General features: G+C 51.1%; 91 protein-coding genes, 1 tRNA gene and 1 pseudogene (1 of these 93 only partly in view). 46 read left to right on the top strand and 47 right to left on the bottom strand.

The genetic code is table 11. The features are described from left to right. A pseudogene (locus tag ACN0YN_RS22000) lies at positions 1 to 112 on the bottom strand (branched-chain amino acid aminotransferase); the annotation flags it as partial. Between the two features lie 588 nt (positions 113 to 700). On the opposite strand from ACN0YN_RS22000, the gene ACN0YN_RS21995 reads away from it, so the two are divergent. The 4 genes from ACN0YN_RS21995 (at position 701) to ACN0YN_RS21980 (ending at position 9,792) form a co-directional block, all read left to right on the top strand. Beyond that, positions 701 to 772: transfer RNA gene (locus tag ACN0YN_RS21995), tRNA-Gly, on the top strand. A gap of 195 nt (positions 773 to 967) precedes the next feature. Beyond that, positions 968 to 2,428 carry a trigger factor gene (gene tig, locus ACN0YN_RS21990; RefSeq protein WP_417387176.1) on the top strand — a complete coding sequence of 487 codons (1,461 nt, stop codon included), beginning with the start codon at positions 968 to 970 and terminating at the stop codon, positions 2,426 to 2,428. A gap of 194 nt (positions 2,429 to 2,622) precedes the next feature. Continuing rightward, complete coding sequence (locus ACN0YN_RS21985; RefSeq protein WP_417387175.1) at positions 2,623 to 3,429, top strand: SGNH/GDSL hydrolase family protein; 807 nt, start codon at positions 2,623 to 2,625, stop codon at positions 3,427 to 3,429. Positions 3,430 to 3,612: 183 nt separating this feature from the next. Next, a complete protein-coding gene (locus ACN0YN_RS21980) occupies positions 3,613 to 9,792 on the top strand; it encodes a hypothetical protein (RefSeq protein WP_417387174.1) in 6,180 nt (2,059 codons plus the stop codon). Positions 9,793 to 9,841: 49 nt separating this feature from the next. Here the strand turns inward: ACN0YN_RS21980 and typA are convergent, their stop codons facing one another. Continuing rightward, complete coding sequence (gene typA, locus ACN0YN_RS21975; RefSeq protein ID WP_417387173.1) at positions 9,842 to 11,665, bottom strand: translational GTPase TypA; 1,824 nt, start codon at positions 11,663 to 11,665, stop codon at positions 9,842 to 9,844. Between the two features lie 289 nt (positions 11,666 to 11,954). Here typA and ACN0YN_RS21970 point away from each other — a divergent pair, with 289 nt between their 5' ends. Together ACN0YN_RS21970 and ACN0YN_RS21965 are read left to right on the top strand one after the other, a co-directional pair. Then, entirely contained in the window at positions 11,955 to 13,556 is a 1,602-nt protein-coding gene (locus ACN0YN_RS21970) for an N-acyl-D-amino-acid deacylase family protein (RefSeq protein WP_417387172.1), read from the top strand. Between the two features lie 8 nt (positions 13,557 to 13,564). Beyond that, positions 13,565 to 14,341 (top strand): (5-formylfuran-3-yl)methyl phosphate synthase, encoded by a 777-nt coding sequence (locus ACN0YN_RS21965; RefSeq protein ID WP_417387171.1) that lies wholly within the window; start codon positions 13,565 to 13,567, stop codon positions 14,339 to 14,341. Here the strand turns inward: ACN0YN_RS21965 and ACN0YN_RS21960 are convergent. Beyond that, positions 14,333 to 15,337, bottom strand: a complete 1,005-nt coding sequence (locus ACN0YN_RS21960; RefSeq protein WP_417387170.1) for a S1C family serine protease — start codon at positions 15,335 to 15,337, stop codon at positions 14,333 to 14,335. The genes ACN0YN_RS21965 and ACN0YN_RS21960 overlap by 9 nt on opposite strands. A 170-nt stretch (positions 15,338 to 15,507) precedes the next feature. Then, positions 15,508 to 16,542 (bottom strand): S1C family serine protease, encoded by a 1,035-nt coding sequence (locus ACN0YN_RS21955; RefSeq protein WP_417387169.1) that lies wholly within the window; start codon positions 16,540 to 16,542, stop codon positions 15,508 to 15,510. A 355-nt stretch (positions 16,543 to 16,897) separates the two neighbouring features. Between ACN0YN_RS21955 and rfbC the strand changes: the two genes are divergently transcribed. Genes rfbC through ACN0YN_RS21940 form a run of 3 tightly spaced genes read left to right on the top strand, consistent with a single transcriptional unit; the run spans position 16,898 to position 19,179 of the window. After that, complete coding sequence (gene rfbC, locus ACN0YN_RS21950) at positions 16,898 to 17,446, top strand: dTDP-4-dehydrorhamnose 3,5-epimerase (protein WP_417387168.1); 549 nt, start codon at positions 16,898 to 16,900, stop codon at positions 17,444 to 17,446. Further along, complete coding sequence (gene pdxA / locus ACN0YN_RS21945) at positions 17,443 to 18,477, top strand: 4-hydroxythreonine-4-phosphate dehydrogenase PdxA (protein ID WP_417387167.1); 1,035 nt, start codon at positions 17,443 to 17,445, stop codon at positions 18,475 to 18,477. The genes rfbC and pdxA overlap by 4 nt, the downstream gene beginning before the upstream one ends. A gap of 33 nt (positions 18,478 to 18,510) precedes the next feature. Continuing rightward, a complete protein-coding gene (locus tag ACN0YN_RS21940) occupies positions 18,511 to 19,179 on the top strand; it encodes a histidine phosphatase family protein (protein ID WP_417387166.1) in 669 nt (222 codons plus the stop codon). 16 nt (positions 19,180 to 19,195) lie between these two features. Here the strand turns inward: ACN0YN_RS21940 and ACN0YN_RS21935 are convergent, their stop codons facing one another. After that, positions 19,196 to 20,599, bottom strand: coding sequence for a pectate lyase (locus ACN0YN_RS21935; protein ID WP_417387165.1), 1,404 nt, complete (start codon positions 20,597 to 20,599; stop codon positions 19,196 to 19,198). 92 nt (positions 20,600 to 20,691) lie between these two features. Further along, positions 20,692 to 22,806: an FAD-dependent oxidoreductase gene (locus ACN0YN_RS21930; RefSeq protein ID WP_417387164.1), complete on the bottom strand. Its 2,115-nt coding sequence runs from the start codon at positions 22,804 to 22,806 to the stop codon at positions 20,692 to 20,694. 283 nt (positions 22,807 to 23,089) lie between these two features. Between ACN0YN_RS21930 and ACN0YN_RS21925 the strand changes: the two genes are divergently transcribed. Next, the gene (locus tag ACN0YN_RS21925) at positions 23,090 to 23,569 is read left to right on the top strand and encodes a hypothetical protein (RefSeq protein ID WP_417387163.1); all 480 of its coding nucleotides are present in this window, start codon (positions 23,090 to 23,092) and stop codon (positions 23,567 to 23,569) included. A gap of 23 nt (positions 23,570 to 23,592) precedes the next feature. Here the strand turns inward: ACN0YN_RS21925 and ACN0YN_RS21920 are convergent, their stop codons facing one another. Further along, positions 23,593 to 24,138, bottom strand: coding sequence for a gamma-glutamylcyclotransferase family protein (locus ACN0YN_RS21920; protein ID WP_417387162.1), 546 nt, complete (start codon positions 24,136 to 24,138; stop codon positions 23,593 to 23,595). 427 nt (positions 24,139 to 24,565) lie between these two features. Here ACN0YN_RS21920 and ACN0YN_RS21915 point away from each other — a divergent pair, with 427 nt between their 5' ends. From ACN0YN_RS21915 to ACN0YN_RS21895, 5 genes are all read left to right on the top strand, one after another. After that, positions 24,566 to 26,602: a PAS domain-containing protein gene (locus ACN0YN_RS21915; protein ID WP_417387161.1), complete on the top strand. Its 2,037-nt coding sequence runs from the start codon at positions 24,566 to 24,568 to the stop codon at positions 26,600 to 26,602. 61 nt (positions 26,603 to 26,663) lie between these two features. Next, positions 26,664 to 27,704 (top strand): TauD/TfdA family dioxygenase, encoded by a 1,041-nt coding sequence (locus tag ACN0YN_RS21910; protein ID WP_417387160.1) that lies wholly within the window; start codon positions 26,664 to 26,666, stop codon positions 27,702 to 27,704. Positions 27,705 to 27,830: 126 nt separating this feature from the next. Then, positions 27,831 to 28,337, top strand: coding sequence for a YbaN family protein (locus ACN0YN_RS21905; RefSeq protein ID WP_417387159.1), 507 nt, complete (start codon positions 27,831 to 27,833; stop codon positions 28,335 to 28,337). A gap of 257 nt (positions 28,338 to 28,594) precedes the next feature. Then, positions 28,595 to 29,518: a TIM barrel protein gene (locus ACN0YN_RS21900; protein WP_417387158.1), complete on the top strand. Its 924-nt coding sequence runs from the start codon at positions 28,595 to 28,597 to the stop codon at positions 29,516 to 29,518. A gap of 1 nt (position 29,519) precedes the next feature. Continuing rightward, positions 29,520 to 29,894: a DUF2237 family protein gene (locus tag ACN0YN_RS21895; RefSeq protein ID WP_417387157.1), complete on the top strand. Its 375-nt coding sequence runs from the start codon at positions 29,520 to 29,522 to the stop codon at positions 29,892 to 29,894. 92 nt (positions 29,895 to 29,986) lie between these two features. Here the strand turns inward: ACN0YN_RS21895 and ACN0YN_RS21890 are convergent, their stop codons facing one another. The 4 genes from ACN0YN_RS21890 to ACN0YN_RS21875 form a co-directional block, all read right to left on the bottom strand. Then, the gene (locus ACN0YN_RS21890) at positions 29,987 to 31,192 is read right to left on the bottom strand and encodes a PQQ-dependent sugar dehydrogenase (RefSeq protein ID WP_417387156.1); all 1,206 of its coding nucleotides are present in this window, start codon (positions 31,190 to 31,192) and stop codon (positions 29,987 to 29,989) included. Between the two features lie 135 nt (positions 31,193 to 31,327). Next, positions 31,328 to 32,530, bottom strand: coding sequence for an NPCBM/NEW2 domain-containing protein (locus tag ACN0YN_RS21885; RefSeq protein WP_417387155.1), 1,203 nt, complete (start codon positions 32,528 to 32,530; stop codon positions 31,328 to 31,330). A 32-nt stretch (positions 32,531 to 32,562) separates the two neighbouring features. Beyond that, the gene (locus ACN0YN_RS21880) at positions 32,563 to 33,552 is read right to left on the bottom strand and encodes a prenyltransferase/squalene oxidase repeat-containing protein (RefSeq protein WP_417387154.1); all 990 of its coding nucleotides are present in this window, start codon (positions 33,550 to 33,552) and stop codon (positions 32,563 to 32,565) included. 217 nt (positions 33,553 to 33,769) lie between these two features. Continuing rightward, positions 33,770 to 34,018, bottom strand: coding sequence for a hypothetical protein (locus tag ACN0YN_RS21875; protein ID WP_417387153.1), 249 nt, complete (start codon positions 34,016 to 34,018; stop codon positions 33,770 to 33,772). A gap of 454 nt (positions 34,019 to 34,472) precedes the next feature. Here ACN0YN_RS21875 and ACN0YN_RS21870 point away from each other — a divergent pair, with 454 nt between their 5' ends. Continuing rightward, positions 34,473 to 35,288: a phosphoribosylformylglycinamidine synthase subunit PurQ gene (locus ACN0YN_RS21870; RefSeq protein ID WP_417387152.1), complete on the top strand. Its 816-nt coding sequence runs from the start codon at positions 34,473 to 34,475 to the stop codon at positions 35,286 to 35,288. Positions 35,289 to 35,303: 15 nt separating this feature from the next. On the opposite strand, the gene ACN0YN_RS21865 is transcribed toward ACN0YN_RS21870, so the two are convergent. After that, positions 35,304 to 36,524 (bottom strand): pyruvate carboxyltransferase, encoded by a 1,221-nt coding sequence (locus tag ACN0YN_RS21865; RefSeq protein WP_417387151.1) that lies wholly within the window; start codon positions 36,522 to 36,524, stop codon positions 35,304 to 35,306. Positions 36,525 to 36,871: 347 nt separating this feature from the next. Here ACN0YN_RS21865 and ACN0YN_RS21860 point away from each other — a divergent pair, with 347 nt between their 5' ends. Beyond that, positions 36,872 to 38,668 carry a cation:proton antiporter gene (locus ACN0YN_RS21860; RefSeq protein WP_417387150.1) on the top strand — a complete coding sequence of 599 codons (1,797 nt, stop codon included), beginning with the start codon at positions 36,872 to 36,874 and terminating at the stop codon, positions 38,666 to 38,668. Between the two features lie 86 nt (positions 38,669 to 38,754). Here ACN0YN_RS21860 and ACN0YN_RS21855 read toward each other — a convergent pair whose 3' ends face one another. Both ACN0YN_RS21855 and bshB1 read right to left on the bottom strand, forming a co-directional pair. After that, positions 38,755 to 40,212 carry a Gfo/Idh/MocA family protein gene (locus ACN0YN_RS21855; RefSeq protein ID WP_417387149.1) on the bottom strand — a complete coding sequence of 486 codons (1,458 nt, stop codon included), beginning with the start codon at positions 40,210 to 40,212 and terminating at the stop codon, positions 38,755 to 38,757. A gap of 305 nt (positions 40,213 to 40,517) precedes the next feature. After that, the gene (gene bshB1, locus ACN0YN_RS21850) at positions 40,518 to 41,225 is read right to left on the bottom strand and encodes a bacillithiol biosynthesis deacetylase BshB1 (protein WP_417387148.1); all 708 of its coding nucleotides are present in this window, start codon (positions 41,223 to 41,225) and stop codon (positions 40,518 to 40,520) included. A gap of 214 nt (positions 41,226 to 41,439) precedes the next feature. Between bshB1 and ACN0YN_RS21845 the strand changes: the two genes are divergently transcribed. The 7 genes from ACN0YN_RS21845 (at position 41,440) to ACN0YN_RS21815 (ending at position 50,836) form a co-directional block, all read left to right on the top strand. Further along, positions 41,440 to 41,733, top strand: a complete 294-nt coding sequence (locus tag ACN0YN_RS21845) for a hypothetical protein (RefSeq protein ID WP_417387147.1) — start codon at positions 41,440 to 41,442, stop codon at positions 41,731 to 41,733. Positions 41,734 to 42,030: 297 nt separating this feature from the next. Further along, entirely contained in the window at positions 42,031 to 45,552 is a 3,522-nt protein-coding gene (locus tag ACN0YN_RS21840) for a DUF1553 domain-containing protein (RefSeq protein WP_417387146.1), read from the top strand. A 3-nt stretch (positions 45,553 to 45,555) separates the two neighbouring features. After that, positions 45,556 to 47,013 carry a DUF1501 domain-containing protein gene (locus ACN0YN_RS21835; protein ID WP_417387145.1) on the top strand — a complete coding sequence of 486 codons (1,458 nt, stop codon included), beginning with the start codon at positions 45,556 to 45,558 and terminating at the stop codon, positions 47,011 to 47,013. A 36-nt stretch (positions 47,014 to 47,049) separates the two neighbouring features. After that, positions 47,050 to 47,763 (top strand): DNA alkylation repair protein, encoded by a 714-nt coding sequence (locus tag ACN0YN_RS21830; protein WP_417387144.1) that lies wholly within the window; start codon positions 47,050 to 47,052, stop codon positions 47,761 to 47,763. A 1,108-nt stretch (positions 47,764 to 48,871) separates the two neighbouring features. After that, on the top strand, positions 48,872 to 49,612 hold the full coding sequence (locus ACN0YN_RS21825; protein ID WP_417387143.1) for a class I SAM-dependent methyltransferase: 741 nt from the start codon (positions 48,872 to 48,874) through the stop codon (positions 49,610 to 49,612). A 118-nt stretch (positions 49,613 to 49,730) separates the two neighbouring features. Next, positions 49,731 to 50,276 carry a helicase gene (locus ACN0YN_RS21820; protein ID WP_417387142.1) on the top strand — a complete coding sequence of 182 codons (546 nt, stop codon included), beginning with the start codon at positions 49,731 to 49,733 and terminating at the stop codon, positions 50,274 to 50,276. Between the two features lie 77 nt (positions 50,277 to 50,353). Then, positions 50,354 to 50,836 carry a hypothetical protein gene (locus ACN0YN_RS21815; RefSeq protein WP_417387141.1) on the top strand — a complete coding sequence of 161 codons (483 nt, stop codon included), beginning with the start codon at positions 50,354 to 50,356 and terminating at the stop codon, positions 50,834 to 50,836. Between the two features lie 41 nt (positions 50,837 to 50,877). On the opposite strand, the gene ACN0YN_RS21810 is transcribed toward ACN0YN_RS21815, so the two are convergent. From ACN0YN_RS21810 to ACN0YN_RS21775, 8 genes are all read right to left on the bottom strand, one after another. Beyond that, positions 50,878 to 51,144 carry a hypothetical protein gene (locus ACN0YN_RS21810; RefSeq protein WP_417387140.1) on the bottom strand — a complete coding sequence of 89 codons (267 nt, stop codon included), beginning with the start codon at positions 51,142 to 51,144 and terminating at the stop codon, positions 50,878 to 50,880. Between the two features lie 97 nt (positions 51,145 to 51,241). Further along, positions 51,242 to 51,670, bottom strand: a complete 429-nt coding sequence (locus tag ACN0YN_RS21805; protein ID WP_417387139.1) for a hypothetical protein — start codon at positions 51,668 to 51,670, stop codon at positions 51,242 to 51,244. Positions 51,671 to 51,709: 39 nt separating this feature from the next. After that, entirely contained in the window at positions 51,710 to 52,171 is a 462-nt protein-coding gene (locus ACN0YN_RS21800; protein WP_417387138.1) for a hypothetical protein, read from the bottom strand. 291 nt (positions 52,172 to 52,462) lie between these two features. After that, positions 52,463 to 52,897 (bottom strand): DUF6210 family protein, encoded by a 435-nt coding sequence (locus tag ACN0YN_RS21795; RefSeq protein ID WP_417387137.1) that lies wholly within the window; start codon positions 52,895 to 52,897, stop codon positions 52,463 to 52,465. A 27-nt stretch (positions 52,898 to 52,924) separates the two neighbouring features. Beyond that, the gene (locus ACN0YN_RS21790; RefSeq protein ID WP_417387136.1) at positions 52,925 to 53,380 is read right to left on the bottom strand and encodes a hypothetical protein; all 456 of its coding nucleotides are present in this window, start codon (positions 53,378 to 53,380) and stop codon (positions 52,925 to 52,927) included. A 152-nt stretch (positions 53,381 to 53,532) separates the two neighbouring features. Continuing rightward, positions 53,533 to 54,198 (bottom strand): hypothetical protein, encoded by a 666-nt coding sequence (locus ACN0YN_RS21785; RefSeq protein ID WP_417387135.1) that lies wholly within the window; start codon positions 54,196 to 54,198, stop codon positions 53,533 to 53,535. Positions 54,199 to 54,506: 308 nt separating this feature from the next. Beyond that, positions 54,507 to 55,301, bottom strand: coding sequence for a hypothetical protein (locus tag ACN0YN_RS21780; protein ID WP_417387134.1), 795 nt, complete (start codon positions 55,299 to 55,301; stop codon positions 54,507 to 54,509). Positions 55,302 to 55,428: 127 nt separating this feature from the next. Next, positions 55,429 to 55,869, bottom strand: a complete 441-nt coding sequence (locus ACN0YN_RS21775; protein WP_417387133.1) for a hypothetical protein — start codon at positions 55,867 to 55,869, stop codon at positions 55,429 to 55,431. A 391-nt stretch (positions 55,870 to 56,260) separates the two neighbouring features. On the opposite strand from ACN0YN_RS21775, the gene ACN0YN_RS21770 reads away from it, so the two are divergent. Further along, a complete protein-coding gene (locus tag ACN0YN_RS21770; protein WP_417387132.1) occupies positions 56,261 to 56,578 on the top strand; it encodes a hypothetical protein in 318 nt (105 codons plus the stop codon). A 177-nt stretch (positions 56,579 to 56,755) separates the two neighbouring features. Here ACN0YN_RS21770 and ACN0YN_RS21765 read toward each other — a convergent pair whose 3' ends face one another. The 3 genes from ACN0YN_RS21765 to ACN0YN_RS21755 form a co-directional block, all read right to left on the bottom strand. Beyond that, a complete protein-coding gene (locus tag ACN0YN_RS21765) occupies positions 56,756 to 57,775 on the bottom strand; it encodes a DUF1559 domain-containing protein (protein ID WP_417387131.1) in 1,020 nt (339 codons plus the stop codon). 281 nt (positions 57,776 to 58,056) lie between these two features. Continuing rightward, positions 58,057 to 58,539 (bottom strand): hypothetical protein, encoded by a 483-nt coding sequence (locus ACN0YN_RS21760; RefSeq protein WP_417387130.1) that lies wholly within the window; start codon positions 58,537 to 58,539, stop codon positions 58,057 to 58,059. Positions 58,540 to 58,665: 126 nt separating this feature from the next. Beyond that, positions 58,666 to 60,921 (bottom strand): protein kinase domain-containing protein, encoded by a 2,256-nt coding sequence (locus ACN0YN_RS21755; RefSeq protein WP_417387129.1) that lies wholly within the window; start codon positions 60,919 to 60,921, stop codon positions 58,666 to 58,668. 260 nt (positions 60,922 to 61,181) lie between these two features. Here ACN0YN_RS21755 and ACN0YN_RS21750 point away from each other — a divergent pair, with 260 nt between their 5' ends. Then, positions 61,182 to 62,159 (top strand): linear amide C-N hydrolase, encoded by a 978-nt coding sequence (locus ACN0YN_RS21750; protein WP_417387128.1) that lies wholly within the window; start codon positions 61,182 to 61,184, stop codon positions 62,157 to 62,159. Between the two features lie 299 nt (positions 62,160 to 62,458). Here ACN0YN_RS21750 and ACN0YN_RS21745 read toward each other — a convergent pair whose 3' ends face one another. Together ACN0YN_RS21745 and ACN0YN_RS21740 are read right to left on the bottom strand one after the other, a co-directional pair. After that, a complete protein-coding gene (locus ACN0YN_RS21745) occupies positions 62,459 to 62,752 on the bottom strand; it encodes a hypothetical protein (protein WP_417387127.1) in 294 nt (97 codons plus the stop codon). A 112-nt stretch (positions 62,753 to 62,864) separates the two neighbouring features. Next, positions 62,865 to 63,374, bottom strand: a complete 510-nt coding sequence (locus ACN0YN_RS21740; protein ID WP_417387126.1) for a hypothetical protein — start codon at positions 63,372 to 63,374, stop codon at positions 62,865 to 62,867. A gap of 333 nt (positions 63,375 to 63,707) precedes the next feature. Here ACN0YN_RS21740 and ACN0YN_RS21735 point away from each other — a divergent pair, with 333 nt between their 5' ends. Further along, positions 63,708 to 64,853 carry an NPCBM/NEW2 domain-containing protein gene (locus tag ACN0YN_RS21735; RefSeq protein ID WP_417387125.1) on the top strand — a complete coding sequence of 382 codons (1,146 nt, stop codon included), beginning with the start codon at positions 63,708 to 63,710 and terminating at the stop codon, positions 64,851 to 64,853. Positions 64,854 to 64,975: 122 nt separating this feature from the next. Further along, positions 64,976 to 65,896, top strand: coding sequence for a hypothetical protein (locus ACN0YN_RS21730; RefSeq protein WP_417387124.1), 921 nt, complete (start codon positions 64,976 to 64,978; stop codon positions 65,894 to 65,896). A gap of 256 nt (positions 65,897 to 66,152) precedes the next feature. Here ACN0YN_RS21730 and ACN0YN_RS21725 read toward each other — a convergent pair whose 3' ends face one another. From ACN0YN_RS21725 to ACN0YN_RS21695, 7 genes are all read right to left on the bottom strand, one after another. Then, positions 66,153 to 66,962 (bottom strand): hypothetical protein, encoded by an 810-nt coding sequence (locus tag ACN0YN_RS21725; protein WP_417387123.1) that lies wholly within the window; start codon positions 66,960 to 66,962, stop codon positions 66,153 to 66,155. A 255-nt stretch (positions 66,963 to 67,217) separates the two neighbouring features. Continuing rightward, positions 67,218 to 67,727, bottom strand: coding sequence for a hypothetical protein (locus ACN0YN_RS21720; RefSeq protein ID WP_417387122.1), 510 nt, complete (start codon positions 67,725 to 67,727; stop codon positions 67,218 to 67,220). An 86-nt stretch (positions 67,728 to 67,813) separates the two neighbouring features. Continuing rightward, the gene (locus ACN0YN_RS21715) at positions 67,814 to 68,341 is read right to left on the bottom strand and encodes a hypothetical protein (protein ID WP_417387121.1); all 528 of its coding nucleotides are present in this window, start codon (positions 68,339 to 68,341) and stop codon (positions 67,814 to 67,816) included. Between the two features lie 224 nt (positions 68,342 to 68,565). Then, a complete protein-coding gene (locus ACN0YN_RS21710; protein ID WP_417387120.1) occupies positions 68,566 to 69,714 on the bottom strand; it encodes a polysaccharide lyase 6 family protein in 1,149 nt (382 codons plus the stop codon). 93 nt (positions 69,715 to 69,807) lie between these two features. After that, positions 69,808 to 70,227: a hypothetical protein gene (locus ACN0YN_RS21705; protein WP_417387119.1), complete on the bottom strand. Its 420-nt coding sequence runs from the start codon at positions 70,225 to 70,227 to the stop codon at positions 69,808 to 69,810. Positions 70,228 to 70,565: 338 nt separating this feature from the next. Further along, positions 70,566 to 70,925 carry a hypothetical protein gene (locus tag ACN0YN_RS21700; RefSeq protein WP_417387118.1) on the bottom strand — a complete coding sequence of 120 codons (360 nt, stop codon included), beginning with the start codon at positions 70,923 to 70,925 and terminating at the stop codon, positions 70,566 to 70,568. Positions 70,926 to 70,966: 41 nt separating this feature from the next. Next, positions 70,967 to 71,446, bottom strand: coding sequence for a TIGR03067 domain-containing protein (locus ACN0YN_RS21695; RefSeq protein WP_417387117.1), 480 nt, complete (start codon positions 71,444 to 71,446; stop codon positions 70,967 to 70,969). Between the two features lie 245 nt (positions 71,447 to 71,691). On the opposite strand from ACN0YN_RS21695, the gene ACN0YN_RS21690 reads away from it, so the two are divergent. The 4 genes from ACN0YN_RS21690 (at position 71,692) to ACN0YN_RS21675 (ending at position 75,470) form a co-directional block, all read left to right on the top strand. After that, positions 71,692 to 73,542, top strand: a complete 1,851-nt coding sequence (locus ACN0YN_RS21690; protein WP_417387116.1) for a glycerophosphodiester phosphodiesterase — start codon at positions 71,692 to 71,694, stop codon at positions 73,540 to 73,542. A 33-nt stretch (positions 73,543 to 73,575) separates the two neighbouring features. Continuing rightward, on the top strand, positions 73,576 to 73,899 hold the full coding sequence (locus tag ACN0YN_RS21685; protein WP_417387115.1) for a hypothetical protein: 324 nt from the start codon (positions 73,576 to 73,578) through the stop codon (positions 73,897 to 73,899). 76 nt (positions 73,900 to 73,975) lie between these two features. Further along, the gene (locus ACN0YN_RS21680) at positions 73,976 to 74,920 is read left to right on the top strand and encodes an endonuclease/exonuclease/phosphatase family protein (RefSeq protein WP_417387114.1); all 945 of its coding nucleotides are present in this window, start codon (positions 73,976 to 73,978) and stop codon (positions 74,918 to 74,920) included. A gap of 223 nt (positions 74,921 to 75,143) precedes the next feature. Continuing rightward, positions 75,144 to 75,470, top strand: coding sequence for a hypothetical protein (locus ACN0YN_RS21675; protein ID WP_417387113.1), 327 nt, complete (start codon positions 75,144 to 75,146; stop codon positions 75,468 to 75,470). Positions 75,471 to 75,516: 46 nt separating this feature from the next. Here the strand turns inward: ACN0YN_RS21675 and map are convergent, their stop codons facing one another. The 6 genes from map to ACN0YN_RS21645 form a co-directional block, all read right to left on the bottom strand. After that, on the bottom strand, positions 75,517 to 76,263 hold the full coding sequence (gene map / locus ACN0YN_RS21670) for a type I methionyl aminopeptidase (RefSeq protein WP_417387112.1): 747 nt from the start codon (positions 76,261 to 76,263) through the stop codon (positions 75,517 to 75,519). 61 nt (positions 76,264 to 76,324) lie between these two features. Beyond that, a complete protein-coding gene (locus ACN0YN_RS21665) occupies positions 76,325 to 76,759 on the bottom strand; it encodes a VOC family protein (RefSeq protein WP_417387111.1) in 435 nt (144 codons plus the stop codon). Positions 76,760 to 76,857: 98 nt separating this feature from the next. Continuing rightward, a complete protein-coding gene (locus tag ACN0YN_RS21660; RefSeq protein WP_417387110.1) occupies positions 76,858 to 77,250 on the bottom strand; it encodes a hypothetical protein in 393 nt (130 codons plus the stop codon). Positions 77,251 to 77,347: 97 nt separating this feature from the next. Further along, positions 77,348 to 77,716 carry a potassium channel family protein gene (locus ACN0YN_RS21655; protein ID WP_417387109.1) on the bottom strand — a complete coding sequence of 123 codons (369 nt, stop codon included), beginning with the start codon at positions 77,714 to 77,716 and terminating at the stop codon, positions 77,348 to 77,350. A 253-nt stretch (positions 77,717 to 77,969) separates the two neighbouring features. Further along, entirely contained in the window at positions 77,970 to 78,674 is a 705-nt protein-coding gene (locus tag ACN0YN_RS21650) for a hypothetical protein (RefSeq protein WP_417387108.1), read from the bottom strand. Between the two features lie 76 nt (positions 78,675 to 78,750). Next, a complete protein-coding gene (locus tag ACN0YN_RS21645) occupies positions 78,751 to 80,100 on the bottom strand; it encodes a DUF1501 domain-containing protein (RefSeq protein WP_417387107.1) in 1,350 nt (449 codons plus the stop codon). Positions 80,101 to 80,336: 236 nt separating this feature from the next. Between ACN0YN_RS21645 and ACN0YN_RS21640 the strand changes: the two genes are divergently transcribed. Together ACN0YN_RS21640 and ACN0YN_RS21635 are read left to right on the top strand one after the other, a co-directional pair. Continuing rightward, positions 80,337 to 80,492 carry a hypothetical protein gene (locus tag ACN0YN_RS21640; protein ID WP_417387106.1) on the top strand — a complete coding sequence of 52 codons (156 nt, stop codon included), beginning with the start codon at positions 80,337 to 80,339 and terminating at the stop codon, positions 80,490 to 80,492. Positions 80,493 to 80,519: 27 nt separating this feature from the next. Then, a complete protein-coding gene (locus ACN0YN_RS21635; protein WP_417387105.1) occupies positions 80,520 to 80,969 on the top strand; it encodes a hypothetical protein in 450 nt (149 codons plus the stop codon). A gap of 25 nt (positions 80,970 to 80,994) precedes the next feature. Here the strand turns inward: ACN0YN_RS21635 and ACN0YN_RS21630 are convergent, their stop codons facing one another. Further along, positions 80,995 to 82,539 (bottom strand): sulfatase family protein, encoded by a 1,545-nt coding sequence (locus ACN0YN_RS21630; RefSeq protein ID WP_417387104.1) that lies wholly within the window; start codon positions 82,537 to 82,539, stop codon positions 80,995 to 80,997. Positions 82,540 to 82,796: 257 nt separating this feature from the next. Here ACN0YN_RS21630 and ACN0YN_RS21625 point away from each other — a divergent pair, with 257 nt between their 5' ends. Next, complete coding sequence (locus ACN0YN_RS21625; RefSeq protein ID WP_417387103.1) at positions 82,797 to 84,002, top strand: hypothetical protein; 1,206 nt, start codon at positions 82,797 to 82,799, stop codon at positions 84,000 to 84,002. Positions 84,003 to 84,023: 21 nt separating this feature from the next. After that, a complete protein-coding gene (locus ACN0YN_RS21620; protein WP_417387102.1) occupies positions 84,024 to 84,482 on the top strand; it encodes an NADAR family protein in 459 nt (152 codons plus the stop codon). Positions 84,483 to 84,553: 71 nt separating this feature from the next. Here ACN0YN_RS21620 and ACN0YN_RS21615 read toward each other — a convergent pair whose 3' ends face one another. Continuing rightward, entirely contained in the window at positions 84,554 to 85,144 is a 591-nt protein-coding gene (locus tag ACN0YN_RS21615; RefSeq protein WP_417387101.1) for a hypothetical protein, read from the bottom strand. A gap of 90 nt (positions 85,145 to 85,234) precedes the next feature. Further along, complete coding sequence (locus ACN0YN_RS21610) at positions 85,235 to 86,992, bottom strand: hypothetical protein (RefSeq protein ID WP_417387100.1); 1,758 nt, start codon at positions 86,990 to 86,992, stop codon at positions 85,235 to 85,237. A 281-nt stretch (positions 86,993 to 87,273) separates the two neighbouring features. On the opposite strand from ACN0YN_RS21610, the gene ACN0YN_RS21605 reads away from it, so the two are divergent. The 5 genes from ACN0YN_RS21605 to ACN0YN_RS21585 all read left to right on the top strand — a co-directional run bounded on the left by ACN0YN_RS21605 (position 87,274) and on the right by ACN0YN_RS21585 (position 95,115). Beyond that, a complete protein-coding gene (locus ACN0YN_RS21605) occupies positions 87,274 to 88,662 on the top strand; it encodes a DUF1501 domain-containing protein (protein ID WP_417387099.1) in 1,389 nt (462 codons plus the stop codon). Between the two features lie 188 nt (positions 88,663 to 88,850). Next, the gene (locus ACN0YN_RS21600) at positions 88,851 to 89,246 is read left to right on the top strand and encodes a GntR family transcriptional regulator (RefSeq protein ID WP_417387098.1); all 396 of its coding nucleotides are present in this window, start codon (positions 88,851 to 88,853) and stop codon (positions 89,244 to 89,246) included. Beyond that, complete coding sequence (locus ACN0YN_RS21595; protein WP_417387097.1) at positions 89,243 to 90,154, top strand: ABC transporter ATP-binding protein; 912 nt, start codon at positions 89,243 to 89,245, stop codon at positions 90,152 to 90,154. Before ACN0YN_RS21600 ends, ACN0YN_RS21595 begins: the two co-directional genes overlap by 4 nt. Then, positions 90,151 to 92,307, top strand: coding sequence for a hypothetical protein (locus tag ACN0YN_RS21590; RefSeq protein ID WP_417387096.1), 2,157 nt, complete (start codon positions 90,151 to 90,153; stop codon positions 92,305 to 92,307). Before ACN0YN_RS21595 ends, ACN0YN_RS21590 begins: the two co-directional genes overlap by 4 nt. Before the next feature lie 195 nt (positions 92,308 to 92,502). Then, entirely contained in the window at positions 92,503 to 95,115 is a 2,613-nt protein-coding gene (locus ACN0YN_RS21585; protein WP_417387095.1) for a PVC-type heme-binding CxxCH protein, read from the top strand. 24 nt (positions 95,116 to 95,139) lie between these two features. Here the strand turns inward: ACN0YN_RS21585 and ACN0YN_RS21580 are convergent, their stop codons facing one another. Then, positions 95,140 to 96,054 carry a peptidyl-alpha-hydroxyglycine alpha-amidating lyase family protein gene (locus ACN0YN_RS21580; RefSeq protein WP_417387094.1) on the bottom strand — a complete coding sequence of 305 codons (915 nt, stop codon included), beginning with the start codon at positions 96,052 to 96,054 and terminating at the stop codon, positions 95,140 to 95,142. Between the two features lie 250 nt (positions 96,055 to 96,304). On the opposite strand from ACN0YN_RS21580, the gene ACN0YN_RS21575 reads away from it, so the two are divergent. Beyond that, positions 96,305 to 96,898, top strand: coding sequence for a hypothetical protein (locus ACN0YN_RS21575; RefSeq protein WP_417387093.1), 594 nt, complete (start codon positions 96,305 to 96,307; stop codon positions 96,896 to 96,898). Between the two features lie 11 nt (positions 96,899 to 96,909). On the opposite strand, the gene ACN0YN_RS21570 is transcribed toward ACN0YN_RS21575, so the two are convergent. The 3 genes from ACN0YN_RS21570 to ACN0YN_RS21560 form a co-directional block, all read right to left on the bottom strand. Beyond that, positions 96,910 to 101,451 (bottom strand): protein kinase domain-containing protein, encoded by a 4,542-nt coding sequence (locus ACN0YN_RS21570; protein ID WP_417387092.1) that lies wholly within the window; start codon positions 101,449 to 101,451, stop codon positions 96,910 to 96,912. A 57-nt stretch (positions 101,452 to 101,508) separates the two neighbouring features. Then, positions 101,509 to 102,105: an RNA polymerase sigma factor gene (locus ACN0YN_RS21565; RefSeq protein ID WP_417387091.1), complete on the bottom strand. Its 597-nt coding sequence runs from the start codon at positions 102,103 to 102,105 to the stop codon at positions 101,509 to 101,511. Positions 102,106 to 102,242: 137 nt separating this feature from the next. Continuing rightward, positions 102,243 to 103,694, bottom strand: a complete 1,452-nt coding sequence (locus ACN0YN_RS21560; protein ID WP_417387090.1) for a sodium:solute symporter family protein — start codon at positions 103,692 to 103,694, stop codon at positions 102,243 to 102,245. Positions 103,695 to 103,967: 273 nt separating this feature from the next. Between ACN0YN_RS21560 and ACN0YN_RS21555 the strand changes: the two genes are divergently transcribed. The 4 genes from ACN0YN_RS21555 to ACN0YN_RS21540 all read left to right on the top strand — a co-directional run. Continuing rightward, positions 103,968 to 104,396 carry a BlaI/MecI/CopY family transcriptional regulator gene (locus tag ACN0YN_RS21555; protein ID WP_417387089.1) on the top strand — a complete coding sequence of 143 codons (429 nt, stop codon included), beginning with the start codon at positions 103,968 to 103,970 and terminating at the stop codon, positions 104,394 to 104,396. Between the two features lie 64 nt (positions 104,397 to 104,460). Then, positions 104,461 to 107,808 (top strand): M56 family metallopeptidase, encoded by a 3,348-nt coding sequence (locus ACN0YN_RS21550; RefSeq protein ID WP_417387088.1) that lies wholly within the window; start codon positions 104,461 to 104,463, stop codon positions 107,806 to 107,808. 57 nt (positions 107,809 to 107,865) lie between these two features. Next, entirely contained in the window at positions 107,866 to 109,206 is a 1,341-nt protein-coding gene (locus ACN0YN_RS21545) for a DUF1800 domain-containing protein (protein WP_417387087.1), read from the top strand. Positions 109,207 to 109,224: 18 nt separating this feature from the next. Further along, positions 109,225 to 110,271, top strand: partial view of a DUF1501 domain-containing protein gene (locus ACN0YN_RS21540; RefSeq protein ID WP_417387086.1) — the 5' portion only. The gene runs 141 nt beyond the window's last position; 1,047 of the gene's 1,188 nt are visible here — the first part of the coding sequence; the start codon lies at positions 109,225 to 109,227; its stop codon lies off the right edge, out of view.

Genomic DNA, 110,271 nt, shown 5'->3' with positions numbered 1-110,271 from the left:
CAGACAGTCCGACAATCATGGCCAGCACAGCAATGCTGGAGATGAGTACGAGTTCTGCAGAAACAATGAAGCCGGCTTCGTCGTTGATCAGTTGGTTGATAATGTTTTTCATCGTGGTAGTCTCCAAAGTTGTATGAAAGGTTTGCATCGAGTTGTTTGTGTTTCAAAGTTGATAATGAGATGTAAAGCAAGCTGAATACCAAAGGGGCCAGACCGTAAATCTTTTTTTACAAACTGTTCAGAATCGGAATCGTAAGTGGTTACTGTAAAGGGAGATAAAAATAGTAACCCGGGAAGAGATTTTCTGAAAAGGACCGGAAACGGGGCACAGCCGTTTGAGGCGAAAAAACAACGTGGAGGGAACACCAGACCGCCGAATAAACGTAACCCGTTAAAGAGCATTCAGTTAGCGCAAAGATGCCTCAAAGCAACACGTGGGGAAATAGCAACACAGTTACCAGCTGTCTGAAGTGATCTCTCCAGGAAGGCCGTATAATTAATTCAATTGGCAGAGTCAGATTGAATGGACCACAGGGAATAAGGTTTCGCTGCAAAAAATCAAAAAAGTGTCTGATATCCACGATTTACTTCCGCTCGTACTCTTGACCTCAGCGGATAACAAGACATAATCTGAGGCACAGGAAGCAAGTACCGCTACCGATGGTGACATATTCACTTAAGGTCAGGTACAGGCCGACTCGCGGGTGTAGCTCAGTGGTAGAGCACCACGTTGCCAACGTGGCTGTCGAGGGTTCAAATCCCTTCACCCGCTCTTTTTTTCGCATGCAGAATCTCAGGGACAGAAACCGAGCCCCCATCATATTGAATGCGGGGCTTTTCATACTTTAAGTAGTATCACCCAATATGCACGTCGCAGCTGGCTGCTGCCACCCTCAGATTGAGTGCCGATTTTAGGTAATGCCCCATTGCTGTTTCCAACACACAAGTAAAAGAAAAGGATTGGACCGTGTCTGACGAACTCGCAACAACAGATGAAACCGTCTCAACGGATGGCGAGTACAAGATGTCCGTGACCGCCAAAATCGATGAGGTAGGTCCCTGTAAAAAACATGTAACCGTTACGGTTCCTCGTGCAGATATTGACCATTTTTACTCAGAGTCAGTCTCGGAGTTAGGTGATCAGGCAACCGTCCCCGGTTTCCGAGTAGGCCATGTACCTGCCAAGTTGATCGAAAAACGCTTTCGTCAGGAACTTTCTGACCAGGTTAAGCAACGCGTCTTAATGGAAAGTCTGGAACTGATTGCAGAAGATAACGATCTTGATCCAATCAACGAGCCGACCATTGATGTCGAAAGCCTGGAAATCCCAGAAGAAGGCGAATTCACTTTTGAATTCGAAGTCGAAGTTCGCCCTGATTTCAAACTTCCTGAATACAAAGGTCTGAAACTGGAACGTCCGTCACGTGAAATCGGAGACAAGGACGTTGATGAGTACCTGAAACGCTTTCTCGGTCAATACGGCGAAATGGAAGAGCGTAAAGGTGCCGCAGAAAAAGAAGACTACATTGAGCTTTCCATCAAATTTGAACACGATGGCAAACACCTCAGCGAAATCGCCGAACTGGTTGTTCCACTGCGTCCTGTATTACGTCTCCGTGATGCCGAGCTCACCAACTTTGGTGAGCTGATGACTGGCGTCAAGACTGGTGATACTCGCGAAACAGAAGTAGAAGTTTCCGGTGAAGCAGATCAGATCGAAATGCGGGGCGAAAAAGTCAAAGCCCTGTTTACAGTAAAGAGTGTCAAGTTCATCAAGACACCGGAAATCAACGAAGAGCTGCTGGAACGGATTGGTGCTGAATCCGAAGAAGAGCTGCGGGAAGAAGTGAAAAATATTCTGGAACGCCAGCTGACTTACGAGCAGCGTCAGTCGACCCGCTCACAGGTTCTGGACAAAATCACAGAATCTGCCGACTGGGATCTGCCGGAAACCCTCGTCTCCAAGCAGGTTGAAAACGCTCTGCGTCGTGAAATTTTGGAAATGCAACAGGCTGGATTCTCCCGTCAGGACATCCAGGCACGCGAAAATGAATTGCGACAGAAAGCGATTTCTTCAACCCGTCAGGCTCTGAAGGAACACTTCGTACTCGACAAAATCGCAACGACAGAAAACCTCGAAGTACAGCCCTCTGAAATTGACATGGAAATTTACTACATGGCAATGCAGCAGGGTGAAAGCCCACGTCGAATTCGGGCCCGCATGGTCAAATCCGGCATGATCGAGAACCTGGAAGCACAGCTGCGTGAACGTAAAGCCGTCGATGTTATTCTGGAAAAAGCAGAATACACCGATGTCGAAATGAAACCACAGGAAGAGAATAAAGTCTCTGCAGTGGCACGTTCAGTCTGCCCGAGCTTTGCTGCTTCTGCTGCAGAAGAAGAAACTGAAGAAGCAGACGAAGAATAATTTCCTCGTCAGACTGCTCAAGATTGATATTTCCAAAGCGACACTGTTTATGCAGTGTCGCTTTTTTATTTCTATCGGAGCCTGGTTACATTCTCAAAATGAGAATCAGTCTATCCGAAGAAACAGAATGTATTAAAATTACAGACTGACTCTGAGTTTTATGAATCAAAATTCACGACAGGTAACATGCAACAATGACTGCTGTTCCGGGAGAGATCTCTCATACCAGCCCCCCGATCATTTTACTTGGGGCCAGTAATCTGACACGCGATTTTCCGCTGATCCTGCGACTCCTGCAATCTTCCCTCAAATCTCCATTGGACATCTACACTGCTATGGGACACGGGCGATCCTATGGTAACTGGAGTCGTGTACTTTATCGCGGTTTGCCCGGAATTACCCGCTGTGAACTCTGGGACGCATTCCCACCTGCACTCTCCGGGAATCCAACTCCTCGCGCATTATTAACCGACATTGGCAACGATCTGATTTACGGTCAATCCGCTGAAACGATTCTGGGTTGGGTCGAACACTGTATTCAGCAACTCAGGGAACATCAGACACAAATCACAATCACACTGCTGCCGGAAGCAAGTCTTGAGAGGCTCTCCTCGCTGCGATTTGAGCTGACGCGACGTCTGTTTTTCCCCAACAATCCGGCATCACTGGCTGACCTCAAAAGTAAAGTCCGCGATTTGAATCAGAGCCTGACGGCATTGGCAGACCAGGACCAGATTTCAGTCGTATCCGCACCGCAGGAATGGTATGGATTCGATCCGATCCACTATCGCTATTCTCAGCGAGTCAGCCTCTGGAAAACCATTCTCTCCCATTGGGATCTGCCTGAACTAAACGGGATGGCTGCCCGCAACCACTGGTTCGACTCATTTTATGCTATTACGAAATTGACGCCTGCTACGAGACGCCGCTGGGGGAAAATAATGAATAAAACGCAACCCGTTCGCATTTTAAATGAGGGAACGAGGATCTCTGTCTTCTAAATTGAATCACCAGATCCCCCGTAATCTCAAAAGTTACGTCAATACAGCACTTTATGCCACAAATTTGAGATTTTTTCAGATAATTCCAAAGATCGAAAGTGATATATTAGAGAACCAGACGCCTGATTGAATATGTAAAACTCCGATGACTCATGACGTTTATCATCTTTAGAAAGCAGCGGCATGTCTGGTATCGCAATCCTGAGCATTTTGATTAGTCTGATGATTCTCCTGCTGATCATCACCGTAGTGGGACATGGTATCTGGATTTTTGTTGCTGCTCTCTTTAAATCTTCTTCCCTGTTAAATTCCATAAGCGATGAAGAACGAATCGCTTCCTCTTTAGAAAACCATCCTGAAAACACATTCAACCAGGATCGACAGATTGCACAACGCTATCTACGCCGCCTGTATTATGGGGGAAAGATTCCGGAACAGGATTTTCAGAAGCTGCTCCGCTATACGACTGAAGAATTCATTTCACCAACGCGTCCTGAGCCAGTTCCAGCACCAAAACAGACTGCCCCTGTGCCTGAAACCAGGCCTAAGCCCCCTTCTCCCGTGTCTGTTCAACCAGATCAGTCAGCTGAAGAGATTTCTGATTTTCTGGATGAGAGTGATTTCCTTGATGAATCAACGGTCCAGACTCGACCAGATCATTTTAAACCTCCTGCAAAAAAACAACCGGCCCCCCCTGTTAAAATACCACAACGAAGAATGGTTTCTGAACCGCCAACAGAAAAAAAGGCCATTGGCTCTCTGTTGAATGCGTTCATGGAAGACAAGAATATACGCTGGGGAGAACTGGTCAGCGGACTGCTGATCGTAGGCAGCGCCATCGGCCTGGTCGTCAGTCTCTGGTCGACTCTCAAAAACCAGATCCCCTATCTGCCGGCTCTGCTCTTCCTGCTGGCAACGGCTGCCATCCATGGAGCGGGCCTGTATACTTTCAAACGCTGGAAACTGGAATCAACGAGTCGCGGCCTGTTATTGATTACCGTGCTGCTCGTTCCACTTAACTTTCTGGCCGGAATTCGACTCTCGGATCATCGGCCGGCAACCGATCCGCTTTTTATATTGGCGATCAGCATCGGCTTTGCTGCCTTTGGAGGGATGGTCAACTCCGCCAGTCGCATCCTTGTCAGTTTTGGCAGGCTCCCCTTACTGGCAATCATACTGGGAACATCGGCAGGACAGCTGATTATTTCGCGCGTCGCTTCAGATCATCCTACATTCCTGCAGGCAAATCTGCTGGCACTTCTGCCTGCGGGATGTTTTATCGTCGGAATGGCTCTGAACCTCAAACAGACTTTGAAGTGGAATACGATTACCGATCAACTGGCCCGAGAACTGGTAACTCTGGGAGGCCTGTCCGTTTTTGCCGTCCTCGCCCCCTGCTGGCTGCTGGTCTGGAATGCGGCAAACCGTCTCGAAACCTTTTCCTGTCTCACCCCGTTGTTCAGCCTGATGGAAATCCTGCTGCTCTGCCTGGGACTGGTTTTGCATCACAGAAAAAATGGAGACGATGCACCGCACTGGGCTTTGACAGGCTCATCGATCGCCATCTTTTCTGCTTTGATGATCCTGATCAATTTTGCAATTTCCTGGCCACGCGTTGATATCCTGACTGTACTGGGAATCGTCAATTGCTTCAGCCTGTCGAGCCTGGCATTTCGGGGACGGTTTCCTCTCTGCCATATACCAGCTTTGATTTCCGCAGCGATCGCCGGGTTGCTGGGCTTTCACCTGCTCACCGGTACGATCACCTGGGAAGGAACTACACAATCTGCACTCATTCATGCAATGCTGCTGGGACGCAGTTCGATCGTGTTTGCTGCCTTTACGATTCTGACAACCGGAGGAGCATTCTACCTGAAACAAGCTAAAAAACAGGAAGACGCTCGCTACTTTCTGTATACGGCAGGGTGTTTTTCCATCCTCTCGACATTGATCGCAGCCTACGCCGGATTTGTAACTCAGACCGACTTAAACTGGACGACGCTCGCATTGCTGCTGAATACGATATTCTGTCTGCTGGGAAACTGGCAAGCACGAAGAATGGCACTCTCAGGCATTGCCTCATTCCTGAGTTTGCTGACACTGCAGCATGCTCTCTGCCTGAATACGACGATTCGAAACGGACTCTCTCACTTCAGACTGTTACCGGATGCTCCTTTTGTCTGGGGCTGCTTCATCCATGCTACGACAGGACTGCTGTTTCTGATTGCTCTCAATTACTGGGCGCGGCGAAGAAACCCCGATCACCCTGCCTGGTCTTTGATTCCAGTGAAGTCAAATCCCTTCACCATGCCGATAGTAATCGGTTCATTGTGCACATCGCTGCTCATGATTCCCTATGTCTTACTGCAGCACATGCCGGCCGGGATGCACGCATTTTATGCTTACTGGCTGATGCTGATCTGGATCAGTGTCGCATTGATTCTGAAGTCCGAATTCTGGTTTCTATGCTCACAGCTTGCAGGAACGGCTGGAAGCCTGTATGTCGCGACAGTCATCGGCGAACACTATCATCTCTGGGAAGCTCCGGCACGCCTTCATCCTCGCTACTGGTTACACCACATCCTGGCAGTAGTGATCTGGATCCTGGTGGGATCAGCGATCCATTCGAAGAAGCTTTCTAAGAATATTCTGGGATCTCTTTCACGCAGCGCGCGTTTTAACCTGCAACCAGTATTGCTGGCGAGCTCTATTCTCGCAACAGGTATTGTCATCTGTGCCGCTCTGCTCCCTGCCATTCTCAATCAGTTGAACAATTCTTATCCCTTTGCCACGACACATGGGTATGCCGTTCCCGTCCTCGCTGGATTTGTTATTTATATTCTGGGATTAATTGGGGGCGTGCTGATTCAATCCAAATCGAATCTGATTCGAACCCTGCCCGGTCTGTTTTTCGGCATACTGTTTCTGGCACTTGCCTTTTCCGTGAAAAACTTCAACCTGGAAGGGTCCCACTCCCTTTTTCACCCTGCTCATGCAGCTGAAGCTTTCAGTATCTGGAGCTGGCTATGCCTGGGACTGCTGGTAGTGGCGTGTCTGCCATATTTCAACAGTCGCTTTCACTCGGGAACCGCGTTGGGAATCCTGTCGATCACTTACCTGATCCCCTTCCTGATCGCAGGCTACTTTATCGAACAAAATCGTACTGCGGATGCTCTACGCTGGGGATTAACCGTGTACGCACTGATCTCGATGACACTGATTATGAAATCAGAATCCCTTCTGGATTATCTAAGTGCGAAAAACATTCGACTGCGTTATTTGCCACGCCTTATCTCTGACAAAACAACATGGAGTAACCTGAGTCTCCTGGGGGTCAGCCTTCCAGTCCTGGTGCTCACTCTCTTTCAGATTTTTGGTTTCTGGATTGCATTTTCAGATCATCCACAACCTGTCGTTTTCTGGGAGAGAATCGCCCCCCTGCTGGGATTCTGCTTACCGATCTTCATCCTGGCTACTGTTTCAGTCTTCTATGCGATTCATTTTCGATTAAGTGGCTGGATGCTGATCGGTTCCCATTTTCTGGCATTAGCTGTCATCACGGGAATCATCATGAGCTTTACTGAATCGATCTCCTCTTTCGGATCGGCTGCCTGGATACGAACTTTTCTCTCAATCGGACTCGCATCCTCATTGTATGGTCTCTGCTGGCTGAAGCTGGAACCGAAAATCAATTCAGAATTCAAAACACAGCAAACATTGACTCCCATTGACTGGCCATTGATTCGCGTGCACGCCCTCAGCCTGCTCTGCCTGACAGTCGGCCCTTATCTCTTGCCGTTTCTTATGAACCTGGCATCCCCACAACAGGCATGGGAGAAGTTCTTTCCCCAGATTCCGCTAGTCGTGATGACGTCGTTTGGTCTGGCAACCGGTTTTCTCTGGTGGTTTTCACGACGTTACACCAGCAGTCTGTTTCTCAATGGAATGACGTTTCTCAGCTTTGCTTTGATTGGATTTGCGTCGATTCTATTCCGCCAGCACTCAGACATGTCGACCTGGAATATCAATTTCCTGATGGAAACAGGATTGATATTCATAGGAAGTATCCACACTCTATGCTTCCTGTTGAAACACCGACTCATCAGTCAATCGGCTGATTTAACAGTAACTACGAACCGTCACTTCTACTGGAGCCAGATCCTGGTCGTCTCACTGTTTCTGTTTGCGTTTCGAGGTGCCTGGGCCGATGCACTGAGACCGCTGCCCGCGGCCATCATTGCCGGTTTTGGAACACTGGTCTATTTTCTAATGGGCATCAGTCTTCGTAAAGAAATTCTGAAATACGCATCACTGACATCTGCGTTACTGGGAACTCTGTTTATTGTGACAGCCAATTGGAATATTCAATCCGAAGCTGTCTCTGCACAACAGGTATTCGATCTGGTCAAATGGATGATCACAACAGCTGCCGTCATTTCCGGTTGCTGGCTGTCGATTGATCTCTATCAGAAAAAACGCGCTAATTCGGTCTTCACGACTGTTGAACCACCTGCTCTCCAGCAGATCCTTTCACAAATTCTGACCGGCGTGATCCTGTTCTATACACTCCTGATCACCGTCGCTCGAACCTTCCTGTTGCAAACAGAGCTCCCCATCATTCGTGACCTGCCTGGCTGGACGGCCTTACTGTCAGTGACAATTCTCCTGACTGGCTTGTTGTGGGATCCCAGAAGCCGCTACAGCCAGCAGGCACTGTTTGTCATCGGTATCTGTTATATCGGTACGTTCCTGAGCAACGAGACAGAACTTCGACTGCTTGTACAACGTTCAGGCCTGGCGGTCTCCTGCTATGCCTGTTTCATTAGCCTCTTATGGAGGTTGAGAAATGTAACTCTCAATTTGACCAACCGGCTGGGTATTCCGATACAGACACTTCAGTCCTGGCACTGGTTACCTTCTGCAGTTACCGTACTTGCCCTCTATGCAATCCTGACTCTACTCCACAGTGTGCTGAGATTTTCAGACCCTGCTCTGCGCTGGTGGTCTGTTGCAGGAACTTTGATTTCTGGCTTTGCTTTTTACGCTTTCAGTGATCTCAGCGAATACTCACAGAAATTCAAAAAGCGGGCCCTGCTGGCAGTGGGCATCGGCACTGTGTATGGTGGCTGGGCTCTCATCCCCTTTGATGCAAATTTTGACTGGCTCATCCATCTGATTCGTCTGCTGGAGGTTGTTTCCGTCCTGAGTCTGATCCTGACTGTGATCCAGGTCAAATGGAAATCACTCTCAACCGACTGGGTGGAAGCAGTGAGAATCAATTTACGCACGTCTCTGGTGACAGCAGGACTTTCTCTGTTCTCCATTCTGGCTACAGAAACAGGACTTCGCATCGCAGGAATTCCGCTGGAACTCTCAGCAACACAGATTGGAGTTGTTTCACTGACGCTGGTTGCATTATCTGCCGCACTGATTCTGATGGCTGCCATTCCAAAATATGATCCATTTCAGTTCCCTCTGAAACGGCGGATGTGGTACGTGTATGCCGCTGAGATCGTACTGGCACTGTTGTTCCTGCACATCTACCTGACGATGCCCGAACTCTTCCGCGGCTACCTGCTTCCTTACTGGCCTTATATTGTGATCGCTATCGCCTTCACAGGCGCAGGAGTCGGAGAATTTTTCAATCGCATCGGCTTGAATGTGCTTTCAGAACCACTCCAGCGAACTGGCACCTTTCTGCCTTTGCTGCCGGCACTCAGTTTCTGGATCCATGCAGCAGCTCACGAGCAGTCTCCAATTGCGGGTGAGTATTCCATGATCCTGCTGTTGATCGGAATAGTGTATGTTACGATGAGCTTATGGCGAAAATCATTCGTCTACACGACGCTGGCAGCACTTGCCGGCAATGGCGCCTTATGGGCTTTCTGGATGGAACAGGGGCAGGTCTTTACTCAACATCCTCAACTCTGGTTGATTCCCCCTGCCCTCTCAGTCCTGATCGCCACACATTTGAATCGCGAGAAACTCAGTGCGACACAACTGACGGCCATCCGCTATTTTGCCACGATGTCGATCTATATCAGTTCCACGGGCGACATGTTCATTGCCGGTGTTGCCAACAGTTTGTGGCCTCCCGTGGTACTTTGCAGTCTCTCCGTACTGGGCATATTTGCGGGAATGATGTTCCGGGTACGCGCTTTCCTCTACGCCGGTTCGTCGTTCCTGGTGCTCTCGATTGTGAGCATGATCTGGCACGCCTCACAGTCGCTGGGACATGTCTGGCCCTGGTGGGCATTCGGCATCGGACTGGGAATCTGCATTCTGACCCTGTTCGGATTGTTCGAGAAACGCAGAAATGAAATGCTGGACCTGGTGGGTCAGCTCAAAACCTGGGACCGCTGATCGACTGCTGTGAATCCGGACGATTCACAGCAGTGCGTATCAAACGAAATTATTCAGCAGTCGCAGTCCGCTGGTTGCGTTTACGTTCATTCTCAGTCAAATGAATCTTACGCAGGCGGATGATTTTAGGAGTAATTTCTACGTACTCATCGTACTCAATATACTCCAGAGCTGCTTCCAGGCTCATGTCACGGGGTGGCTTGAGCACCATGTTCTCATCAGAACCGGAAGCTCGAACGTTGGTCAGTTTCTTGCCACGAATGGGATTCACGACCAGATCATTATTGCGCACGTTTTCGCCGACGATCATCCCTTCATAAACGTCAGCACCGGGTCCGACAAAGAACTCAGCTCGATCGCGAAGTTTCCACAAAGCGTAACCGACGGCCTGACCTTTGTCCTGTGAAATTAAAACACCATTCGCTCGGCGTGGGACTTCCCCTTCGGTCGCCTTATAGGCTTCAAAACGGTGATTGATGATCGCTTCACCCCGGGTGGCATTCAGCAGACGGGTACGCAGACCAATCAGACCACGAGCGGGAATGGAAAACTTAAGATGAGACATACCTGTTTCACTGGATGTCATATCAATCATCTGACCACGACGGGCACAGACCAGTTCCATCACGGAACCCACGACTTCTGAAGGAGCATCCACTTCCAGAGATTCAAACGGTTCATGCCATTTACCATCGATCTTCTTGCGAATGACTTCTGGCTTTCCGACTGACAGTTCATAGCCTTCGCGTCTCATCTGTTCGATTAACACAGAGAGATGCAGGATACCGCGACCGGAAACAGAGAAGGAGTCTTTATCTTCCCGCTCTGTTACCCGCAGAGCCACATTGGATTCCAGTTCCCGCATCAGTCGATCACGCAGGTTACGGCTGGTAACATATTTTCCATCCTGTCCAGCCAGAGGCGAACTGTTGATGGTAAACAGCATGGACAGTGTTGGTTCATCGACATCGATGCGAACCAGTGCCTGCGGTTTCTCTGCACAGGCGACGGTATCACCGATTTCCGGGTTATCCAGACCTACCAGAGCGACAATATCGCCGGCAGATGCTTCATCGACGGGAGCCCGTCCCAGATTATTGAAGAGTTCAACGGAGTCGACGGTACACTTGATATGATCCCCGTTGCGTTTGATCAAGGTCACGCGTTCGCCGGTACGAACTTTTCCACTGCTGATACGACCGGTGGCAACTCGGCCTACATACTCGGACCATTCCAGTGTGGTCACCATCATTGTCAGTGGTGCATCCTGATTCACATCGGGAGCAGGTACATTTTCCAGAACCATATCCAGCAGCGGATGAATGCTGTCGCCGAAGTTGTCCAGGTCATGAGTCGCAAAACCTTCGCGGGCACTGGCGTAGATATAAGGGAAGTCGAGTGTTTCGTCGTCAGCATCGAGTTCTACAAACAGATCGAACATCTCACTTAAGACATGGTCGGGACGGCAGTCGGGACGGTCAATTTTGTTGATGACGACCAGTGGTTTCAGACCACATTCGAGTGCTTTTTTCAGAACGAAGCGGGTCTGCGGACGAGGTCCTTCAAACGCATCGACCAGAATCAAAACGCCGTCTGCCATGCGGAGCACGCGCTCAACTTCACCACCGAAGTCGGCGTGGCCTGGGGTGTCGATGATATTGATTTTGACCCCGTTATACATCAAGGCGATGTTTTTGGCCAGAATCGTGATGCCTCGTTCCCGTTCCAGATCGTTGGAATCCAGGATGCAGTCGCCCTTCAATTGAGAATCACGGAAATGGCCGCTCTGATGCAGCAAGGCATCGACCAGTGTCGTTTTCCCGTGGTCCACGTGCGCGATAATCGCAATGTTCCGCACATCTTCTCGTTTCATGACTCTTCGTTCTTCCCAAAATGGATCTCTCGGGAAACCATCTTAATATTCAAACGTTCCTTACAGGGAACAGAGGGTTTCACCAGAAAACTGCCTCTCAGCGCATCAGGCAACTATAGAAGCCGCAAAATATATCAACAATAGATTACTAACGCAAAGCCCAGAATTGGACATTCTTACTGGTAGTTCTGATCGGATTTAGCGATACTTTTACCAAATACGACGCTCAATCTTCACAATGTGAGTGCTCTCACCATAAATTCCTTATCCGCAAAGGAGTTATATCTATATGGACCATCTTCGTCTGCAGATTTGCCTTTGTCTGTTTTTCTTCACATTCCTTCCGTCAGCCACTCTGCTTGCCCAGGATGAGACTTCGTTTGACATCCTGCTTAAAGGGGGGACCATCATTGACGGCTCAGGTAAACCAGGATTTACTGGCGATGTTGCAATCAAAGACGACCGGATTGTTCAAATCAGCCCGCAGATCAAAGGGACTGCCAGAGAGACGATACCCTGTCACGGACTGACGATAGCTCCGGGATTCATCGACCTGCATAACCACAGTGACCGGCAGATTATTTCGCCTTTAACCCGGGCAAACATGAATTATGTTACCCAGGGATGTTCCACAATTGTGACTGGAAATTGTGGCAGTGGCCCGGTCGATACAGGAGAATATTACCGTATCATTGAGGCTGCGGGAAGCGGAACAAATGTTCTACATTTAATTCCACAGGGTTCGCTGCGTGATGAAGTCATGGGGTCCGGGCAGCGTGAACCCACTGCCGAAGAAATGCAGAAAATGAAAGCACTGGCTGAAAAAGCCATGCAGGATGGCGCCTGGGGAATGTCCACCGGTCTGATCTATGTCCCCAGTTCCTACGCAGAAACGGATGAACTGGTTGAACTGGCCAAAATCGTTGCTCGCTATCAGGGAATCTATGCCAGCCATATCCGCAATGAAAGTACCGAATTACTGGCAGCGGTCAACGAGGCATTGAAGATTGGTCAGCAGGCTAAGCTGCCGGTCCATATTTCCCACTTCAAGTCCAGTGGTCAGGATGCCTGGGGGCTGGTTATTCGCGCAGCAGCCATGATTGACGAAGCTCGAAAACAGGGACAGAACGTCACCGCCGATCAGTATCCCTATATCGCCTCCAGTACCTCTCTGGGAGCCACTTTAATCCCTGCCTGGGCGAGAGCCGGCAGTAATAAAGATCTCGTGGCTCGCCTGGAAGCACCGGAGACCTCAGAAAAAATCCTCAAAGCCATCAAAAGTAATATCGAAAAACGTGAAGAGGGAAAAGCGGTTCGCATCGCCCGCTACTCAGAACGCCCGGACTGGGTGGGGAAAAATCTGTTACAGATTGCTGAGAAAGAAAATAAGAGCGTGCTGGACATTGTGCTGGAGATCACACGCAACGGGGGAGCTTCAGTCGTCAATTTCAGTATGAACGAAGCCGACGTCCGACAGATTATGAAAATTGACTGGGTGGCTACCGCTTCGGACGGCCGGGCTTACCTGCCTGGTTCGGATCGTCCCCATCCCCGCAATTACGGAACCTTTCCCCGTAAGTTGGGCTACTATGCGTTGCAGCAGAAAGTGATTCCCCTGGAACATGCTATCCGCAGTATGACCGGCCTGCCGGCAGATATCCTGGGGCTCAAGGAGAGAGGTTATCTGCGGAAAGGTGACTACGCTGATATCGTCGTATTTGATCCGAGAACCCTGATTGATAAAGCCACATTCGACCATCCTCACCAGTATTCCGATGGGATACGTTATCTGTTTGTGAATGGCAGCCCTGCCATCAATGCCGGATTTCCCACAGGCAGCCTGGCTGGTAAGGCTCTCCGTCATCAGACAGCTGCAAAAGAAGATAAGTAATCCCCGCCGTGAGTTCGACCAGGAAAGACAAAGAATTGAATCTGCAGCACACACAGTTACTGGTCAGTGTCAGGAACGGTGCAGAAATTGCTCCTGCGATCATGGGTGGTTGTGAAATTCTCGACTTCAAAGACCCCGGTCGCGGTGCACTGGGGCAAGTCGATGAGACAACGCTTGCAATGCTGCTGGAATACTGTCGGCAATCTTCTGTGACGACTCCTCTCAGTATGGCGCTGGGAGAGCTCTGCGAATGGAAAACGGAACAGAAAGGTCTGAAGCTTCCTCCAGAGATCAGCTATTTGAAACTCGGATTTTCCCAATGTGGTGAATCGCGACTCTGGGTCAAGGAATGGCGGAATCTGATCCAGCGCATTGAGGAGAGCAGCGGACATCAACACGAGTGGATCGCTGTTGCTTATGCGGACTGGAAACGGGCGGATTCTCTCTCGCCATTTGAAATCCTGGAAGCAGCCAGTGAGAATCGGTGTGCAGGACTGCTGATTGATACATTCTCAAAGCAGAACGGCAGATTGCTGGACCTGCTCTCTCCTGACTTTCTGAGTGAACTCATTGAACTGGCACGGTCCAGGGAGCTGAAAATCGCGTTGGCTGGTTCTCTGCGAATTCAGGATCTGGAAATATTGGCTGACCTGAAGCCGGACATCATAGGTATTCGCGGAGCCGCCTGTTTCGGTCACAATAGAACCAGTGAGATTCAGGAATCAGCCGTCAGAACCTTCCGAAAGCAGATGAATTTCAGCCGAGAATCAATGAGATCAGGATGAGGTAGTCGCTGAAACGGTGTGCTGCTTGGAATCCTTTAAGGGATTATAAGGAGCATATTCTTTCAGTTTCAGCTTCTGGATCATGGGAACGACATGATTAGCCGGGATGGCGAACGATTTCGTTCTGCCGGCACGGGCAATATTCAAACCAATTGCATTCCCCTGCAGGTCAACGATCACGCCACCACAGTCTTCCGGTCGTAACACGGTATCGTGCTGCAAGACTTCGGTGAATCCTGTTTTTCGGCGACTGAGAGCACCACCCATTTTTTTCTGCATCTCACGCAGGCGATCGTAAATCAACATCTGAGGATCTGTCAGCACGACGACCGCATTCACTTCTTCTTTTTCCCGGAGGACCTTCACCAGAACTCGGTCGCCGGGTAAAAACTTACGCACGAAATTGGTAAGTGCACGGGCACTGTCGATCTCTTCCCCTGCAACACTCAGGATGACATCGCCGGCTTTCAAACCCGCTTCTTCAGCACCACTTTCACGCATGACATGTTTAACCAGTGCGCCCCCATCGGCATCGTCAATCTGGACCCCCAACACACCAGGAGCAGGATCGATTTTCCGTCGGGCAACACTGAGCACTCCCACACTGACAGGAGACATACTTAAACCAGGCGTAACCAGCCACTGACCTACACGGGGATCGGTGTCGGATTTCCATTTGACGGTAGGTAAATTTTTGGCGTCGATTTTGATCAATGCCAGATCAAGTTTTCCATCCACACCAATAATCTCAGCTACATAGCGTTCAGCAGTCGATAATTCGCAGGTGACTTCTCCTTCCAACTGGCTGGCCTTAGTCAAAATCCATCCATCTGACTCGACAATGGCGCCAAGCGAAGTCTCTTTTCCGTTAGAACGGACGCGGACGGTCCATGAACGGGGTGTCGAAACAACAGAACGAAACGCACGCCGCATCTGCGAGCCACTGGTCAACTGGCTGGGCTGTAACTGGTCCCCGGCTTCGCTCTGGGAAGACAAGCAGTGTATGCAAACCGAAATAATCAAAAGCGATAAAACGGACCGAATGGCGGGGGTTCTATGCTTTCTTGTATTTTGATCCTGGCTCAAGCCTATCTCCTCACGTATGAAAATTACTTGTGATCTTTTTTTCGGAGCAGAAACCAAGATCGAGTTATCGTTATCTGTTGTCAGTCTCGTGCGGCGAGTTGAACTTCAAACGTCATGTTCTTACCAGCACGAATAAGTGTAATCTGGACAGTCTGGCCGGGCTTGTATTGCTGCACGACCTCAGCCAGTTGTTCAATTCCTGTAATCTTCTCATCATTAAGTTGAATTATAATATCATCCGTTTGTAACCCGGCAATTTCCGCAGGAAAGCCGCGGGTGACTCCTGTCACTTTACAGCCACGGTCAGTATCTTCGCCATTCACCCCGAGAACAGCATTCTGTCCCAGTGGTTTTGCGCCCCACATATCACCGGAAACAAGTTTTTCCCAGTCATCCTGAAACGCAGAAACGGGTATATGAAAATTCCAGCTGGTGGAGGGACCAATCCGGCTATGGATCCCCACAACCTGCCCCTGCATGTTAAACAGAGGACCTCCTGAATCACCGCCAATGAGAGTACAATCGGTCTGCAGCAGATGCTTTTTGCGGGACACAACTCGTCCCAGTCGCACGACCGGAGCACGCCCTGACTGATATCCGTTCGGATGACCAGTCGCCAGCACCCATTCGCCCGCTTCGACTGCAGACACATCTCCCATTTTTACAGCAGTCAGTTTGCTGATATCAACATCATCATCTTCAACCAGTTTCACCAGTCCGGCATCAAGCCCACGGTTTAATCCCATGGTACGCCCTTTTAACGTTCTGCCATCATGGAGAATGATCGTTGCATTTTTTTGTGCCAGGCCAATAACATGAGCTGCCGTCAAAATATAGCCTGCTTTGTTATCGATAATTACGCCGCTGCCCTGAGCTTCTCCCACACGAACAGAGACGGTGCTTTCAATGGCCGTCTTTGTCAGAGATGTCACCTGTCGCTCAATTTCCTGCAGATCTTCAAGAGAGTCAGGAACCGTTTTCAGGAAGACTTCAGACAGCTTAGTCGCGGGAGCAACAGTAACCGGCTTTTGAACTTTGACTTCCTGAGCGGACAGAGGCGAAGCAGAGAAGCCAACAGCAACAAGAAGTGCGCCTGTGAGAAGGGATCTCAGCATAACTGTTACCGCCGTTCTGGTATTGATTTCAGGGGTTTGTCTCATAAGGCATCACTTAACAGCTGGTAAGGCTGTATCCCTCAGGTAAAATGTGTTGACTATAGAATACGCGATACAGGCTAGAGTTTTCAAGAAAAAACAGGAAAAACTCAGAGGTAGTGTATTATTCTAAATTCCTTTAATAATGGGACTTGTGTATGCCTCAGGCACCTGAAAAGATTTTGAGAACTCAAAGATCAGACTCTTAGCATTGCTTTTATCCAACAGAAAATTCGCTATTATTAGCCCACGTCTACTATTTTCAACATGTGTCTCGAAAAAGCCCGTCTCCTCTCAAGAAAGAATTTGTTGTCATATGGACATACAACAGACAGAATTCCCCGGCCTGGTGATCATTACTCCCCGCGTCTTTTCTGACGATCGTGGTTTCTTTAAAGAGACCTTCCAGCAGGAACGTTACGAACAGGCAGGAATACCGGGACCTTTTGTACAGGACAACCACTCGCGGTCCTCCGCTGGTATTCTGCGTGGATTACATTTTCAGATTCAGCGTCCTCAGGGCAAACTGGTTTTTGCGGTGGAGGGTGAAATTCTGGATGTCTGTGTTGACCTCAGAAAGAGTTCTCCCACGTTTGGGAAATCGATCTCTGTTCTGTTGTCAGCAGAAAATCACAAGCAACTCTACGTACCAGCCGGATTTGCCCACGGCTTTTATGTCATCAGCCCGCGTGCTGACTTCATGTATAAATGCACCGACTATTATTTTCCTGAACACGAGCGGACCCTGCTCTGGAATGATCCTGAACTGGGAATTGAATGGCCGCTGACGGGTGAACCCATCCTGTCGGAAAAAGACCGAAAAGGACTCCCTTTGTCCGAGTGTGAAGTATTCGAATCACTATGAAATTGCCCCTCATCGCTTTAACAATGGGTGACGTCTCAGGCATTGGTCCGCAGTTACTGGACGTGCTCTGCAGCGGTTCGGAAATCTTTCAGATCTGTCGCCCTGTCGTATACGGGAATGCTGCTGTTCTCCAGCGAGCCTCACAACAATCCGGTTCGGAACTGCAGGTCCGCGAAATCGAATCCATTTCAGAAAGTCTGAAATTCCAACCGGGAATCGCAAACTGTATTGATCGTGGAAAATCGGAAGTTGCCGATGCCATTCCCTGTGAAATCGATGCGCGTTCAGGCCAGGGGGCCTATGATTATCTGGTAAGTGCCATTGATGATTGCCTGTCCGGACAAATGGATGGCATCACGACGGCTCCTCTGAATAAGGAATCGCTCCGGCTGGCGGGTATTGAATATCCCGGTCACACCGAAATACTGGCTGATCGCTGCGGGGTCGCAGACTTTGGGATGATGCTCTATCTACCCCATGGTACAGCGATCCAGCCTCCTGCCGGCCTGGGAATTGTCCACACTACTTTACACACATCAATTGCCAGCGTTCCCGGATTACTCAACACCGATGCGATCTTTGAAAAAATCAGACTGATCTCGGGCCTGATGCAGAAAATGGGAGCAGCAAAACCTCGAGTCGCTGTCTGTGCTCTGAATCCACACGCCGGTGAACATGGTCTGTTCGGCGATGAAGAAGCGCGTATCATCGCCCCCGCGGTTGAACGGGCCATAAAATCGGGACTGGATGCGACCGGACCGTTGCCTGCTGACACTCTGATTCGCAGAGCCGTCCATGGTGAGTTCGATGCGGTGGTTGCCATGTACCACGATCAGGGACATATCCCCTTCAAACTGCTTGGCTTTGACCAGGCAGTCAACATCACGCTGGGACTGCCGATTGTCAGAACCAGCCCCAGCCATGGTACCGCCTTTGATATCGCCTGGACTAATATTGTTCCAGAGACACGAGGTATCATCGAAGCGGTCAAAGCTGCTGCCAGACTGTCTCAGCATCAGGGAAACCGGTAAGAGATCGTTAATTTATTTTCGACAGGACCAAAAATGAAACCTCCCAAAATGGTGCCTCAACCGGAAGCTGATGCCACCAACCTGCTGTTGATCCGCCATGGCGCCACCCCTCCTAATGAACAAATTCCTTTCATCCTCCAGGGGTGTGGCATTAACCCCAGTTTGAGTGAATCGGGACAAAAGCAGGCTGCTGCGTTGAGCCAGTTTCTTGCTGCCACCAGTCCTATCCACCATGTCTACTGCAGCCCGATGATCCGTGCCCGGGAAACTGCTGAAGCGGTCTGTAAACCTCTCGACCTGACTCCTCAGGAAGTGTTTGAGATTCATGAATGCGATGTCGGTCTCTGGGAGGGAAAATCCTGGGACATCATCATGGCGGAGTTTCCGGACGCATATGAGGCTTTCATGCATGACCCCTATCAGAATCGCTACGAAGGGGGAGAATCTTACGGCGATGTGCTCAAGCGGGTAGAACCGGCAATCCAGAGTCTGCTGGACCGACATCTGGGAGAAACGATTGCCGTGGTCGCGCACAACGTGGTCAACCGGGTTTATCTGGCGCGCGTGCTGGGGCTGGAAATCAGTAAAGCCAAAGAGATTGCGCAGACAAATACCGGAATCAATCTGATCCGCTATCAGCAGGGAGAAACGAAAGTCATCACGATGAACTCCATCTTCCACCTGAATGGAGTTCCTCACTGATTTCGTCGCCAGCCTCTCAATTGGTTTTGAGCAACTCCAGATAAGCACTGAGTGTCTGCAGGTTTTCACTGAAGACTTCACTGGCGATATACTGGCTGTTCACCGGAAATTTTGGCTGTCCTACCAGACGCTCTCCGGTACTGATACTGATCCAGCGAGCTTGAGAGTCCAGCTCTTTCAAGATCGTTTTGACACGGGTTGAAAGCTCACGCTGGCTGGATTGTGAGTTCTGCTCCTTTCCCGACTTCAGCAAATTGTATTCACGCTGCAGTTGAGAAAGTTTCGATTCAATCTTCCAGCCATAGTGACGGGGCAGATCGGAATCATCATATGTCAGGCTGTAATTCTTTCCACTCCGCGTCATATACAGTGGACGATTCGTTTTGAGTTCGTAGTAGCGGGCCAGTTGACCATCCGGTAGCTGCGATTTTTTCAACCAGGCTAACGCAGCTGGAATTGGCTTCAGGTACTTCTCATCACCGCCACTGAACTGATAGATCTTCATCAGCGTCTCGATCACATCCTGGGTCTCTCCTCCTGTAACTGCAGGCGGCTCAAAGCGACGTGCCCAGATGGGTTGCATCTCGTAGTTGTACTGTTGCGCCCAGGCAGTCTGAGGTTGAGGAAGCTGTGAAACAATCAGAAATTCGCCCAGTTTCAAAACAGCCTGTTGATATCGCGGATCCTTATAAATTTCATATGCATCGATCAGTACAGTCGAAACATAACCGGCCAGTCCATCGTTCAAAGTATAATAGTCCCAGTAATTCTTGATTCGACCTTCAGTTCGCCAGTCGTATTCGGGAAAGTTCCCTGCTTTCGGAGCCACTTTTTCGACGGGTTCTGTCCAGACCTGGGGAAAAGCGCCGACCGGAAACTGAGCAGCGAGTAACGCATTCAAAGCAATTTCAGCAGCTTCGTGAATTTTCTGATTCTGAAACTGATGCGCCTGATCAACGTGAATCAGCAGGCGGATCGCAGATTGAGTAATACCATCGTCGAGGGTCGAATTGTTACGCCCCCTGCCTTTTCCATTTCGATATTCCGCAGTCAACTTGCTCTTCGGATTAAACTCGACTGAATTGGTCCATCCGCCAGACTTCAACTGACCGTAAACCAGAGCCAGCGCGGCATCAGTCGCCGCATCCAGATAAAACCTGTCTCCCGTAGCCTTGTAGGCAGCCAGATAGGCCAACCCGACTGTAGGAGTTCCGGGTGGCTGTACCCAGACCTGATCCGGACCGGCTTTGCCTTCGCCCCAGCGCTCACGCAGATCCAGGCTGTAGTAATAGACGTAACCTCCGTGAACGGCGAGCTTGTCACGAAAAAACTCACTCGACTTCCGCATGGCAAGAGTGACGTTTTCTTTTGAATCGAGCTCAGCGGCTGAGACTAGCCGATCACCAGAACTGTTTGACATCGACAGAATCAAAAACAACAGAAGCGGTAGACCTATATTTTTCTTTAGCACTACTGACTCCTCTTAATCGATTTTGAGATGAAAACGATTTATTACTTTTTCACAGGCACCCACTGAACCGCATCTATGATCACATACCCGTCGGCACCTGCATTAGAGACTTCGACAGTAGCCGGCTGATCCGGAGTAAATTCATATTTTCCCAGAGATATAAACAGTCCCTCCAGTGGCGGCATTTTCTTCTGGTTGATGGTACGGGTTTCAGTGCCCTTCGCATGCTGCAGCTTTACCTTCACCTGAGAACTGCGGTTCCCATTCGGAGTGTAGGCATAACGCACTTCATAACGTCCCGCCTGAGGAACCTTCGTTTCAAATCGGGCAACCGCTTTTCCATCACGGGTGTTGGATTCATGACTGTAACTGGAACCGATGAACTTTTTCGCGGAACGACTGGTTGTCCAGTTTCCAGTGAGTTTTGCCTGAGTGTCATCCAGGACGATTCCTTTTAAGGTATCCGGATTCACTCCGTTCTTTCCGTATTTGACCTCAGGAGGCGCTTCCAGAACCTGCCCTTCTTTAATCAGTTGAGCTTTCAACGTGTCATAAGGCACATCCTGCACATCCAGATTCTGGTCGAGGGCGATTCCCGCTGCCGTCGCTGCAGAATGCCCCAGAATCATAAAGACGGGTTCCATGCGGATTGATCCAAAGGCAATATGCGAACTGGATACACAGACCGGCACCAGCAGGTTGGCACACTCCCCTTTTTTCGGCACCAGGCTGCCATAGGCAATTTCATAGGGACCACGCGTCGATACTCCGATGTCCCCCTCGTTCTGCACGTAACCTTCCGGTGTCACATACCGCTGCACGTTATGCGAATCCATCGTATACGATCCCATGCCGACCGAATCGGGTGTGGGACGTTTTTTCACAAGTTCATTTTCCGTCATCACAAACTGGCCGATCATGCGTCGGGCTTCGCGAATATAGAGCTGATGTGGCCAGTTTCCGTTATCGGTAAACTCATCTTTCGCCAGCCCCCACTTGCGCATTTTCTGTTGAACTTCCCTGGGAACACGGGGATCATTGGCAATAAAATAGAGCCAGCCCTGCTGATACGTAGTGTGTTCCTGGATTATTTCTTTTCGTCGCTCGTATGAGGCTTCCGGGTAATCATAATTGTAGCCGATGTTATCTGTACTCATCGGGCCGTGATTGTTCGTATCCGTTTTAAAATTCGGAATCGGGTCGAACTTGGCAAAGGTATCTCTCCAACCGGCATCATAAATACGTAGTAGCAGTTCATACTGAGACGGATCGTATCCCTTTGGTTTTGGGAAGGGAACGCGGTTCTCCTCATGATTGGTCAGGCACATGCGAAAGCAGTAGGCCTGGATTTTATCATCACCCGAACCATACTTCCCGGGATCAGCACCACTGATGCGCGGGAGTAAGCCACTGGCAGGATCGCCTGGAGTTTTATAGGGACTGATTTTTTCTTTGACCGCATTCGGACCGAAATGGTGCCGGTGATGCAACACGCCTGTCTGGACGCCATTCCACTCTTCTCCATAGACGCTGGTGGCTTCTCGCCCGACATGATAACTCACACCTGCGGCGGCCAGCAGATCCCCTTCGTATGTCGCATCGATAAAGATCCGACCTGCGAATGTTTTGCCATTGAGCGTTGTGATAGAACTGATTTTGTCCCCGGTCTTTTTCACGCCCTGTTTACGGTCCAGCCATTCGTCACGGTAAACGGGAATCTGGTACTCTTTCACAAAATCTTCGAAGACCTGTTCGGCAACATGCGGTTCGAAAATCCACATTGTCCGTTGTTCGCCGTCAATCGCAGGCGTTCCCTGACCTTTATCGCCATACTGTTCGCGTTTCTGCCACTGCCAGGCTTCGGGGGACTGATAGTGTTTCCAGACACGATGATAAAATTCCCGTGCGAGTCCACCAATCACGGCTTTATTCCCCGTGTCCGTCCAACCCAGGCCACCGCTTGACAGTCCCCCCAGATGTTGATCGGGACAGACGATAACAACAGATTTCCCCAGGCGTTTTGCCTGAACGGCAGCCGTGACTGCTCCGGAAGTACCGCCATAGATGACGATATCATACTCTTCTGCTGCAGAAACCGTTTGAGTTAAAAAGGTCAGGCACAGGCAGCCCGCGATGAGGTGACGAACGAAATTCATTGGACGTATTTCTCCAGGTTGTAAAGCTCACTAATTCTTTTGCAATGGTTCATCTCAATTTGAGCCTTACATTCTACAGAAGAGTCAAACCAATACAAAGCGAGAAGTCGAATTCACATCTTCGTTAATGTAGGAATCTGATTTGAAAGAAGACTAAGAAACAGATCACCTGTTCCATGATTTTCCTGATTGATCATAACAGGAGTGATTGATTTGATTCCCGAGGAAGATTGAGACATACTATTCGCTTCACGCTTAGGAAGTAGAACTCACTGGATCAGGAATGACAGAAGAACTCACCGCTTACCACGAAGCAGGCCATGTCCTGATCGCCGTTTACGCTGGAGCCCGGGTCCATTCTGTTACTGTAGATCCCGACTGGGATGATGGTCCGGAGCGTTATGGCGATGCACAGATTTCCTGGCCTGAAGGAGCATTCAATCAGAAAACCGGTCTCGAAAAAGCAGTCCTCGTCGCCTTAGCGGGTCCTGTTGCAGAAATGATCCATACCGGCGACCCGTTTCACCCGGCACTTGTATCCGAATGGTCGGGGGACTGGCAGCAGGCCTGGCAGGCAGCGGCGGCGCTGGTTCCCCAGCGCGAAGCACGGATGCAATATCTCGAAAAACAAACTATCAGCCTGTACCACCTGCTCAGGGAAGATTCTTACTGGTCCGCGATTGGAGACCTGGTCGACCAGTTGCTGGCACACGAGACACTGGAAGAAGAAATGATTTACGAAATCATCTCACACTGGCTTTGACGACAAAAAACACGTTCGGGATGTCAATCTGCCTGCTTCCCCGGTAATGACTCCCGAATTTCCCTTAACAAAGCCTGATAGCGTGCTGACCGTTCTTTATCGGGATCTTCAATCATTTTGACAGCCCGGATCAATTCCTGATACTCTGAGGGAAATTGATGAAAGCAGATCCCCTGCAGTACGAATTCATGGTACCAGTCAAACGGCCGTAGTTGAGGGTCAATGAACTCACCCATTGCCTGATAGGTATAAACGGAGAGGCTCTGGTTGTCGCCTGACACAACTTCTGTATTGAGAATCTGATAGCCTTTTCCCAGCGACTCATATTCATCGAGTATTCTTTTTTGTTCTGGTGAAATCTGGTAAACCACACCCCAGACTGATGAGTCTGCTTCCGCAGCTAAGACGATGTCGCATTTTCCCGAGGCATCGAGTCCTGCTTTGTGAAAACAGAGTTGCGCCCCCTTCAGCTGTGCCACAGCCTGTAACTGACATACTCCGATTCTTGACTGCAGGCGCAAAGGATGCAGGTTTGATCCATAAGCAAAATAATTAAGAGTCTGCTTCATCAACTTGCCCCTGATCTGCTTAATAACACATAGCAGTTAACTGATATGATACAAGGAATTGTAACTGATTCGCCTCCTGTCATTTTAGTACACTGATCTCGCTGAGAACCAGACAGGTTAAGGAGGGGAAAACTCGACAAGGCAGACGTTATGTCTCAATTGATCCCCCTAATTATTCCAATTGTTAAATCAGAGCCGTTTCCCGTTTTTTTTAACTGGAAATCAAGTGAAATACCTCATGATTTCTACAACGAAATATTTCTTTCACCACCAGAATCAGCAGGCGGCTGAGGTGATTCCATTAATTAAAGCTCATTTACTTGCAAGCCTGGTTCGGGTAAGAAAAAAGTCAAGATATACACAGAATTAGTAGAGTATTAGGAGAGATAATACTTGAGTAACTCCAAAGCTCTTACAGGATTGATTCATGACTCTCCCCCCCACATCGGAACCCTCTCAGATCTGTAGTAACAAAGGTCTACTGTTCTGGACTACGAATTCAGATCAGCAGTTTGATTTATTTAATCAGGCATGGCTACTGTTCACAAATAGTACGCTGGAACAAAACCTTAACGAGGGCTGGCAGCAGTTCATTCATCCTGATGATTTGAATGGATTTCTTCAGTCCTGGCGAGAAGCGTACGAAACTCAGAAAGCGTTTCAATGTGAATATCGACTGAAACGGTATGACGGACATTATCGCCGGTTCCAATGCCATGCTGACCCGCGTCCCTCTGCTTCTCGAGAATTTTCCGGCTTCATCGCTACCAGTTTTGATCTGTTACAGCGCGATCAGCAGATTGAATCCATCAGAAATAATAGAAAACATCTTGAAGGTCTGTTGAATTGCTCCTCGCAGGCAATCTGGGACTGGTACGATCTGAATTCGACTGAGCAATGGTGGTCTCCCCGCTTTTATGAGCTGATTGGTTACCGGAACCAGGAAATCGAGTCCAGCATGGAAACGTTCAAACTTCTGCTTCACCCCGACGATTTGAAGGCAACTCTTCAAGCCTTTGATGACGCCTTAAGCAAAAATACCGGTTTTGATCTGGAGTACCGCCTGCGTATTAAGGGAGGTACTTATCGCTGGTTTCATGGATTCTCAAAAATACTTTGCAATGAATCAGGTCAGACAGTCAGAATGACCGGATGCATGACTGATATCCACCGACGGGTGCAGGCCGAAGAAGAATTAAAACGTACACAGCAGGAAGCAAAACTGGCAATCGAGGAAAAGAAGAATTTTCTGGCGATGATGAGCCGCGAAATTCGAACACCTCTCACTGCAATACTGGGTTTTTCAGAGATGATCCTTGAATCTGCCCAGGATCCATTTACTCATACATCAGCTGAAACCATTCACATTAATGGAGAATATCTTCTGAAATCAGTGAACGACTTTCTGGATCTGTCAAAAATCGAAGAAGGACGGTTTGACATGGAGTTACTGGAATGTGCTCCGATGACTGTAATCGAAAATGTTCATGCCCTGATGAGTCGAAAAGCAGCACTCAAAGAAATTCCCTTCAACGTCACTCTTGAAAATGAGCTGCCGGAGTCAATCAAGTCCGACCCGATTCGTCTCAAGCAGATTCTGTTAAACGTACTGCGACTGACAATCAAATTTGCCGGTACAGAAAGTATTGATCTGAAAATCAGTTCCGATTTGAATCCTGAAGGGAAACAAATTCTGTCATTCAAGGTGATCTTCAAAAACAAAGAAATTGAACATTCGCATCTGCAGCAGCTCTTTGCCTGCACACAACTGGAAGAGGCGATCATGCCTGGCCTCGACAGTGGAACGGGACTGGGGCTGCTTGTCTGTCGACAACTGGCAACTTTACTGGGAGGTCAGATCTCAACGAAACACCATGTACGAAATAAATCTCTGATTTCCATAGACATCACGATCGCCACGGGTAATTTCCGGGCAGAAAAAAGGCAGCTGTTTTATGCGCCCGGACTTATCCGGGAAACTCAAACCACTATAGTGAGTGATGAACTTCTCAATCCGAACATCAGAATCCTGCTGGTAGAAGATGGTATCTATAATCAACGCCTGATCAAATTTCTGTTGAATAAAGCGGGAGCAGATGTGAAGGTTGTCGAAAATGGTAATCAGGCACTGGCTGAAATCCAGAACGCCACATCGGACGGTGAAATCGGTGCCACTTATGATCTGATTCTGATGGATATTCAGATGCCGATTCTGGATGGATATTCGACAACACGTCAAATACGCTCTCTGGGCTTCACCAAACCCATCATTGCTCTAACCGTGAATGTCATGGCAGGGGATCGTGAAAAATGTATTAAAGCCGGTTGTGATGAATATCTCAGTAAGCCGATTGACCGCAAGCGACTCATTGAAACAATCAATCGTTGTCTGAAAATGGAAAACGAGAAAAAGCGGTTTCTTCAATCAACGGCAGGAAATGAGCAGGCAACTTTTCTCCACTGAATCAATCTGTTAAAATCAATTCAACCCCTTAGTGTTCTGATTTCGAAGGAGATGATTCAGCGTGAGTGACCAGCAGACTGCCGACGATCTACCGGCAGCGTTTTCCATACCGGCAGCCTGGAAAGGCGATGAATTATTCACCCGTGATGACTGGCGAGTCACTTTAACACAACATCATCTGGATGACCTCCAGCAGGCGCTCGATACACTCTCCAACGAAAATCTGAAACCGGAACAAATCACATCAGCCCGTTTTCCCCTTCCGCATCTCGGGCCTGTTTTACAAAAAATTCAGCAACAACTGGAAACCGGTTCGGGAGCCTGCCAGCTGCAACGCCTGCCGGTCGAAAACTATTCTGCTAACGAACTGGAATTGCTGTTCTGGTTGATCTCAGATCATCTGGGCACTCCGGTTTCACAAAGCGCAAGTGGTGAAAAGATCTTCCATGTAAGAGACGAAGGCTATCAGGTCGGGCAGAAAGAAGCACGCGGCCCCAACACACGCAAACGCTTAAGCTTCCATACAGACCGCTGTGACGTGATCGGTTTTCTCTGCCTGCAGCAGGCACTTTCAGGAGGAAACAATCAGCTGGTCAGTTCTGTTTCCCTGTTCAACGAAATGCGTCAGCGTTATCCCGAACTGACGAAAACCCTGATGCAGCCTTATTATTATCTCCGACATAATGTCGATACAGGAAATCAGAAACCGTTCTGCCAGCAACCGGTCTTCTCTGTCCAAAACGGACATTTTGCCGGCAGTTTTTTACGGGTTCTGATTGAACGTGCTTATGCCGCGCCAGAACTTCCCGATATGACATCGCAACAGCGAGAGGCGCTGGACCAGTTGGAAGCGGTAGCCGAATCTCCCGAATTCAGTGTCACCTTCCGGCAGGAACCGGGTGACTTGCTCTTCCTGAACAACTGGGTCACATTTCATCGTCGTGATGACTTTGAAGACGCGGAAGAACCGCATTTGAAACGACATTTACTGCGCGTCTGGTTAGCTGTTCCCAACAGTCGCCCTTTGAACCCGCTGTTTGCAGACAATTATGGTAACACGGAAGCCGGTGCAGTCCGCGGAGGCATGTTGCCTTCCCGTTGAAATGATCTTCGGAATGTTGCGGGATCTGCCTCACTATATCCCCCTTGATTCGGGCTTGTGACAGACCGGGATTCCGTTAAAATTCAGAATCCTTCTGTTTCTGTTCCTGTTCAGATCTTGAATCACATGATTCGTAATTCGCAGCCGCAAGATGACCTCTCTCGTGAATCCGATCAAAGCGGACACACGTTCGAGCGCATTGTCTTAGACGAGATTCATCCTGATTTTCTCGACACTCTGGATCAATCAGCGGTTCCGACTGTAACCGGCGTTAGAAAAATCATCTACCTCATCCTGGCTGCCCTGTTTTTTATCCTGGGTGTACTGGGGGTTGCCTTACCCGTTCTGCCAACCACACCTTTTCTCTTACTGACCAGTTATTTTCTCATCAGAACCTCTCCGCGATTAAATGCTGCACTGCTGCGGTCGCCTGTTCTGGGACAGGTTCTGAAAGAATGGCAACAGGATGGAGGCGTGCGTCTGAGTGTCAAAATCCAGGCGATCTCAATTGTAGTTCTCGTCATTGCAGCCACATTGCTGTTTTCGCCACTTTCTATCCTGCTGAAATCGCTGCTGGTAATTCTGGCCTGCATTGGAATCGTGGTCGTAATTCGGCTTCCCGGTCTCTCCTGATAAAACTCAACAGTACACTGAGTTTCCTGATTCCAGATACCCTGACTAACTTTGATTCGGGACGATTGAATCCTTACAAAATCGGGTGCATCCTCTACCCGTTTTGACTAGAATAAGCCCAGCGATTCAACATTCACTTGAGTCCAGTATGACATTCATGTCTCAAAAACATTGGATTCGAATCTTAATCATTCTATGAATGGCATCATTGATTCAGACGCATACCAGCATTAATTCCACAACAAGGAGTCCAGAAGATGCAACGTCGAGATTTTCTGAAAAACAGTCTGGCAGCAGGGAGTGCTGCCCTCATAGCCGGAACTGCTGCTCAAGCAGCGGGAGAAGACCAGCCCAAACCATTCCAGCTCAAATACGCTCCCCACTTTGGCATGTTTAAAAATGCTGCCGGCGACGATCCCATTGATCAGCTGAAATTCGCCTCCGACCAGGGGTTCACCGCCTGGGAAGACAACGGCATGAAAAAGAAACCCAAAGAACTGCAGCAGAAAATTGCAGATACGATGGAAAAACTTAACATGCAGATGGGGGTCTTCGTCGCCCATGGCTCGATTGGCAAAACAACGTTCACCCGCAAGGACAAAGAAGTCTGGGATTCCGTTCTGAAAGACATCAAGGAATCGGTCGAAGTCGCCAAACGTGTCAATGCAAAATGGATGACCGTGGTTCCGGGAAATCTGGACGAAGGCCCTCGCAGTCGCCTGGCAGAAGGCTATCAGACGGCCAACGTGATCGAATTACTCAGACGCTGTGCCGACATCTTTGAACCACACGGCATGGTGATGGTCCTGGAACCATTAAACTGGTTTGCCAATCATGGCGGTGTATTCCTGCAGGGCTCTCCTCAGGCCTATGCGCTCTGTAAAGCAGTTGACAGCCCTTCCTGTAAAATTCTGTTTGACATTTATCATCAGCAGATCACCGAAGGAAACCTGATTGTCAACATCGACAACAGCTGGGATGAAATTGGCTATTTTCAATCCGGCGATAACCCGGGCCGTAAAGAACCGGGCACAGGCGAAATCAATTATCTGAATGTCTTCAAGCACATTCACTCCAAAGGATTTGACGGAATTATTGGAATGGAACATGGCAATTCCAAACCGGGCAAAGAAGGTGACATGGCCGTCATTGAAGCTTACAGAGAGGTAGACCGGTTCTAATATGACTCAGAAAAAAGCAAAAAATGTTCTCGGCACCGAACTGGAAACCTGTTCGATGGATCCTGTCACCGGATTTTATCGGGACGGCTGCTGTAATACAGGAGCGTCTGATATGGGGCTGCATACAGTGTGCATCGAAGCGACAGCAGAATTCCTGGAATTTTCAAAGGAACGTGGAAATGACCTGAGTACGCCGCATCCCATGTACGACTTTCCGGGCCTGAAACCGGGGGATCGCTGGTGCCTGTGCGTCGAACGCTGGAAAGAAGCACTCGAAGCAGGAATGGCACCACGAGTCAAACTGGAAGCCTGTCACATTTCAACACTCGAATTCGTCGACCTCGAAGATCTGCAGAAATACGCCGTCGAAGTCTGACGGTTCTGAATAACCTTCTCAGATAAAAAAACCACGGAGACCAACATCAGGGCTCCGTGGTTTTTTATTACACTCTGAATTTCGGGATTCCCCTACTTCGCTTTCAGCATGAAGATTTCGCTGAAGGAAGAAGTAAGAAACATTTCCCCGTTCTGATCGGTGCCGAACGTCATCACCGGGATACTGGGGGATTCAATCACGTGATTAGCGGTCACCTTCTTACTTTTGGCATCGTAGCTCAACGCCCAGAATTTCCCGGAGACATAATCACCGTAAATGTAGGATCCCACGATGGCGGGAATCGCTTTCCCACGATAAACCGAACCGCCAGTAATCGACTTGCCGACTTCATGATCGTATTCCCAGATCGGCTCAATCAAATGCTTGCGGGGTTCGACACCATTCAGCCCAAAAGGATGTTTCCCTTCGCGGACGGACCAACCGTAATTTCCGCCTTTGACGATCAGGTCAATTTCTTCCCAGACCCCTTGTCCGACATCGCCTGCCCACAGCACACCGGTTTTGGTATCGAAAGCAATCCGCCAGGGGTTACGTAATCCATACGCCCAGATTTCTTTACGGATGGTCGGGAAAGTTGCTTTCTTCCCGTCTTCGAACGGGTTGTCTTTGGGAATCGCGTAGTTCAATCCTTCCGACTTATGATCCACGTCAATCCGACAGATACTCCCCAGTACGCTGGAAAGGTTCTGTCCGTTATGGAAGGCATCCCCGCCTGCTCCGCCGTCCCCAAAAGCAATATACAGCATGCCATCCGGCCCGAAGACGATTGTTCCGCCATTATGATTCCAGGCAGGCTGTGCAACGCGCATCAGAACTTCTTCTGAATCGGCAGCCGCTTTATCGGGATTATCTTTGGAGACCTTAAAGCGGGAAATCACGGAATAATTATGGGATTTACCAGGCGTACTGTAGTAGACGAAAAATTCACCGTTGGTTTTGTAATTGGGGTGAAAAGCCAGTCCCAGCAAACCTTCTTCGTTCTTCTTATCGTGGTAAGAGACTCGTTCCGAAATATCGAGAAACAACTTCCCTTCTTCCAGATCTTCATCTTCGGGTGTATTGGGAACAACAAAGATCTTCCCTTTTTGAGCGGCGATAAACAGACGATTCGAATCATCGCCTGCATGCGTAATGACAATCGGCCGGTCAATTTTCAGGTAGGGAAATACTTTCACGATCTTTACAGGAGCCGGGGAAGTATCAACCTGTTCTTCAGCAACCAGCGATGGCGTGAGACACAGCGTAAACAATAACAGCAGTGTAGAAATTGATTTCATTAGATGTCTTCTTTGTAATGGTTTGGAATTAACAGGTGGGACAATCATGCGAAGCTGTCCACCAGAATAGAAAAAACAGTTCGATGATGCTACTGATTGACGAGTCAACTTTAGTGTGACATTCAAAAAACAGAATTACTGTTTTTGCAGCAGTACGGGACGCAGCCAGTTGACATGATCATCCATGTCTGCGTTCTTCCCAAACTCGACTTTCAGAATCAGTTCCTGAGCGCCAGTGACATCGATGCGCGGGACCTCTACCAGCCGCCTCTGGTTATCTGAAAGGGACTGCTGAAAAACGACGCGCTGATCCACCAGAATGAAAACATCCACGTCCCCCCGACCGGTCGTCGCTTCATCCAGACCAACCGCCGTCTGAAATCCTGCATACTTTCCATCCAGCTGATACTGTAACTCGCCTGCGCTATGCATCCCCAGACCAGAGAAATATTCTTTCCCCTCAGTGACCAGAGGACCGCGGAGTACATTGCGATTCCGTTCCCAGTTCCATTTCTGGCTGAAATAAGGAGTGAACCGGTATGCGGCAGGATCCAGATCGGTAACCGGAATCGACTTACCACCCCGAGGAGTAATTGTTTCGATCATACTCAGCGGACAGACAAGACTGGCACCGAATAAGGTCTTTGCCGAAACCGTTTCCTGACTCAATGCCAGTTCCGATACCGTCACACGCGTTCCGTTCGTCAGATTCAGAACATACCGCAGTTGTTTCGGCTGGGGAAAATTAACCAGTTCCGGATTAAAACAGAAACACTGAATCCCTCCGCGCGGAACGGAAGTTTCTCCTGCAGCTGAGTCAAAACGGAATGAGTTCTCGTTGAAACCGATGAACTCCCCTTGCAGATGATCTCCATTTTTCAGAAAGAAGAGATCATCATTTTGCTTCGGCCGGTCTGTTTTTTTCAGCAACTCGAGTTGTGTGAATCGCGACGCAGGCCAGTCAAAAAAAGCAGTCGTGACCGTTTCCAGAGGCACACGCCATTCCGGTTGCTCCGGAAGTGCATTCATTCGAATCAGCAGAAAATCGTCTTCAGAACGAACCAGATTCCCCCGAATGCGATCATTGTTTGCCAGAATCAGCATCCCCGTTTTTTTCCAGGGAAGGCGGGCATAGTCCAGATTGACACGGATGACATCAGCGGCTGCGACAGTCTTGCTCTCCGTCTTCAGTTGCAATGTCATCTGATTCTGCTTGATTTCTGTAAGCGTCCCTTTCAGTTTTTCACCACTGACCAGCTCCAGTTCCGCAGCCTGTACCGGATCCAGAAACGTAATTCCGATGAGCATGTATAAAATGAAGGGTACGACAGATCGCATGAGGTCACCAGAGACAATAAAAGCGAAACATTTCAACGCTGGAAGATCGGTATATTATTCCGGGGAATCTGTAAAACGATACACGACATGGCGGTACTGTATTCCACACAGTTGGAACTGTCCGGTCTCCAGCTGCCACTCGACATCTGCCCGGAGAGAAGCTCATCACGAATTGCGGAATACCAGCCTTCCCAGTAATTTCTCCCTGCCTGCCACATCGCCTGGACGGCATAGTATTGTCCGTAATAGTAGTGGCTGCCGCGAAAGTAACGCTGGTTCGGCAGATGCCGCATCAGGTACCCCAGTCCATTTTCGATTTCGGGGCCTTCATAGATGCCTGCACTGTATAAGGCAACAACGCCGGCAGCAGATCGGGGAAACTCACTCTCTGCCTGGCGAACCAGCTGGTAGCGAAATCCGCCATCCGGGTTCTGGCTCTGCTTTACATAATCGATACAGCGATCAATGACATCTTTGGAAATAAAGATCCCGCAATTGCGTGCCGCCCGCAGCGCCATGATCTGACAGACGGTCACAGAAAGGTCCGCGTCTTTACTCTCCGGCGTGTAACGCCAGCCCCCTTTGGAATTCTGCGATTTCACAATCAGCTCAACCGCCTTCTCCAGTTTAGCACGGACATCCTTACTGTGAGTCATTCCATAGACTTCCGCCAGAAATAACGTGGCAAATCCGTGACCGTACATCGGCCCATGAGAAATACTATCGGGGGAAATGATATAACCTGAAGGCTTGCAGGACGCCAGAATGAAATCAACGGCCTTCTGCACCTGGATTCCATACTTGCCCCTTCCGGGGGTATTTCCATCCGCGAGAAAAGCCATGCCACACAGTGCCGTCACCGCGACATTACTTTTGAAGGTGGAACCTGAACCAAAAGAACCATCAGAATGCTGGCGTTCCGCCAGAAACTGCAGACCACGACTGACGGCTGTTCGCGTTGGCAGGGTGTAATACTTCTTCCCCTGGGCATCGATGGAACGGTTAATCTCCGCCTGAGCCATCAAATTTGCCTGTCCCCCTGCGATCATAAGACCTGAAACAAGCAGGAGTCTCGCAATGAGAGTGCGAATGACTGGTCGTTGTTTGTTAAGAAAAAATCGATATCGCAAAATAGCCACTGACCCTGAACAGAGTTGAAAGCTTCGTCTCACTTACAGCATTGTACGATATGTCAGGGTAATGAAAAGCAGTAGTCAGGAAAAAGCGACACACATCCGATTATGGACGGATCACTTCCGGATACTTCGAATTGCCATCTGACAGTTGAGGCACAGGATGCAATGCCTCTCCCGGACGTGGCTGAACGTAAGGTCGTGTACGAATCGACTGTTCGATTGCCAGTCGAGACTCGGTCCGCTGTGTGCTGAAATCACGCGGCCGCACAACTCCTGGTCCCAAAGCACTGGAAGGGAGTGGATCTTCCAGTTCCAGCATTTTCCGTTCTTCCATTTTATCGCTGCGAGTCATTGCCTGGCGCCCCGAAAAAATACGGGAAATCCGCGTATTCGAGGCATTAATGCAGCCCGTACACACAGGCAGCAATAATGTGATCAGCAACAATCGAAAACAGGGATTCATAAAACAGGGTACTCAGAAAAAATCAGGCTGGTCCCCATGATGAGAATCAGGCCGGAACGGGCTCTGGGATAAGGTAAGAACTATAACAGATGCCACATACGCCGAATAGACCGGTTTTTCACACATCTGTAACCGTTTCTTTGTCATAACTTACTCGTATTTCTATATTTATGAATGTACAATCATGATCACGACTCTGGGGATCAGGAAAACCTGCTTTTTCGAATGGTAAGCTGCTGCTGACGCTGGAAGTAAAGCCGAATTCGGAATAGCATCCTCAGTAACGAAGCACTATGACTTCGCAAATCGAAATTGAATTGGAATAAGGATGAATTCTGCTCTTATGTCTACTCCTCCCAAAGTTTGTGTGTTACGTGCCCCGGGCACCAACTGCGATATCGAGACAGCACATGCATTTGATTTGTGCGGAGCCGAATCAACGCGGATTCATCTGTTAAAACTTCTGGAAAACCCCAGCCAACTGAACGACTATCAGATCCTCTGCCTGCCAGGAGGTTTCAGTTATGGTGACGATGTGGGAGCTGGCGTCATCTTCGCCAGTCATCTTCAGGGGCAACTGGCTGATGTGATTGGCAACTTCCTCGCGGCAGATAAACTGGTTCTGGGCATCTGTAACGGATTTCAGGTTCTGCTCAAAGCGGGAATCCTGCCCGGCGGTGCAACGGGCTGGCCTCCCCAGGCTGAAAAGTCCCGCGATGCCACACTCACCTGGAACACAAATGGAAAATACACATCTCTCTGGGTCAACCTGGGAGTCGTAGCGCCACAAAATGTGTTCCTGCAGGGAATCGATCAGATCGAACTGCCGATCGCACACGCCGAAGGTCGCATTGCCGTCAGCGATCCTGCCATCATTGAAGGCTGGAAGGAGAATCAACAGATCGCCATGTGTTACCGGACAGCCGGGGATGCAGAAACGACACTGCAGGAAGAAATTCTTCCCTACCCGGTGAACCCGAACGGCTCTGCTTATAACATTGCCGCTTTGAGTGATCCTGCCGGTCGCGTACTGGGATTGATGCCTCATCCGGAACGATTCCTGTTTGCCACACAGCATCCGCAGTGGACGCGTCTGGGACTCACCGGTGAAGGGGCCGGCATGCAGCTCTTCCGCAATGCCGTCAATTACTTCGCGTAGTTTCAATCGACACTGTCAATTCGTCAACTTCAGCAGCAGATCATCGTCAACGAGCTCTCCTTTGGGGAGTTCTTTGATGGCCTGCAGAACGCGTTGCACAACCTGCTCAGTAGGTTCCTTCCCCAGTTCATGCAGTCGATGCAGGATCGCTTTTCGGCCGCTATGCCTCCCCAGCACCAGTCGGATACCGGTCTCACCAACCGTCTCCGGTCGATAAGGCAAATAGGTATCGGGGTTCTTCAACAGGCCATCCTGGTGAATCCCGGCTTCGGTCGCAAAGATATTACTGCCGGCAACCGGTTTCATCGGTGACAGCGGAATCCCGGTCAGCTCTGCCACCAGCTTACAAAGGGGCGCCAGTTGAGATACATCCAGATGATGTGGACGCTGGTATTCTTCCTGATGCAGCTGCAGTGCCATCGCCACTTCTTCCAGCGCCGCATTGCCGGCCCGTTCACCAATTCCATTGACCGTGCACTGCACTACGTTTGCGCCGGCGTCAATACAGGCCAGAGTATTCGCCACCGCCAGCCCCAGATCATTATGGAAATGAACCGCCAGCAGTACGTTTTCGATTCCCGGCACTTCATCCTGAATCCGACAGATAAAATCCTGCGCTTTCCAGGGGGTCAGGATCCCCACCGTATCCGGAAATCCAATGGTTGTCGCACCGGCGGCGATCGCTTCCCGGTAGACTTCACAGAGAAAATCAACTTCCGTACGACTGGCATCCTCCGGGCTGAACGCCACAATGTCAAACTTGTCGGCGGCATACCGGATGCTGTCCACGATCAGTTTCAGAACTTCGGTTTTGCTTTTTTCCAGTTTGAACTGCCGATGTAAAGGGCTTGTTCCACAAAACAGACTGACACCTCGTTTGTGAGGTGGATTCCCTGCCAGTGCCTCGTCAGCCGCATCCACATCCCCGGGTAAGGTCCGACACAAAGCCGTTAAAACAGGCTTCCTGATCACACCCACCATGCTTTGAATTGCTTCAATATCAGCCTGAGAAGAAGCTGGAAAACCGGCATCCAGCGAATGGACTCCCGCCGCTTCAAGCGCTTTCGCGATCTGAAGTTTCTCGATCGGATCCAGCGTCGCCCCTGGCATCTGTTCACCATCGCGCAGGGTCGTGTCGCTGAAGAGAACGGCCCCCGAACGACGGTGATGTCTGATCACCGCCCGTTTGACCTTGTTCTTGATCTGCTTCTTCGCGCCGGAGAAAAACTGAAACATCAAATGCATCCATCACTAAATGAAAAATCCTGATACCGGAGTCGTCGCCGATTATAACTGCGTGTCACGATTTATACAGCATTAGTTTTGATGTTCCAGTCGGATTTCAAGCCAGCCCTTTCCAGTCACTCAAATTACTCTTCTGTTTCAAAAAGAGTCACTCTGATCTGCTGACAGTCTTCGGCAACGTTCTCTATAATTCGACACTACTTTGCGCCAGGAATCGATCAGACGAAATGCGATTTATGCATTTCACCCGTTGGCCTGCTTCATGGACAGGCCTACAATAACAGGCGCGAATTGCTTTTCAGACACGGAAGTTGACAAAGTCCAAGGATACGCCAGCAATGTTTCATCTCACCAGTGGCAGTTTACTGCTTGAATTCTCTCCCATGCTTGCTGTCACTGATGGGACGATGTGGAAATCCCTGGCAGGCATTCTGATCCTGCTGGGAGCTGCGCTACTACTGGGAACCATCGCCGAGCAACTGCGACAAAGCGCGCTCCTGGGATACATTGCCGCGGGAACCCTGGTCGGCCCCAATATGTTTGGCTGGGTCTCAAATCAGAAAGATATCTTTGATCTCGCAGAACTGGGAGTAGCTCTCCTGCTGTTCGCCATTGGACTCGAATTCTCGCTCCCCCGCCTGCGCCGACTGGGACGAGTTCCTCTGCTGGCTGGGTCGCTGCAGGTGATTTTCACTCTGCTGGCAGGACTGGCGGTTGCGACGTTACTGGGGTTTTCGATAGCAGAATCCCTGGCAGTCGGAGCCATGATCGCACTCAGCAGTACCGCCTGCGTGGTTCGCATGTTGAACGATCGTGCGGAACTCGATTCTCCCCATGGACGAACTGCCTTAGGCATCCTGCTCGTCCAGGACATCGCTGTGATTCCACTGATGCTGATTGTGACCGCACTGCTCAATGGGGGAACTCCGGGTGAGGTCATTGTGCAGTTAGGCCTTTCACTACTGCTGGCTGCGGTCTTTGTCAGCGTATTTTATGGACTATTCAATTTTGTTCTGCCCCGTGTGCTCGAACTCTCTTCTCTGCGGCGCAATCGTGATTTCCCGATTCTGCTCGCCATGCTGATGGCCGCGGGATCTGCCTGGTCGGCGCATCAGTTCGGACTCAGTCCGGCACTTGGTGCATTTGTCGCAGGCGTTCTGCTCGCGATCTCTCCCTTCGCCACTCAAATCAGGGCCGATGTCCAGCCACTGAAAACAGTTCTCGTCACCCTGTTCTTTGCTGCCGTCGGCATGTTCGCTGACCTGGCCTGGATTGCCGGTCACCTGGGACTCGTACTGGCAGTCGTTGCCGCGATTGTTCTCGGTAAACTGGTCATCACATTCGGTCTGACTTATCTGTGTGGTCTACCCTGGCAGTTTGCCCTCGGAACCGGACTCTGTCTGGCCCAGGTAGGGGAATTTTCGTTCGTGCTGGCAACCGTCGCGCGGGGAGAACCCGGCGTCAGCAGCATCCTGTCCGAATCCACGTTTCGCGCAATGATTGCCGCGACCATCGCGACGCTGTTATTAACTCCCTATCTAATCCAGTTGGCTCCAGGAGCAGCAAATCTGATTCGTCGTTTGACGCAACGAAAACCAGATCAGCCAGATACTCAGCCCGCCGCAGCAATGACGAGTGCAGAACCACCCGCAAAACCAGAATCGGAAACCATAATTATTCTGGGTTTCGGACCTGCCGGCCAACGGGTCGCGGGAGAACTGCTGCAAGTTGGATTGAAGCAAATCGTTGTCATTGATTTGAATCACGAAAATCTACAGATCGCAAAACAATACGGACTGGATGCCCAACTCGGAGATGCGACTCAAATCGAAGTGCTGGAACATGCGGGGCTCTACCGTGCCCGGCTGGTGATTATCACCCTCCCCAGCCCGACCGTAGGCCGACAGGTCATTCACCTGGTCAGACAAATGGCGCCAGGCACTTCGCTGTATGTTCGCTGCCGCTATCACCTGCATCACTGGCAACTTCTGGCGGCAGGTGCAGATGTGATTGTCGATGAAGAAGAACACGTCGGTGAATGCCTCGCACAACAGTTCCTGGAATCATCCCTGTATCAGCTGTTGAGCAGATCTTCGCGCGAGAAAGAGGAAAACAGGGACAGCCATTCTTCCTGAGCATTAAGTGACCGCTCTTACGAAAACAGGCCCCTCAACCACAAAAATTGAGGGGCCTGTTGATATCTAATTCAAGTCGTTAAATCTTACAGCTCGGCGGTAGTCGGAACCACGAATGGTTTACGATACTCGCGAGACAGCATTGGATTTGCCTGGGAAGCCATGCCACCGGTGAAGGTTTCTGACTTGCTGTCCAGAGCCAGTTTGGGGCCCATGCTGATTACAGTATCATTTTTGTCGAGCTTGTTATTGCTCAGGTGATCCTGGAAGCGGCCCAGTGTTTCCAGAGCTTCGCTGTCTCCCTTGAACTCACCGGCGACTTCCTTCACAGGCATCTTTTCGCCAAGTTCGTAAGAGATGTTACCCAGATGACACAGGGCACTGGAAATATGACCTTCTTCAATATCTGCATTCAGATCACTGATTTTTCGACTGCGAACCGCATCGACGAAGTTTGCAAAGTGGTCTGCTGATCCAGAGAATTTCTTGATCAGTTTTCCATCCAGGTCGAATGCAGATGCACTGTTGTAGCTGGGGATCACAACATAACCGTCGGTGCCGTAGAAGATCACTCCAACCTTGGCTCCACGGTAATCGTCGGTTTCCAGACCACGAACTTCAAATACCAGTCGCTTGTCACCAAACTGGTGAATGCTGACCTGGGTATTCGCCACATCGCCGGCATCGGTGTAACCCAAACGGCCACCGTAAGCCTGCACGCTGGAACCAACGTTATCAACGCCTAAACCCCAGCGGGCAACGTCCATCTGATGAATCCCCTGGTTACCCAGGTCACCGTTACCGGTTGGTGTCTGCCAGTGCCAGTCGTAATGGAACCGCTGACGAGTCAGTGGAGCCATTGGTGCAGGTCCGAGCCACAGATCATAATCAACGCTGGCAGGAACATCGTAGTTCCCCTTCGGACCGATAGATTTACGACGTTTGTAACAGGTACCTCGAGCCAGTTTGACTTCACCAATGCCACCTGCTTTCACAAATTTCACGGCATCAATCAGACCGGGTTGTGAACGACACTGCGTTCCTGTCTGAACGATTTTATTGTGCTTGCGGGCTGCTTCGACGATACGTCGGCCTTCGCTCACATTGTGGCTGACTGGCTTTTCACAGTAAACATCTTTACCAGCCTGAATCGCCCAGATCGCTCCCAGGGCATGCCAGTGGTTGGGAGTCGCGATGCTGACGATATCGATATCCTGATCGTCAAATGCTTTTCGCAGATCTTTATAATAAGCAGGTTTTTTGTTGGTCTTCTTGTAAACGTTACCTACACCCTTAGTCATTCCGACGCTCTCGTCAGGATCAACGATAGCAACGATCTCTGTATCCTTGCGACCGGCGAAGGCACTCAGGTGAGACTGACCACGGCCATTCACACCCAGCAAGGCAACCCGCAGTTTTTCGTTCGGGCTGCTGGACTGTGACTCGGCTGCTAACAGCTGAGGAATCGAAGTGCTCAAAGCAGCTGCACCGGCAGCAGCAAACATCGATTGTTCAAGAAATTCGCGACGAGATTGTTGAGACATCTTCTTTTTTCTCCTCATGTATTATGTCAGAAGGTAGGGTTGCACTGTGCATTTTGAAGGCGGGGTTGAAACAACAGTTTGACTTCAATCAGGAAAGGCATACAGATCGTACACATCTGACGAATACAACTTCCCCGTTTCTGTGTTTCAAATAAATTCTTAACACTCTTCATCAAAGTGTAACCGATGAAAGTACGAATTTTCAAGGTTGATCCGAAAATCAGCCGCCAAACAGGCTTATTTTCTTCCTGAATCAGAACACCTTCATCGATCGACGTATTCATCAGAACTATCTGTCTCTACGCTCATTCCGCAGACGTTAATGGCAGAAAACTTTGAATTCCGATCTCTTCCCGACTGGCAAAAGGTTCACCATAAGCCCGGTGAATCGTCCAGCCCCAGTAACGCGCCCGGTCTTTGATGTCGTCCAGAACGGTCGGATGTTCAGTCGGACGGCCTGTGAGCATCTGACTTTCATAACTTCGCACCGCCTGCATTTTCTGATCAATATACTCTGAAATATCAAAAACAAAGCTTGGTTTGGGATGAATTCGCAGATGAATGCTCCAGAAATAATACATCTGAGGAGGCCAGTACCGTTCCCCTGGCATGTCCGTTTTACTCAGCTTGGCCCAGAAACGAGCCGCATCCACCAGCTGGCTGGCAGCCACATGATCGGGATGCACATCCTCCCAGTACGGAGCCAGAATGATCCGTGGACGCTGTGTCCGAAAGACAATCGCCAGTTCTCGTCGTGCTTCCAGGTTTGATTCCAGACTCCGATTCGGCAGTCCCAGATTCTCGCGCCAGTCCAGATCCAGCACCTCACTCGATGCCGCCGTCTCCTTTTCCCGAATCTCAGGACTGCCATAAGGCGTTGGTTCACCATTGGTTAATTCCACAACCCCCACTCGCATCCCCAGCGCTTTGCAGGCCAGAATCGTCCCCCCGACACTGATTTCCGCATCATCGGGATGCGGTGCCACTACAAGTACATCTAAAGCTGAATCCACGTAAACTCCTTCACAGCAGTGACGTAAGACACCTGAGTCTCCCCCTCACAAACAGGGGTAGACTCAGTTTTCGAAATGTTTAAAATGCCGTTCTCTCTCTCACGGGGATCTCCCCCCACTCAATAATTATCACATCCAATCAGGTGACCATCAATCTTAACGGTTGAGGACCAGCTTGTCCTCTGCTGACGTAGATTGTATGGAGGAACATCTCATGAAATCGTTGATTTTGACGTGTATCGTCCTCTCTCCAGCCCTCTTTCTGGCAACCAGTTGCAATTCGATCATGCAACCGATTTCTGAACTGAATCATGAAGCCATGCGGGCTTTCAAGCCCAAACCTTTTGATGCAGACTGGAGCGGTGAAGAAGAAATCGACCAGTGGGGCTACGTCGGCGACGAAGCCCGTGGCGATCGCCCCAAAGAAAAAGAGGTTGATGGCTGGTGGCAGAAATGGGTCATGAGCAACAAAGCCCGCAATATCGAGCGGAACCTGGGAATCGAATAATCTCAACATATCCGGGATCATTCGTAAGCTCATCTCCCCACAAAACGGGACAACTTCTTGCATCTGCTCGCTCCGGAAGTTAAAATAACAGGTGGCTTTAGAGCCTCCTGCATTATTTGAACTTACCTGCTGATCGTCTCTCAAACGGTCAGCTACCGTTGATCTTACAGACCGACGGACTGGTGTCACCAAACCTGAAATAGCAATGACGGAATCAGGCGACACTCTGATGCGACTCTGCGAGAGTGTCGATTCACCTGCGTACCGGCTTGCGTTCCTACCCGAAGGTGAATACCCATGTTTGATCTCTCCCTGAGACGGATTTCTCAGGCAGGCCTCGCATTCCTGCTGATCACCGTGACAACCGCGGTCTACGCGGAATCTCCCGCAGCAAAAGCCCAGGAGAAGTCCGCCGCCAGCAGCGACATTGACTTCAATCGCGACATCCGCCCCATTCTGTCCAAGAACTGTTTTCACTGTCACGGCCCTGATGAAGGAACCCGCGAAGCAGAACTCCGCCTCGATCAGCGTCCTGCCGCCATCGCGAAACTTCCCAGCGATGCCCACGCGATTATCCCTCACAAAGCAGATCAGAGCGAACTCGTTCGCCGCATCATTTCCAAAGACGAATACGCCGTCATGCCGCCCCCCGAGGTCGGAGAAAAACTGACCGACGCACAGATTGCCAAAATCAAAGCCTGGATCAATCAGGGCGCGCCCTACTCCCGGCACTGGTCGTTCATTCCTCCCGAACGTCCTCCCCTGCCGACTGTCACACAACAGAACTGGCCCACCAATGCCATCGATCACTTCGTTCTGGCAAAACTCGAAGCAGCCGGCCTCAAACCCAGCCTGGAAGCCAGTCGTCATACACTCATCCGACGTCTCAGCTTCGATCTTCGCGGCTTGCCTCCTACCCAGGCCGAAGTCGATCAGTTCATCAACGACAAAGCTCCCGACGCTTACGAAAAACTCGTCGATCGCTTTCTGAAAGATCCTGCTTACGGCGAACGCTGGGCTCGGAAGTGGCTCGACCTCGCCCGCTATGCCGACTCCAAAGGTTATGGCTCCGATCCCCTGCGCATGACCATCTGGCGTTATCGCGACTGGGTCATCTCCGCGCTGAACAACAACATGCCCTACGATCAGTTCACCCTCGAACAACTGGCCGGCGACCTCCTGCCGGAAGCCACGCTCGAACAACAGGTCGCCACCGCCTTCCATCGTAATTCCATGACCAACACCGAAGGCGGAACCGACGATGAAGAATTCCGCGTCGCCGCAGTCAGCGATCGTGTCGATACGACCATCCAGGTCTGGATGGGGCTGACCATGGGCTGCGCGAAATGCCACACCCATAAATACGATCCGATTTCGCAGAAGGAATACTATCAGCTCTACGCCTTCTTCAATCAGACCGCAGACAACGATCAACCCACCGATGCCCCTACCATCGCTGCCCCGACCAAAGCGATGGTGAAAGAAACCAGCCGCATCGAAACGGAAATCGCGGCACTCAACAAACTCCTGCAGACACCAACCCCGGAACTCGCTGCCGCCCAGCAGAAATGGGAAGCCACTCTGCATGCCAAGCCCGACTGGCAGACATTGACTCCGCTCGCTGCGACTTCCTCTTCCGATAAAACCAAACTGGAAATCCGCGACGATCAATCCATTCTCGCCAGCGGATCTCCCTCGAACGAAACCTACACGATCGAAACCGAAGTCGATCTGCAGTCTCTCAAAGCCCTGCGACTCGAAGTCCTTCCCGACCCCAGTCTGCCCGCTCAAGGGCCCGGCCGCGCCAAGGACGGTAACTTCGTGCTCTCGGAAATCAGCCTCACCGGCAAACCACTCAACGCAAACACTCCGGTACAGGGACAGTTCCTGCGGATCGAACAGCAGGGAACCGAACAGCAGATCCTGTCGCTCGCCGAAGTCCAGGTCTTCCAGCAGGACACGAACATCGCCGCCCAGGGAACCGCCACCCAGTCCAGCGTCGCTTACGACGGCCCTGCCAGTCTCGCGATTGACGGCAATACCGACGGCCATTACTTCAATGCAAAGTCGACGACTCATACGAAAACCGAAGTCGCACCCTGGTGGGAACTCAAACTGAAACAGAACACACCCGTCGATCGCGTGGTCATCTGGAACCGCACCGACGGTAACGGCGAGCGTCTGGCCAACTTCAGAGTCAGCCTGCTCGACGACGCACGCAACGTCGTCTGGCAGACCATTGTTGCCGACTCTCCCAAACCGTCTGTCACTCTGCCTGTTTCGAACGAACGTTCCCTCCCGATTCGTCGTGCCTTCGCTTCTTTCTCGCAGTCCGGTTTCCCGGTCATCGCCAGCATCGACCCTGCCAGCAAAAACCAGAAAGGCTGGGGCATCGCACCGCAGTTCGGCAAACCCAACTCTGCGTATTACATCCTCGAAAACAAACCCGCAGCCGATTCCGGCAAACAGCGGTTGCTCATCAAACTCTCCCACAATTATAAAGATCCACAATACGCCCTCGGACGATTCCGGCTCTCCTTTACCACCGAATCCAAACTCGAACCCCGACTCAAAGTCAGCGATGACATCCTCGCCATCGTCGACACAAAACCGGAAGACCGTACCCCCGCTGACCAGGACAAACTGGCCACTTACTACCGCAGCATCGCCCCCGCATTGAAACCAACGCGGGACCAGATCGCGAAACTGCAGAAAGCCAGACCCGTTTACCCGCAGCTCCCCGTCATGCAGGAACTCCCTGCCGACAAACAGCGCGAAACCCATATCATGGTCCGAGGCAGCTTCCTCACACCCGGTGATCGCGTCGAACCCGCTGTCCTCAAAGCATTCAATCCGCTCCCCAAAAATGTTCCTGAAAACCGGATCGCCGTTGCGAAATGGCTCACCGATCCTCAGAACCCGTTGACGGCCCGCGTCGCCGTCAATCGATTCTGGTCTCAACTGTTTGGCAAAGGGCTCGTGGTTACCGAAGAAGATTTCGGCACCCAGGGAGAACTCCCCAGTCATCCGCAACTTCTCGACTGGCTCGCTACCGAATTCGTCAGCAACGGCTGGGATATGAAAGCCCTCCTCAAAACCATCGTGATGTCCAGCACCTATCGGCAGGATTCCACCACCCTGCCCGTGCATCTCGAAAAAGATCCCGACAACCGTCTGCTCTCGCGGGGTGCCCGATATCGACTGGAAGCCGAAATGATCCGCGATCAGGCACTCGCATTGAGTGGCCTGCTCAACCGAACCATCGGCGGACCTTCTGTCTACCCCGTGCAACCCGAAGGCATCTGGCGGGCCGCGTTCAACGGACAACGGACCTGGGCCACCAGTAAAGATGACAACCGCTTCCGTCGCGGCCTCTATACTTTCTGGCGGCGCACCGTCCCCTACCCGTCCATGGCGACCTTCGATGCCCCCAGCCGGGAAATCTGTACGATACGCCGCATCAGCACCAACACACCGCTGCAGGCGATGATCACCATGAACGATCCCGTCTTCATCGAAATCGCCCAGGCACTGGGACGCCGCATTCATAAAGAAGGAGGCGACACGCCTCGCGACCGCATCGAGTTCGCGTTGCAGCTCTGCCTGGTTCGTCCACCTCAGCCCGAACAGATCGAGCCGCTGCTCAAGCTCTATGAATCCGAACTCGCTTACTATAAATCGCATCCCGAGGAAGCCGCGCAGCTCAACGAGAATGCGCTGAATCCTCTGTCCGATCAATACGACAAAGCCGAGCTCGCTGCCTGGACGATCATCGCCAATGTACTGCTCAATATGGATGGTGTGCTCACCAAAGGATAAATCATGAATCTCAAACAACAACATCTGCAGGCAGTCACCCGACGACATTTCCTCGCCCAGGGTTCCACCGGTATCGGCTCTCTCGCACTCGGCGCCATGCTCGCCGAGAACAAACCGCTCGCCGCCAGCCCCCCCGCGAAACACGATGCCGAACTCCCCGCGTATCGGCTGCCGACCAGAGCCAAAAGCGTCATCTTTCTGCACATGGCCGGTTCCCCTCCGCAGCAGGAACTGTTCGACTATAAACCCGAACTCATCAAACGCAACATGCAGCCCTGCCCCGATTCGTTTCTGAAAGGGCGCGGCTTCCCCTTCATCAAAGGGCACCCCAAGATGCTGGGCACCCCGTACAAATTCAAACAGTACGGCGAAGGGGGAATCTGGATGAGCGAACTGCTCCCGAACTTCCAGAAAGTCGCCGACGAAATCACCGTCATCAAATCGATGCACACCGACCAGTTCAACCACGCGCCCGCCCAACTGTTCCTTTACACCGGCTCCCCCCGCTTCGGCGGCGCCTCGATGGGTTCCTGGATCACCTACGGTCTCGGTTCTGAAAACAAGAACCTGCCCGGCTTCATGGTGCTGCTCAGTGGCGGCAGCGATCCCAGTGGCGGAAAAAGTCTCTGGGGCAGCGGCTTCCTCCCCTCCGTCTACCAGGGCGTGCAATGCCGCACCACAGGCGATCCCATTCTCTACGTCTCCAATCCCAAAGGCATCAACCGCGATGTCCGCCGGCGCAGCCTGGATGCCCTGAAGTCGCTGAATGAATTCGAACTCAAACAGTTCGGCAACCCCGAAACCCTCACCCGCATCAACCAGTACGAACTCGCGTTCCGCATGCAGATGTCGGTCCCCGAAGCCGTCGACCTCGCCAGCGAAACCAAAGAGACCCACGAACTGTATGGCACCACCGGTGGTGCTCCGTCGTTCGCCAACAACTGTCTGCTCGCCCGTCGCATGGTCGAACGCGGCGTTCGCTACATCCAGCTCTTCGATTACGGCTGGGACATGCACGGCACCGGGAAAGGCAACGACCTGATCACCGGCGTCCCCAACAAATGCAAAGACATTGACCGCCCCCTTTACGCGTTGATCTCCGATCTGAAACAGCGGGGACTGCTCGATGATACGCTCGTCGTCTGGAGCGGTGAGTTCGGGAGAACCTCCATGAACGAAGAACGCAACGGTTCCAAGTTCCTCGGCCGCGACCATCACCCCCACTGCTACACCATCTGGATGGCCGGTGGCGGCATCAAAAAAGGCTTCTCTTACGGCCAGACAGACGAACTCGGTTACTTCATTGTCGAAAACAAAACCAGTGTCCGCGATCTGCAGTCGACTATCCTGCACCTCACCGGATTCGAAGCCCGTAAATTCAAATTCCCCTACCAGGGACTCGACCAGCGCCTCATCGGCCCCGCCGACGAAGACCACCTGCTGAAAGATATTCTCGCGTAAAGAGTCAATCCGTTCTCTCGCCTCCGGAGAATCTAGATGACCGTCACCGAAATCGTAGCGCAGCTGGAAAAACTGGGAAGTGACTCCACCAGACGAGTCCTGATGAACCACGGCGCCCGCGACCCGGTGTTCGGCGTTAAAATCGCGGACCTCAAGGTGCTGCAGAAGCAGAACAAAATCAAAAAGGACTACCAGCTCGCCCTTGATCTGTACGACACCGGGAATTACGACGCACAGTACCTCGCCGGCCTGATCGCCGATGAAAGCCGCATGACGAAAACAGATCTGCGTCGCTGGCTCAGCAAAGCCAACTGTATCACCCATTGTGGCACCGTGGTCGCCGCAGTAACGGCCGAGAGTCGTTATGGAATCCAACTGGCTCGCGAATGGATCGCCGCCCGTCAGGAAGCCAAGGCTCAGACAGGCTGGACAACGCTCAGTAATCTCGTCTCGATCAAAGACGACGCCGACCTCGACCTGCCCGAACTCAAACGACTGCTCAAACAGGTCAGCCAGACCATCCACGAGCAGCCCAACCTGGTCCGCTACGCGATGAACGGCTTTGTGATTTCCACCGGCTGTTATGTCAGCAGCCTGACCGACGCTGCGTTGCGTGCCGCAGAAAAGATCGGCACGGTCTCGGTCGACATGGGTCAGACCGCCTGCAAAGTCCCCGCCGCCGTCGACTACATTCACAAAGTTCAGCAGCGCGGCACCATCGGCAAAAAACGCAAGACAGCCCGCTGCTGAAAGACAGGCAATGCTCTGCTGATGATTTAAGACGCGCATCTGGTTACTCCTCCCTGAGTTCACCTGATCCTTCGCTGCTGTATAAAGTGAGTCGTTACTGAATAGATTCCTCTTGACGCCTGCCCGCCGTTCGCCATCATCCCCGCTTATAAGTGTGTCGCGCGCGTGGTACAGTATTTTTGCAGCTGATCACCGCGAACCACTGACAAAACCTGTACTATAAAAGTCCCCTGTTTCTGAACCATTTTGACCAAAGGCTGCTCAAACATTCTCTGTGGATCGCCAGCACATCGCCTTCCTGTCGCCACGGAACGCCCCGGCATCGCCCCCGTGTCGACACCGGTCAGCCTGTATCGCCCTAATTTTTGTAGCATCAGCTCTTGACCTCCCCACGCCCTTCGAGAAAATCCCACCCACCGGCACAACATTTTTTCGTTCCCCAAAGAGACAAAGAAAGATTTCATTTTCATCCAGGCCTTCCATTCAAAACCAGGAGCATTCCATAACAGGAGCGGCAGCGTATCACATTTACCCATAGCGTTTTTTAATTCGAACTGTTGTTATAAATGTGGGACAACCTTGGCTAAAGCCCTGCGGCAAAACAGTCAATCCGGCTGCCGAATCACCCCAGAAAATCAGCCGCACGGCGTTAGCCGCGGTTAACATTGATATTGAAAACGCAGACATTAAGTAATTCACGCTCGGAAAGAAAAAAAAACGCTGTCTGCCCCCACAATCAGCCCATGCGTGGCACTGTTGGCTCGCCAACAGTGATCGAGCAACCAGCCTCCACCAGTAATAAAAAGGTTGAGCCCCGAATAAAATTCGGGCAGAAAGCAGACAGAACAATAACCCGCCCATCATACGGAAAGGCACCTACCAGGCGAGATGAAGATCGGGAAGTAGAAATCAATCAGCATAATTTGGAGCTGAAGTAGTCACAAGTTTTAACTGCCATACAGGGCAGACATGGTTAGACATCCACCTTTCCCATCTGGTCTCAATTGCTAAAAGGCAGGAACGCTGATAAATTTTAGTCAGAATCAAATCCTGTCTATCACTTGTGGTTTTCGAGAGAACTCTCGTATTCACAGAAAAGCAGACCAGAATGAGTTTTGACCGCGCTTTTTCCCTCGCTCGATACAATTGGCCGCTTTATCTCACCTGCTTTCTAGGAGTAGCACTTGGATTCATCATTTGGAAGACCCAACTGGTTCCGCCACCCATCCGTTACTTGGGTCTCCTCGCTGCCGTAGTTGCGACTTGGTACACAATCGCATCTTTCGTCGCGTTTCATGTCATGTTTGACCATTCCGATTTCCTTTCCGGTGAATGGCTAACTCGTTGTGTCGAACAGTCTCCCAACACATGCGTTCAACTGAGTGTCTGCGTCGAAGAAACGACACTCCCAATTTCGAAAGTATTCGCAAGCGCCGATTACATAGAATTGGACCTGTTTGACGAATCCGTTATGACCGAACCGGCAATTGCCAGAGCAAAGCAGAAAGCTGGCGATTCACCGTCCATCGTCGCAAAACCAGAAGCACTTCCGCTGACAGATCACACTTCTGAATTGACAGTGGTGACTCTTGCTGCGCACGAAGTCCGCGACCCGTCACAGCGCGAAGCACTTTTCCAAGAACTATCAAGAATCACCGCACCAGGAGGTCGACTCATTATTGTCGAACACATCCGCAACCTTCCTGCAGCCGCGGTTTTTGGGCCGGGATTGTTCCATTTCTACCCTCGGACCACATGGACGACGCTGGCACAAAAAACAAAACTCAGGATAGAATCAGAATTCGACATCACACCATTTTTTCATGTATTCGTGTTGCGTCATGGGTGATGGTAACCGAACAACCATATAATCTTATACTGACTTCAGACCGGAATTAAAGAAATTAAAGGGGTCAGACCCCGATACCACTCTTCCAAAGCACACTCCTGCAGAAAGATGCCCCACGATGACAAGCTTCCCGGACAGCAGTGTAGACCGTTCGAAGGAATCCCTCGTTTCACGAACGATTGAAATCGGTGGCAGATCGAAATTCGAGTTGCTTGACGACCTGAAGAGGGCGTCGATCTCGTTGAACGATTTCGCAATCCAGCTGCTGGAGAGTGAGTATTTCCCCGCCACTACAGAGTCCCGCACAGTCAACACCATCGAACTGACCGTGCACAGACTTGGTTACGCTTCCGGAGCTACTCCCCGTCAGATCGTCGATACTGCTACAGAAATGGGGCTTGTCTCATGCCCAATCGAACTAGGTCCTTACATGAGACTACAGTATCTCGATCAGCCGGAAGGGGCGCACGGTGTCCCGCCACAGACCGGCCAGGCTCCCTGCGGTTCCATCACACTCATGTCAGAGAGCCTGACTGACGATGATGAGTTTCCAAAAGGATTCTACCTGCGCCGCATCGACGGGGTACTGTGGCTACGCGGCTACCGATCGGGACCAGAGCACATCTGGAATCCGGATGACCATCTGGTCTTCATTTCCCTCTGACCCCAATTGTTGACAGCCTGGTACGCTGATAAAGTTAGACAGAATCATATTTTGTCTATCAATTGGTACGCGTTAATATGAATCGTTCCAAAATAGTCTGCGTTGCAATCATCTTTTTTCTCGGCGTTTTCTGGTTTATCGCCGTTGACTGGTCGTGGTTCGTTCACGACTGCCCGGATTGCTGGCACGGTGAAGATATTACGCAGTATCGCGTCTTCACTGTCCCCATTCATACGACAGTCCATGAGTACCCGTCCGTCATACAGCAAGTGGCCACTGATCTGGGAAAGCCGTGCATGCACCCAAACATGGAAAGCTGGCACAAACACCGACGATGGGGGCTTCTCATCTGCAAATCACCGTGCATCAATGGCGTCTATCGGCTCAGCGGGGAATCATCCTGGTATGATCAAGCAGCGGCAACGAAGATCGTTGCATTGGGAAAACGTGAGCCATCGCTGAAAGAAGAGTTCCACGATCGCGTCTTCACTCAACACGATTACCAGTTTCTGCGTGTGGTCCTTGATCAAGCAGGAGTTGATCACCCAATCCCGGACTAATGTAATAAAAGTTAGTTAAAGGGGTCAGCAACTGTCCAGGCCTATTTGATTTCTTCATCAAGCACTACGTCTGCATATTGAATGTAGTACTGTGCATCGGGAAACCAACGCGTGAAGTATCCGGTCACCGGCAGCGCGGTATCAATAAGTTCGAAACTCACTTCGAGGTCTTCTAGATCTCCATCTCTCTTGATGTATATCTTCTCACCATCAAAAATTGCCATCCCACTACAAATCAAATCACGCTGCATCACATGCCCTCGAAGTAAGGCGACCATTCTACCATCGATCTCGACACCATGAACCATCTCAACCACACTTGTAAAAATCGTTACATTCAACCGAGTAAGCTATCTATGACAATGCTGATGACTGGGAACACACTATTTTCTATCTGATGCCCTATTATTTTCTACGATTAAAGAATTTCTTCCATGCCCTCTTCCAAGCCTTAAGGTTTGGGCCTATTCCATAATATTCTGGCTCAATTTTCCAAAGTGACTCTTTGAAGGCTTTTTCTTCTTCTTTCGGTAATAATTGATCTTCGTAAACTGAAAGCGCCTTTTCAGTCAGAGTAAACATTTCCAAAAGCGCTATCTGGCCATATCCATGTTTTTCCAAATTAAGATAATCTCTATGTTTCATAAAATAGATTGTATCTTCTATATCAGCTGGCAAATATTTCAGGAGAAGAACTGCTTTTAGATTGTGGACACCATAAGCATTTTTGACTTCATTCTCTGCTTCTATATCTCCCGATTTGGATTCAATAATAGAATTATTCCCCTCCATAATCGTAAGAATATCCCAGAGAATTTCTTCACTTTGAGCCATGGCCAGCAATCAAATCTAAAACAACAAGGACAGTTCGTTCTACGAGTGACTGGATAAATATCGACACCAAAATTCATATGCTTCATCAGCTAAATCAATAGCAAATTTTGATTGACCATCTGAAAGTTTCACAGTAAGACCTGAAAACTGAAATGAAGATGGATCAAATGCGTCAGAACTAAATGAATTACCGCTAAATCCACCCCGACTGAATTTTAGATCGTTGACTGAAGTATGATGTGAGCTAGTCGCCTCGAAATGCTTGGCTCCATTGGCAATGTGAGAAACCACTTGCAAAATCTTATTCTGCTGCCTCATATTGGTTCTCTGAGATTTATCACTCGGAAAAACCCAGTCCAACATATGCTCCGTTGTCACAAAGAAATCGAATGCCGCATAAGAATTCGATGGTTCAGATTTCATTCGATTCAAATCATACTTCATTTTTTTGATCAGATCACCAGAGTTTTCCAATGGAGCAAACCCGCTGTAATTAGACATTCATTCTCTTTCTTTCATGTCTTGGAAATACCAGTTACTCGGTCATTCTGAAACGTTAAAAATGGTCAGACCCCGATTACCTCTTAAGTTCATCAATCTTTCTGTCATTCAACCGTGCTGCATTAAAAGTTCGGTTGAGTGGCTGCCCGTGCGCGTCTCGATTCATTGTGACCCCCTGATTTTGGATGTATAGTACAGAGAATTAATGTTCAATTGTGAACATCCAGGCGTGCCGTTTCAAGTACGGTTTTCGAGATTAAAGGAATCCAATCTGATTCTGTTTTCTGGCATTTAGTCTGAATTCGTCCAAGTCAGAATTGCACGGACCGGATAGTTCAGACCGTCTACAATAGTCAGTTTTCGTTTTGGCTCTGCTACTTTCACAAACACCCAAGCTTCGACTGAGTCATCGAGTCGGTCGCGATCAACTGACAAGCCACTCCACTGCGGCAGTTGATGCATTATTGATTCGATCATTTGAGCATCGGCTTCAGTTAGCATTGCACCGCACGAGCACAGTTCTGTGAAGTAATGAAAGAGTTCATTTTCGGGACTGCGAAAATCGTGTGCCGGGGCCAATCCAACGTCGTTGGCGATTGGGACTAAAAAACCTTCCGCTTGCGGTTGTAGACACGCGTGCCCACCTGCCTGATTCGAGTAAACAATACCAGTTGGGTGCGGAATTACCAAAGCGGTTCCAGCGTGATCATAAAGGCGAACGATCATTATTATTAGGCATCCCTTACAGAAGGATTAAAGTAGCCAGGACTCTCTCATATCAAGCACAGCGCCCTTTTCCTTTTTCCGTGTCCTGTTACGTACGCGGCTGATGATCCGGCAAAGGGGCCAGGCGGAAAAAATCCATGCGGGAAAATAGAGGGGTGTAATCATCAGAAAGTACGGTGAACTTCGCCGTATCTGAAAGTACCAGTCTGAGATCCAGTTTACTGGAAACGGAACATACTTTGCCCGCATCGTGAGCAGATTGGGATTCGTGTCTTTGAATCCCATGTCGAATCCGTGAATTCCGCCGGCGTCTCCGATGCGGACGATCCACGAAGCAGAACGATTGTCGATTATCAGGTAATTGTGATCTCCGATTGGTGCGTAGACATAGGCCGAGTACCAAGGCTGAAGTGCTGCCAGAGCAAATAACAAGGCACACGAAAACGCGACCATCGAGAAAAGTAATTGTGTACGACGAAACATTACCCTTACCACAGAAAGAATTAAAGGAACAGACCCCCGATTCCCCTTCGCACCAGGAACCAGTCAGGTTTTCAGTCTATCATCCAGGAAAACCCTGTCGCAAACGCGCACTATGAATAATCAAAGATCGCGTGTGATACGATCAACGCATTTCAGGCGTCTACGAACACGTCCACCCAGAGATCGGGGGAGCCTTCGCGCCAGCGGACGACTGCCTGCGCACGCCGACGCCATAGTTCAAACTGCGGTTGATAGGGGTCGATCGCACGAATCTCAGGGGGACAAAGTGGGGTAAGGCAATAGCCCTGTACTTCAAAACTTGCCGCGAGTGTATATAAAGTTTCGCGAAGAAACTGCATGGCTTTGCTCTCTGGACCGCGCGCATTACAGGCCAGGCTAATATAGAGATCGCCAAGTTCTTCCACGAGGGGCGCTGATGCCAACGATTCCTCAGACGTCATGGCCCGTCTCTGTATGTGGATCGGATAGTCGGGAACCTCGATCCCGCAGCATTGACATCCCCGCTCAATCGCCTCCGCCACCAGCACGCGTAGTTCTTCCTCCGTCGCTTCAACGGCATCGGGAACAAGATAGATACCAGCATGGTTTCGCTCTGTCTCGATGCAGAGTCTGACACGGTCAAGCAACTCATCCCCCAATGGCAGCGGCGTGAAAGCTTTGGCCAGTCGTTCGGGATCCCGTCGAAAATCGGCCAGGACTCCCGCCATCTCTTCCGGATCTTGAAAAGGGGGAATGGCCGGATCGTCCAACAGTTCGTGCCACAGATCAAGCCATGCGCGGATCGTTGATTCAACCATGTTCTAAAGCCACATGCATCAGAATGAATTTCTACTATGAATGTCGAAATAATTAAAACCGATGACCACCATCACGGGAATCAAAACAAACAATCACATTGCCCGCCGACGACACCCTTTTGTCATCACCTGCTCCCTGGCTAAAAATTGATTCAATTGAGAAATAAAAAGACAAGCCACGGTTCCTGGTAACACATTTTCAACCGGGACTAATCTTCTGCGGTTCATCTGGCATGTGCTGCGTTGAACGAACCTGAGGCAACCCCGTCAGGAAAATGCCTATAGGGTTCTGGTCTCTTGATTGTTACTCAATGTTCTTTCCACTTCCCATCTTTCACATAATAAGGTGTTACCATCTCATTGGTTATTTCAAACAATTGCTGATGATCCTTCCGTTTAAAATACTTCTTGTACTTCGTATTTATCAGCATGAGGGCTTTGAGACGACCTGTAGCCAGCATTGGTGCTTTGATAGCCTGCTGCTTTATGACTGGTACATCTGGCAACTTTACGGACAGTGGTGAAATTTGAGTGCTCAAACGCCAGGAGTCAAGAATCGCATCGGTGGTATCAACCAGCGATCCATAATCGGCATTCGGAAAGCCAAATTTTGAGAGCTCTTTATACCAGTCTTCATTGTATTTGATGGGGAAGCGATACTTTTTCCAATCGAAGTCTTCATTAACAAAGAACAAATCCAACCGATTCATTTCTATAAACTCTGTTTTTCCCTCTGGTGGATGGTCGGCAACTGAATTGGGAGACTTCCCCCAGACCTCTAGCTGAAGTGGTACCAGATTGTGCCGAATACTGTAGTAGGCTGTTTTGATTTGCTTTACCAGATTCTGATTCTGGTTTCCTAACGAAAGAGAATAGTACCCAGCATGATTGAGTTGCCAGTTAAGGAGACCATACTTAAACGGAAAGTTGGAATCATCGTCTAGTTTTTTCAACACTTTTTCAGAAACAGCTGTATGGAAATATGCATCACCTGGCAGGAAATAGGGCCCAGATAGAAGATCTCTGTCGGCAGCGTTCGCAACACAGCCATAACAAAGGAGAATTAACATTATGGGCGCAAATATTAATTGTCGAACAAACATAGAATTTTCCTATCTGAAAGAGATAAGGAATCAAACCCCGATTTCATCTTCCTGACTCCCATGATTGCAACCGAAGGGAAACCAGCGTTTGAACTGATTGTGTTGTAACTGCGTCATCGATGACTGGCTACGAATGAGTCCATGTCTCGATCACCCAGCAGTCCGGGTTGTCTTCCAGCAATTTCCAATAGTAACGGCTCCACTTTTTCAGAGCAGCCTCATTCAGCTCGGCAGGATTCATCATGCGATGACCGAAATCATCGATATCGTGCCAGACGCCATCTGGTGTGACCACGGCACCCACTGAAACGTCATTTGAAATATCATTGCGCAAGCGGTCCACGCGGGATACATACCCCCTGTAATCATGCATCTCGGCGGGAAGTTCGGCATCGGTTTCCTCGCAGCATAAAGTCGCGTCGAACAGACACAGATAATCAAAACGCCAGTTCGGCTGGATGGTATCGTCATCTTTCAACCGATGAGGCGCGAGAAGTGCGTTCATCGCATCGACAATGCCAGACAGTGTTGTAGAAGCAGGAACAAGGACGTGCAGGTGTGTCTTCATTTACCGCCAAAGATTCAAGAGGATCGAATCACCATTGATAGACAAAACCAGACTGTGCCCGGCTTTACGGTAACATCTCCAGGTCCATTTGAACCGAGTCTATTAAATTGACAGTCATTATGGTTAAATGTGATGCGTATCAGGTACAGACTTAATCTATCATCTCACTGATTTTTTGTCTATTATCATTCGAAATCCAGAAGAGGTTGTACTCACCGTCTGCCCGGATGGTTCATTCGGTTGAGCCTGAAGAGAGTTTTGATGCAGCCGCTTATGAACTGTTACACCGCAATAACAATTCAACCTGTTCCAACTGTTGCCCGTCTTCATAACCATTGAGCAAGTGAGAGTGCCAGACTCGTATCACTAAATGTGCAGGGAGGCAGTTTGCATGTCTGAAAAAAAACGTACCAGATTCATCAGCATTGCAGGTTGTAGCCTGCTCTTTTTGCTTGTCTTGTATGTAGTGAGCACGGGACCAGTATTTGCCAAAACGATGCACTCGACCAGAGAATCACTGGATTCCGGCGAGATAGACCTGATTTTCTCACTCCAGAATTTTGATGTTTTTTATGCCCCCCTGAAAGGGGTTGTCAGAAACAACCCTTTTCTGGAAGACCTGCTCTACAACTATCTGTTTTTCTGCTCCGAAGCACTTTATCCAGAGGACCATGCAGGATATTTTGAACTACTCCCGGTCCCGGAATAACAGGCGTGCCGCCCAGTAGATTCGTAACATTTTCGTAAGTTGACCACAATACTCTTCTCTCGATTGCAGTGAATGCCCTGGAGGAATCGGAAGAGAGCATACGGGGCAGAACCTCACTCCGCCTTCCTGACTGGCAAAGAACAACATCGCTGTCACTTTTCACTTACCATCGAAGGCTTACCATTCACTTGTCATTCTCTCGCCGTCGTTGCGCACACATAACTGGCGGAAGAGTTTGTTGTTAATGTTTTTGGCCATCGTTTTCACAGAACCGTCGGCAAGTGCAAACACAACGACACCATCGTGCCACGAACCGAGTGTCAGATAGAGAGGACAGCCCGGCATCTGATTATTTACAAGGCCTAAACAGAATCCTTTGGGGCGGCCTTCCAGGTTGTAACCATCATGATAAAACCATTCGCCATCATCTGAGACGATGCTGCCTGCCAGAGCACTGTGGCTGTCTGCCCAGAAACCATAGGTAGACTCACCGATGAGAAGTGTATTCGATTCACCATCAGTGATGTCACGAAACCGGGTCCCACTATTTACATTTAAAATGCCTCCTGAAAAAATAGTGCGCCCCGGTTGCACTTCGACAAAACCTTTATGAACTCCGCCGACGCCACGATAGGTGGAGTAGCCAAGCCCCCCCGGACGATTGGAGGGCAAAGGGGCGCTGGGGCATACATAACTCTCAACATTCATTCGACAGGCCTCTTTACTGTCTGCCGAAAACTTGTCGAGATCGTAATTCACATGGATCATCGACTCCCCCATTTGGGGAAGAATCAATGCCTGCCAGGTCCACCAGGGCGAGATTTCCCATTCGGAAATGTGATATGCTCCCTCGAGACCACCATTTTTCGTGGCTTCCCGAAACGGAATATAGACTTCTTCCGGGAACCTGACATTGGCATTCGCAGGACCAAGCTCTGAACCATCCAATACCCAATCCGAAATCCAGCCAGACGGAAAACTGCGAAAGGAAGTCTCATAACTGTGTGTCGCCAGCGAGATCTGCTTCAGATTGTTGATGCACTCTGAGATGCGCGCAGTTTCACGAGCCCTCTGAATTGCGGGAAGAAGCAGTGACGCCAGTAAAGCAATGATGGCCATCACGACCAGGAGTTCAATTAAAGTAAAACCGCGTGTTCTGCGATGGGTTGGAGTACGGTATTTGAGCGCCGTAGACATGGGGATTCTCCTCAAGTTCAGTAACGATATCAGGGGCGAAACCGATAGCATTCCCACGAATCGATGAGGCTGACTGAAGGGCTGGCAGGAGTCGTGGTAGTAAACAATATTCAGTCTCCACATATGTATATTAGCCGGCACATATTGGAATTCAAGAGCAAATCATTCCATCAATCATCTTTTTGGCAAGCTCATCATTTAATTGCGACAATGTGCTGAGACCAAACGGCTGGAACATAAGGGAAGCCTCGGCTTCCCTCTTCCCGTGCTCCTGTTATTTTTCAAGAGTGTTTTTGACGGAGTTCAATCGCCGCACCACGTTCGGAGAGTGACTGGGCCACTGGCTGCAATGAAGTAAGAGGACCTGTGGCAATGACAGTCGGAACCGTCGCCATCTGCCTGCGGGTTTCCACAGCCGACCATCCCTTTAACTCACGGAGGAATCGATACACGTCTGTGGTTTCGGTGCCGGGATCAATGAGCAACAGTTCGACAATCGGCCATTGATCGGCACGCCAGCCAGCCCAGGAACTGGTCTGTATCTTTCCCGAGAACCGATCGACCGAAATACACCAGGCACCAGTCCGCGGGCAAGGCTGCCCGGTCGATAGGTAAGGCTCCAGCACGGGCTCAAAGATCCAGCCCCAGGGATACTCGTGACTGAATTCGTCAACAATCACGTATGACTCATGTGGATCAAGTTCATCCGCTTCTGAGTCGGCAACACTCTGTGCCAGTTCCTTCGCCGTGGCATATTCAATCATGGGAGAGCCAGCAATAATTTCATTCGTGGAGCAGTAGAGCAGAAAAAGTAACAGTCTCGGGATCCGGTAAGCTTAAAGGTACCACGTTCCCCCCTCCCGACAACAGTTCAAATTTCCCGATTGTTCTTACTCGATCACATTCAGCTGATCATCAACTGTGACCCACCGGGCACCGATGATTCTGCCGTCGCGTCCATTGCCGGAAGAGTCTTTTAATACGTTCGATCCGACTTCATCAAAGTGGTAGAGCCCCATGGTGTGTTCATCGGCTTTCAACCGTTTTTCCGGAGTGAAATTATTAGTGTAACGAACAATGCTCGAGAGACGGACCTCGTCAATAATTCCCCGAAAACTGTGATTGCTCGTCGGATTACTGGTTGTACGACCGATTTGAAAAATCGCGTTAGTATAAACCTGCTCCAGTTCTATAGAGTCTGTCATCGGTGTGTAGTTATTTTGCTTATCACTGACTTCAACCGAATAGTGAGTCTGTTCTCCATTCACATACAAACGGATTTGGGTACCATCGTAGATGGCAGCCACATGGTGTGCAGCAACCGTTCTCTTAACGGGATGAGAGAAGAGGCGAATATGCTTTTCCCCTTTAATTCCCGACGTCACTAAAAATCGGCTAAGTCCATTTTCTTCCAAGACCGAAACTCGAAAATTGACGTTCCCCATCATCAGGGCCACATCGATGCTTTGCTCACTTTCACGTTTCAAAGGACGGATAGTTGCTTCCAGGGTAAAGGGATGTGTGCCGTCGTACTTCAGACCCGGCAGTTCAACAGCACTCGACTCTCCGTCAAACTCCAGTGCATAGTTCTCTGGAAGACTTTGGTTCCCTGCTGCCGGCAGTGCGTTCAACTGCACGCGGACCGTTTCTTCCTGACCTGCTTTCATGGTGAATTGTTTTGTGAAAGTCTCGTAGCCGTTTTTTAACACTTGCACGGTATGAGATTTACCGTCCGCCGGTATCCTGACACGTTCCAAACCTGTGCCTGATTTGACGATCATCGCCCGTTGATCATCGACAGAGACTACGGCTCCTGCCAGATCAGGCTGATCCAGATCCAGAACGACCGTTGCGGCAGGGGGCCCACTATAGAGAACAAAACCTGCCAGCAACACCAGCGAAGCCAGCAGGGTTCCTGCAAGCATCCAGCCTCGTGGTCCTCTCCCCTTCTGACCTTGCACAACCGGATCATTAACGGTGGCTCCCTTCGCGTCTGGCAGAGAGTCTGAAAAAAACTGCGTCCGTTGTTCGCTCCCCGGGAGCACTTTGACTGGTTCAGGCGAAGCAGACCAGCTCTGCTGTGAGGGCCGTAATGCAGAACCCATCGATGGGCTCGAATCCGCATTCTGGGGAAGACATTCCTGAATGGCCTCGATTACTTCCTGCATCGTCTGGAAACGATCAGCAGGTTCCTTGGCGATCATTTTTTGATAAAGCGCATCGACGGCTGGAGGAATTTCCGGACACGCATGACAGAGCGAAGGGATTGCCTGTTCTCGATGGGCAAGAATTTTGCTGATCACACTGGTTCCGCTGTAAACCGGGTCGCCGGTCAATAAAAAATAGAACGAACATCCCAGGCTGTAAATATCGGAACGGCGATCTGCCGAATGTGTATTGAGGGCCTGCTCGGGCGACATAAAGTCGATGGTCCCCATCATGCTGCCCGATTCGGTCAGGGAAGTGACCGTGTGCTCTTCATTGGGATTATCAATCCGGGCCAGCCCCATATCCAGAACTTTAACCGTTCCTGAATTGTCCAGCAGTATGTTGGCAGGTTTGATATCGCGATGAATAATTCCCTGTTCGTGAGCATATTCCAGCCCCCGGGCCGCCTGCAGAATTAAATTCAGCGCCTGATCGACGGGGAACGGCCCGTGGGTTTTCACACAGGCTGAGAGATTCGTACCGGGCACGTACTCCATCACCAGGAAATGAATCTGATTATACTCATCGGCATCATAAGCGGTGACAATATGGGGATGATTCAAGCGGGCGACCGCTTTGACCTCCCGATGGAACCGCTGAATCGACTGTTCATTCGCGCTCATGACGGCTGGCAACATTTTCAATGCCACCAGTCGTTCCATGCGACGGTGTTCCGCCAGGTAAACATCACCCATCCCCCCGCCGCCAATCCGGTCCCGGATCAGGTAGTTCCCCAGCAGCAGTTTCTGTCCCCGGCCTTCACAGATCATTTGAGCCTGGTACGGCGTCAGTTTATTGTGCTCCACCAGCAGGCTGCTCAACTCTTCCACCGAATCGATCTCAGTGGACTGTGATTTCAAAAAAGCAGCGACATCCTCAGCAGAGAGAATGCCACTTTCCCCGATCTGAGAAATAAACTGTTCAAGAATCATCGGCATGGCGGGTAAAGGGCCTGATCGTGTTCTGGATAGAGGGTGTGAACATAACCAATTTACTGTATATTCGGCCAATTACAAGTGATGATTGAGGGATACTTCTACCTGGAGTTCTATTGTCTGTTCATGTACTTTTCCTGTTGATCGTAGTCCTGAAGAATGAAACTGGTCTTTGCCTCTACTCAAAACAATTCAGGTCTGATATGAGTATCTCAGAATCAAATCTCCAGCCCGTTTCACTCCATTTATAGAAAAACAGATCTATGTGCACACGTGCGGTTTATTTTGGTAAGGACAATCAGACAGTCACGGGTCGAACCATGGACTGGAAGGAAGAAATGCACACCAATCTCTGGGTGTTTCCCCGGGGCATGAGCCGCAATGGAGGCTTGGGGGACGCCTCGCTTACCTGGACCAGTCGCTATGGAAGCCTGATTGCTTCGGTTTACGAAGGAGGCACCGCGGACGGCATGAATGAGCAAGGCCTGGTCGCCAATCTGCTTTACCTGGCGGAGTCACAATATCATGTCGAACAGGATACGCGACCGGCGATTGTGATCACCGTCTGGGCTCAATACGTGCTCGATCAGTTCGCCACTGTGGCTGAAGCGGTTGCTGAAATTGAAAAAGAATCGTTCCGCATGGTCCCGGTGGTCGCTCCCAACGGCGCGGAAGGAACCGTGCATCTGGCGATCTCCGATCCGTCCGGCGATTCTGCGATTTTTGAATACATCAACGGCGAATTGAAAATTCACCACGCCCGCGAGTTCCAGGTGATGACGAATTCGCCGGTATTTGACGAACAACTGGCCCTCAACCGCTACTGGCAGCAGATCGGCGGGACAGTCATGTTGCCGGGAACCAACCGCGCGGCAGATCGATTTGCCCGGGCTTCCTTTTATATCAATGCCTGTCATCAGTCAGACCAGGCACGCGAAGCCGTGGCCAGTGTATTCAGTGTCATGCGAAATGTGAGTGTACCGCGCGGGATCAGTACTCCCGATCAGCCCAATATCTCGACGACGATCTGGCGCACGGTCAGCGATCAGAAGAACCGGGTCTATTTCTTCGAAAATACGGCCAGCCCGAGTCTGGTCTGGGTACGACTCAGCCAACTCGATTTCAGCGAAGGGGCAGGAGTCAGGAAACTGACGCTTGACGGAAACCCGGATCTGGCGGGAGACCAGTCAACCAGCTTTGAACCGTCAGAGCCGTTCCAATTTCTTGTACCAGCCGTTTGATGACTGAATTTGAGACACAGAAACCATGCATTTAACAATGCCGGCGGCACTCGGAAATCAGACCGCGAGTTGAAGAGAAATATTGTTACTTCTATGTCAACTTCGATGCCGTTCAGAAAAGGAACCCTGGCTTCCCACATCCAGTGGCCCTGCTGTTGTTTCACGTTTGTTTTGACGGATTTCAAAGTTCGAGTCACATTCGAGGAGCTCCTCAGCTCTTTGTGTCTCATGATTTACTTGAGCGAATGCCCTGCGGCTGATCAGGAGAGGCAATGGGGAGCAGATCACTTGTCTAAGACTCAGAACTGACTGCTCTCTTTTCTGGCTCGATAATTTCTTCCTTTCCAGATTGCGAATACAGCAAAGGGGAAAACCAACAGGTTGGCAAGGAACGCTTCGATCTGACAGCCGATAATCTGTTCGGGTTCATAACCGCCATAAATGTGTATCGCTACGGCCAGCCCCATCAAAAAATAAAACCCGATCAGGAGTTGTGATAAGACCATTCCGAAAACACCCATGCGGTATGACAGCAGGATTGTCATGCAGTAGAGGCCCAGTAACAACGTGATAAATGGTACGATGAATAACACTGCTTTACTCACTGATCTGAGAATAAATAAGACTGAGTTCTAAGGAACAGACCTCAATACAGTTTTCCAAACTCTCTGACACTCTATCCTTACCACTTTGAACCCTTCAGACTTATTCAGGTTTGAGAGGTTCACGTTTGAGAGGCGCAACAAATCCAGGCGCAACGGTATCGTCGGTCTCCTGTTTTTCAGGGGGCGCGCTGCCGATAAAACATTGTCCTGAGGGATCGGGGGCGACATTCGGGCGTCTCGCGAACGATTCGACGTTCCCGATTTCCAGATTCCAGCTGCTATCGCCTCGACTGACGTTTAACGAGTATTCATACAGCCCGCCATCCACTGCAGTGCCGTACCATTTGATCGTTGTAAAGCCCGTCGGTACATCTTCGTAGAGTGTTCCCTTCCAGGTCACGCCAACATCTGTTACCAGGTTCTGGCACATAGGGTTTACACGCCGTTCCGGAATACAATAGGTTTTGATGTCATCCAGCGACCAGCGCGCTTCCAGGGCAGCGGTCACTTCCTCCGGGGATGTCAACTGCTGTGGGGCTTCCGTCTTCTCTTTAGTAGCGTTCCCGGCTGGCATATCGGAAGCCGTCGGCTGGCAGCTCCATACCGCCATCAGCATTACCGTGCCGCACAGAAGATTTCGCAGTATCGGATAGCAGAACATTTTGTTCTCCAGAGACTGTCATGCAGATTGTGATCTGGCAGATGTTTCAGACACTCGCTCTATGATAACAGCCTTGTACAGTAACACAAATAAAAGTGTTCCGGAGATCAGTTTTGAATCGACGTCGATCCTGGCAACGAATCAGGAACTTGATCCAATTGGGATATTCCGGTTGAAACTGTTGAAAGAAAGCTTGGCATGTCACAGTGGTTCACTTAGGATGGAGACTGTATTTCTGTCTATTCCTACAAGCGTTCGAATAAATATCGATCGGGCTCAGTAATGTCATCATATAAAAGTCAGTTTGTTGTTCACATGCTGTTGATTCTCTTGTGTGCTCTGCTCCTTCCAGAAGGAACTCGGGTTCTGCAGGCGTTTCCCCCTGCCGGGAATATTGATTTCAATGAGAAATACAAACAACTGTTACAGGATGCGAAAACGGCCCCTTCCCAGGGGAGGTTGAAAGATGTGGCGTTTGACGCGATCAACGCCAGTCAGTCTGCGATCCAGTCAGGCGATTATTCTTCTGCAGTGAAAATCGCTACTTTCGCCAGCAAAATCGGTAAATCGGCACGCAGCAACCATGCCTTTACTTTGGCGAACAGCTTAAAAAAACGCAGCATCATGCTGTCAAACGAATATCGTGATGTGGAAAAATCTCATCAAAAACTGCAGGAGAATCCGAATGACGCCAGCGCCGCAGCCCAATACGGAAAGTTTGTCGCTTTAAAATTGAACGACTGGAAAGAAGGACTGTTCTGGCTCGCGAAAGGAGATGATGCGGAGTATCAAAACCTGGCAAAGCAGGAAATCGCCAGCTCAAATGATAACGATGCCCAGCTCACGGTGGCCAATGGCTGGTATCAGTTAGCTCAGACAGAGAAAGGCTCAACACAGCAGGAACTGGAAATGCACGCGTATGACCTGTATAGCCAGGCATGGTCGCGCACGCTGGGCCCCGATCGAGCGGTACTGAATGCCAGGTTAAACCAGATGCCCCTGCGGTATCTGAATCACATGCAGGAAGAGGATGTGGCTCATGGTGGATGGCCTTTCGGGAAGAATGGTGATCCGGGAAATGGCAAGGGACGATTTACCGTCAATCAGATTGAGTTTCCCAATGGCCTGGGTATGGTTCCGGCCAGTCGAGGTTCCGCAAGCGTGTCATACCAGTTGGACGGTCAATTCAAAACGTTTGTCACCGGCGTGGCTCTCAAGGATGATAATTATCAATTCACCGGTACCGTTACTTTTATGGTCTTGGGAGACAACAAAGTTCTCTGGAAATGCCCTTTGAAAGATCAACAGGACGTGCAGTTCTGTAAAGTTTCGGTCAAGAACATTAACCGACTGGTAATTCGCACGGAAACAAAAGCGATTAATCGGGGTGCACACGCCGTCTGGCTCGATCCGCACGTTCTGAAATAAAACAGAAAATAACGAAGGAGCTACCACTGACATCGACATCGATTTATTCTCTGGTGTTTGCTGCGCGTACCCCACGCTAGACATGGCTGGTCGCAATCGTATTCGGTCTCCTGCTTTTACCGGTGGGCAACGCAGTTCACTCGGGACAGGAAACCGGACCCGCGCAGGCAGAAACAAATTCTCCCTCAACCGAAGCAGAAGCAGTTCCGCTGGGGCTTCCTGATCCGGAAAATCCGGTGACAGCACCGAAGCTGCTCTATCTCGCCTGGCAGCAGGATGGGGTTCGCTCGACAGGCATGTCGATTCCCAGTACGGTCTGGAAGCCAGACGGCACGATTTTGAGTCAGGAAAAGTCAGACGAAATTCTCAAGCAAGTAAAATCCTTTGATGTCTATTGGCGCCAGGAAGACGATCTGAATCCGTTGAGCATGGTCTTTCAGGTTGACGGGCGACTGGTGGACTCCCCTGTCCTGCCTACAGTGATCACCGCCGATGGCGTCCGTCACACAGGCGGAGCAACGGTGAATAGCCCTCGTAATGGAATGATCGTATCAGCGGCTGCACCTTATCAGAGTACTCTTGCGAACTGGCCCGAGGAAATCGCAGTGGAGATCAGATACCCCATCGAAAACAGGGTGATCGCCAAAACACTGAAGGAGATTCCCGACGAGCCGGTACAGATTGCCAAAGGGGTCAGCTGGTATCTTGACCCGAACCGAGCGAGGGAAACAGATCCGGCAACAGGAAAATTTCAAATCGCCTACGATAAAACAGCAGCTGTATTACAGGTTAACAGGGAAACCGCTGACAAGCTGACGCAGTACGAATGCCGTGTCTATCTGCGTGGTCAAAAAGCACCATTACAGGGACAGTATTCCACAATCATAGAACCTGACGGACAGCTAAATGAGATCCGTGTCTCCAAATCGTTCGCGCAGAAACAGGACATCGAAAAAGTCGAGATTGTGCGGCAGAGATTCAAGACAGGACTTATCAAAAACATCCCGGTGAAGCTGCTATTGCTGCCAGAAGCGAATGACTGACATTCTCAGAACCCAAAAAGAAACAGCGGCGATCCTGAACCGTTCCGGTACAATTCATCATCCATAGAATCGATAGGTCCCTGTCTCAACAGGCAATTATTGTCAAGAGATACTCGGCGCTGCGTTAATCGATCACTAAGGATCGGCGCGAGTAAAGAAATGAAGCACTACAAGCGGCTTGCAGCATATCGTTTATACAAATCATACTCGTCGAAACTCTCATTACTTCGTATTGGAATGCCCTGTGAAATCCGGTTTATTTCAACAGCTTGAACAGGATAACGGTAAGCGCGACAAAGACAAAAACCAGCCAGAGGGGAATTGTGAATACATTCTCATCTTTCACGGGTTTAAACCCGTAATCGATCATCTCGGGCAGTTCCGGTCCTTCTTCCGGCTCGAATGGAACCAGGTATCCCCGTTGTACCAGTTGATTTACAAAGCGATCTGACAGACGCTGCAGATACAGCAGCATTTCGTCCTGGTTATGTATGGTCTGGTAAGATTCTCCCCGTTTGGCAACCACCTGTCGATGATGCTCCAGTAACTCCTCAATTTTGCACTCCGAATGATATGTCACTGAACTTCCCGGTGTCTTATCAAATCTCTGACTTCCCACCGTAGTTGTGATCGTTCTTTCCGAGTCAATAAAGGTGTGCAGCCCATCGTTGCCCCAACAGGCAGAGTTCGCTTCACCGAAAATGACTGGAGCCGATACGACATACCGACCACTTTTGTGCCGTGACAGAACGCGGACACCAATCAGCTTTAAATGATCACGGTTTCGTCCGTGCAGGTAGCTTTCCAGCAGAGGCTCTACGAATCCCTGTTCTGCAAAGTGATCGAGGATAGAGATCACCTCCGACCGCGACGTTTCCGGAACCTGATCCAGTTCAATCAACCGCTCACGAATATCCTCTTTCACCGGACTGATGCCGGGTTTGGTGTGCGCCAGACGAAATTTGCACATTAACCAGACATAAAAACCCAGCACAATGCGCGGGGAGCACAACCGGAGAAATTCACGTAATGAAAGACGCTCCATGTGTTCTTCATAAAATTCCATGCTGCTGCTTAATCTGAAAATCGTTGAAGCAGGGAAAGCAATTCCCGGCCGTAATCTGTATTTCCTCTAACTCCATAACAGGACGAATGTCAGAGAGAATGAACCTGTCTGTATATCATATACAACAATACCTGGAGATATGAAACCATTCTGATCATCTCTCTCTTCAAACAACAACCATGAGTGCAGTCTGTTCCCTGATTCACTATAACTGGCTAAGCTGTACAACAGGAAAATACTCAGGACCAAGCTGTTTTAAGAGTTGCTTTCTGTCATGATTCGCTGATCCGGCCAGTCTGGGAATGCTGGCTTTTGAGGAAATCTGTTGATCAGACTTGCAGCCAGCAGAAAGCCATCATTGGTCAGTCGACATGACGTGAATGTGGGATGGGCGGGCAGCGTGAAATTTCCATTCCCCTCGATTAACCCCGGATGCTTCTGCAGCAGTTGAATCAAGACCTGGTAACGGTTGGCGATTTCTTCCGTCAGTTCCCCCTCCGCAGTATACAGCTTCTGCAGACCAGAACGACGCGCAAAACGCCGGACGCATTCTTCGGCAGTCAACTCTCCAGAATAAAAGAGCGAGAGTGTCAAAATCTGATCCGTATTCGAAGTCCAGGTCTCGTCATCCGGACTACCACCACGGAAATAAGCTGCGAGGATCAGCGCTTTTTCAATTGATGTGAGATGCATATGCTGGCTTACAATCTTGTCATTCGCAGGGTCACGGTCATCTGTGAGCAGATGATGGACTCTCGGAGTCACCTTAGATTTTTGATTCAATGTCGCATTCGACTGAACAGCTGCTTTTTCAATCGGTCATGAAAAACGATCGTAACGAAATACAAACATTAATAAATGAGACCATCTTTACCCTCAATTTCCCAGTCATCACTCGTTTTTTTCAGTCGATAGATATACGTACTGCTGATGCCTTTCTTCTTCAGCATGGAAGCCTGGAAACGGGCAGAGTTATCCTCATAGTCCTTAAATTCAATGATATAGAGTCTGCCTGGCTGATTGTTTTCTGCTAAAACGAATGCGGGTTCCCCTTGTCGTAATCTTTTGGAAGTTTCATCGATCTCCCCTTTACCGACCATTGCTGTTGTGGGGTAGGCATTGATCCCCTGTTTTTTAATTCTTTTCAGAATGGATTCTCGAAACGGAATGAACTTTCCCTTGTCGTCGCCATGGGTAAAGAAACAGGGTTCCCCTGTTGTGAGTTCGTCCTGCTTAAGCATATCCAGTGTGACGGTGACGCAGAGTTCGGTCAGCACTGCTTTTTCAGCCTGCGTATACTCGCGTTGCGGTTGCTGCTCCTGGTTCAGGAGCGCGATCGAAACCAGAACCAGATATCCCGTCGTCTTGACCCAAAACATTTTGAAGCCTCTTACTTCTGGTTTGAAATACCATAAGGGATGAAAGTCACATGCTTTAGATAAAATATCCAGCAGTCGAAGCATCCGGGAACAGTATCGGGGCCGGTTTGTGCTGCTGTTTGTACCCCGAAAGAGACACGATCGTCAACCAGAATTTGTACCGGATCTGCCAGCAAGATGTGGTGATCTACGTCAATTCTGCTGGCCGATTCACGAATCGCAGCCTATTTTGCAAAAGCATCAGGGCCGACGTCAGCGGGTTTCAATCGCTTGAGTTGTGGCTTACCCGTGCGACGGGTGTTTTTGATCGTGATATTCACCGGCAGCAGTGTGCGCGAACGGCTACCCAGACCGTGCCCCTGCACGATTTCTTCTCCTGCGTTATCGATCAGCGTGTTACCTTCGATGAGAACATTCTGGACCTGTGCATGTTGATTTAACTTCGGGTCCACAACACCGGCACTAAGGGCAATCGCGCCGTCGATCCGGACCCCTACCCCTTCAATGTGATTGCCGATGATCTGATGTCCTGTGCCGACAACGCGAATGCCGCCCGAATGGCGTTCGCCGTCACCCAGAATCAGATTTTCGCGGACGATGCAGTTATTGCCGTGCCGCAACGTCAGAGCACCCGCGCAGCCGACAATGGTATTCCGTTCGTAAATGTTATCGCACGACTTGTTGGAAATGAGTTCCACCTCGCCGTCACAGTTTTCGAACAGGTTCTCAGCAACGACACATTGCGCCGATTTCATCGAAGTTTCACTGGTGCCAATCCGCAGTGTTTCAAAGCCGTTACCGTTCCCCCGGGCACGATTCAGAAAATGATTGCGTTCAATGCGGTGCCGTCCCACTTCACCGTCTTCGTCGAGCCAGACAACCAGAGTGGTGCCGGAATGCTTCTGACCTTCGAATCGGCAATGATCCACGCGATGATGATGGCCGTAAAGACTGAGCCACTGGTACCGGGTCTCGATGTTTTCAGGATTATAGTTTTCGATGATACAGCGGGTCACCCGGTTGTGTGCCCCCCGCACACGGATGACATGCCCCGTCTTCAGACTGCCGTTCCGAAAGGTGAAGCCGTCAAGAACCACATATTCACCGAGCAGATTCAGCTCCGATGCGCCGGTGAACGCAACCTGCGACTGCACGGTGATCGGCTTTTCTTTCGTTCCCTGAAGATAGAGTTTGATTTCCACATCGGACCAGTCAGCACCGATAATCTGAATCACATCCCCCGGCTTCGCCGACTTCATGGCGGTTTGCAACGCGGCTGGTGTTTCGACTCGAAATTCTTCCGCAGTCGCAAAGCCAGGCAAGGCTGTCAGAAGGAGGAGAACCGTTAATAACACACTATGTTGTTTTTGCATTGGTACATGTTTCTGATTGAGGAATACGCTTTATCAATTCAGGTGAGACAATCAAAGCCCTCACGCAGCAGTCTGTGGAACAACGTTTAAACGTCACTCATAGATTTGACCACAATAATTGAAATCTTTCATCTGCTCCCAGGTTACGCTGGAAATTTCAAATATTGAATGAGGCATGTCTTCAGCATTGATTGACTGAATAGAACCATCTTCGGATACTACGCCAACCTGACCGGGAACGTAATCGCGATCGGAATCGTCGTCCGGCTCCCATCCACCGAAAGAACCTTCCATCGCACACTCAAGATACTGTATCGGCTCAAAATTAAACCAGGTCGAATCCCGCGGTGACGAGACTCCAAAGGATCGCATCTCATTTTTCAGAGTGCCACATTCATCCATCTCCCGGAGATCAACGATCTGGTGAATCATCGCATTACGCCAGCCAACGTACCCATTTAGATCTTCTGAAAGTTGATCGTATTGATCACGCCACCTGTCATCGAAAGACATTGGTTTTTCAGTAAATCCGGATGAAATCAAATCGAAAAGTTCAGACAACGACAGCACGTCATGTTGGCAGAAGGCAGCCGACCGACTGAGTACAGCAAGCAGATATAATTCAAGTGGAAGATCACACTTCTCGTGTTCTTTTGAAAGGAGATTGACGGCAAGATAGAGATCACGGTTTGTTTGCAGTTGTAGAGTCATCTGTACGATTTCCAGTCAATCCTCTTTCAGAAATTACCCGTTGAACTTCAGAATTAAATACGGGGTATTTTGGACATTTGAGAGTTATTGGATGATCCTCATTCAATACACAGGAGATCATATCAACACGGTAATTATTTTCAGAGACGAAAATCAGAGTACGCAAAATATCGGGCGACCGCATAAATCACCAGGGAAGTACCAATTCCGAGTGAGATCGTAAACTCCGGTTTGGAAAACAACAGCACGAAAGACCAGGGGGGGAGCGTGATACATCCGCCAATAAACGGGGACAGAAATCCAAAATAAACGGCAAGGGGAAGCATATATTCCAGGCGATAGTACAACAAAGACATCGGCACCCAGATCGCCAGAGAGGCACCTGCCACAATCACAACCAGCCAATTATCGAGAGCCTGAAAATCAGAAAGGTACCAGAGACCAAATACACCCGATGCGGACGCGATCAGGACGGTAATCAATGCCAGCTTGATATTCATGGTTCCTCTCCTGTTCTCTCCAGTACCAGATAGAAGTTTTACTACTCCGACTTGACTCTCTCAAATGTCACCAGAATCTGCTGGTTCGCAGCGGTTGAGCTAAATTCAGTCGGACGGGTGTGACCGGCTTGCGCAAAGCAGAGTTTGCGGGTATTCTTCTCCAGTTTGTAGATACCCGGTATCGCTTTATCCTGATTTGGTCCCGTGGTCGATTTAATGTCGATCGCTTTCGGACTTTGTGTCGGGTCAAGAGTCGTCGTCCCCTGTCCGATTTCATTCCCCTCAGAACGCAGGACCCACGATCCATCGACGCCGTTCATGACCGTGATCTTCTTTGCTTCGGTTTCACTTGACTTCACGCCATTGACCTCAAGCGAAACAACTCTCCACGTACCGGCAATCTGCTGGCGGTCTTTTTTGATAGCTGCCTCTTTCGCATCATCGGCAGAAGCAATCGAAAGCATCGACGATAAGAGCATAAATACTACAGCCAACGAAATTCTGAATTGAGCGCGTTTCATGATCTCCCCCTGTTCAATAACGTAAACGGTTGATATTCAAACCTGACTTACTCTCTGATTTTAAACATGCCTTGATCGACCGACAACGTTATTCATGTGAAACTGAAGTTGCTTTCTGTCATTATTTCTTTCCTTTACAGAATGTTTACTGGTAAGCTGTGAGAGTGATCCCCGTTGTGGTCCGCTGATCGGTCAAACCACGACACGCTGGACCCCGTCACTTCAATCACAGACAGGAAGCAGTCATGTCTCCCGCTCAAACCGTTCGACAGATTGCAGAAATCTTGAAGCCAGTCTGGCAGTCCCTGGTCGCCACTGATCTGCTTTACAAACTGCTGGCATTCATCCTGCTGACACCACTCTTCGCGGCACTGTTTCATATCTTGCTGGCGGTAGCCGGTCAGAGTGTTCTCTCAGACGTCGACATCGCCCTGTTTTTTGCCGGCCCCTTTGGCTGGTGCTGCGTGATTCTGCTGGGGGCCGTCTGGCTGTCGATCCTCGCGTTGGAACAATCATCGCTCCTGGTGATCCTGGCGGCGAAATCCAGAGGACAGAAGATCGGGGCGATTGGCTCGCTCCGCTTTGCCGCCAGTCAGGCACCACGCATTCTCCGCGTCACCGCTAAAATGATCGGCTGGTGTCTGCTGATTCTGGCGCCGTTTCTACTGATTGCAGGTGCCGTCTATCTCTGGCTGCTGGGGGAGTATGACATCAACTATTATCTCAGTGAGCGCCCCGCCGAATTCAAAACCGCTGTTGGCCTGGGTGTCGTTCTGGTGCTGACCCTGACGGGTATCCTGCTGCGACTCTTTTCCGGCTGGTTCCTGGCGCTCCCCCTGATCCTGTTTGATCAGGTTCATCCTCAAGCAGGACTACAGGCCAGTCAGAAACTGATTTCCGGTCAGCGCCGTCAGGTTCTGATCTGGCTGATCACCTGGCTGTGCGTTGTGATACTGTTAAATCTGATCCTGGTGGTATTCGTCGGCATCGCCGGTCGTTTTCTGATTCCCGCGTCGGCTGGCTCACTTCTGGTAATGGCCACCCGCGTCGGCCTGATGTTGTTCGTTCTCTTCATTTCAGGACTCATCCTGAACCTGTTTGCCACCATTGCCTTCGCTGGACTACTGTTTCACGGATACTTAAAGTTGAATCCCCAGGCAAACGGCGCAATTGAATCAACGCCAACAGAACCCCTGCAAAATGCCAGCCCGATTTTGACTCGTTCACGCCTGGCAGCCGCCGCTGTCATCGGCGTCCTTGTCGCGGCTCTGATTGGTTATACATCACTGCAGTCACTGGAGATCAAAGAAGACCCGCAGATCATGGCTCACCGTGGTGCCTCCAAAGCAGCGCCCGAGAACTCTATGGTAGCCTTTCAACAGGCCATTGAGGACAAAGCCGACTGGATTGAACTCGACGTGCAGGAAACTTCAGATGGAAAAGTCGTTGTGGTCCACGACAGCGATTTCATGAAACTCGCAGGTAATCCACTCAAAGTCTGGGATGCAGCCTTCGATGATCTGACCGACGTCGACATTGGCAGTTCGTTCGATCCGAGTTTTTCCGACGAACGTGTCCCTACGCTTGCGGAAGTTCTGCAACTCTGTAAAGACAAAGTGGGCGTCATTATCGAACTAAAATATTACGGCCACGACCAACAGCTGGAACAGCGGGTGGCCGACATCGTCGAAGCCGCTGGCATGGCAGACCAGGTCATGGTCATGTCGCTCAAACCGGAAGGAATCGCAAAAATGAAAGCACTGCGACCGGAATGGAAATGCGGCCTGCTGCTTTCGGTGCACGTGGGAAACCTCAAAAAGATTCCAGCCGACTTCCTGGCCGTGAATGCCAAATTTGCCACGCGTAACTTTGTCAACCGCGCCCACCAGGCCGACAAACCCGTTTACGTCTGGACGGTCGACGATCCAGCCATGATGTCACAAATGATGAACCGGGGCGTTGATGGCATTCTGACCAATGTCCCGGCCCTCGCGAAGCAGGTACTCAGCGAACGCGCAGAGATGACCACCTCAGAACGCCTGCTCGCTGAACTGGCCCTGCTGTTCAACCAGCCTCAGACAGAAATGGAACAATGAGACTACTAAAACCCGATAGGAACGACAATCACAGTGAATAAGCCAGATGAGTATCACGAACCATTGACGAGCGAGGCGATCGCAGCATTAAGTGAAGAAGTTTCTGGACTGATTACATCTTGCCGGGGACTCTTTGACAAGGATGAACTCGCGGGAGTCGATCATTACTTAAATCATAATGAGCCTGAAATGGCGTTTGAAGGATTAATCATAGAACTGATCCAGGCCAATCGAGTTCCAGATGATTTCGATATCGCTCAGTGGAAAAGAGTTGCACAAACGGCAGGCTTACCTGCTGGCGGTGTGTTTGATGAAAACATCTGGGATAAATTTTGTGACTGGCTTGAAGCGCAGTGATTTTAGATTCAGACTTAATTTAAATCAGCTGACTCAACTATCTGAACTTTTCAGAAAACACTGAAAGTACTCACCTATGCAGAGAATCCCCCGCCGTCTGAGAATATGCAGTATTATATTAATCGTATCCGCATGGATCTGCCAGGTTTCATCAGGCCAGGAACCAGCACCTTCTAAAGCTCTCGACCGTCCACTACGGGTTCTGACGGCGAATATCTGGAACTATGCGGAACCATACGAGACTCGCATGCAGATGCTGCGCGAGCAGATCGTCGCTTTACAACCTGATCTAATCAGCTTCCAGGAGGCTGGCTGGACGCCCGGCGCAGCACACCAGGTGAAACAGTTGCTGCAGGGCTTGAACTACCATATCGAACATGAATCCGACGGAAGTGATTCCCGGGAACGCCGCCTGCTGGATGTCGCAGTCGCATCCCGCTGGCCTTTGAAACGTAAAGCATTTCAGAAACTGCCCGGCAGCGGGAAAGCCCTGGCGGTGGAAATCGCAGCACCACAGCCCATTGGACCGTTACTGTTTGTCTCCACATTCGGAACAGCCCGCTGGCAGTTTGACCGGGAACTCCACCGCGAACGCGATGCGGTGGCCCTGGACCGGTTCCTGCGTGAAATCAGCGATCCGAAAGGCTTCCCCCCGATTATCGCAGGCGACTTCGACGCCACGCCCGACTCCGCCAGTATTCGGTTTCTCACCGGACGCCAGAGTCTAGAAGGACGCAGCACACATTATTACGACGCCTGGGAAGCGGCGGGCAACCGGGACACGGGCGACACCTGGTCCACACGGAATCACTACGCGAAAAAGACCACCGCACAGTTCTGGCATCTCACCGACCATCACCGCCGCATCGATTACATCTTCATCGGTTCGCCACATCATTATCGCGGTTATGCACGCGTGACTTCCGCACGCGTCGTCCTCAATCAACCCAGTGGCACAGACTGGCCCAGCGACCATTTCGGCGTCCTGGCAGAGATTGCTGTGTCACCAGAGGGGCAGTAAAGGTACAGGCATCGAATAATTGAAATATACGCTTAACGTATTTTTAATGAGCCAGAACCAGCATCATTTTTCCGTGGTCATTACAATTACTGATTAATACGATCCTTTTTTATTTGTGGAACTCCCTCAGTACAAAGAGATCGAATAACCGGAATTCGTTAATCTAAATAAAAATCAACCGATGATTTCATTTCATATGAACAAGTGAGGTTCCAGTTTAACCATGCGTTGGCATCTGATCGCCGGAGTCGTGACTTCCCTGTTCGGCCTGTTTTTAATCGCGGGCGGCCTGATGATGCTCGGCTCGCTGGTGTACTACAACCTCAAATACGGGCCCATTGAATACAGTCACGGTGAATACACGGCCCTCGACAGCGTCGCCCTCACCTGGAAAAACATATTGCGAGGCAGTGCCTCTCTGCTCACAGGCATTGGAATCTGCATCGCTGGAGTCTGCTGGCTGAAACAGAAAAACCGCTATGGGCTCATCCTGTTTGTGATTACAATGGTTGTGTCAGCGATCGCGAGAGCTGCCGTTCGAGAAATGTAAGGTCATCCGCCTGCATGCGAGAGTGTTGAGAGACTTCTCGAGCGTTTCAGACAACCGTCAACAGGATTGGCTTCCCCTTTGTAATAACCATGGTATGCTCAAACTGCGCTGATAAATTTCCCGGTTCCCCGGTAAGAGTCCAGCCATCACTGCCTTCCGAAACGATTCTGCTTTTCGTTGACAAAAAAGGCTCAATGGTAATTACAAGCCCTTCATGTAGAATTCGCCGATCTCCCGGCACGTAATAACCGGGGATCTCACCTGGCTCCTCGTGCAGACTGCGCCCGACTCCGTGGCTGCAGAGATTTTGAATGATCCGGAAACCGGTCTGCCGCGCAACCTTCTGAATGGATTTCCCAATCTCATTCAGCGGACGATCTGCCCTCGCCACGTGACAGGCTTCGGTTAATGCCAGCTGTGTCGAAGCGATCAGTTTGTCTTTGATGAAATTCCCCGGAGGAACAACGAAAGTTCCACCAGTATCAGCAAAATAACCATTCTTTTCAGCAGAGACATCAATGTTGACGACATCGCCTGGTTGAATCACCCGGTCACCCGGAATTCCGTGAGCGGCTTCTTCATTGATGCTGATACAGGTATAGCCTGGAAAATTGTAAGTAATTTTCGGCGCTGATCGGGCACCGTAAGATTCCAGCAACGATTTCCCTACCAGATCAAGCTCACCGGTGGTCATTCCCGGCTCTGTCTTCTCTATCATTCCCTGCAGTGTGACCGCGACTATTCTTCCTATTTTTTTAAGTTCGCTCAGGTCTTCAGCGGTTTCGATTGTCACAGGCTCAACTCCTCATTCATAATTTACCGGTCGTTTGATGAAGTAGGTTATCAGAAAGACTTCAGGTCGCAAACAGCTGCGTTTCGATATCTTTGAACGCTTTGAACTCCAGTGCATTGCCGCTGGGGTCCAGAAAAAACATCGTCGCCTGCTCGCCCGGCTGACCGATAAAGCGGATGTAGGGTTCGATGACAAATTCTACCTTCTGTTCGCGCAACCGATCCGCCAGGGAATTCCAGCGATCCATCGTCAACACCACACCAAAGTGAGGGACGGGCACGCCGTGACCGTCAACAGGATTCGCGTGCGAGGAGATTTTCCCCTCGGGTCCCAGCGCCGGATTCAGATGACACACGACCTGATGCCCAAAGAAATTGAAGTCCACCCAGGTCTCGGCACTGCGGCCTTCAGGACAACCGAGCAGCCCCCCATAAAAGGCTCTGGCTTCAGCAATGTCACGCACCTGAAACGCAAGATGAAACGGATCGACTGGCATAATTGGCTCAACTGTATTTTGAAGGAATAGAAAACCGGCCACTGCAATCTAACAGTCCGCCACAGAGCAGGCAACTGGTAACGCACAAATGTGATTCATCAAGCTTGGTAAATCAGCTTCATTAATCGCAGTGCTTCCGCTTCCTCATTTCGATCATTATCAAAACCATAAGCCTTCATCCATTTTTGCATGAATTCCGTCGCTTCGACTCGCAGAGCACCACACTGCACTTCCAGTTCTCTACTGTAAAGAAGGAAATCCTGGCTCCCTGTTTTTTTACAGTATAATTTCTCAAATGAAACTCTTGGGAGAATCTGTATTGACCGGCACATCACACAGATCACAAATCGGTCTGTTTCATTCTCTGCACAAATCTTAAGCAGCAAAGTTGCATGCGATTGAAAAAATCCCAGAACCGAAATCTCACCCCCAGTCGCAAGCAGTAATTCTTTCTCCAGCTCAGTGGATATCCAACCATTTGCAAATGTCATTTGGCATCTCATTTATAAATGTAGCTGACTACCAATCAAATCATCCACTTCAAATGGATACAATCGACGCTATTATTTGCACCAGACAGGTTCAATCTTAAGAAGACGACTCTTCACTTTCGATTTCGAAATGCCGCACCGCGGTATCATTGAGCGCACGCGTGGCGATGGCCACCGTCAGGCCTGCGACCAGCATACCGACCAGACCAATGCCAATACTCACAATTCTCCCGATCACCGTTTCAGGAGTTATATCACCATAGCCGATCGTCAATCCGGTGATGCAGGTAAAGTAGATCGCATCTCCGAATTCGATATTCTCATATCGCCAGATCAGGATTGCTCCCAGTAAGAGAATCAGCAGCAACGCAAAAAAGATTTCCTGAATGTAAGAGGCATAACGCCTGAAAGCAGAGAGAAATTCGAGAAACAGAGGCAGACGTTTTTCGAGCAGATGTCGTAACATGGGTCACTTTTCACTTTGTAAAATATGAGAAAGAGAATCAGAGAAAGGAAATCACTGTCTCTGATTAGAGCGAATTTGATCTGGATTAAGGCACGTAGAAAAGTAATCTACTCACTCAAAGCTCAGAAAATTATAGTGATAAAAAGACCGAAAACAAACAACGAGAGCATACCACAATTAACCAGAGCATCGTTCAAACTAATATACTCGTCCCCAATGGCCTGGGAGATGCTGCAGTAAAACTGGGCACAATCTAGTCTTTCTCACTTCGCAGGAGCTTATCGTTGAGTTCATCCAGGAATTCATATAGTTTTTTTGCAAGCTGACCCGAGTACTCTTGCCCACCCGCTTTATGAATACACCTGACACAAAAGAATTTGTCTTTCAGTGCATGATGCTGACATCCCTGGAACAGACAGACTTGAGAGGAAAGGCCTACATCCTCTTCTGTCTTCCGAAACTCCTCTTCCATCAACACCAGATGCTCGCGCTTCGCTTCGATAATCGCCTCATTCCGCCTCTCCCGGATGGCATCAGGAACCTGCTCGTTACACCAGCGAATCCATATGTCATCCTCTTCTCGCTTCTCATTTCGATGAGAACATTCATTTAACAGTTCATCGAGAGTTGTTCGACGGAAATCTCTCGACCGATTCTGTCTGACATGTGTAATAAATTCTTCGGGTAACCTGATATCGTGACTGCGAAGATAATGCGACAGACTGGATGGCCAATACCATTCACCATCAGTTAAATCACAGTTTCCCATCACAGCCCCTCCGGCACCACACTGGAATCGGCACCAGCTATAGCCACGATACACGAGGTAAGTGACCCCTCGATCGAGATAGGCGGCGACCATTTCCTTGTCGGCAGGATCCATCCCCCCGACAAAGAGCTGCGGAGGTTGATATTGATCATCCAGATTTTCAATCCAGAAACCAATTTTTTTCAGCATCAGGCTCACCTCATGAACTGTCGGATAATAGTATCTGTATTACCTGATACTCGATTCTGATTACTCACCAACAAGGTCAGGCAAACAGTTCAGAGACCGCTTCGCCATCATCGAGCAAGGGGAGTGGACGATCCAGTCGATCCTGGAGCATCACCTTCTGCGGATCAATGCCCAGATGTCGATAGATGGTAGCAGCGACGTCCTGCGGACTGATGGGACGTTCTACCACGGTTTCCCCATACCGGCTGGAACGGCCGATGACCTGTCCCATCTTCATCCCGCCACACCCCATCAGCACACTGAAGGTTCTCCCCCAGTGATCGCGGCCTGCGTGGATATTCATGCGGGGCGTCCGACCGAATTCGCCCATCGCCACAACCAGCGTTTTTTCATATAAACCACGATCCATCAGGTCGCGGATCAGCCCGGCAATCGCCGCATCGAGAGGCGGAATCAGTTTGCGGGCCCCTTCTTCGGTTTTATAACGTCCCGCAGAACCGTGATGATCCCAGGGAACACAGTTGACCGTCACGAAGGTCACCCCATGCTCAATCAACCGCCGCGCCAGCAAGGCACTCTGACCGAACGTGTGTCTGCCGTAACTGTCGCGCAGGGCATCAGGTTCTGACGAAATATCAAATGCAGAGCGAACCCCTTTTGAGTTCAGCAGTTCAAACGCCTTCTGCTGATGTTCGTCCACATCCAGAATCATTTTCTCATGCGCATGAGGCAGCCTGTCGAGTGAACCCAGCAGTTGTCGACGATTCTGCAGTCGATCAAACGTCAGGCCTTTTGTTAACGTCAGATTCTGCACGCTGAAGCTGCTGGTATTGGGATCGGAATTCACGATGAACGGATTGCTGCCGCCCCCGATGTAGGAGGAATAGTGAAACAGATTATCGGTCCCCCCCTTCAAGTGAGGCACTCCCACATAGGGGGGCATCCCCGCCTGGTTCGCACCGCGTAAAAAGGAAGCCGCCGAGCCCATCGACGGACGGCGCTGTACACGATTATCGGGCGCATTGAAGGCGGGCCCCTCAAAGCCGGTCAGCATCCAGTGATTCCCTTTGGTATGATCTCCCGAACCATGATTCACGGTTCGCAGCACCGCCAGATGTTCTGCCAGCTTCGCCTGTTCGGGCATCAGTTCACCGAACCGGACGTCGGACAGACTCGTGGCAATCGACTGAAACGGCCCGCGATAGTCCGCGGGGGCATCCGGCTTGGGATCCCAGGTCTCCATATGCCCGGGGCCACCACTCAACCAGAACAGAATGACGTTCGTATCCTGCTGCTTCGCGGAAATCGATGCTTCGGCCTTCAGCTTCATCAGATCAGCCAGCCCCAGGCCTCCTGCCCCCAGCAGACCTGCCTGCACGAAATTGCGGCGGGGCACGCCTGAGCAATCTGATATGTTTCGATCCATAAGGTTTCCAGCGGATAAGGTCAGCAGGTGAGGAAATGTCAGACGAGTTCAGACAATCGAATCAACACATCGAAAGACGTTGATATTATCATAAAATAAACAACACAGGTCAAGAACGGGGTGACAACTGCGGCCTGCAGTTGGTGACAGTCAGCCACTCATAATGATGATGCGAAAAGTTCTGGCTGCCGAAATTCACTTGAGATATAATCTGGATTGGTATTACAGGAACGGTCATGCTGAAAGAAAGTTCAAATACTGTCATGCCAAACAATCAAAACTTTTTACAATGGGCCTGGAATAATGAACCCTGGTTATTAGTGTTGATTGCCATGATGTTCTGGGGCATGATCACCAGCTTCTGCTGGATTGCCCACAGGATTCGCCAGTAACACACACTACCAGCAGGATGGGATACGATGATCAATCGAGATGCCCTGCGGCATTTTCTGGCCACGCTCGCGTATCGTGGAACCAACGTCCTGCAGAACCTGTCAGTTGAAATCGCTACATTTCGTCCTGCGAAATCGGTGCGCACGCCCGTGGAAATCCTGAATCACATCAATGGTGTGCTGACCTATGCCGTTTCCTTTTTTACACCGCTCACATCGACACGCCCGGAACCAGCCGACTGGAACATCGAAGTAGAACGCTTTTTCCAGGTTCTCACCAGACTGGATCAGCTGCTGGCAGAGGATGTCCCCTTAAAGGAAGTCAGTGAAGAACAACTGCTCCAGGGACCGCTGGCCGACGCGATGCTGCACCTGGGACAAATCGGAATTTTCCGCCGGATGGGAGGTTCACCGGTCGCCGCCGAGAACTACGTGCAGGCCGATATCCAGATCGGAAAACTGCGCAGACCCGATTGATAGCACACTGTCCTCTGACAGTTCATCATTCACTTTGACTCCGACCTGCCTTCACATACTGTTTCAAAATCGCATGCATCTGTTTGACTTTCTCGGGATGTTTATCAGCAACGTCAGTCGACTCTGCAATATCCTTGTCCAGATCATACAGTTGATATTTCACCGGAACACGCGGATCCAGAACTTCTTCCACCGTTTTCGGTCCTTTCATGATCAGTTTGAACGGTCCCTGGCGAACAGCGAAGTGGCCGTTGTGGTGATTGTGGATGATCGCTTTGTGAAAGGAAACGGGCCGCGATGCACCCGTTAATGCCGGGTAGAAACTGACACCGTCTTCTGCAGTCTTATTGTCTATCTTGACGTTCAACATCTCTGCCAGTGTAGGCAGAACATCGTTGAACACAATCGTTGTCGCACACGCTTCCCCTGGTTTGATTTTCGCAGGCCAGCGGACGATAAACGGTACCCGGTGCCCCCCTTCTTCGAGGCCCCCCTTCCAGCCGCTGCAGTCGCCGGTACTGTCGTGTCCATAAATCTGTGTATCCCCCCGCACCCAGCGCTGCGGATACCCGCGTGTCCGATCAACGGGTCCGTTATCGCTGGTGAAGAAAACCAAAGTGTTGTCTGCAATGCCCAGGTCTTTGAGATTCTGCAGCAGCCGTCCCACATGAAAATCGAGTTCGACGACGAAATCGCCATACGTCCCCGCCTGACTCTTGCCGACAAATTCCTCGTTGGGAACAATCGGATTGTGAGGCGTCGTCATCGCATAATACAGGAAGAAGGGCTGATCGGGTTTTACGCGGACCGCAGTCTCGACGAACTCACACGCCTTGTTCGAAAGGGTTGGCACCAGGCGATCCATCGTATATCCCTCAGCAATGATGTTATCGTCCCGGCCATACCATTCGCTGTACTTCTCCTTTGCCTCGGCGGTCGTCAGCGTGGGGATCACAGCCGCCCGATTATTCACGATGAACGTCGACGGATTCATTTCCGCGGAACCGGCGGTGGCGAAAGAGTAAGCGAAACCATAATCGTTGATCCCCTTCAGGACCGGCGATGCGAAGTCGATGTTTTTGAAGTTCTGGTAATTGGGATCGACGCGAATCTGTTCCCGCTCACTTTCGTCGTGCAGTTTCCAGTCAATCCCCTGATGCCATTTCCCCACCAGCCCGGTCTGATAACCGGCGTCCTGCATCAGATTCGCAATCGTCCTGCGTCCCGGTTCAATCAACGTGCCGGCAAAGTTAGCGAGATTGCCCCCCGATCCCAGTCGCGTCCGCCACATGTAGCGACCGGTAAGCAGGCCATAGCGGGAAGGCACACAATACGATCCCGCGGCATGCGCGTCTGTAAACACCAGCCCCTGCCGCGCGAGCTTGTCCAAGTTCGGAGTCGGTATGCGGCTCTGTCTGTTAAGTGCAGTGACGTCGCCGTACCCCATGTCATCAGCAAGAATGACAATCACATTGGGTCGCGCCGACTGATCGGCCGCGGATACTGCAGGCGATGCAGAGAGTAACAGCAGCATGAAACTGCAAACCAGAGTGATGAAAAGCCTTCGCATGGTGTATTCCTCAGCAGCACACCCGTAACAGGTATGAAACACGTTTATAAACTCTATTTATAAACTACAAGATGCGAAGGCGGATTGGAATCTTTAAAGTCTCCTGCACCTTCATTTCCTGATCACTTCAAATCAAAAGAACTGAGAATTTATCTCATATTTTTAGAAAACCAGTTGCCTTAGTGTCATTACAACACTACTATAGGTGTATATTCAACACTAACGATCAGAACAGTGTTCAACAGGGGAGAAGTGCCATGATCAGTATTAAAACGGTTCGGCAGGGGGAACGGGCTGCAGTCTGGGACTACAGAGGGCGGGTGGAATATATCGATGGGCCGCGGCGTCTGATTCTGTTTCGTAAGACAATTGAACCGCTGCGACAGTATTGTGCGGGCGCGGATGAGTATCTTTCCATTGAATTTGTTGATGGACACTGCGAACACCAGCGCGGGCCGACCTCGGTCTGGTATGATCCGGTCAGACATATATCGATTGATGTCAAAAACGCACTGGAACTGGATTCCCATGAAGCGATCGTGGTCTATCGGAGGATCGGGGATGAAGTTCAGAGGCGTGTGGAACGGGGTCCCATGCTGTTTGTTCCCGACGAAAATGAATGGCTGCATGACTTTCGCTGGCACGGGGCTGATCCCCAGACGCCTGCGCATAAGGTGCCCCGGGGATTGAATTTTAACAAGCTGCGGGTGATTCCCGATCAGACCTATTACCTGGTCGACGACGTGCGGACTGCCGATGATGCGTTGCTGACCGTCAAGCTGATGATCTTTTTTGAACTGGCGGACATTGAAAAAATGCTGGACCAGACCCACGATCCAATTGCCGACTTCATTAATGCCGTCACAGCCGACGTGGTCGATTTCGCCGGGACGCGTTCCTTCGAAGCGTTCAAGCAGGATACCGAGCAGTTGAACGAACTGGAGTCTTACCAGAACCTGACAGCACGGGCCGCCCGGATTGGCTACCAGATCAATAAGGTTGTGTATCGCGGTTACACGGCGGGCGAGACATTGCAGGCAATGCACGACAGTGCGATCGAAGCCCGGACACGGCTCAAACTGGACGCCGAGACCGAAATTCAGGCTCAGGAGCTGGCGGATGTCCAACTGGCGCGGGAAGCGATCCGGGCCGAAAAACGGCAGGAGATGGAATCGAAACAAACCGAACACGACATTCATCTGCAGCGACTGCAGCACGATGAGCAGATCCACCAGCAGGAAGAGTTACAGCTCGCCGACGAAGAGACCCGACGCCGCGTCAATCAGATCGAGCTGGCACATCAGCAGGCAAAGAATGAAGAACAGGGCCGCTATCTGGCAGCGATGCGCGAAATGCAGATCGACCTGACCCGGTATCTGGTCGCCCAGTACCAGAACCCGGACCGTTTAATTCGGATCAGCGGCGATCATGACGCCAGCCTGCATTTGCATGAAGATAATTAGTAAATCTGAAAAGGAACTTTCATGACTATCTATTTTTATTCGACGAAAGAAGCCTACGGTGAGTTTTCGAACTTCAAAGCGTATCCTTTCGAACTGAAGGGGAAGACCTGGCGAACTGTGGAGCACTATTTCCAGGCACAGAAATTCGCAGGAACGGAGCACGAAGAAGAATTACGTGAGACTCCCAGCCCGATGGTCGTCGCGCGAAAAGGACGTTCGCGAAAGCGACCACTGCGAAAAGACTGGGAAGAAGTAAAAGACCAGATTATGCGAGAAGCAGTATATGCAAAGTTTGAACAACATGCGGAACTTGAAGAAATGTTGTTGAACACAGGAGACAATGAGATCGTGGAACAGACAACGCGCGACTACTACTGGGGCTGCGGCTCAGAAGGCACCGGAAAAAACATGCTGGGGATCATTCTCATGGAAGCACGGGAACGTTTGCGAAACCGTCGAACGGCAGAAACGAAAGAATAGAAACCAGCTTATTAATACAGATCCCAAGGAGCTCATAGAGACGAAGGCAGTCTCGCCGAAACAAACCCTCGTTATGTTTTGCAAGACCAGGCTGTTCGCGAATGCTCGATAATCTCAAGCTTCGTCAAGTGTGGTCCGCCACGCAACGTTGTTACCGGTTGACCGCTTTTGAGCCAAATTACAGCGCCATTGCCTGTTGTTTCTTTCGGATTGTAGATTGAGGGAAACCAGCCAGAGATTGTGCTACGTATGGAAGCATCGTTTTCATTGAGCAGGAAGAATGATGGACTGAACTCCTGGAGTCTGGGAATTGCTTCTCTGATAATCAACTCGTTTCGTTTCGAGTACACTGACCTGGGAACAAACAACATCGCAATCACATACTGTGATTCTTCGAGTTCTGACAGACTCGAATAGATACTGAAGCGATCTGACAGATTCCGTTGATCGAGAGAAGATCCACGACAATGGGGACAGCGAAGGAACCAGGTCTGTATCCCCGCAGGTTCTTGTTCGACACACCGATCACATGACTCGCACCCACAATCTTTGCAGGCAAACAGACGATCCTCGCCAGCGCGTTGTAGATCGCCGTAGGGGGCATCGCATTGCTCACACTGTTGTCTGGACATGTCGATCAGATCCTCGGTGTCTTCTGCCATTCAGGTTCTGAACTATACAACAAATAGATTCAATGAGGGCAGGTCTGAAATCATCCAGACCTGCCCCTTTTTCAAGTTCAAGTTAAATAATTAAACCTCATCACCAGGAGAATCCTCCGCTGGCGGCGGCAGCAACTCCTCTTCCGGCGGTTTCTCTTTCCAGAAGGTCATCCAGGCATATTCGGGCAGCCAGCGGGCTTTGTGGGCGCTGATCAGGAAGGCGATTAACAAGGCCCCCACCGACCAGACAAACGCAACCACCGCTTCACGGCTGAGATATTGAACCGCCAGGCGAAACGCATAGGTGGCGCTGGTATAAAGCAGAACACTCAGCGTCGCGGCGAACGAATACGTAAACCAGCGATTGGCACAGAGTCGCGCAATCAGCAGGCAGCCCACCGCCCACATCGCGACATAAGAGAGTCGCCAGGTCAACGGGATTTCCATGGCACGCTCATTCAGAATCACAACAACCGCGACCAGGGGAACCAGCAGCGCACTGACACACTGCAGGACACGACTGAAATCATCGTGAAACGTCAGTCCCAGTATGAGCAACGAAAACCACAACAGATGAAAACAGGTCGTGAACCGGTACTCAAACAGAATCGTGTCCGGAATCACCAGCCAGATTCCCGCGATCGCCGCCAGAATGCCAACGGTACAGAAGCCAGAAGAACGTCTTTTGATCCCCAGCATCAGCAGCAGAATCCCATCCAGAAGCAACGGCCAGGCAGTCGGCTCGATCAGCGTTCGCGAACCCAGCGTCTGCGGCCCGACGATCGAAAGGAGCGCCACGGCTCCCAGCCCGGCGGTGAATGCGCCCGGTACACGTCGCACCGCTGCCAGCAGATAAAAGCCGATTAACAACCAGACGGTCAGCCAGACCGGTCCGCCCAGCACGTCCGTCACCTTGAAAAGAAAACCGGTGTGAACCCGCCCCGTTGACGCCGGCATCGCCAGCAGAAGCAGTAACGGCGAAAAGCGGATCACGCCCGCCTGAAAGACTTTATTCTTCGTGACCAGTCCCCCTTCCAGCAACAGCAGGAGCAGGACAAAGCCGAGCGGAATCAGAAAATAGAAACCCCACAACGTATCAAAGGAAATCAGTCGCGGGCCGCTTCCCGAGGTAATCCACATCGGACCGGCCGGCCCGAAGGTAAGACACAACGCAAAGGAACGCAGACTGATACAGGCGGCAAACATGCCGAACGGAATCCAGGGAAACAACGGCCAGCCCCAGGGAGTCCCGTTTCCTTTAACATACGACACGCCTCCGCGGACGGCAGGCAGCAGGAACAAAAACAGAATCGAGCCGACAACTGGAAACAGAAACAGCGTCCATTCGAGTTCCTCCGCAGAACGCGGATGCATTTCCGGAGAACACCACCAGGGTGCAAAATAAAACAGTGCCAGAAACAGATGGTAGGGAATCCGATAGCGGGCCCCCAGGCGAATGCCGGTTCCCCACAATACGGCTTCGGAGACAACCGCCGAAAACAGAAAGCCGCCAATCATTAACAGCATTCCCTGATCGGGAGTAATCCGGGAGAACAGATCGTCCATACTGACCGAGACCCCCAGGAACAACAGCAGCAACAGCAGCAGAATCGAGCGGGCATCCTCCCAGACCTTGCCCCAGCGCACGATCAGCACACCAATTCCCGCCAGCAGCAGCGTGTACCCGGCGAGCACTCCCATCATCACCCAGCAGTTGATGGAACCAATCTCAATGGTTCCATAAGCAGACCGCACGGCGAACAACATCAATACCGCACTAATGACATAGAACGGATTGTGGTTGTAGAGGTAACTCAAGACCGAGCGGTGAGAAGCAGACGCAGACATGACAGCCTCCTCTCAACAAGAAATGAAAAAAAATAAAAGCCCCAAGAACAGGGGATAAAAAGACAGGTTCACTTCTATTGAAACTGCAGTATACCAGAATTGTTTAAACGGTTATACAAAATTCTGGCTTGCAGTCCGTTTTCGGCTTCGCAGGAACAAAGTGATTGACAGGCTGAATTCCCTCTGAATTTTCTCTTGTATCTCTGGTGAAAATGTTATAATCCACACATCAACTCCAGTTTATGCGAATCAAAGCGAGGTTGAGGATGGACGAATTCCAGATGAACCGTCGGCAGGCCCTCATTGCGAGTGGCCTGGGAACACTGAGTCTCGGCATGCCGGGCATGGTGCTTGGAAGCGACAAGGTCGACTCCTCCGGCAAAGCGGTCGCGGCGGAAAAGTCCTGCATCTTCGTTCTGCTGTGTGGCGGACCCAGCCATCTGGATACCTGGGATATGAAACCGGAGGCGCCGCTGGAATACCGCGGGCCTTACATGCCCATCGATACGAAAGTGCCGGGCATGCGCATCAATGAAATGCACACGGAACTGGCCAAACTGACCGACCAGTTCACGCTGATTAATTCGATGTCGCATCCAGGGGCCATCAGCAATCACTTTGATGCGATGCATAATCTGCTGAGTGGCCAGTCCGAAAAACGCGTGCAGCAGGGGATGTCGAACGAACAACCCTACCTGGGTTCCTACGTTTCCAAATTCAAACCCAGCAAACGCAATTTCGTCTCCAATGCCTGGCTCATCAAATGCGTGGGTCCGCCTGTCTTCTGTGCTCCCAATATCGGCATCGGCGGTTATCTGGGTTCCGCTTATGCCCCTGTGTTTGTCGGCTCGGCGGACAATCATCCGGCAATGAAAGATTTCAAGCCCCCTGAAATTTATGCTCCCTACGACGAACAGCGTTTCGAAAAACGAAAAGCAGTATTGAGCAAACTGGAATCCAGCCGACTCGATCGGGACCAGACCGTCAAAGACTGGTCCGATCTGCGCGAGAAGACCTACGAAGCATTAACGCGTGCCGAAGGTCGCAGAGCATTCAACATGGACGAAGAGCCTGTCATAGTCCGCGAACGGTACGGCATGCATCCGCTTGGACAGAACCTGCTGCTCGCCCGCCGCATGGTGGAATCAGGAGTCCGCTTTGTCACCGTCAACGGCTGGACCGGTCAGGCCGATCATGACAAGCAGGGTCCGCCCAGCAGCAGTTGGGACATGCACGGCGGCAATATGGGGATGGGCAACGCGTTCGGCAATGGATCTTATGGCATGGGCTTCTGTCTGCCTCGTCTGGATCAGGCGCTGGCCGCTCTGCTTTCCGATCTCAAAGAGCGCGGCATGCTCGATAATACACTCGTCGTCGTCACCGGCGAATTCGGTCGCACACCAAATGTACTCAAACAGGATCCGCCGGGACGTCAGCACTGGCCCCGCTGTTTCTCTTCTATTCTAGCGGGCGCCGGTATCGCCGGAGGACAGGTCTACGGCAAGTCGAACAAGTACGGCCAATACCCCACGCATAATCCGGTCCGCCCCGAAGAACTGGCCGCGACGATCTACCACGCGCTGGATATTCCCATCAACAATCCCCAGGACCCGACCGGCCTGTTGCGCACCCTGACCACGGGAAAACCCATCATGGAACTGTTCGGTTGATTTTCTTAGTTCTTCCTGCACACCCCCTCTTCAACTGAGCGTGGCATTTTGACTTACGCATGATCGTTCCCGCATCAGTCTGCCTGATCTGAACGTCAGCCTTGCCTGCCATTTCAAATTCTCTTCATTTTTGATTGACACCATCGCCCTAGTGTATTAGTGTAGTAATACACATGAGGTAATAATCAATGGCAATCAAAGCGACACAATTCGAAGTGCATCCCTCTGCCGGCGTGCCGATCTATCTGCAGATCATCGGACAGATCAATGCAATGATTGCCGGCGGGCATCTGAATGCAGGAGACATGCTCCCCAGCGTGCGTCAAATGGCGACCGAACTCGGCGTCAATGCGATGACGATCTCGAAAGCCTATTCCAAACTGGAAGGGGACGAAGTTGTAGAGCGGGTGCGTGGCAAGGGAATGATGGTCCGAAAGTCGGTTCCTGCGGGAAGCTCCCGTGAGCGAATGCAGGAACTCAAGCCACTGATGGAGCAGGCTATTGTGCATGGACGTCAACTCGGGCTCAACAATGAGCAGATTCTGGCAGTCGCCAACAAGCTGTTACAGGAATATCAACCATGAGCAATGTAATCATACAAACCGAGAATCTGTGCAAGCAGTTTCAGAAAAAGCGGGTCCTGTCTGGTCTCGATTTCCAGGTCCGGGCGGGAGAAGTGGTGGGACTGCTCGGCTCGAATGGATCCGGGAAAACGACCCTGCTGAAATGTATTCTAGGCTTACTCAAAACCACTTCCGGCAGCAGTTCGGTTTTTGATCAGGACTCGTGGGACCTGGATGCGTCAGCCAAAGCACGCATCGGCTATGTATCACAGGATTTCGCCTTACTCCCCTGGATGACAGTACTGGGGCTGACAGAATACACGGGCGCGTTCTACGATCGCTGGGATCAGGAATTTGTGAACCTGCTCTTAAACGAATGGAAGCTGGATCAAAAACAACGTGTGGGAACACTCTCCGCCGGGCAACGTCAGAAACTGGCGGTGATTGTCGCACTGGGACATCGGCCGGAATTACTGGTTCTGGATGAACCCGTTGCCAGCCTCGATCCCGCTGCCCGCCGACAGTTTCTGCAGTCCCTGATCGATTTCACCGAAAACGAAGCACATACGATTCTGTTTTCCACTCACATCACCTCCGATCTGGAGCGAATCGCATCGCATGTTGCTTTCATGGTGGACGGCAAAATCCGCTTCAACAGCGAACTGGACACCCTGAAAAACCAGGTAAAACGGATCCGCATTACCGCAGCCGAGAACTTGCCACCAAGCCTGGGGCTTCCGGGTACGCTCCGCGAACAGATTGACGGCAACCACGGACTGTTGGCGGTCAACGATTTTGAAGCTTTGAATCTGGAATTTCTTTCCCGGGAATTTCAGGCCACCGCAACTGTCGAAGATCTGAACCTGGAAGAAATCTTTCTGGAAGTTGCGGGAGCCCCCACTCAACCGGAAGCGGAGGCTGTCTTATGAAAATTCGCTTTAGCTTATATCGGCAGATTCTGAGAACCTACTGGCAACGCCCGCTCGTGTTGCTGTTGTCGGCTCTTTTTCTCGCGGGCTGGCTGTCACTGGTCTGGGGACCGACGAGCGGCAATGTGATGCGTGTGGGTGCACGACCGCAAAAGCCAGGACCGTCTGCTACGGTTATCACAACCGCAGTGACTCCTCCTGCCGATCGTGCGCACTCGCCGCAAACGTTTGCGGATCTTTTGAAACATACTGATCCTGCCGAGATACGTTCTCTCTATCTCACTCGCTTGAACGCAGATGATCCCCTGCCCGACTTGCGTCCGTTTGAGAATCTGGTTTTCCTGAGCCTCAGCGGATTTGAGCTGACGACTGACGAAGCAGACCGGATCTGCCAGCTTCCCCGCCTGAATGGCCTGGAATTTTTAGGTCCTTCACTCTCTCCGGGAGTTCTGGAACGTGTGGGTCGCAAAGTCAGCCAGTTGGAACTCCTGTCGCCTCCCCTGGAGTCTCATGCAGATGAAATCCCGCAGATGACACAGGTCAAACTGCTGGCGGTTCATCTGCTGAATGCATCACCCGAAATTCTGAAGCAGGTCACCCAACTGCCCGCGCTTCAGCAACTCACACTGTTGCCAGCGGAGAGCGCTATCATCAATGCTCCCCTCCCTGGGAGACCCCAGACGCTGGATCAGATCGACCTGTCTGCCGAACAACTGGCCCTGCTCCGCGATAAACCCACATTAAAAGAGGTCTATGCCAACTGGTTTATCATGCGACATTTCCGCGGGTTCAACGATGCGGAGTTGCTACCGGTGCGTGCATTGCCGATCACTTATTCGAAGTACCGAATGAACGCATTCCGTGGGGCCATCTTTCTGACAGCGATCCTGATTGCTCTGCTCGCGCTGCAGTTGTGGGCGCACTTTATTACACCAGCGGCCCGCCTGACACCAGGTTATCTAGCCCCCCACAGAAGACTGGCTGTAGGCATTCTGACCGCGGGAACGTTGCTGATCTCCCTCCCGTTATTACGCCAGGAGATCGGCGTGCTGCCGGCGTTCAGCCTGACACTGTTGCTCCCTGCGCTGGGTAGCCTGTTCCTGATTGCCCAACTTTCCCGGAAACCGTTCTGGCAATGGGCAGCGGTACCGCTCGTATTCCTTGTCGTTCCATTCCTGACAATCTTCTCAAATCCGCTCCTGAAAGTGAATACAGCAGAACTCATCTGGTACCTGCGCGGTCACCTGCCCTGGCAGGCACTCATGATTATCGCCGGTGAAGTTCTCTGTATAATCTGGCTGCTGATCAGATTCCCCGTGATTACAGAGCAGGTCAATGAAACCAGTGACCGTCTGCCCGCGTTTTCTCCCTGGAGTCAGGCCAACTCACCTCAGCAACAGGGACAACAATCGGGCCAGCCTCTGCTCAAGTTGTTTGACGTCAACCCAGACCAGTTACATCTCTCTCACAAATCGATCTGGCAGATGGCCCGCCTGTGGCAACTGGGGAATGCATACCGTCCCCGAGCCCTGCTGCTGTTGGTCCTGGTATACATCCCGATTTTTGGGTTGCTGCTCCAGGGGCTTAAATATCTGCTGACGGGCGAATCCACAGTTTCACAACCCCTCCCCCTGATCGTCAGCCTGTTTAATTTTTACTTCATTATTGGAATCGTACAGCCTCCTCTGATCTGGTGGAAAAGACGCAGGAGCATGGAGTCCGAAGCATTGTATCCCGTTAACCGTAACACTCTGGTGAAACAGTTGTATCTGGCGCTGGCCCTGGATCATATTGTTCTTGTGACAGGATCGCTGGTCATGCTGGCGCTGTATGGATTCAACCAGACGGCGGGCGTCTCAGAATGGTGCAGTCTGCTGTTACTCGTTGGCCTGGCCGCGCCGCTGTGGATCATCGGTACGAACGCGGCCGTCATTGTTTTTCAGCGTGCCTGGATGATTGTAAGCAGCATGTTTGGACTGTACCTGTTGGCCATCCTGTCGGTTTCGGCAGTGCTGACCTGGTATCTCCGTTATCAAGTCGACACTGTGCACGCAGGACTGTTCCTGATCATTGTGACGTTCACAGCAGTTACAGTAGCTCTGGGGCTGAACGTGCTGATGTACCGTGCCGCACTCAAACGCGAGTGGGGTTAGCCGCGTCGTCTGATTGACTCAGAAATAGAATCACTGCCCCAGCATCACATAAACACACGCCGATTCATTGTTCTTTTCCGAGTGGTTTAATAAACTGATTTAATAAATCATCAGGCACGAACCTGCCACGAAAACTCATTCCGAAATCAACATTGCCTGAGAGCAATGACGCGAATCCACAAAAGAGATACACCGATGAAATATTTTCCAATTTGCTCCCTGATGATCAGTTTGATTTTCGCCATCGGTTCACTCTCCGCTGACGAACGGGAACCGCAGGTCAAAACACTGCAACCCGGCGTGAAACTGACAATGGTCGCCGAACATCCCGAGCTGGCCACTCCGACAGGCGTGGATGTTGACGAACAGGGCCGCATCTGGGTCGTCGCCACACATACGCATTTTCGCCCCGACGATTATGTCGGCCCCGAGCATGATGAAATCCTGATCTTTTCTGATCTCAACAAAGAGGGTCGCGCCCAAAAACGACAGGTCTTCTACAATGCGACCGATGCCACGATGGACCTGGAACTGGGACCGGATGGCTGGGTCTATCTGGCCGAACGAGACCGGATTCTGCGCATCAAAGATACCAACGGCGACGGCAAAGCTGATGTCGAAGAGAATATCGCCGTGCTGAAGAGTGAAGCCGATTATCCCCACAACGGACTGGAAGGACTCGCCTGGGACACCAAAGGCAACCTGGTCTTTGCGCTCGGCGAAAACTACGCGAAGCCTTGGACCCTGACGGGCACCGATGGAGTCAGCTTAACAGGAGCCGGCGAAGGGGGCATCTTCCGTTGCACCGCCGATGGCAAAAAGCTGAGTCGCATTGCCGAAGGTTTCTGGAACCCGTTTGGCGTCTGTGTTCGCTCCGATGGCGAGATCTTCGCTGCAGAAAACGATCCAGGCGAACGTCCTCCCTGCCGGGTACTGCATATCATCGAAGGGGGCGATTACGGATATGAGCGCAGCTATGGATCGGAAGCCCATCATCCCTTCGTCAGCTGGAACGGCGAATTGCGGGGCACACTGCCGATGATTCACCCCTCGGGAGAAGCCCCCTGTGGGATTCTGCCGCTGGGACGCGGATTGCTGGTCCCTTCGTGGAGCGATCATTGCATTGACTTTTACCCACTCACTCCTCAGGGAGCTTCCTACACATCCAAACCCATCACTTTAGTAAAAGGGAGCCGCTACTTCCGTCCCAGTTGTATCGCCGAAGATCCTGCCTCCTCCAAACAAAAACGCATTTATTATCTGTGCGACTGGGTCGACGGTCGCTATCAGGCACACGGATATGGACGCGTGTGGAAACTGGAAATCGACCTGGATCAGGCAAAATGGGTCGGCCCACTGGATCTCGCTTCACCGACGAAAGAGGCAAAACTGGCAGCCAGTTTGCGGAACGGCAATACGAACTTCCCGCTTCAGGAACTGTTCCGACTTGCTCAGGATCAGGACCCGTTCCTCGCGCAGTCTGCTCTGCAGGCGCTGGCGCGGGCAGCAGCCGACTGGAATCCGAAAGAGGTCGCCGGCTGGCCAGCTGCAGACCGCATCCAGGCCGTGATGGCATTGAAACTTGCCAAAGTGAATCCGGAGCAATGGGTCCCAATGTTTCTCGCTGACAAAAACCCGGACGTTCAGTTTGAGACGCTCCGCTGGATATCCGACGCCGGATTGAAAGCATTTCTGCCTCTCGTCGAAGAGAAGCTGTCGCAAAGTGATCTCGACTACCGGCGGTTCGAAGCGGCCCTCGCCACCTGGAACACGCTGCAGGGGAAACCCGAAGCAGGCATTCGCAACCCGGAACTGCTGATCGCCAAAGTTCAGGATACGCAGAGTCCGCCACGCATTCGGGCTTATGCGCTGCGGTTGCTGCCTACACAGTCCCTGTCTGCTCCCAAAGAGGGAACCCAGCCAGTCAAAAATTTCCCCAAAGGTCTGACTTTAGAAATCCTTCAGCAGCTGCTGGACGTGAAGGATGAAACACTGTCTCTGGAAGCCGTCCGTACGCTGGCCGGTAATCCCATCGCAGCCCAAAAGATCCTGGCAGGTATCGCCGCTGATTCTCAGCAAACCGCCAGACTGCGCGCGGAAGCAATCGCCGGACTGGCGACTGTCGCAGAACAAAACTCAGACCTCTTACTGAAACTGGCTGGATCACAGGAACGCATCGTGCGTGAAGAAGCCCTGAGGGCGATCCGATCGGTTCCACTCACAGCGTTACAACAGCAGACCCTGAAGAAGCTGGCTGCTCAGTACCCGGAATCAGCAGACCTGTTTACCGCTGCCTTGAATCCGAAGTCACTCAGCGTCGGTCGCCCTGCCCTGACTGACACCGAAGCCTGGTTACAGGCACTGAAAGCAGTGAAAGAGCCTGCTGACCCGGAAAGCGGCCGCCGAATCTTTCATCATGGTCGTGTGGCCAATTGTGCTCACTGCCATCGTCACGGCGGGCGTGGAAACGTTGTCGGTCCCGATTTGAGCAGCCTGGGTGACAAGCAGGATCGCGTCTGGCTGTTGAAGTCGATCCTCGAACCAAGTCGGGAGATGGCACCCGAGTACCAGCCTCGCACCATCATTCTGATTGACGGTCGTACCTTTACGGGAATTCGACTACGGTCATACGTGAAAGAAACAATTCGCGATGCCAACGGGCAGAATCGTACTTTCGACCGGAGTGATGTTGACTCCATGGTGGAATCCCCGGTCTCTTTCATGCCCTCCGGTCTGGTCAACTCCCTGACGGACCGGGAGATCAAAGACCTGCTCGCGTTTCTGGAAAGCGGTTCGCCTCACAAATAATACAGCTGTTGACTGACGGAGGGATCAGCGTTTCCGCTGCAGTTTCTGCATTCGTTTCCCGCCAATTTCCGTCACAAACAGATTACCCGCCGCATCGACGGCCAGCATGTGAGGCAGCTGATATTCCCCGAGTCCTGCACCTTCTTTACCCCAGGAGTTGACGACCTTACCACTCGGATCCAGTTGCAGCACTTGATTGGCACGACCATCGGCCACGAAGAGTGTTCCACTGGAATCGAATTCCATGCCGTAAGGGGCAAAGCCCGTCCAGATTTCCAGCAGGTTCCCGTCCAGATCGAAGATCTGCACGCGATCATTCTCCCGGTCACCAACCAGCACGCGGTTCTTCGCATCGACTACAATCGAATGCGGCAGATTGAATTCGCCTGGCTGCTTACCCGGCGTACCCCACTGCCCGAGGTATTTTCCGTTCGCAGCGAACTTCATCACCCGGCTGTTACCATAACCATCAGAAATGAAAATGGTCCCCTGCGGTCCGAATGCAATATCCGTTGGCTTGTTGAATTGATCCTGACGGTCCCCCGCTTTGCCCGCCTGTCCCAGTGCCAGCAACAGCTTCCCCTCGGGATTGAACTGAAACACCATGTGATTGCCGATATCCGTTACCCAGATGTTGTCATTCGAATCCACGCGTAATCCATGTGCCTGACCGATTAATTGATCGCCCCAGGAACGCAGGAATTTTCCGCTCGCGTCAAAACAGAGGATCGGCTGCTTCCCTCGATGAAACAGATACATCCGCCCCTGACTGTCAAAATCCACCGCCGAACAGGGGCCCAGCGTCAGCCCCTCCGGGATCTGAATCGAAATCGGCGCTGGTTCAAAATCGATCTTGTCTGCAGCAGAAGAGAATTTCCCTGTCAGAATGAGACCAATCAATGCGAGAACAGAAAAACGAATCAGACGCTGTATTCTCATGGTGAGGCTCCTGAGTAAGCTTAGATCGATGACCGGGACAGCCAGAGTCATCGTGGGGATCAACTAATTAGTGTATGCTCCCCCCGTAAACCTGTCGAGGCAAGGAGACTGCGATCTTTCTCACTGAATTGACAAGGAACCTTAAACCAATTATTGATAAGCTCTCCCGGATAGACTCACCGGTTTTCTATAATGGCTTCACCACCTGATCAGCGTAGCTGAATGAATCAATAAACTTTCTGGTATCCTCATGGACTCCCGTATCAAGCTGCTCTTCAGCGGGCTGGCAATTCTCATCACGTTCACGGCTTTTATCCCGTATATACGCGGTATCCTGGCAGGACGGATCAGGCCGCACCTGTTCTCCTGGCTGATCTGGGGAATGACAACATTGATTGTGTTCTTCGCGCAGCTCGAAGCAAACGGAGGCAGCGGTGCCTGGCCGATCGGCATTTCAGGCACAATCACAGTCTATATCGCTTTTCTGTCTTATGTGAAACGCGGCGATATTTCGATCACGCGGCTCGACAAGCTGTTTTTCAGTACTGCTCTGCTCTCCATCCCCTGCTGGTACTTCACATCCAACCCGATGTGGGCGGTGATCCTGCTGACGATCATCGATCTGCTGGGCTTTGGTCCGACCATCCGCAAAGCCTACGATCATCCGTTTGAAGAAAGCATTCTGTTCATTTTTTTATTCTTCATCAGGAACACTTTCGCGCTGCTGGCACTCGAATCGTATTCGTTGACCACCGTGCTCTTCCCGCTCTCCATCTGCATTGTCTGCCTGTTTCTGGTTCTCCTGATCAGTTACCGCCGCCGGGTTGTGCCGGCAGAACGCTAGTGCGACAGGCATTAATTCTGCGGTTCACTGACGGCCTCTTCCTCTTTTCCTGGTTCCGCCAGCGAAAATAGAATTTCCCCTGTCTTTAATGGGGGCGCATTTTTATCGGCATAGTTTGGTAAGGTAAAGCGGACGCGTACCGACTGCCCCGGTTTCGCCTGAATGACAGTTTCCGCCTGCCCCCGCTCCACATCCCCCAGTCTAATCGGCAGACCACGGAGTTCATGCTTCGCACCAAAGCCGAAGGGTAAGAACCACCAGCCCACCGGACGAGCCGGCTTCCTGTCCTGATCGATGGGAACCGGTTTGCCAGTGTCATCGACGGCAGAGAGTTTCGTGTAGTAACTGTGAGTCATTAAACGAGGCAGCATAATTTCAACAAACTGATCCCCCGTGTTGCGATAGTAAAATCGAGGCAACACCTGCTGTCCTGTCGCATACTGTTCATTCTGGGGCTCGAAACGAACTCCCGCCTGTAAGCCATTGTCGGCGACAGGCCCCCAGGAGATTTTGCCATTATCGATTGCCTGGGAGCGAACATACTGTTTTCTTAGAATGATTGAATAACGGGGATAGGGAACATTGTTCGCGATGCGAGGCAATGTCAGCCGAACAGACCAGATCAGATACTCGTAGCTGTCATCTGGTTGAAACAGTGTCAGAAGTTCAAAGCCGACATCCTCGGGGAGCTGACGCTGTTCTGCAATCTTCTGCAACATTTTGAATTCGGTATTGGTCACGTCCAATTCATTCCGTTTTGTTTTCATCCAGCGGATCGCGGCAAGGACTTCCTGTTCGGTTAACGGCGGTTGATCCATTCCTCCCAGGCTCTGGTGAGTGGAATTGAAACCGTGGATTGCCGCAGCCAGAGGTGTGTTGTCCGGCAGTAAGGGGCCCGGTTCTTTGAGTGGAACAGGTTGACCCGCAGCATCCAGTTGATTCAACAGTCGTGTCCGTATCACGTGGATGAAAGGTACTCCATCGGGTTGATCGAGAACCAGTTGCGCCTGCCAGGCATGAAAACGGTCCTCGTCGACTCCGTCCAGAGCGGTGACGAATTCCAGTCGCCAGCCGGCAGCCAGTCTTCGTTGCTCTGCGATTTCACGAAACTGTTTTAACTGATCTGCGGAAAGCCCTGGATTCTTCTTTCCCAGCAACGCCCAGCGGACCGCTGCCACGACTTCGTCATCTGTCAAAAGCGGCTGCCCCTTGCCCACGGGATCCAGTTGCTGTTGCTGGTTGAATTTCTGGACGGCTTCTGTGAGTTGACTGCTGCCTTCCGGAACGATTTTCAAATCACGACAGAACTCTGCAATACGCTCAACAGGAACCATGTAGGATTTCTTCGACTTCTCTCCCAGAAAACGGGTCCCCAGCAAAGTCAGTCCCGCCAGTTGCCCCTCCTTGAACAGGGGTGTCCCTTCAGGCAAACTGCGATCGAGTTGAATGAGGCCCTCAAATCGATGTTTATTCTTTAGTGGAGGCAACTCCAGTTCCTCTTCGTTGTCAAATCCCACAATGCGTGCTGCCTGCGGGGTCAGAGTCAATTGCGGAGAACTTCCGGGATACATGGCCGCCAGCTCATCGCCCACCGCCAGTAACACATATTCTGACGGCTGATAGTCGGTCAACTGCTGCTGTGTCCGATACACGAACAGTTCCTTCGTGCTCTGCTTCTGATAGATCGCTTCAATTGGCGGACGATTGGGAATCTCAAGAAACGTCCGATCAACGGCATGGGGCGCTCCCTCGGGAATAATCCCTGCTGTCCCGGCTGTGATCACACATGTTTCAGAGCCGGCATCGACCAGAATTCCGGGGATCGCGCGGCGGGACTGATCCCGAAAGTAGACCAGCACCAGCCGGGCAATCGCCTTTTCCGCAGCTGTTTTCGGCGGTAATCCATTCCAGGATGAGATGACCGAATCTTCGTCAACTGGTTTGGATAATGAGGAACTGAATTCGGGATTTTTTTTCAACCGGTCGTATAATTCAACCATTTCTCCCACTGGAATGACAAACGTCCCTTGAGGAGGATCGCTCATATATCGAGGCCGGCTGCGTGTGATCCCCACCAGTTTACCTTCTTTGAAGAGGGGAGTTCCGGAATGCAGCTTACGATCAATTGAGAATTCCACCAGTTGCGGAGCCCCCTTTTTCTTTCCTGTCGCGTCCGTTTTCGTCTTATATCTCAGAGTGGTAATGCGCGTGGCATGGGGAGTCACAAATAATTCGTTGGTCCCTCCCAGTAAAATCCCCGATAACTGGTCACCAATTTCGAGCTGGATGTCATCTAGCGGTCGATAGTCGGTCAGTTTCCTCTGCGTATGGTAGAGGTATAATTCTTTCGTACTTTCTTTCTGGTACTCCAGCCCAATCTTTCCCCGTCCCGGGATATCCAGATAGATTTGCGCAGCGATCGGTGGTTTCGCTTCGGGGCCCAGGCCGGCTGTAATCACGTAGGTTCCCGCGCCGTCATTCACCATGATGCCATGCACTGCCCGATGCGTTCGATTCTGAAACGAGATCAGCGAGAGTTGGGCAATCGCTTTTTCCGCGTCTGTTTTCGGTCGGACCTTGATAGGCTCTTCTGCACTTTCATAAAATTCCGGATAGAGTTGACGGAGAGCTTCGTTCGTACCCGCTGTAATTGTCGAAGGTGTAGGCGATGGCTGTCCCATCACTGGAAGTAGCTTCCCCGGTTTACCACAGATCACAAGCTGCCCCACTTGAACCGGTACTTCTTTTTTTTCTTCAATGATCCGCCCCACCGATCTCCCCTGTTCGACTTTGGTAATGATGATCAGACCACACATCCTCCCCTGGTCCATAACGGCCAGTTTCATCCCCACCTTGATCCCCACCTTGATCCCCACTTGTTTCCCCAGGGAGATCACGGCCTCTCCATCAGAGACAGAGACCACCTGCCCCTTAATAAGCGTAGTCTCTGAAAATTCAATGACCGCATTGGCAGGATGACGTTCAGAAGCACGCACCCAGAGCAGATCCGCCAGTTCCGGTGTCCCCGGATTCACGAGTGACTGACGACTGGTGGTCCAGGCGCCGCGTATTTCATCATCGGCGAGTCGAATCGACAGCTTGCCGAAACGTTCCTCTCCTTCACGCCAGGTACCGTTAAATCGACGTTCGATGCGCGACCATTTTAAGTTGACCGTGCCCACGACGGCATTGTCAGGTTCCTGATATGTGCCCGCATATTGTCCCCCTTCTTCAGCGTTAAGCGTGACAGTCCCCCATTCTTTGCTGCGCCATTTCCCGGCGATATCGGGTGGTTCGGTGGCTTGCCAGAAACACATTCCCAGTACCACTGCGGACAGAGCAGCGATCAATGTCCCCACGCGAAATGCACGCCGCGGTTTCGTCGCTACCGCGAGCGTTTCCGGCAGGGAGACTTCGGTCGGACGCTGCACGTGTGACAGACATTCTTCCAGCAGGGTTGAAACTTCACGGGCGCTCGTAAAACGTGCCGCGGGATCTTTCTCCATCAGTCGACTGATGATCTGACAGAGCCATTCCGGGATCTCGGGATTGATTTCACGAATCGGGCGAGGTTCTTCATCTGTGATCCGCCTCAGTACGCCGTAACTCGTTTCAGAACGGAACGGTGCCCGACCGGTACACATTGTATAGAGTACACTTCCCAGGCTGAACAGGTCGCTCGCCTGGTCGACCGCTTCGCCGCGTGCCTGTTCCGGCGACATGTATTGAGGCGTCCCCGCGATGATACCGGTACGCGTCAGGCTGGCATCGTCAGCCGCGCGAGCAAGACCAAAGTCGGTCAGTTTCACTCGTTCCACCCCATCGGCCAGCAGTATATTGGCCGGTTTCACATCGCGGTGCACCAGTCCCTGCGCATGTGCTGCCGCCAGCCCATTGGCAGCCTGCATACCGATCCGCAGAATCTCCACCACTCCCAACGGTCCAGTATCATCCAGCCGGCGTTGCAAAGAAGGTCCCCGTACATAGGACATGACAAGATAAGGCAACCCCTTCGTTTCCGCCACGCCATGAATTTCGATCACACTGTCATGCACCACCGCTGCCGCCGCCTGTGCCTCGCGCGAGAACCGTTTGCGGGCTGCCCCGCTGCTCCCCAGATGCGGGGCCAGAATCTTAATCGCCACGTATCGATTTAAAGCAGGATCAAGAGCTTTCAACACCACGCCCATTCCCCCGGCACCAATCACCCCCACCACTTCGTAGGTTCCCAGGCGCCCCAGCATCCGCTCATCATCCGAAGGTGCCAGCAGATTCAATACGGAATGATGTGAGAAGGCAGCGACCTGTTCTGTAACCACATCCTGGGCAGAAGCATCCACGCCAGGATAATCCAGCGAAAGCGTCTCGTCCTGAAGTGAATCCCGGACTGATACCCAGATGTCATCACTGGCGGCCGCTGCTTCCAGATGCTGACGGCAGTCGCTGCATTGATCCAGGTGAATTTCAAAATCGGTCTGTTCTCTGTCACTCATTTTCTGTTGCAGAAACAGTTCGATCGCATCCGGATGACAGGTAGTGGTTCTGTTCTTCATTTTATTCGCTCCCGACAACTGATACACTCAGCCCTGCAATTTCTGACAGTCGTCGCATTAAAGTTCCTGTTCATACTCTGCTGCTTTCTCCTGAATCCTGCGCATCACACGACTCCGGGCAGCATAAATGGAGCCTCGATTTTTCCCGAATTCCTCCGCGACCTCATCAATTTCGCGCCCTTCGACCGCCGTCAGCCAGAACAGGTTCCATGTATTCCGCTGAAACTCCGGTCGCACCTGCCGGGCAGCCCAGCGAAAGACTTCCCGCCGATACTCTAACCGTAACAGGCTCGAATCCGGTCCGTCAGGCGTTGTATGTTGCTTCAGTAATTCCCGCATTTCGGATTGCCCCGAACTCCGATCAGGTTTACCACGCATCAAGGCATTCAGAATCGCATTCTGCGCGACACGATGCAGCCAGGTACGGAACTTTGCCCGCCCGTGATCATGGGGCCGCTGTTCCACCGCTTTGGCAACCGCGACTAATACCAGTTGGGCCACATCGTCGGTGTCTGCTTCCTGCATTCCTTTTTGTCTTGCCAGTCGCAGAATCACCGGTCGGTAGATTTCGACAAACTCATGCCACGCCGCCTGATCCGCAGGATCGCGGACGCGAATCAGCAAACTGGCTCGTGTGTCGGGAGTTGCGCTCATAATTGTGTACTTCCTTTACCCTGTTATACACAGTACGATCCCGCATCTGACAGCTAAAATAGAATTCTTCCGGTTTCTTTCGAAAGTCAGCCGCAATAACTCTTAGTCACAAAGCATGGATTGCAGACGGAGTCCCATCAGGAGCGCAGAGCATCTGACGAGGGGGATAATCTCTGCCCGATCAGATAACCGATGATACTGGCCAGCAAGCCGGTCAGCTCTGACGGAATCGACAAGAGTATGAAGAAGAATGAATCCGGTTCAAAGCTGATGAGTGCTGCAGCAATCTGGTGTCCCATCCAGAACAGACCGCCACATCCAATGGAAAGGAGTCCCGGTAATTCGCCCCGTGGTTTCAAGAAAACGCCTGCGACAAACGGAACCAGGAGCGCGACCAGGCCTACTGCCAGAGCACTTTCGAGCAGCTCCAGAATTGCTTCGCTGGTCAACGCCAGAGGCAGACTGGCCAGAGCGACGATCCCGACACTCAAACGGCTGGTCAACAGACGCCGCTCGTCAAACCAGGTGATTCGATGCAGCAGATTATGCGAGAGCAACGCCGCGGGAGAGAGCATGGCACTGGTACAGGTGGAAACAACAATCGCCAGTAATGTCACCACCATCAGGCAGATCCCAACCGGTGAGAGCAGCAGTTCGGCCAGCGCCAGAATCACCTGACCGTCACTTCCCTGGGGCAGTTCGTCCGGCCAGAGCTGTCGCGAAGCCAGCCCCAGTCCAACCGGCAACAGTCCAAACAGGATATAGGCACAACCCGCCAGAATGCAGGCCCGCGAAGCAACCGTGCCACTGCGACTGGCGAAGATCCGTTGCATCAGATCCTGTCCCGGAATGTTACCGAAGATGCCATTGATCCAGGTCGTAGTCCAGCCGAGCAAAGCCAGCAGACCGGCTTCGGGGAGCAGTGTGCGAAGCTCTGGTGGCGTCTGCTGCCAGGTGGTTTCAATTCCCGCTGTGATCGAGCCGTTGCCAACTTCAGTTGTGAAATTGACGCCCAGTATCACCAGGCTGATCAGCACCACGCAGATTTGTACGGTATCAGTCAGAGTGACTGACCACATGCCGCCAATCATCGTCAGGAAAGTCACAAAGACAGCTGCGATAAGAATTGCCGCGAAATGATCGATGCCGAAAAAATACCCGAGGATTGCCGCCAGCGCCAGATATTGTGCGGCGATCCAGGGGAGATACCCCAGTGCCTGCACGATGCTGGAGACCAGTTCCGTTTTGGGACCATACTTCTGAGCAAAAAGGTCGCCTACAGTCAGGAGTTTCATCTCCCACACTCGTCGGGCGAAGAATAATCCAGCCACGATCAGCGCCAGACCAGAAGCGAACGGATCAAGGATCGTCCCCTGCACTCCCTCTGCACGGGCTGCTTCACTGGAACCCAGTACAGTCGCTGCGCCAAACCAGGTTGCCAGCAGCGTCCCCCACGCCAGCCACAAAGGGAGTCGCCGTCCTGCTACCAGATAATCTTCTTCATTGTTGACTCGACTGCCAGCATACATCCCGAGACCAACCATCAGCAGGACATACACACCAAGCAACATACCAAGCCAGAACGTCATCGTCGGTCTCTTTACTACCAGAGTCTGAATCAATCACTTCGGCACGGTTAACGATGGAGAGATCGTATCCGTTACCAGAGCAGAATTCGCATCGTAACGAGATCGTTTACTTTCTGCGCACGTTGACGGACGACAACAGGCAAATTTTTGAAAAACGAAAAAATCTTCCACATCGTGTTGACAGCATAAACCCCCACTGTTACATTTTGTAATGTTACACCGTGTAACACTTATCATTTCTCAATACTAATGTGACACAATGGAATCACTGTCATGGCAAAGTCTAACAGCAAAAGGCCGGCACTCAGCCCTCTGGAACATGCTGTCATGCAGATCGTCTGGAGTGGTCAGCCTCTGACGGGCGAAGACGTTCGTGAACGCATGGAAGGAACCCATGGTCTGAAAACATCGACCGTGCGTACTTTGCTACGACGACTTGAAGCCAAAGGCTATGTCACTCACGATGTCGAAGGACGAACCTACATTTACCGGGCAACAGTGGAACAGACCAATGTTGCCGCTTCCGCCGTCCGGTCGATTGTGGACAAGTTCTGTTCCGGCTCTGTCGAAAACCTGCTGGTCGGCCTGGTTGACGACAAGTTAATCTCTTCAGAACGCCTGCAGGAACTGGCACAGCAGATTGCGGCTGCGGAAGAAGAACAGTCAAAGCAGAATAAAACAAAACGCACGAAGCGCAATTAAATATAGAATAAAACCGATGTATTTCGTTAATCCTGTTTGATAACTCTCTGTTCGGAGAGACCCGATGTTCCAGACTTCAAACCAATGGATGCTGTTTCTCCTGGCTGTTTCTGTCAAAGCGCTGTTACTGGCGGGCATTGCCGGTCTCTCTCTCAAACTGCTCAAAATGCAAGACTCTAACGTCAAGCATCGGGTCTGGTCCGGAGTCCTGGCAGGCATGTTACTGCTGCCATTGCTGATACTGATCCTTCCGACGACCCCCCTGGCGATGCCTGCCCGCTGGACGCAGTTCGAATCAACCGCCGAACACACGCCGGTCGAAACAACATTTGTTGACAGTCAGAATCTGACTCCCCCCGCTCCTGCTTTTGAAAACAGCGTATCAGAGAAACGTGACACACCCGTCAGTCCTACTGAAAGTGTCCCTCAACCAGCAATACTGCCCCCGTCTACTGCAGACGCAACCGTCACCGTTTCCAACTGGTCTTTCCCCTCTTTACTACCGCTGATACCTGGCGTTTTTCTGGTCTTCTGGTTCGCCGTAAGCCTTCTGTTTGCTTTCCGTCTGTTTGCCGGGCTCTGGTCGTCCTCACGCATCCTGCGACACGCAACGCTTGTAGACGACTCACGCCTTCAGAACTTCCTCGCTGAATTGCCACCAGCGATATTACGACGCACACCGAAAATCAGAGAAAGCCGGGAGATGCTGGTACCGGTGACCGTTGGCTGGCTGCGCCCCACGGTTCTGTTGCCTGAAGAATGGCGCACCTGGCCTGATGCGAAACTCCGTGCCATCGTAACACATGAATTCACACACGTGGCCCGACGCGACTTCTTTGTATTGCTGGCGGCTGAACTGAATCGCTGCCTCTACTGGTTCCATCCTGTTTCCTGGTGGTTACGCACCCGATTGTCAGATCTGGCAGAAGAAATATGTGATGACGCTGCCATCAGTCACACAGGGGATCGAACCGGCTATGCGCGACATCTGCTGGAAGTAGCGACATCATTGTCATCAGCCAGCGGTCGGCGCGTACAACCAGGCGTTTCAATGGCACGCACCTCCAATGTGGAATCGCGCATCACTACCATCCTCGACTTCAAAAGACCACTCTCACAGCATCTGACCTGGCGCAGCACAACAGCCATCGCCAGCATCACAATTGCCGTGATCACCGCCGCAGCGGTCATTCGTCCTATCTCGGCAGTTGCAACGCCTGCGGAACCATCTGTGGCAACGGAAAGTGTCCCTGATTCTGAAGACACAGAAACCGTTCGCATTCAAGGCCAGGTCACTGACACCAGTGGCAAGCCGATCCCGGATGCAACCGTGCGACTTTATCACCTGCAGGCCCCAGACTGGTATGCCGCGGGTAATACGGAAACACTCATCACCGAATTCAAAGTGGATGCTGCAGGCCGGTATGATCAACGGGTTCCCAGGGATCAAGTCATCTTGAAACCTGGTCATTTGCGAAGCTGGCCGATCCTCCTGGTCACCGCTCCCGACTATGCTTACTCCACCTTTCAGGCGAAAACGGTGAACCACTTTTTTGCAGGCAAGCAGGCCGCTTTCCCTGGTTTTCTGAATCAACCTCTGGCTGTCCAGCTTCGCCCCGCTGTCACAATTCACGGACGCTTACTTTCCATCGAAGGCCAGCCTGTTGAGGGCGTAAGCGTCTCCGTATTCAAAATGGGGCGTCCGGATCCTGCGGGATTCGACGAGTGGCTTCAGCAGACTTCGAAAGTCCCACCCCCCAAGTTAAATCAACGTGCCATGGTGCTGGGAAGGGCTGCTTCTCGATCGGCCTATTTCCCCTCGCATGAATTTCATCTCCCTCTGCAGTCAGTTCGCCCCGTCGTCACTGACAGCTCAGGCAGGTTCGAACTGTCGGGACTGGCGGCAAAAGATGATCTGGTCATCCTGCGAATCAGAGGTCAGAATATTACTGACAAAATTATTCATGTACTTGCGCGCGAGATGCAGCCGGTTTATGGACTCCAATATTCCCGCATCAGCCATCTGGGAGCCTACTATGGGCGCAAGTTTGATTTTATCACCCAGCCCAGCGTTCCTGTCTTTGGCGTTGTCCGCGATATCGAAACCAGACAACCCCTTGCCGGTATTCCGGTTGCCGTGGGGCAAATCTACGGAGCAACCATGTCTCAGGAAGGATACATTACCACCCAAACAGACAAGCAGGGACGCTATCGAATCGAAGGGCTTCCCATCCCTCCCGCAAAAACAGGTCGATACGATCGAAACAGGCTTGCCGTCCGCCCGGGTAAGCTGCCTTACATTGAAACCGAATCACTTTCCGTCCCCCGTGGAGATGGAGTCAACCCGGTCGAGTTTAATTTTGAAATGCGACGGGCTGTGATCGCCAGAGGCAGAATCACCGACAAGACGACCGGCGAACCAGTTGCCGGGGCAGAATTCTACTACGCTCCCTATCTGGAAAACGAGAACTGCTCTAAATACCTTCGTTACGCAGATGGTTCTCGCAGGATGCTGGGGAATCATGACACCAGGTACTTCAGTAATAAAGACGGCTACTTTGAAATACCGGTCATTCCCGGTCGCGGTGTGATAGCCGCTACACTGAAGGGTGGGGAATTTATCACCGGTTTTGGCGCGGAAAAGATTGAGGCATACCAGGGAAAAGATTCGAGCAATCTGCCAATTATGCTTTCCGATCACCTGGTTTCATCCATGTTTCACTCGCTCAAAGAAATCGATGTACCGGCTGACAGCTCTGAGTTTGAACTCTCTCTGCACGTTGATCCCGGTGAAACAATGACCGTCAATTTTATCGATCCCCAGGGAAATCCCGTTAAAGGAGTCCAGGGCAACGGATTCAGCAGTAATTCTCTTGAGGGAGACAGCACTAAGGATGACCATGCTCAGGTAACAGGTCTGGCAATCGGTAAGATCCGCCCGATGTACTTTGTGGACAACACTAATAAACTCAGTCGATTCCTGCGTCTGGTACCGGAAAAAGGGCAGAAACAGTTCACCGTCAAACTATTCCCTTCCAGTCGGCTCACAGGTCGGCTCATTGATCCGGAAGGCAGGCCTCTGGCAAACAGTTATCTGGAAACCCGACACCAGAATGATCCGAACATTGGTGGATCGCTGTCACAGGTTCAAACCGACAGTGAAGGCCGCTTCGATTATTCTTTGCCCACGGGCACCGATTTCAAAATACTCAGCATAATTAACAACAACTACTTCGTCGTCATGAAGAACCTGGAAAACCCGGATCCCAAACACATTGATCTGGGGGACATGGTCATTGACCCCGACGCAGAAGACTGGTCGCAGGCAAAAGCCAAAAGAGAACCGGTCATTACAGAGCTGATTTCCGGTACCGATGGGGATCAAAATACAGATTCAGATAAAAAAGAGTAAGTGACGCGGAGTCCATCTGACAGGAATTGAGAACCGGTTTTTCAACAGAAGCCCACTATGAATACCTGGCAACGCTATCAACCGACACCTCAACACCCCTGGAACCCAGGTCGAGTCGCCCACCTGCACCGGCGTGCTGTTTTCGGACTGACATGGAATGAACTGCAGCGAGATTTAAGCGGTCAACCGCAGGATGCAGTCTCCCGGGTCCTCTCAGACGAAGCCCGTATCGATGGTCTCCCTGCTGATTTTGAGAACCTCGCTGATCTGATCGGCAAGGCAGCCGATCAGCAGCCCAACGCAGAACGGCTCAAAGCCTGGTGGATCTATCGGATTCTTTATACTCCTGCACCGCTACAGGAACGATTAACGCTGATGTGGCATAATCACTTCGCCACCAGCAACTTGAAAGTGAACAACCTGCCGTTCATGAAGCAGCAAAACGAAACATTCCGTAAGCATGCGACCTCATCCTTCGGCGACCTGCTGCGTGCCATGCTGCACGACCCCGCGTTACTCGTCTGGCTCGATGCACCATCCAACCGTCGAGGACACGCGAATGAAAACCTGGGCCGCGAACTGCTGGAACTGTTCACACTCGGTATCGGCAACTACTCCGAAGCCGATGTGAAAGAGGCGGCGCGCGCCCTGACGGGCCTCGATCTGAAAGAGGGACAGTTTCACATCGACCCGCTTCGGCATGATGCAGGCGAAAAGACCATTCTCGGCAAGACCGCAACCTTTGATGCCGAGCAACTGACAGAGCTTCTGCTGCAGAACCCTGCTACTTCCAGACGACTGGCGGACCGGCTGATCAACGAATTTTTCAGTGAAGGCGTCGTCAGTAAAACGGCACATCAAGAACTGGCACTACAACTCCAGTCGTCAAACCTGAATATTGGCCAAGCCGTTGAAACCATTCTGCGATCACAGCTCTTCTTTTCCGATGCCAATATCAACACGCGTATCAGCGATCCGCTCTCCTTCCTGATCGCACCACTACGCGCACTCGAATTATTCGATCCCCCACCCAGTACGCTTGCGTTGTGCGAATGGTTAAACCGCATGGGCCTGGAACTGTTCTTCCCCCCCAATGTTGCCGGCTGGCCAGGGGGGCGATCCTGGCTGACGACGCGAACCGTGATCGCTCGCGCAAACTATGCTGCTGCGATTCTTTCGGGAGACGTCTATCGTCCAGCCACCCCTCCCGATCTGCATGCGCTGACAAAGAAACACGCTACCAATAATTCTGATCAATTCGAAAAAATGATGAATACACTGCTGCTCGGCGATGTAAATGTAAAACAGACAACGGAATCAACCACTCCTACCGCGGCTTCGCGTGAAGCCGGCAGTGTTCTCGCGCTGCTCACCGGTTTCCATGCCCATCTGCACTGAAATGAAAAGGAGACTGCCATGTTGAACCGACGAAGTTTTCTGAACCAATCGTCTTTATTGTCGTTGTCTCCCTACATCCCCGCATTCCTTTCGCAGACGGCACGAGCTGCTGCAGCGCGTAAAGATGACCGCATTCTGGTTGTCATTCAGCTTGATGGCGGCAACGACGGATTGAACACGGTCATCCCCTATGCCGATGAGAACTACGCTCGATACCGTAACAAACTGCGGATTGACAAACAGGACATCATCCGACTCAACGATTCCCTGGGATTGCATCCCGGCATGAAAGCCGCAGGAGAATTATTCGACGACAATCAACTGGCCATCATCCCCGGCGTGGGTTACCCCAACCCGAACCGATCGCATTTCCGCAGCATGGAGATCTGGCATTCTGCGCGTTTACAATCCGATGCACACACAGGCCAGGGTTGGCTCGGCCGCGCCTGTGATCAGGCAAAACAACCCGGTAACACTGCCCCTGATGCAGTTTTCGTTGGTGACAGTGCCATTCCATCCGCCATCATCGGACGCCGTACCACCGCTATCGCGCTGAACAATGAAGAAGAACTCACGCTCGCTGCAAAACTTTCTTCCTCTGATAAACCCCTGCCAGGAGACGATCTGCAGAATTTTGTACAAAACACCGTCACATCCTCTTATGCCGCGGCAAAAGAATTTGCAGCATCAGCAGAAACCCGGTCGACCAATAACAGCAGCTATCCGAACTATCGACTGGCGCAGAAGCTGAAACTGCTTTCACGTTTAATCCGTCTGGACGGCGGCACGCGAATCTTTTATGTTTCACAGCCCGGCTACGATACACACTCCGCGCAGAAGTTTACTCACGAACGCCTGCTGACCGAATTCAGCCGCTCGCTTAAAGCGTTTCTTACGGATCTCCGAAAAGCGGGGTTCAGTGATCGTATCATGGTGATGGCATTCAGTGAATTCGGGCGTCGCGTCCAGGAAAACGACTCAGCAGGCACCGATCATGGTACCTCCGGTCCGGTTTTCGTCGCCGGTGCATCGGTCAATTCAGGCATACTCGGTAATTACCCTTCT

The organism is Gimesia sp. (assembly GCF_048260065.1).
GTDB lineage: Bacteria > Planctomycetota > Planctomycetia > Planctomycetales > Planctomycetaceae > Gimesia.
This window is presented reverse-complemented; position numbering and strand designations above follow the sequence as displayed.

What these genes read in the sequence shown, in the direction of transcription:
- ACN0YN_RS21840 (WP_417387146.1), top strand. Translation starts at nt 42,031, where the DNA reads ATGTTTGATCTCTCCCTGAGACGGATTTCTCAGGCAGGCCTCGCATTC.
- ACN0YN_RS21870 (WP_417387152.1), top strand. Translation starts at nt 34,473, where the DNA reads ATGTCTACTCCTCCCAAAGTTTGTGTGTTACGTGCCCCGGGCACCAAC.
- ACN0YN_RS21740 (WP_417387126.1), bottom strand. Translation starts at nt 63,374, where the DNA reads ATGGCGGTATGGAGCTGCCAGCCGACGGCTTCCGATATGCCAGCCGGG.
- ACN0YN_RS21555 (WP_417387089.1), top strand. Translation starts at nt 103,968, where the DNA reads ATGGCAAAGTCTAACAGCAAAAGGCCGGCACTCAGCCCTCTGGAACAT.
- ACN0YN_RS21845 (WP_417387147.1), top strand. Translation starts at nt 41,440, where the DNA reads ATGAAATCGTTGATTTTGACGTGTATCGTCCTCTCTCCAGCCCTCTTT.
- ACN0YN_RS21860 (WP_417387150.1), top strand. Translation starts at nt 36,872, where the DNA reads ATGTTTCATCTCACCAGTGGCAGTTTACTGCTTGAATTCTCTCCCATG.
- ACN0YN_RS21970 (WP_417387172.1), top strand. Translation starts at nt 11,955, where the DNA reads ATGGACCATCTTCGTCTGCAGATTTGCCTTTGTCTGTTTTTCTTCACA.
- ACN0YN_RS21710 (WP_417387120.1), bottom strand. Translation starts at nt 69,714, where the DNA reads ATGCAAAAACAACATAGTGTGTTATTAACGGTTCTCCTCCTTCTGACA.
- ACN0YN_RS21560 (WP_417387090.1), bottom strand. Translation starts at nt 103,694, where the DNA reads ATGACGTTCTGGCTTGGTATGTTGCTTGGTGTGTATGTCCTGCTGATG.
- ACN0YN_RS21940 (WP_417387166.1), top strand. Translation starts at nt 18,511, where the DNA reads ATGAAACCTCCCAAAATGGTGCCTCAACCGGAAGCTGATGCCACCAAC.
- ACN0YN_RS21620 (WP_417387102.1), top strand. Translation starts at nt 84,024, where the DNA reads ATGACTATCTATTTTTATTCGACGAAAGAAGCCTACGGTGAGTTTTCG.
- ACN0YN_RS21690 (WP_417387116.1), top strand. Translation starts at nt 71,692, where the DNA reads ATGTCTCCCGCTCAAACCGTTCGACAGATTGCAGAAATCTTGAAGCCA.
- ACN0YN_RS21615 (WP_417387101.1), bottom strand. Translation starts at nt 85,144, where the DNA reads ATGGCAGAAGACACCGAGGATCTGATCGACATGTCCAGACAACAGTGT.
- ACN0YN_RS21885 (WP_417387155.1), bottom strand. Translation starts at nt 32,530, where the DNA reads ATGCGATCTGTCGTACCCTTCATTTTATACATGCTCATCGGAATTACG.
- ACN0YN_RS21600 (WP_417387098.1), top strand. Translation starts at nt 88,851, where the DNA reads ATGGCAATCAAAGCGACACAATTCGAAGTGCATCCCTCTGCCGGCGTG.
- ACN0YN_RS21610 (WP_417387100.1), bottom strand. Translation starts at nt 86,992, where the DNA reads ATGTCTGCGTCTGCTTCTCACCGCTCGGTCTTGAGTTACCTCTACAAC.
- ACN0YN_RS21890 (WP_417387156.1), bottom strand. Translation starts at nt 31,192, where the DNA reads ATGAAATCAATTTCTACACTGCTGTTATTGTTTACGCTGTGTCTCACG.
- ACN0YN_RS21570 (WP_417387092.1), bottom strand. Translation starts at nt 101,451, where the DNA reads ATGAAGAACAGAACCACTACCTGTCATCCGGATGCGATCGAACTGTTT.
- ACN0YN_RS21770 (WP_417387132.1), top strand. Translation starts at nt 56,261, where the DNA reads ATGTCTGAAAAAAAACGTACCAGATTCATCAGCATTGCAGGTTGTAGC.
- ACN0YN_RS21755 (WP_417387129.1), bottom strand. Translation starts at nt 60,921, where the DNA reads ATGCCGATGATTCTTGAACAGTTTATTTCTCAGATCGGGGAAAGTGGC.
- ACN0YN_RS21695 (WP_417387117.1), bottom strand. Translation starts at nt 71,446, where the DNA reads ATGAAACGCGCTCAATTCAGAATTTCGTTGGCTGTAGTATTTATGCTC.
- ACN0YN_RS21855 (WP_417387149.1), bottom strand. Translation starts at nt 40,212, where the DNA reads ATGTCTCAACAATCTCGTCGCGAATTTCTTGAACAATCGATGTTTGCT.
- ACN0YN_RS21735 (WP_417387125.1), top strand. Translation starts at nt 63,708, where the DNA reads ATGTCATCATATAAAAGTCAGTTTGTTGTTCACATGCTGTTGATTCTC.
- ACN0YN_RS21645 (WP_417387107.1), bottom strand. Translation starts at nt 80,100, where the DNA reads ATGGATCGAAACATATCAGATTGCTCAGGCGTGCCCCGCCGCAATTTC.
- ACN0YN_RS21980 (WP_417387174.1), top strand. Translation starts at nt 3,613, where the DNA reads ATGTCTGGTATCGCAATCCTGAGCATTTTGATTAGTCTGATGATTCTC.
- ACN0YN_RS21820 (WP_417387142.1), top strand. Translation starts at nt 49,731, where the DNA reads ATGACAAGCTTCCCGGACAGCAGTGTAGACCGTTCGAAGGAATCCCTC.
- ACN0YN_RS21825 (WP_417387143.1), top strand. Translation starts at nt 48,872, where the DNA reads ATGAGTTTTGACCGCGCTTTTTCCCTCGCTCGATACAATTGGCCGCTT.
- ACN0YN_RS21700 (WP_417387118.1), bottom strand. Translation starts at nt 70,925, where the DNA reads ATGAATATCAAGCTGGCATTGATTACCGTCCTGATCGCGTCCGCATCG.
- ACN0YN_RS21790 (WP_417387136.1), bottom strand. Translation starts at nt 53,380, where the DNA reads ATGTTTCGTCGTACACAATTACTTTTCTCGATGGTCGCGTTTTCGTGT.
- ACN0YN_RS21580 (WP_417387094.1), bottom strand. Translation starts at nt 96,054, where the DNA reads ATGAGAATACAGCGTCTGATTCGTTTTTCTGTTCTCGCATTGATTGGT.
- ACN0YN_RS21765 (WP_417387131.1), bottom strand. Translation starts at nt 57,775, where the DNA reads ATGTCTACGGCGCTCAAATACCGTACTCCAACCCATCGCAGAACACGC.
- ACN0YN_RS21750 (WP_417387128.1), top strand. Translation starts at nt 61,182, where the DNA reads ATGTGCACACGTGCGGTTTATTTTGGTAAGGACAATCAGACAGTCACG.
- ACN0YN_RS21625 (WP_417387103.1), top strand. Translation starts at nt 82,797, where the DNA reads ATGATCAGTATTAAAACGGTTCGGCAGGGGGAACGGGCTGCAGTCTGG.
- ACN0YN_RS21800 (WP_417387138.1), bottom strand. Translation starts at nt 52,171, where the DNA reads ATGTCTAATTACAGCGGGTTTGCTCCATTGGAAAACTCTGGTGATCTG.
- ACN0YN_RS21605 (WP_417387099.1), top strand. Translation starts at nt 87,274, where the DNA reads ATGAACCGTCGGCAGGCCCTCATTGCGAGTGGCCTGGGAACACTGAGT.
- ACN0YN_RS21630 (WP_417387104.1), bottom strand. Translation starts at nt 82,539, where the DNA reads ATGCGAAGGCTTTTCATCACTCTGGTTTGCAGTTTCATGCTGCTGTTA.
- ACN0YN_RS21545 (WP_417387087.1), top strand. Translation starts at nt 107,866, where the DNA reads ATGAATACCTGGCAACGCTATCAACCGACACCTCAACACCCCTGGAAC.
- ACN0YN_RS21925 (WP_417387163.1), top strand. Translation starts at nt 23,090, where the DNA reads ATGACAGAAGAACTCACCGCTTACCACGAAGCAGGCCATGTCCTGATC.
- ACN0YN_RS21705 (WP_417387119.1), bottom strand. Translation starts at nt 70,227, where the DNA reads ATGTCTTTCGATGACAGGTGGCGTGATCAATACGATCAACTTTCAGAA.
- ACN0YN_RS21585 (WP_417387095.1), top strand. Translation starts at nt 92,503, where the DNA reads ATGAAATATTTTCCAATTTGCTCCCTGATGATCAGTTTGATTTTCGCC.
- ACN0YN_RS21650 (WP_417387108.1), bottom strand. Translation starts at nt 78,674, where the DNA reads ATGCTGAAAAAAATTGGTTTCTGGATTGAAAATCTGGATGATCAATAT.
- rfbC (WP_417387168.1), top strand. Translation starts at nt 16,898, where the DNA reads ATGGACATACAACAGACAGAATTCCCCGGCCTGGTGATCATTACTCCC.
- ACN0YN_RS21780 (WP_417387134.1), bottom strand. Translation starts at nt 55,301, where the DNA reads ATGTTTGTTCGACAATTAATATTTGCGCCCATAATGTTAATTCTCCTT.
- ACN0YN_RS21955 (WP_417387169.1), bottom strand. Translation starts at nt 16,542, where the DNA reads ATGCTGAGATCCCTTCTCACAGGCGCACTTCTTGTTGCTGTTGGCTTC.
- ACN0YN_RS21875 (WP_417387153.1), bottom strand. Translation starts at nt 34,018, where the DNA reads ATGACTCGCAGCGATAAAATGGAAGAACGGAAAATGCTGGAACTGGAA.
- ACN0YN_RS21815 (WP_417387141.1), top strand. Translation starts at nt 50,354, where the DNA reads ATGAATCGTTCCAAAATAGTCTGCGTTGCAATCATCTTTTTTCTCGGC.
- ACN0YN_RS21905 (WP_417387159.1), top strand. Translation starts at nt 27,831, where the DNA reads ATGATTCGTAATTCGCAGCCGCAAGATGACCTCTCTCGTGAATCCGAT.
- ACN0YN_RS21760 (WP_417387130.1), bottom strand. Translation starts at nt 58,539, where the DNA reads ATGATTGAATATGCCACGGCGAAGGAACTGGCACAGAGTGTTGCCGAC.
- ACN0YN_RS21675 (WP_417387113.1), top strand. Translation starts at nt 75,144, where the DNA reads ATGCGTTGGCATCTGATCGCCGGAGTCGTGACTTCCCTGTTCGGCCTG.
- ACN0YN_RS21680 (WP_417387114.1), top strand. Translation starts at nt 73,976, where the DNA reads ATGCAGAGAATCCCCCGCCGTCTGAGAATATGCAGTATTATATTAATC.
- ACN0YN_RS21835 (WP_417387145.1), top strand. Translation starts at nt 45,556, where the DNA reads ATGAATCTCAAACAACAACATCTGCAGGCAGTCACCCGACGACATTTC.
- ACN0YN_RS21895 (WP_417387157.1), top strand. Translation starts at nt 29,520, where the DNA reads ATGACTCAGAAAAAAGCAAAAAATGTTCTCGGCACCGAACTGGAAACC.
- ACN0YN_RS21565 (WP_417387091.1), bottom strand. Translation starts at nt 102,105, where the DNA reads ATGAGCGCAACTCCCGACACACGAGCCAGTTTGCTGATTCGCGTCCGC.
- ACN0YN_RS21930 (WP_417387164.1), bottom strand. Translation starts at nt 22,806, where the DNA reads ATGAATTTCGTTCGTCACCTCATCGCGGGCTGCCTGTGCCTGACCTTT.
- ACN0YN_RS21785 (WP_417387135.1), bottom strand. Translation starts at nt 54,198, where the DNA reads ATGGTTGAATCAACGATCCGCGCATGGCTTGATCTGTGGCACGAACTG.
- ACN0YN_RS21660 (WP_417387110.1), bottom strand. Translation starts at nt 77,250, where the DNA reads ATGACATTTGCAAATGGTTGGATATCCACTGAGCTGGAGAAAGAATTA.
- ACN0YN_RS21725 (WP_417387123.1), bottom strand. Translation starts at nt 66,962, where the DNA reads ATGGAATTTTATGAAGAACACATGGAGCGTCTTTCATTACGTGAATTT.
- ACN0YN_RS21920 (WP_417387162.1), bottom strand. Translation starts at nt 24,138, where the DNA reads ATGAAGCAGACTCTTAATTATTTTGCTTATGGATCAAACCTGCATCCT.
- ACN0YN_RS21900 (WP_417387158.1), top strand. Translation starts at nt 28,595, where the DNA reads ATGCAACGTCGAGATTTTCTGAAAAACAGTCTGGCAGCAGGGAGTGCT.
- ACN0YN_RS21795 (WP_417387137.1), bottom strand. Translation starts at nt 52,897, where the DNA reads ATGATCGTTCGCCTTTATGATCACGCTGGAACCGCTTTGGTAATTCCG.
- ACN0YN_RS21985 (WP_417387175.1), top strand. Translation starts at nt 2,623, where the DNA reads ATGACTGCTGTTCCGGGAGAGATCTCTCATACCAGCCCCCCGATCATT.
- ACN0YN_RS21775 (WP_417387133.1), bottom strand. Translation starts at nt 55,869, where the DNA reads ATGAAGACACACCTGCACGTCCTTGTTCCTGCTTCTACAACACTGTCT.
- ACN0YN_RS21550 (WP_417387088.1), top strand. Translation starts at nt 104,461, where the DNA reads ATGTTCCAGACTTCAAACCAATGGATGCTGTTTCTCCTGGCTGTTTCT.
- ACN0YN_RS21655 (WP_417387109.1), bottom strand. Translation starts at nt 77,716, where the DNA reads ATGTTACGACATCTGCTCGAAAAACGTCTGCCTCTGTTTCTCGAATTT.
- pdxA (WP_417387167.1), top strand. Translation starts at nt 17,443, where the DNA reads ATGAAATTGCCCCTCATCGCTTTAACAATGGGTGACGTCTCAGGCATT.
- ACN0YN_RS21665 (WP_417387111.1), bottom strand. Translation starts at nt 76,759, where the DNA reads ATGCCAGTCGATCCGTTTCATCTTGCGTTTCAGGTGCGTGACATTGCT.
- ACN0YN_RS21715 (WP_417387121.1), bottom strand. Translation starts at nt 68,341, where the DNA reads ATGTTTTGGGTCAAGACGACGGGATATCTGGTTCTGGTTTCGATCGCG.
- ACN0YN_RS21935 (WP_417387165.1), bottom strand. Translation starts at nt 20,599, where the DNA reads ATGTCAAACAGTTCTGGTGATCGGCTAGTCTCAGCCGCTGAGCTCGAT.
- ACN0YN_RS21865 (WP_417387151.1), bottom strand. Translation starts at nt 36,524, where the DNA reads ATGTTTCAGTTTTTCTCCGGCGCGAAGAAGCAGATCAAGAACAAGGTC.
- ACN0YN_RS21915 (WP_417387161.1), top strand. Translation starts at nt 24,566, where the DNA reads ATGACTCTCCCCCCCACATCGGAACCCTCTCAGATCTGTAGTAACAAA.
- ACN0YN_RS21805 (WP_417387139.1), bottom strand. Translation starts at nt 51,670, where the DNA reads ATGGCTCAAAGTGAAGAAATTCTCTGGGATATTCTTACGATTATGGAG.
- ACN0YN_RS21575 (WP_417387093.1), top strand. Translation starts at nt 96,305, where the DNA reads ATGGACTCCCGTATCAAGCTGCTCTTCAGCGGGCTGGCAATTCTCATC.
- ACN0YN_RS21635 (WP_417387105.1), top strand. Translation starts at nt 80,520, where the DNA reads ATGATCAATCGAGATGCCCTGCGGCATTTTCTGGCCACGCTCGCGTAT.
- ACN0YN_RS21880 (WP_417387154.1), bottom strand. Translation starts at nt 33,552, where the DNA reads ATGGCTCAGGCGGAGATTAACCGTTCCATCGATGCCCAGGGGAAGAAG.
- ACN0YN_RS21810 (WP_417387140.1), bottom strand. Translation starts at nt 51,144, where the DNA reads ATGGTTCATGGTGTCGAGATCGATGGTAGAATGGTCGCCTTACTTCGA.
- ACN0YN_RS21830 (WP_417387144.1), top strand. Translation starts at nt 47,050, where the DNA reads ATGACCGTCACCGAAATCGTAGCGCAGCTGGAAAAACTGGGAAGTGAC.
- ACN0YN_RS21595 (WP_417387097.1), top strand. Translation starts at nt 89,243, where the DNA reads ATGAGCAATGTAATCATACAAACCGAGAATCTGTGCAAGCAGTTTCAG.
- ACN0YN_RS21590 (WP_417387096.1), top strand. Translation starts at nt 90,151, where the DNA reads ATGAAAATTCGCTTTAGCTTATATCGGCAGATTCTGAGAACCTACTGG.
- ACN0YN_RS21640 (WP_417387106.1), top strand. Translation starts at nt 80,337, where the DNA reads ATGCTGAAAGAAAGTTCAAATACTGTCATGCCAAACAATCAAAACTTT.
- typA (WP_417387173.1), bottom strand. Translation starts at nt 11,665, where the DNA reads ATGAAACGAGAAGATGTGCGGAACATTGCGATTATCGCGCACGTGGAC.